This is a genomic window from Amycolatopsis dendrobii (genome assembly GCF_014145675.1).
Classification (GTDB): Bacteria; Actinomycetota; Actinomycetes; order Mycobacteriales; family Pseudonocardiaceae; genus Amycolatopsis; species Amycolatopsis dendrobii.
This window is the reverse complement of sequence record NZ_JACGZW010000007.1, coordinates 393583-508925: the sequence shown is the minus strand read 5'-3', so window position 1 is coordinate 508925 and position 115343 is coordinate 393583. Positions and strand designations below refer to the sequence as shown.

Sequence of the window (115343 nt, the reverse complement as noted above, 5' to 3'; positions counted from 1 at the left end):
CGTGCCTCGGTCCTGAATGCCTTGCGGGCGCGGACGGAACGGTTGGTGCTGGCCGAATTCGACGTGCCGGACACCGCCGATCTGGAATCGCTCGCGCAGCGGTACGAACGCGGCGTCGCCGAATACGGCGAGCAGGCTTCTCTGGTGGCACAAGGATTTCTGCTGCCGGTGCTGCTCGGCGTCGCCGCCGGGACGGCGCGGACGAACTGGGAGCATCCGGTAGCGGAGTGGGCCCGGCAGCTCGAGGCCGCCGGGTTCGCCGACGTGACCGTGGAACCGCTGGCGGACTACTGGTGGTCGCCCGCCGTGCTGATCACGGCTTCACAGCCGGGATAGCGCACCCTGTTCGAGGTGCTGCGCGATCGGCCGCGGCAGCAGGTACGCGGTGGCCCCGCCGGGTTGTGGCCCCCACGGCGTGGTGACGCCGGTCAGCACCCGGATCGTGCGCTGCACGCGGTACTCGTGCCGGTCGCGTTCGCGGTCCGGCGTCAGCGAGGTTTCGAGGAACCGCACCGAACTCGGGTGCACCAGGTTCCCGGCCTCGGGGCCGAACCGGACAACCGTCGTGCCGGCGGGCAGCGCGACGATCCGCTTGCCGCGGAAGAACGACAACGGCGGCTCGCCGCGCATCGGCAGGATCGGCCAGTCCGCGGGCTGATCGGATTCGTCCGGGGCCTGCGGCGGCAGCATCAGCAGCGTGCCGAGGAGGAACCGGGCCGCGTCGGCGAGGCTGGCGAACGCCACCGGCTCTACCGCGGGTGGACGCGACACCTCCCAGCTGTTTTCCGCGCGGCGCAACGTCCACACGCCTTCGGCGGGCACTTCGTTCGCGCCGATCCGGTACGCCGACGACGGCACGCCGTGTTCGACGAGTCGCTGCTGCAACAGCGCCAACGTCTCGGCCGCGCGCAGGCCGAGGGTCGGCTCGCCGCGGACCGCCCGGGCGAGCGAGCTGTCGTCCGGGATGTCGGCTTCGGTACGTCCCGGACGCGGTTTGCCGAGTACGTCGGCCTCGGCGGTCGCGCGCACCAGATCGCGCACGATCGGCGGCCGGAACCCGGCGGCGCGGATGTGCTCGACCAGCTCCGGCTCCGGCGGAACGCCGTATTTGCGCAGGTAATGCGGCACCGCGGCGGGCCAGATCCAGGTGCCGTCGGTGTGGAAGGCCTGCGGCACGTCCGGCGGCGCTCCGGGCGCGAAGATGTCCGGCTGCGGCACCGGCCGGTGCAGTACGACGGGCGAGCGGAACAGGTAGTCGAGCACGCCGCGGACCTGGTCCGGCGGCACCGGCGGGCGGTTCACCACGGGCCGCTCGCCCTCGTTGTGCGCGTCGACCGGTCGCGCCTGCCGGAAGCCGACCGTCAGCGGCAGCCCGGCTTTCGCGCCGAGCCAGTCCGGCAAATGCTTGTCCGGACGCGGGAACCGGGTCAGCTCCACGAGATAGGACTCGCGGGCGGGCTCGCCGCCGTCGTTGGGCGGCAGCCGCCAGTCCGGCTCCTGGTCGGCGTCGAAGTCGAAATCGAACTGCGAATCGGCGTCGAGCGTGAAGGTGCCTTGGAACCAGGTGCCGGTCTCCGGCTGGTACATCGCGGCGCGCAGCTGGGAGAACAGCGTGCTCAGCTGCGGCGTGCCGGGCAGCGCGACCGAAACCGGGCCGTTCTCGTCGCCGACCGCGCGGACCTCCAGCTCGGAGTAGTCGCCGACCTGCCGGAACTGCGCCGCGACCCGCGTCCACCCGCCGGGCACCTGGCGCAGCGTGCGGCCGATCCCCCGCAGGATCCGCGTCTGATCGCCGCCCTCGGTCTCGGCCTTCGGCTCGCCGTAGTCGTGCCGGGTCAGCCACAGCCCGGTGAGCTGCTTGCCCGGAACGGTCACCGAGAAATCGGTGAGCCCGAGCTGCGCGGCGCGCACCGGATCGTGCCGGGTCCAGCGCAGGGTCAGATTCGCCTGGTCGCCCGGTGCGACCTCGAACAGCTCGTCGTCGTATTCGACGTAGGTGCGCAGGTCGAACGTCGCGGGCACCTCGTTCGCGAGGACGACCCTCGCCGGTTTGCCCTCATGCTCGCGGTCGAACCCGTCTGGCGCTTCCTCGTCGCCGACGACGGTGAGCAGCAGCGTGCCGTCGGTGGTGGAGCGTTGTGCCGCGAAAGTGCGATCGTCGAGCGTCGCGTACAGGCCGTCTGGGCGTTCTCCCGATTCCACCCGGTACCGCACGTCTGGTTCCTCCCCGAAGTCCCCCGTGTAGCCGCAACGAACTTATCTGACCGTGTCACGACCCGACCATCGGTCACCGGAGACGGGAGAATATGCGCCCACAAATACCTGCTCGGGTGACCGATCAGTGCCGTGGGTAGCGCTGCACCCAGGCGTCGCCGAGTGCGTTGCGCGCCGAATGGCGGTCGAAATGCCACAGCGCGTCGGTCGCCACCTGTTCGATCAGGTGATGCAGTTCAAGCTGTTCGACCCACTTCCGGGGCAGGCCGGGAACGCCCACCCGCGCGCCGAGCAGCGCACCGGTCAACGCGCCGGTGAGCGCGCTGCGGCCGGAGTGGTTCACCGCGCGCAGCATGGCCTGTTCCGGGTAATTCTCGAATCCGGACAGCGCGGCGAACGAACGGCCGAGGACGGACAGCGTGCTGTGCCCGTCGCCGATCAGCTCCGGCATGCGCAGGTCCGGCAGCCCGTGCTCGCCGAAGAACGGCACCGCCTCGGCCACCAGGTCGCGCACCGGCCCCCACTCCGGGCCGTCGTGCTCGTCGAGGACCTCGCGGGACAGATTCCACACCGGGTAGCTGAACGAGTCCTTCGTGAGCGCCTTCTCGAACACCCACGCCAGGTAGGTCGCGGCGGCCACGTCGTCCGGCTGATGCGTCACGCCGGCGAGATCGCGCACGACCTGGCCGATGCCGCCGCTGAACCCGGTGCCCGGACCCGCCGCGGTCAGCACCGCGGGCAGCGCGCCGAGCAGCGCGGCCGGGCCCGACATCGGCGCGGCTTGCGGATCGCCGGTGACGAGCGCGTGGTACGCGTTGAGCTCGGCGTCGTCGATCGCGCGGCGGGCATGCAGTTCGGGCACCTTGACGAGGAAACCGTCGGCGTTCTGGATCGCCGCGCCCTGGGTGTGCAGCCAGCGGCCCAGCGCGCCGCGGACCACGCCGGGGAACAGCTTTTCGACGTCGCGCGACTCCGGCTGCTCGCGATGCGGGCTGCGGATCACCGCCTCGGTCAGGAAAAGCAGCCGCTGCGTCATCGAGCCGATCCGGCCCGGCTGATCGAACGCGAGCGGCAGGTCGCGGACACCGTCTGGACCGTAGGTCGAGACGATCTCGTCCAGCCGCATCCGGTCGACGGCCGAGCCGAGCGCCTCGCCGAGCGCGAAGCCGACCCACGCGCCGACGACCCGCTGCCAGCCGTACCGGAAGTTCTCCAGGCTCACCTCGGGGTATTTGCCGAACGTGTCGAGCTTCGGGACGATCCGGCCGTCGTTGTCCCAGGACGGCACGAGACCGTTGGCGCGCAAGTCGTTCGGCCGGGAGCGGCTCGGCTCCGGTTGTTCGAACCGGCGCAGCCACGACCGGCCGAGGACGGTCTTGCGGCATTCGTCCGCGGTCAGCTCGAAACCGTGTCGCCGCGCGCGTTCCGCGGCCGCCTTCGGCACGTCGACCGGCTTGTCCAGCCCGATCCGCGCGGCGGTTTCGACGGCGAACTTCTCCAGGTCCTCTTCGATTTCCGGGCAGCGGCCGTTCTCGTCGACCCGCGGTTCCTGCCGGGGAAACCGCTTCGCGATGGCGGTCAGCTCGGCGCCCGCGACGTCCTCGAAGGTGGCCGGACCGCCGTTGATCACCAGGTTCGGCGGGTGCTCGAACTCGGCCAGTGTCGCTAAGTCGACTCGCCACCAGGCGTGCTCGCGGGCGGGCAGATGCCGGGTCGAGCTGAAGACGCGCAGCTCGTTGCGTTCCTCGGAGAAGTAGAACCGGTCGGTCGCGCCGGTTTTGAGGTCGAACGGCACGAAGACTTCGCAGCGCAGCAGGCCGATGAGCAGCTGTTCGCGCGAGAGCCAGCCGACGCTCGCGAAGGCGAGGAGCGTTTCCAGCGGGTTTTCCGGCTTCGGGTAGCCGCGGCGGATCGGCCCGGCCTTGTACTCGGGGTTCTCGCGTTCGTCACCGGTCTGGTGGCCGTCGTTGTCGACCTTCACCCAGCCCGCGACCGCGGGCAGCGGCACGCCGAGTTCGCCCAGCCCGGCCTTCGCGTACTCCGGGTCGACGACCTCGCGCCAGCTCTCCTGGCCCGGGTACGCGACCGGGGTGCTGAGCCCGCCCGGATGCGGATGCGCTTGGCGCAACTCGCCGTCCGGCTCGCGCACGAGCACCGACGGGGCGGGGAACAGCTCTTTGTCCGGGCGTCCGTCGTCGAGGAACGCGACAGTGTTGTAGGGGATCGACCAGCCTTCGGGGACCCGCAGCACGCGGTCGTGGTCGACCCGGAGGCCGCCCGGTCCGGAGACCTCGGGGCCGTGCACGGCGCGCAACCACTTCCCGACCTTCTCCACCGCTTCCGCCGCTTCCACCTACTCGATCCTCTCCAGGCTTCCGTCGGACTCGTGTTCCGCGATCGGCTTGGGCAAGACGTACGCCACCGCGCCTCCGGGGAGGTTCGCCCAGGGCACCGTCACCCCGGTGATCACATGGAGTGATCTTCGGAGGCGGAAAGTGCTGGTCATGCGCTCCCGTTCGAGTGGCAGGGACGTCGTCGCGAACCGTACCGCCTGGTGGTGGACCAGGTTGCCGGGTTCTTCGCCGAATCGCAGAACGACGGTACCTTCCGCCAACCGAGTGAGTCTCTTGTTCCGCAGCAGCGTGAGGGGAGGGTCACCCGGCGCGGGCTGGACCGGCCAGTCGGCGACCTCTCGCGCCGTTTCCAGCGGCGTTTCGCGGCCGCCGGTCGCGCGCGCGGGATGCATCAGGAGTGCGCCGAGCAGCTGCTGGGCGGCGTCTTCGAGACGGCCGAAGATCTGTTCACGCCCGTCTGGCGCGACGACGGTCCAACCGGCTTTGACCTGGTAGAGGCTCCATTTCCCGGCTTCGCGCCCGCCGAGGCAGCGGACGTCGCGCCACACGCCGAACGAGTCGAGCCGGTGGCCGAGGTAGGTCAGGAGTTCGGCGTCGGACAGGACCGGATCCGGGTTGGTTTCCCGCTCCGCGGCGACGTCGCCCGCGGTCCGCTGGAGGTCGTCCGGAGTGGGTCGTGGCCGGGGTTTCCCGGTGAGGTCGGCTTCCGCCGTGCGGCGCACCAGAGGCTCGACGTACGGCGGATGAAAGCCCAGGTCGCGGATGTGCTGGAGCAGTTCCGGCTCGGGCGCTGTGCCGTGTTCTCTCAGCTGCTCGGCCACTTCGACCGGCCAAATCCAGGTGCCGTCAGTGCGGTGTGTTTCGCCGACCTCAGCCTCGCGTTCGAGATACCGCAGCACGAGCGGCATCTCTTCCTCCGGCAGCGGTTCGCCGGTTCCGGCGGTGGCGTGCCGGAATTCGACGCCGAGCGGGAGTCCGACGTGCAGCCGCCACCAGTCGGGAAGGTGCTCGTCGTCGCGGGGGAACGTGGCGAGTTCGGCGAGGTAGGCGGACGAATCGGGCGGCGTCGTCCACGGGGGCTCGTCGTCGGTGAAGTAGTCGAAGTCGAACGCACCGTCCGGGGTGAGCACGTAACGTGCCTGAACCCAGGTGCCGAGTCCCTCTCGATACATCTCGGCACGCAACGCGGTGAGCCGCTGGACCACCTCGGTGCTGGCGACGGTGTTGCGGGCCTGCACCTCGAAATGGTCGCCGAGCTGGGCGAATCCGATCCCGGCCGCCGCGTCCGGATCGGCCCGGTGCGCCTTGATCAGCCTGCCGATCTCGACGAGCGCCTGCTGACCGGTACCCGTTGGTTCCACGTGAATCATTTCGTCCGGAGCGGACGACATCAGGACCCGCGACGGCGGTTCTGCGGAACGGTTCCGCGCGGACGGACGCGGCGCGGGGTCGGCCGCGGGGCGGGCATCGAGGAGCTGTGCTGCGGTTCGGGTGCGTCGGCCAGGTGCTGCACGAGCGTCTGGACGGTCGACGCGAGCTGTGCGGGGGTCGTCCGCTCGAAGGCGTCCGGGGCGAATTCGAGCCTGCCAAGCGTGCCGGCCGGCCCGGCGGTCGCGCGGACGAGCCCGTCGGGCGAGGTCAGGACAGCTGGAGCGGCGTCGAGACGGGCACGGTCGTCGCCGATGGTGCTCACGGTGGCCCCCGTGTCTGTTGCGCGTGCCGAGATTAACTCGACCGGGTCACAAGTCACCCTAATGCCAGACGGTGAGTTACTACCCCCGTTTGGGTTCAACGGTTTGCGGCAGCGAATCGCCGTGACGTCGGCGGGCCAGCAGATATCCGGCACCGCCCAGCAGATAGAGCGCGGTCGCGACCACCATGAGCTCGGGCGAGTACCCGTTGTCCTTGACGAAGAGCGCGGCGAGCGAAACCGCCGCCACCTGGGTGATGTTGAACAGAGTGTCGTACAGCGCGAAGACCCGCCCGCGAGCCTCGTCCGCGATATCGAGCTGCACCGACGAGTCGACGGACAGCTTCACGACCTGTCCGGTCCCCATGATCAGGAACGATGCGATCAACGCCAACGGCAGCAGCATCGGCAACCCCAGCGCAGCCTGCGCGACCGCCGAAACGAGCAACGACCCCAGCACCGCCTGAGTCCGCCCAAGCGACCGAATCAGCCGAGCCGTCACCAGCCCCGCGACCAGAATGCCCGCCCCAGCGCACGCGACCAGCTGCCCAAGCCCAGGCAGTCCCGCGCGGAAGATCCCGTCGTCAGCGAAGTAATTGCGCATCAACAACACGCTGAGCAACAACGAAATCCCGTACGCCGCCCGATGCGCGAACAACGCCACGAACCCAGCCGTGACCCGAGGCGCCCGCCACGCGTGCCGAGCCCCGTCAGCGAGCCCCCGCGCAACGGCGACCACCGGATTAGTCGGCTCATCAACAACAGTCGGCCCCAGCACGCCTTTCGCGAACCGGTGCGCAAGGAGCGCCGACACCAACGCCCCTGCCGCAGCGAACGCCGTAGTCTCCGCCGACCCGACATCTCCAGACCCGAACACCGCCCGCAACCCGATCGCGCACCCACCGCCAACGACCGCGATCGCCGACCCCAGCGTCGCCGCGACCGCATTAGCCGAAACCACCGCTCGCGGCTCGACTACGTGCGGCAACGCAGCAGACAACCCGGACCCAATGAACCGGCTGATCCCCTCGGCGAGCAACGCGAGCGAGAACAACCCGATCCCGCCCACCCCGGCCCCCACCGCGACGACCGAGGCCACGATCGCCACCGCCCGCCCGAGATTGGCGAACACCAGCACCCGCCGCCGATCCCACCGATCAAGCAACGCCCCCGCGAACGGCCCCACCAGCGAATACGGCAGCAGCAAAGCCGCGAACCCCTCCGCGATGGCCAGCGGATCAGTCGCCCGCTCGGGATTGAACAGGACGGCTCCGGCCAGCCCGGCCCGGAAGACCCCGTCGCCCCACTGAGCCGCGAACCGGGTGAACAACAACCGCCGAAACGACGGATCCCGGACGAGCCCGCGCACCTGCCCCCGCTCCCCCACCCTCACCACACAACCCTACCGACCAACCCCGACAAACCAACGAAATCCGAGCCCCCGCCAACAAAACCCATCCCGCGACAGACGCCCGCAACCCGCGAAGGGCTAGCCCCCTAGGAACGGCAGCCCACACAGGACCAAACGCACCGGGATGGCGGGGAGGTTGCGATGGTTAGCGGCTTGGGCGATCAGCAGCGACCCCGAAGCGTTAAAGGCCCACCCGCCTCGGCTCGGGGCAGGTGGTGAGTTGGCCTGGCTAGCCCAGCAACAAGCCCGAAGACGAAGATCCACAGGTCGCCGGACAGCGAGCTCGCTGAGGTCGCGAGCAGCGACCTCCGGAACAGACTGAGCCCCACCCGCGCTGGTCCGAGGGACGTTGCTGGGCGGTGGGCAGGCGTGGGCGGCAAGCCGCAGGCCCGAAGCAACGAAGATCCACCCGCATTCGGCCCGCGGCAGATTGCTGGGCGATGGGCAGGTTTAGGTGGCGATCTGCGTGCCTCAAGCGTTCAAGACCCACCCCAGCCCCAACGAAACCGAACCGAACAACCCCACCCGCCCACGGCTCCCAAGCAAAGGGGGCTCCGCCCCCGCCCACCCCGAAAACCGCAACCGAAGGCACCGCGGGGGTCCGGGGGGCTCGGCCCCCCGGGTACACGGCGCCGGTGGGACGGGGAAGGTGCGAAGCACCGAACAGGAGAAGAGAACACCGGCGCACTCGTTTCGCCTCTCGGCGGCTTGGCGCAGTGTGGCTCCGGCCGGACCGGTATTCCACAAAGGCGGTTCTTCAGTGAGCCCGGGGGACACGAGTGCGCCGGCTCATTGTTCTCAACGGGGCGGGTGGTGCTGGTGTTCCCGTGCCGGGAGGATTTCCCGTGGCGGGTGATGGGATCATGGGTGGCGTGCCAGCGGACGCCGAGGTTGAACCGGGAACGCTCCTGGTCGCCGCACCCACGATGTTCGACCCGAACTTCAAGCGGACCGTGGTGTTCGTGATCGATCATCGGGCGGAGGGCACGCTCGGGGTGGTCTTGAACCGGCCGTCCGATGTTCCGGTGAATGACGTCCTGCCGGGGTGGGGCGCGCATGTCGCCGAGCCGCAGTCGGTGTTCGTCGGCGGGCCGGTCGACAAGAAGACCGCGCTTTGTCTCGCCGCGTTGCGGACCGGGGAGACCGCTTCCAGCGTTCCGGGGGTGGTCGCGGTGCGGGGGCCGGTCGCGCTGGTTGATCTGGACAGCGATCCCGAGGTGCTCGTGCCCAAGGTGCGGGGCGTGCGCGTGTTCGCGGGTTATGCCGGGTGGGACTCGGGGCAGCTCGCGGGCGAGATCGAGCGCGAGGACTGGGTGATCGTTCCTGCGCTGCCTAGCGACATTCTCGCGCCGCCCAGCCGTGACCTGTGGGGTCAGGTGTTGCGCCGCCAGGGGGTGCCGCTCGCGTTGCTGGCCACCCATCCTGGCGATTTGCAGCGGAACTAGGCCTCGCTGGACTTCTGCAGGACTCCGCAGCCGCCAGCGCCGCACGCGCAGCCGCTGCAGCCAGCGGGAACCGGCGACGGGGCGGGCACGGTCAAGGCGGCTCGCGCGCCCATCCGGGCTCCGGCGACGACCATCACCAGCAGGCCGAGCAAGCCGACGATCGCGGCGGCGACCAGGCCCGCCGTGGCGGGGATCGCGAGACCGGCGAGTCCGCAGACGACCGCGGCCGCGCCGCCGGCCAGGGTCGGGATTCCGGCGACCCGGTTGGCGAGTTTGAACGCCTCTTCGCTGCGCATCGAGGCTTCGGTCCGGACTCCGGCTCCGCTTGCCCTGCTCAGCCGTCCGCGCACGCCGAGGAATCCACCCCAGCCGACGACGACACCCAGGACGATCGGAACGAGCGCGATAGCGAACACCCTCTGAGGATAAGCGTGACCTCGCGGCAATGTCCCGGATACCCTCGTCGGCTGTGCTACGGGCCATGTCTTCGTCCACGCGACACCGGCTGCTCGCCGCCGCCGGGATCGTCACGCTGTCCTTGCTCATCCCAGGAACCGCCGATGCCGCGCCGCGGCCGGTTCGGCTGCTCGGTGAGCAGCTCGTACCGCACAACTTGCAGTTCCAGGGCACCACAGTCGGCGGGTTGTCGTCGGTCGACTTCGATCCGCGCACCGGCGGCTATGTCTTCATCAGCGACGACCGGTCCGCGATCAACCCGGCCCGCTTCTACACCGCGAAGTTCGACGTCGGCGCGAACGGTGTGGGTCCGGTCACCTTCACCGGCACGCATCCGCTGCTGCGCCCGAGCGGCACGCCTTACCCACCGCTCGCGAAGAACGACCCGGCCGCTCCGCAGAACGAGCAGACGATCGACCCCGAGGAACTGCGCGTCGACCCGTGGACCGGGCACTACACCTGGTCGCAGGAAGGCGATCGGCTCGCCGACCAGCACCTGATCCAGCCGTCGATCCGCGAGGCGACCCGCGACGGGCACTATGTCCGCGACCTGCCGCTGCCCGCCAACGAGCGGATGACGCCGGACGCCGGTCCGCGCCGCAATTACGTCCTCGAAGGCCTCGCCTACACCGGGTTCGGCACGCTGCTGGCCAGCGAGGTCGAGGCCCCGCTGCTGCAGGACGGGCCGCCGCCGACGCCGGTGTCGGGTGCGTTGTCGCGGATCACCCTGCAGAGCCGGTTTGGGCACGTGCTCGCGCAGTACGCGTACCCGCAGGAGAAACTTTTCGCCGAGCCGAAGCCCGCCACGGGATTCGCCGACACCGGAGTCTCCTCGATGCTCGCGGTGAACCAGGCCGATCCGACGAAATTCCTGATGATGGAGCGGTCCTTCGTCACCGGCGTCGGCAACAAGGTGCGCATCTTCGAAATCGACACTACGGGCGCGACGAACGTCCTGAACACGCCGTCGCTGACCGCCGCCAAGCACGTCAAGCCGGTGAAGAAGCGGCTGCTCGCCGACCTTTCCGCTCTTCCGCTGTCCACTGTGGACAACATCGAGGGGATGACCTGGGGCCCGGCGCTGCCGTCCGGGGAGCGCAGTCTCGTGCTCGTGAGCGACAACAACTTCTCCGCGTCGCAAGTCACCCAGGTCGTCGCTTTGGCGGTCCCGTCGGAACGGCTTTGACCAGCGCGTTACGATGAGTGCATGAACACGGCTCGGCTGCTCCTTGGCCTGCCGCGCTGACCTGGTCCGATGACCGGCTCGGCGCGGCGACCCCTCATGCCTTCTGGCTTGGGGGGTCGAGTTGTTTCTGGGAGTGGCTCGACACGGAGGAAGACGGCGATGACAGGGTCTGACGAGGCCACCGGGGCCGCGGCGAAGAGTGCCGCGGACGCTGAGCACGCCCCGCCGTTCCGCTACACCGCGGAGCTGGCCGGGCAGATCGAGCAGCGCTGGCAGGACCACTGGTCCGACCACGGCACCTACCACGCGCCGAACCCGGTCGGTCCGCTCGCGGAAGCGGGCGAGCCGGTGCCCTCGGACAAGCTGTTCGTGCAGGACATGTTCCCGTACCCGTCCGGCTCCGGCCTGCACGTCGGGCACCCGCTGGGCTACATCGGCACCGACGTCTACGCGCGCTACCACCGGATGATCGGCCGGAACGTGCTGCACACGCTGGGCTACGACGCGTTCGGCCTGCCCGCCGAGCAGTACGCGGTGCAGACCGGCACGCACCCGCGCACCACGACCGAGCAGAACATCGCCACCATGCGCCGCCAGCTGAAGCGGCTGGGCCTGGGCCACGACGAGCGCCGGTCGATCGAGACGATCGACCCGGACTACTACAAGTGGACCCAGTGGATCTTCCTGCAGATCTTCAACTCCTACTACGACGAGGACGCCCGCAAGGCGCGGCCGATCGAGGAGTTGGAGAAGGCGTACGCCGCGGGTGAGCGCGCGACGCCGGACGGTCGTCCGTGGGTCGAGCTGAGCTCCGTCGAGCAGCGCAAGATCATCGACGACCACCGGCTGGTCTACATCTCCGAGGCTCCGGTGAACTGGGCTCCCGGCCTGGGCACCGTCGTCGCGAACGAGGAGGTGACCGCGGACGGCCGCAGCGACCGCGGCAACTTCCCGGTGTTCCGCAAGAGCCTGCGCCAGTGGATGATGCGGATCACCGCGTACGCCGACCGCCTGGTCGACGACCTGGACCTGCTGGACTGGCCGGAGAAGGTCAAGTCCATGCAGCGCAACTGGGTCGGCCGCTCGCAGGGCGCGCGCGTCTCGTTCGCCGCGGGAGACGAGAAGATCGAGGTCTTCACCACCCGTCCGGACACGCTGTTCGGCGCCACCTACATGGTGATCGCGCCGGAGCACCCGCTGGTCGAGAAGCTGACCGCGGCGCAGTGGCCGGGCGAGCACCCGGAAAGCTGGACCGGCGGCGCGAAGACGCCGGCCGAGGCCGTCGCCGCCTACCGGGCCGCCGCCTCCCGCAAGTCCGATCTGGACCGGCAGGAGAACAAGGAGAAGACCGGCGTCTTCACCGGCAGCTACGCGGTGAACCCGGTCAACGGCAAGGAAATCCCGGTCTTCGTCGGCGACTACGTGCTGATGGGTTACGGCACCGGCGCGATCATGGCGGTGCCCGCGCAGGACCAGCGCGACTACGACTTCGCGAAGAAGTTCGAGCTGGAGATCGTCCGCACGGTCGATCCGGGCGAGGGCTTCGAGGGCGAGGCGTTCACCGGCGACGGCCCGGCGATCAACTCGGCCAACGACACCGTCGACCTGAACGGCATGGGCGTCGCGGACGCCAAGAAGACGATCATCGCCTGGCTGGAGGACCGCGGCGCGGGCGAGGGCACGGTGCAGTACAAGCTGCGCGACTGGCTGTTCGCCCGCCAGCGCTACTGGGGCGAGCCGTTCCCGATCGTCTACGACGAGAACAACCTGCCGATCGCGCTGCCCGAGGACCAGTTGCCGGTCGTGCTGCCGGAGGTCGACGACTACTCGCCGAAGACCTTCGACCCGGACGACGCCGACTCCGAGCCGTCGCCGCCGCTGTCGCGCGCGAAGGACTGGGTCGAGGTCACCCTGGACCTGGGCGACGGGCCGAAGAAGTACCGCCGCGACACCAACGTCATGCCGCAGTGGGCCGGTTCCTGCTGGTACCAGCTGCGCTATGTCGACCCGACGAGCGAGGACGTGTTCTGCGCGCCGGAGAACGAGGCGTACTGGCTGGGCCCGCGCCCGGCCGAGCACGGCGTGGACGACCCGGGCGGCGTCGACCTGTACGTCGGCGGCGTCGAGCACGCGGTGCTGCACCTGCTGTACTCGCGGTTCTGGCACAAGGTGCTGTACGACCTGGGCCACGTGTCCTCGAAGGAGCCGTACCGCCGCCTGTTCAACCAGGGCTACATCGAGGCGTTCGCTTACACCGACAAGCGCGGCGTGTATGTGCCTGCTGAGGAGGTCGTCGAGCGCGACGGCAAGTTCTTCTTCGGCGACGAAGAGGTCAAGCAGGAATACGGCAAGATGGGCAAGAGCCTGAAGAACGCCGTGACGCCGGACGAAATGTCGGACACCTACGGCGCGGACACCTTCCGGCTGTACGAGATGTCGATGGGTCCGCTGGACATGTCGCGTCCGTGGGCGACCAAGGACGTCGTCGGCGCGCACCGGTTCCTGCAGCGGCTGTGGCGGCTGCTGATCGACGAGCAGACCGGCGAACTGCGGGTTTCGGCGGACGAGGCGACCGAGGCGGACCGGAAGCTGTTGCACCGCACCATCGCCGGGGTCCGCGAGGACTATGCGGAGATGCGGTTCAACACCGCGGGCGCGAAGCTGATCGAGCTGAACAACCACCTGACCAAGGCGTACGGCTCGGCCGCGGCGACCCCGCGCGAACTGGCCGAACCGCTGGTGTTGCTGCTGGCCCCGCTGGCTCCGCACGTGGCCGAGGAGCTGTGGCACCGGATGGGCCACGCCGATTCGCTGGTGCACGGGCCGTTCCCGGTCGTGGACGAGAAGTACCTGGTCGAGGACTCGGTCGAGTACCCGATCCAGGTCAACGGCAAGGTCCGCTCGCGGATCACCGTGGCCGCGGACGCGAAGAACGACGCGGTGCAGGCAGCAGCACTGGCGGACGAGAAGATCGCCGCGCTGGTCGGCGACAAGACGCCGCGCAAGGTGATCGTGGTGCCGGGCCGTCTGGTCAACATCGTGCTCTGAAAAAGCTCGTTCCGGCCCGGGAGCCGATCCCGGGCCGGTACTGTGCTTTCCGTGCGTAACCGAGCGATCACCGCGATCATCGCGAGCGCTGTCGCAGCGGCGGCTTTGCTGCCCGGGTGCGCCGTCGCGCCCGCTCCGCCGCCGGGGAAACCCGCGCCGCGGCTGCCGGCGGATTCGATCGCTTACGACACGCTGCCGGTCATCACGAGCAGGCCGAAGCTGTTTCCCGGCGACTGTTCGCAGTTCGAGAAGAACCCGCAGTTGCTGGGCGCCCTCGGCGGCAGTTCGCCGATGTTCAACCCGTATGCCAAGGCCTGCGTCATGCAGCGGTCGGCGGGCACGCAGGTCGAGGTCGGCTCGATGGACCCGGACCAGCGCATTCCGGAGCCGTGGCCCGGCTGGTGGAAGGTCTACGACTACAGCGTCCACCACTTCCGCCGGATGCTGGTGCTGGACCGCTACTACGCGGTTTCCCAGCTCCAGGGATACGGCTGCGTGGTCGCGGTGAACACCGGCTCGCTGCAGGTCGTCACGGTCCGGGTCGGCACCGAGGCGGGCAAGGGTCCGGTCCCCGGCGACAGTGTCGACGTCGACCGCCAGACCGCTCAGCAGTTCTGTCCGGACGCGCAGAAGGCCGCCGAGGCCTACCTGAACGCGGTCGACCCCGGTGGCGGCTCGCTGGCAGGCTGACCCGCGGTCACGCCGCTTCGCGCGTGCCCGCCCGCCAGATCGCGACCCCGGCGAGGCCGATCCACACCACCAGCGACGTGGCCAGCGCGACCGGTCCGTGCTTGGCGATTCCCGCGAGCTGCCGCGCGGGTTCGGCCGGATCGACCCATCCCGCGTAGTCGATGCCGCTCTGCAGGAACACGAACAGCAGCGACAGCAGGACGTAGGCGGTGATCGATCCGGCGGTGTTGGGGATCAGCCAGCCGATGGTGACCGCGAGCAGGGTCATGCAGAACCCGCCGAGCAGGATCGTCGTGACCATCGCGCCCGGCCGGGCGTCGAGCAGGAACTGCGTGTCGTATCCCTCGAGCTGGCTTCGGTAGTAGGTGAAGGTCATCAGCAGGTTCAGCCCGGAAGTGATCAGCCAGACCCCGACCGCGATGGTGGCCTGCGCGAGCACGTAGCGCAGCCGCGACGGCTGGGCGAGCAGGGTCGGCTGCGAGCTGCGGTAATGCCATTCGGCGGCGATCAGCTTCACGAGCACGACGTTCATCAGCACCGCGCCGAGCCGGATCGTGAGGAACACCGGCAGCAGTTGCTTGTCGAGCGTGTAGTCGCGCAGTCCGCCCTGCAAGAACAGCAGCGACAGCGTCACCAGCAGGATCGGCGCGGAGAGCACCAGGATCTTGTCCGCCACCGTCGCGGTCATCTTCCGCAGTTCGACGCCAACCACGGTGCCGAACGACGCGCGCCGCTGCGCCGGGGCCTGCCAGGCGGGCGCCTGTGCCGGGATCATCGGGCTCCTCCGGTGAGCCGGAAGAAAAGCTCTTCCAGGTTCTGCTGTTCCTCGCGCAGCTCCAGCACCTGCACGCGGGCGGCGAACGCGAGGTCGGACACCTGTTTCATCGGGGCGGCGACGGACACCCCGTCCGCGCTGGTTTGGCGCAGTTCGAGCCTGGCGTTGTGCAGCGCCGAGGTCAGCCGGGGAAGGTCGGCGGTGCGGATAAGCGTGCGGGCCGGTCCGGCGAAGCTCTCCAGCGGACCGTCGGCGACGACGCGGCCCTGGCCGATCATCACCACGCGGTCCGCGGTCTGGTCCACTTCGGACAGCACGTGGCTGGACAGCAGCACGGTGCCGCCGCGCTGGGCGTACCCGCGCAGCAACTGCCTGGTGGAGCGGATGCCGTCCGGGTCGAGGCCGTTGATCGGTTCGTCGAGGATCAGCACCGGCGGATCGCACAGCAGCGCCTGCGCGATGCCGAGCCGCTGCCGCATGCCGAGGCTGTACTTGCCGATCCGCCGGTTCGCCGCGTCGGAGAGGCCGACCTGTCCGAGCACCTGGTCCACCCTGGCGGCGGGCAGCCGCATGAGTTTCGCGGCGTTGAGCAGATGATGTCTCCCGGTGCGGCCCGGGTGCACGGCGGACGCGTCGAGCAGCACCCCCGCGACGTGTGCCGGATTGGGCCACTCGCCGAAACGGCGGCCGGCGATGGTCGCGGTGCCGGACGTCGGCGTGGTCAGGCCGCAGATCATCCGCAGCGTGGTCGATTTCCCGGCGCCGTTCGGTCCGAGGAACGCGGTCACCGTGCCCGGTCGCAGGCTGAACGACACGGTGTCGACCACGCGGCGCTGGCTGTAGACCTTCACCAGCTCTTGGACGTGCAGCAACCCGTCCCCCTCCCCGTTTTCCCGCTGGCCGGAGTCTGTCACACGCTGTGGCCGCCCGGGTGCGGAATCGAACCGCCACGACCGAAAGACGCCAGCCTCGCCCGCTGTTCGGCGCTTCGATGGTTGAAAGCGAAACAAACGGAAAGGACGGACATGAACCTCGACGGCAAAGTGGCGCTGGTGACTGGCGGGAGCCGCGGAATCGGTGCGGCGACGGCACTGCGGCTCGCCGAGGCTGGGGCGGACGTGGTGCTCACCTACGCGGTGAACGCCGAGCAGGCCGCGGACGTGGTCGACCGGATCAAGGCGCTCGGGCGGCGGGCGCTCGCGGTCGGTGCGGACAACGCGGATTCGGCGGCGGTCGAGGCCGCGGTGGAGGCGGCGGTCGCCGAGTTCGGGCGGCTGGACGTGCTGGTCAACAACGCGGGCGTCGGTTTCGTCGGCCCGCTGGAGCAGACCGGGATGGACGACGTCGACCGCGTGCTCGCGGTGAACGTGCGCGGCGTGCTGGCCGCGACCAAGGCAGCGGCCAAGCACCTCGGCGAAGGCGGCCGCGTGATCACCATCGGCAGCTGCGTGACCGATCGCGTGCCGGGGCCGGGGATGGTGCTGTACGCGGTCAGCAAGTCCGCGATGGTGGGGCTGACCAAGGCGCTGGCCCGTGAACTGGCGGCGAACGGCGTGACGGTGAACCTGGTGCACCCGGGACCGACCGACACCGAGATGAACCCGGCCGACGGGCCGTACGCCGCGGACCAGGCATCGATGACCGCGGCGGGCCGGTACGGCAAGCCCTCGGAAGTGGCTGACACGGTGGCGTTCCTCGCCTCGCCGGCCAGCGCGTACGTGACCGGCTCGACCATCTCGGTCGACGGCGGCCACGCGGCCTAATCGCTGTACAGGCCGACGTCGCGGGCGAGGTCGGTGAGCATGGCCTCGAACAGCACGTCCGGTTTGGACACCGGGATCGGGTAGTTGCCGAACACCTCGAGGGTGACGTGGCCGTAGAGCCGCGCCCAGAAGGTGATCATCAGGTAGGTGAGCCCGAGGTCCAGCTTCTCCGGCGGGATCTCCCGCCCGGACTCCTTGAGCACCGTCAGCAGATCCTGCTGGAACGCGGTGAGGTCGTCGCGGAGTTCGGGCGGGACCACGTCGTTCGGCGGCATCACCAGGTCGTGCTGGGCGAGCACGTGGCCCGCCGCGGCGAGGAAGATCCGGCCGAACGGTTCGTCGAGCCTGCGCAGCGCGCTGCCGGTCGCGGTGCCGGTGGCCCCGGTCGGCGACGCGAACACCAGCGTGAATTCCTTGGTGTGGGTCAGTGCCCAGCGGCGGAATCCTTTGCAGATCTGGAACAGCTGCAGCAGGCCCTCGTCCTTCAGCTCCGCGATGTCCTCGGCGATTTCGGCGGCGAGGTCGGTGCAGACGTCGAGGCGGAGGCTTTCCAGCAGGTCGTCGCGGGATTCGTAGTAGCGGTACAGAGCCGGTGCGGTAATCCCCAGCTCCCGGGCGATGGCCCGCAGCGTGACGGCTTCCGGGCCCTGGCCTACCAGCAGGTTCCGCGCGGTCCGGCGGATGTCGGATTCGGTAGCCGCTCGCGCGCGACCCCTGCGTGTGGGGCTGCTCATCCGGGCAGTCTAGGTGGTCTGGACACCTTTTTCGGCACTTGGCGCGAGAACCGGGGCGCCGCCGACGCCGATCACTCGGGGGGCTACGTGATCGGCGCCGGCGACCCGATGCCCTCTCCGGTGCGCTTCCGGTCGGGGCAACGTCATCGGCTCAAGTCCGGTGACGCTCGAAGAAGAGCGAAGCCCGCCGCAGAAGTGACGCCTGGGGGATACGGATCCCCCGATCGAGTGACGGACAGCCGCTGTTCCGCCTGATTGTCGCACTGAGCGCCAAGAAAGTTACAAACGCTTTCACTTTCGGGCACAGATGGCGGAAAGGACGGGTCATGGCAGAGTGGCGGCCATGAGTGCTGCGGTGCTGGTGGTCGGGTCCGCGAATGCCGATTTGGTGGTGCCGGTCGACCGTCGTCCCGGCGGCGGCGAAACCGTACTGGGCGGCGACACCGCGTTGTCCCCCGGCGGCAAGGGTGCGAATACCGCGGTCGCGGCGGGAAAGCTCGGTGCGGACGTCGCGTTGCTCGGTGCGGTCGGCGATGATCCCTATGGTCAGTTGCTGCGGGATTCGTTGTCGAATGCGGGTGTCGATACGCAATTCGTTCGCACTGTTGATCGGCCTACCGGAATCGCCTACATCACCGTGACTCCGGACGGGGAAAACTCAATCCTCGTCTCCCCTGGCGCGAACTCCGCGCTGGAACCCGGCGACATCACCGATGAGGCGCTGGACGGCGTACGCGTGCTCGTCGCCTCGCTGGAAGTGCCGCTGCCCACGGTCGAACGCGCGGTGGTGCGGGCACGGGAAAACGGCGTGCGGGTGCTGCTGAACCTCTCCCCAGCGGCCGAGGTGTCGCCGGAAACGCTGGCCGCGCTGGACGTTCTGCTGGTCAACGAGCACGAGGCCGCCTACCTGCTCGGTTCGGCGGACGCTGACCCGCGCAAGCTGCTCGAACTCGGTCCGCGCGCGGCCGTCGTCACACTCGGGGCCAAGGGTGCGGCGGTGCTCGAGGGCGCCAAGTCGACCACCGTCGAGTCGCCCAAGGTGGAAGCGGTCGACACCACGGGCGCGGGCGACGCGTTCGCCGGTGCGCTGGCGGCAGCTCTCGCCGACGGCGCTGACCTGGTCGAAGCCGCCGGGCGGGCGGTGAAAGTCGCTGCGGTGACCGTGACTCGCCGCGGTGCTCAGCCGTCGTATCCGACCGCCGCCGAGCTGGAATGAGACACGTCCAGGCCGTGTTGCAGGTCACGTGGGCGATTCGTTCGGTTCGGCGTGGTGGCAGGGGTACGCGACCCGGTTGCGGAGGATCGCGCGGACGCGTGATCCGCTGGCGTTGATGCCGCTCGACGAGACGTTGGCCGCGCTGGGGCGCACCGCGGAAACGTACGAGGGGCTCCGCCAGGTCCCGGTCGACGGCGTAGTGGGCTCCCTCGCGCGTGCCGAGGATTTCGACCGGTTGTTCCGGCCCCGCAACCGCGCGCTGCGCGAGCGCTGGCGGGCGATCGCCGACGCCGTCGGGGAGCTTCCGCCGGTGCGGCTCGTGCGGTTGGGCGACATGTACTTCGTGGAGGACGGGCACCACCGCATCGCGCTGGCCAGGGCGCGCGGGGCCGAGCGGGTCCTCGCCGAGGTGCGGTCCGTCTGCACGGTCGCGTTCGCGATGCGCTGCCTGACGCTGGCGGACCTGCCGTCGAAGCGGGCCGAGCGGATGTTCCTGGAGCGGATTCCGCTCGCCGACACCGACCGGACCGACCTGTGGCTGGACGACCCGGCGGACTGGTTCCGGCTCGCGGACTCGGCGGAGGCATGGGGTTTCCGGCAGACTTTGCGGGGCCGGGTGCTGCGCGACCGCGCGGAACTGGCCCGCGCGTGGTGGCACGAGGAGGTTCGTCCGGTGGTCGAACGGGTGCGAAATCGGGAAACGGGTGCGGCGCCCCGGGAGATCGCCGTCTACGTGAGCTATGGTCTAGACCATGTCTGAGAGTGCTGCCGCTCCGGCCGAGTCCGCTGCCGGTTCCTCGCTGACCGGGGTCGCGGTGAGCCCCGGACGCGCGAGCGGACCCGTCGTACGGGTCGCCGAGCCGCTCGGGGAACCCGCCAGCACGCCCGCGCCGGACGATCCGGCGGCGGAGGCGGCGAGGATCGAACCCGCCGCGCAGGCGGTCGCCGCGCGGCTGGAAGCGCAGGCCGAGGCCGCGACCGGCGAAGCCGCGACGATCCTCGTCACGACCGCCGCGATGGCCGCCGACCCGGCGCTCGCCGCTCAGGCTCAACAGCTGGTGACGGCGCGGAACCTACCCGCGGCCCGCGCCGTCTACCAGGCCGCCGAAGGGTTCGCCGACGCCTTGGCGGCCGCCGGCGGGTACATGGCCGAGCGGGTCCGCGACGTCCGGGACGTGCGCGACCGGCTCGTCGCCGAACTGCTCGGCGTCGCCCCGCCCGGAGTGCCCGAGCTGACCTCGCCGAGCGTTCTCGTCGCCCGCGACCTCGCCCCGGCCGACACCGCGGGGCTCGACCCGGCGAAGGTGCTCGCGCTGGTCACCGAGGAGGGCGGCCCCACGAGCCACACCGCGATTCTCGCGCGGGCGCTGGGGATTCCGGCGGTCGTCGCGGTGCGCGGGCTGCTGGCCTCCGACGCCAAGGCGCTGTCGGTCGACGGCGACACCGGTGTGATCGAGGCGGTCGACCCGTCCGCGCCGATCGTCACCGCCGCCGCTTCCGGGCCGGCCGAATGGAACGGCGTCGGCGAACTGTCCGACGGGCACCGGGTGAAGGTGTACGGCAACGTCGGTTCCCCGGCCGACGCGCAGGCCGCCGCGGACGCGGGCGCCGAGGGCGTCGGGCTGTTCCGCACGGAGTTCTGCTATCTCGACGCACCGGCCGAGCCGTCCGTCGAAGAGCAGCGAAAAGCTTATGCCGCAGTGCTTTCGCCGTTCCGCGGCAAGCCGGTCATCGTGCGCACGCTCGACGCGGGCGCGGACAAGCCGCTCGCCTTCCTGTCCCCGGACGACGAACCCAACCCGGCGCTCGGCGTGCGTGGCGTGCGGATCGCGTTCGACCGGCCCGAGGTGCTCGACCGGCAGCTCGAAGCCATCGCGGGCGCGGCGGAGGATTCCGGCGCGGAGGTTTCGGTGATGGCCCCCATGGTCGGCACCGTCGAGGAAGCCGCCTGGTTCGCCGAACGCGTGCGCGCCGCGGGGATCGCGCGGGCGGGCGTGATGATCGAGATCCCCGCCGCCGCGGTTTTGGCGCGGGAGATTCTCGGGGTGGTCGACTTCGTGTCCGTCGGCACGAACGATCTGGCCCAGTACACCTTCGCCGCGGACCGCCAGCTCGGCGCGGTGGCGAAGCTGAACGACCCGTGGCAGCCCGGTTTGCTGCGTCTGCTGAAGCTGATCGGCGACGCGGCGGAGGCGACCGGCAAACCGGCGGGCGTCTGTGGCGAGGCGGCTGCCGACCCGCGGCTCGCGCTGGTGCTGGCCGGGCTCGGTCTGACGAGTCTGTCGATGAACGCCCCGGCGATCCGCGCCGTCGGCGCGAGCCTGGCGACCGTGTCTCGGGAAAAAGCCCGGGAGATCGCGGCGGCGGCGCTGGCCACCGCAGATCCGGCCGCCGCGCGCAAGGCCGTCGCGGACGCCGTTTCGTAGCAGGGGGACGCCGGATCCGGGTGAGAGATGGGGTACCGGATCCGGCGCCGGACGCTGGTCAGCCGAAGATGCCCCGCCGAGGGTGGCGGATGACCAGCGAGCCTCCGTGGATGCGGCCGGTCAGCACGTAGCGCGGGGTGCCCGCGCGGCCGTTGCTGCCGGTCTTGTCGTCGAGCGAGCCGAACTTGATCTCGGTGATCGAGTTGTAGTCCACCGCCGCGTGCTGCGGGATGATCAGCTCGACCGAACCCCACTTCGAGTCGAGTTCGATCTGCACCACCGGGGTGGCGACGCGGGCCTCGGTGAAGTCGAGTTTGGTGCTGCCGTACTTGTTGCGCACCACCATCGCGGCCGGGACTTGCCACGGGCCGCTGCGCTGCAGCGACGAGTACTTGGCGTTGAGTTCGAGCCGCTGGCCCAGTCCGTAGTTCGGCCCGTAGCCGGGCGGTTCGGGCAGCGGAGTGTACTGCGGGGCCGCGCCGGGGTGCACGAGCCCGGGCAGGTCGGCGAGGACCGCGTTGAGGTCGCCCCTGGTGCGGGCCGCGAGCGCCTGGTCAGTGCGTTCGGTGAACTCGTCGAGGGTGAGCATCCCCTGTCCGATGGCTTTCTGCAGCACGCCCACGACGTGCTCGCGTTCGTCGTCGGACACCCGGATGTCGCGCGCGGTCAACGGCTTGGTCTCGGTCGCGGGCTGCGCGGCGGTCGTCTCTTCCTCGGCCATGACATCGATGGTAGAACTCGATTTCCGCTGGCAGATCGGGGAAAAACCCTGAACGGACCCGTACCTCGCGCGATGGTCGCCCTGGCCGCGGCCTGTTGCCTGCTGACCTCGTGCACGAGCGAGGCTCCCGCGCCCGCTCCGGTGAGCTCAGCGCGTCCGACTCCGACCACGCCGCCGCCGACCGGACTCGACGGACTCGTCGCCACCGGCGGCATCGGCGTGGAGTTGCTGCTGGCCACGTCGCCGCCGACGGTGTTCGACGCCGATTCGGGTGTGCGCGGAACCCTGCCCGGCGTACCCGGCGGACAGCGGGTGGTGTCCGTGCTGCGCGTCGGCCACACCCCGGTCGTGCTGACCGCGCCGAGCTGCTCGCAGGCTGTCTGCGATCCGGCGGAGGTGTATGTCTACCTGGGACTTTCGGCTCCGCGGTCGCTCGGCAAAGCGGTAAGTGCGGCTCCGGGCGAGGACGGCAGCAGCGTGTGGCTGATCCGGGAGGACGGCCCGGACCTGTGCCGGTTGGAACATGTCGCGCTCACCGGCACTTCGTTCGGCCGGGGAACCGTGGCGTCGTGCCGCACGCTCGTCCGGGTGGAGACGGCGCACGGGCTGTTGATCACCGTCGGCGGCGGCACCGCCGAAACCGTTGACGTTCTGATCGACCCGGCCACCGGACGCACCGTGCAGCAGTCTCCGCGCATTCTCGCCGCGGCCGGTGATCGGCTCGTCCTCGGCGGGTTGACCGACCTGACGATCCTTGACCTGCGCAGCGGAGCGCGGAAACCAGTGGCTCTACCGGTTCCCGCACCCAACCCGTATGTCCTGCCGAGCCGCGCCGGCGACGTCGCCGCGGTCGATTTCGGCACCCCGTCGTTCCCCGGAACCGGTACGCAGACCCGGGATCTGTGGCTGTTGAACCTGCGCGACGGCACCTGGCAGCAAGCGCCGTCGATGCCGTATTCGACGGAAAACCTGAAGCGCTCCGGCCTGGAGTGGACGCAAGCGGGCGACCTGGTCATCGACGACGGGGCGGTCGCGGCGTGGCATCCGGGCGAACCGGCCTGGCGGCTGGGGAAGGCGAAACTCGCCGCGGCGCAGCAGGCCGCCGGGGTCGCGACCTTCTGAGCTCAGTCCTCGTCGAGGCCGTGCTCGATCGCGTAGCGCGCCAGCTCGACCCGGTTGTGCAGCTGAAGCTTCCGCAACGTCGACTGCACGTGGTTTTCCACCGTCCGGTGCGACAGCACCAGCCGCTCCGCGATCTGTCGTGCGGTCAGCCCCTTGGCGACCAGCCGGAGCACGTCGGTCTCCCGGTCGGTGAGCCGCGGCGGCTCTGGCGCGCCGTCCGGAACGTCGGCCATCCGCCGGTACTCGCCGAGCACCAGGCCGGCCAGCCCGGCGGTGAACACCGGATCGCCGTCGGCCGTGCGGCGAACCGCGTCCACCAGTTCCGTCGCGGACGCCGATTTCAGCAGATAGCCCGACGCTCCCGCCTTCACCGCTTCCAGCACATCGCTGTGCTCGCCGCTGGCCGAGAGCACCAGCACGCGCGTGTCCGGCGCCGCCGTGGTGATCTCGCGGGTCGCCTCGACGCCGGACGTGCCGCCGAGGTTCAGGTCCATCAGCACCACGTCCGGCCGCACCGCGCGCGCGATCCGGATCGCCGCCGGGGCGTCCGGCGCGGTCGCGGCCACCTCGAACCCGTTCTCGCTGAGGTCGCGGGCTACTCCGTCGCGCCACATCGGGTGGTCGTCGACCACCATCACGGAGATCGTCCGTTCCGTCATCGCCCGTCCCTCATCGTGGCTGGCACCCGCACTTCCCACTCCGTTCCCCTGCCGGGAGCGCTGTCCAGCACCGCGGTCCCGCCGAGGTCCTCCACCCGGCCGCGAATCGACTTCACTACCCCGAGACGGCCCTCGGCGGCCGCTCGTTCCAGCCTGCCGCCCTCGATCCCCGGCCCGTCGTCGCGGATGCTCACCACGACCTCGCCGCCGAGGTCTTCCAGCAGCACCCAGGCATGCGCGTCCGGGCCAGCGTGTTTCTCCACGTTAGCCAGTGCTTCGCGGGTGACCGCGACGAGTTCCTCGGTGACGTGCGCGGGCAGGTCCACTGTGCCGGCCGGCGTCGAGACCTGCACCGACGTGGTCGCCAGCAGTTGCAACGCCGAACGGAGGTCCGCGGTGTCGCCGGACCGCGTCGGCTCGCTGCTCACCAACGCGCGCAACGCGATCTCCTGCTCTCCCGCGAGCCTCGCCAGCTCCGCTGCTTCGCCGCCTACTTCGAGACCGCGACGTCGTACGCGCGCGAGTACCTGAAGCACGCTGTCGTGTATCGAGCGCGCGAGCCGTTCACGTTCGGCCGTCGCTGCTTCGGCGCGAAGTGCGCGCGCGAGCTTTTCGGCGGAGCTACGCGCGAGCGTCGCCGCCATACCGACAAGGAGACCGCTCGCGCACAACAGCACCCCGTCACGGATGACGTCGATGTCGACGTTCGCGCGCGCGACACCAGTACCTACTGCCACGACTAGGCCCGCCAGTACGCCGCGGCGCGAGCCGAAGCGCGTTGCCACCGCGATCGGCGCTACCGCCGCCCAGACCGTGGTGATCAACGGCGTCGTCGCGTTGTCGAACTGCGCGTCCGACAGGATCCACGGCGACGTGAGCATGAGCGCTGTGGTGAGTACGAGGTCGAAGATCACCAGCCAGCGGTGCCGTCCGTTCTCGCGCATGTACGCGAAACTCGACACGACAGACCACACGGCCATCACTCCGATGACGAGCCAGCCCAGCCACGGCCGCTGGAAGCCCGTGTGGTGCGCGATCGCCACTGCCAGCGCGAACAACCACGTGACGACGCGCAGCACCACGACACCGCGCCACAGCGGCGTCGCCGGATCTCGGGTGGGCTGAACGGTCACTTCTCGTCTTCTGTGCTTTCTGTGCCTTCTTCGGAGCCACCGTCCGCGCCCTCTGCCGGATCGTTGTTCGGGTTGGCGGCTTGGCTGTGCAGCGCGTCGACGGTCGCCGGATCCGGATCGTGTTCGTGCAGCAGCGACCGGACCCCGGCGTTGAGCACGGCCAGCAGCGGCACCGCGAGCAGCGCGCCCGCGATCCCCGCGGCGACCAGGCCGGTGGCGATCGCCAGCACCACCGCGAGCGGGTGCAGCCGCACCGCGCGGCCGAGCAGCAGCGGCTGCAGCACATGGCTTTCCAGCTGCATCACGCCGACCACGATGGCCAGCACGACCACCGCGCCGATGACGCCCTTCGACACGAGCGCGATCAGCACCGCGACGCCGCCGGTGATCAGCGCGCCGATGATCGGGATGAACGCGCCGAGGAACACCAGCGTCGCCAGCGGGATCACCAGCGGCACGCCGACGATCCACAGCCCGATGCCGATGCCGACCGCGTCGACCACGGCCACCGCGGCGGTCGCGCGGATGTAGCTGACCAGCGACGCGAAACCGCGCCGTCCCGCCACGTCCACGCGCTTGCGCACCCGGTTCGGCACGCCGCGCACCAGGAACGACCAGATGCCGTCGCCGCCGGCGAGGAAGAAGATCGTGACGAAGAGCGTCAGCACGAAGCCGGTGAGGATCTCGCCGACGGTGCCCGCGGTGGTCAGCGCGGTGGTGGTGATCGAGGCCTGGTTGTTCTGCAGGAAGCCGATGGCCTGGTTGATGAAGTCCTGGATCTGCTCCTGGCGCAGGTGCAGCGGACCGTTGATCAGCCAGTCCTTGATCTGGTTGAGGCTCGTGGTCAGCTGCTGCTGCAGTTCCGGAAGCCCGCTGGAGAACTGGGTGATCACGAAGGTCAGCAAGCCGCCGAGCACCGCGAGCCCGGCCACGAGCACGATCGCCGTGGCCAGCCCGCGTGGGAAACGGATCTGCACGAGCCGCGACACCGCCGGGGCCAGCAGTGCCGAAAGCAGCAGCGCGATCGATACCGGCACCACGACCGAGGCGAGGTAGCCCAGCAGCCACACCACCGCGTACAACGCGGCGATCACCACGATGAACCGCCACGACAGCGCGGCGGATACGCGCAGGCCGCGCGGGATGAAGCCGGTGACGTCGACGACTGGTTCGGAAAGGGACGGTTGTTCGCGTTGTCCGCGCCCTGGCTGGCTCACGGGGTCAACCGTATCGGCCCCGTCGACCGAAACCGGGCGGATCGCCCGGGGCAGGGCGCGAATCACCGCTTCGCCGCGGTCGCGCGAACCGACTCCGGAGTAACCGGCCGTCTTCTCCGGGGATGACCCATCGTGAGACCCGGCCACACTCTGTGTTGTTCACACGATGGTGGCATCAAGCCGTGTCAAGGATGCGCGGCGGCCCACAAATTTGGTTGTCTCGGTTTTGCACCACCGCGGAACTGTGCTGTTCCCGCCAAAAACCGAAATCATTTTTTACCCTTGAGGAGAAATCACCTGTGACGAACGACGCTGTGCACGAGAGGCGAGGCGTGACGCGCTTCGGCCGTCTCGCGTCGCGTGCGTTGTTCGTCGTCGGCGGCGCGCTCGCGGCCACCGCGGCCGCGTGGACCGTCTCCTCTTCCGCCGCTTCGGCGGACCCGGTCGACGCGAGCGTCACGCCGGTCACCGACGCGACGGCCGCCGGAATCGGCGACGTCACCGACGGCGCGGCCCGGTTCGCTGGCGACGTCACCGGTGCGGTGCAAGGGCTTTCGTCGTGCGGCCAGGGAGCCACCACGTGGTCTGAACCAGGCACGTCGCGGCCCGCCTGCTCGCTCGACCAGTTCGGCGCGCACCGCGACGATCTCGCCGGCAGCCAGGAGGCCGCCGGAAAGGTCAGCGACGCGGTGAGCGACCTCGGCCAGCACGCGGTCGTCAAGCCGGTGGAGCGCACGCTCGGCTCGCTCGAGCACATCGCGCGCAAGCCGGAGGACGCCCGCCAGGTGATCGCCGACGCGACCACTCCGCCGCCCGCCGCACAGGATTTCGGCCGGAAGCTGTGGGATCTGCTCGACCCGAGCGCTCCCTCCAACCTGGTCGACCTGCCGAAACTGCCCTCGGCCCCGGTTCCCGGTTCCGAGCAGCTTCCCGCGCCCGGCGTTCCGGAGCAGCCCGCCGAGGCGGAGCAAAACCTCGGTGCCGCAGCGATGACCACGTCCGACGCACTGCAGTCGGTCTTTCCGGCGATGGACGCCGCGCAGTCCGCGGATCCGGTGCAGGGAGCCGAACTGCCGCAGCGCCACCACGGCGGCGACCGCGGTCTGCCCGGCGCTCCGTTCTCCCCGGCGCAGCTTCCCGCCGCGCCGCTTTCCATCCCGAACTCCCCGGCCGGTGGCAGCACCGCGCCCGGCGGACACCTCGACGGCTTGAACTTCGGCGTTCCCTCCTGGGTCGTCGCCGCCGTCGACAACGCCGTGGCGGGTTCGACCCGCACCGGCCTCGCGCACACGCCGCGCACCCCGGGCGAGCAGCCCGGCGTCACTCCTGACTGATCCACTTCACCCGCGGGGTCTTTGACGTACCCACGGCCGCCTTCGTGTGCCGTCGCCGTCATCGACAGATACCCCGCGGGTTTTTCGCGCGCTGCGCAATTTCCGCGCACGCATTCCCCGGTGCATTCCTGACGACAAGGTCGCACCGCCACAAACCCGCAAGGGACCCCGATATGAAGGAGAAAAATCCCATGCAGACCTGGGCAAAGCGCGGACTCCAGACCGCGTTGGTCACGGGTGGGTTGCTGATGCTGGGCACCGGCATCGCCTCGGCCGACGAGAACGTCAACCCGGACACCCCGGCCTCCCCGCTGGATCTCAACGTCACCGTCCCGATCGACGAGGCCAACAACGCGATCGGCACCCCGCTCGGGCAGGTCGACCTCCCGGCGCACCACAACGAGATCAGCACCAAGCCCGTCACCTCCGCCGTCAAGGGAGCGCTCGCCTCGGCGAAGACGCCCGGCGGCTCCGCGGGCAGCCTGACCGACAGCCTCCCGAAGGCTGACGCGCCCCGGCAGATCACGCCGACCCACGACGCGTTCAAGGGCAACAAGGTCAACGGCGACGTCGTCGTCCCGATCCAGGTCGTGGACAACGCGGTCGGCGTCATCGGCGACGCCCACGTGCAGGGCGGCGACCACGACCAGACCTACAGCCACAACCAGGACGTCGCGACCGACGGCAAGTACTCCGGCATCGCGGGCAACGTCGTGGCGCTCGACTACGCGCTCCCGGTGCAGATCGCGGGCAACGGCGTCGGCCTGGCTGGCGGCAGCGGTGCGGTGCACGGCGGTTCGGCGCACCAGAGCACCAGCGAGACCGGCAACATCGACACCACCGGCGAGGGCTCCGGCCTGTCCGGCAACGTCGTCGGCGGCCAGTTCGCGACCCCGGTCCAGGTGACCGGCAACGCCGCGTCCTGGATCCTCGGCAACGCCTACAGCGGCGGGTACAACGCCGACACGACCGCCACCTCCGGCGGTTCGATGAAGTCCAACGGCAAGGGCGCCGCGGGCAGCGGCAACGTGGTCGGCGCTCCGATCGCGCTGCCGGTCAAGTTCAACGGCAACGCGGGCGGCGTGTGGGGCTCGGACGCGGACTCCACGTCCAACTCCTCGGCCGACGCCAAGGCGGGCGACACCCGTCCGGGCAGCCTGAAGGGCATCCCGACCTACATCGAGACCGACGGGGACCAGTCGTTCCTGTCCGGCAACGCCGCCGCCGCGCAGGCCAGCCCGGTCGCGAACGTCGCGTCCGTCGCCGGCTCGTGGATCGGCAACGCCACCACCGGCCAGGCGCTCGACCGCCAGGCGTCCTCCTCCACGCACGAGACCACCGCCACCTCCGGCGGCTTCGTGAAGACCACCGGCAACGACGCCGCCGGTTCGGCCAACGTGGTCGACCCGGCAGTGGCGCTCCCGGTCGAGGCGTGCGGCGTGGGCGGCACCTACATCGGCCGCGCGGTCGCCAACTGCGACAACACCACCACCGCCACCTCCGGCGACGGCAGCTACACCACCGGCAACGGCTCGACGCTGACCGGCAACATCGTCAACACCCAGGTCGCGGGTGCCCCCGAGGTGCACGGCATCGGCGGCAGCCACATCGGCAACGCCTCGGGCACCTCGACCGAGACCAAGACCGTCACCGCGGGCAACTACGACGGCACCCAGGGCAACGACTCGTCCGGCTCGGGCAACATCGTGCAGGTCCCGGTTGCCGCGCCGGCCGAGGTGTTCGGCGTGGGCGGTTCGTTCATCGGGCAGGGCTCGGCCGACGGCTCCGAGACCAAGGTCGTGAAGGCGGGCGGCGGCGGCAACACCGCTGACGACAACGGCTTCCTCAGCTCGAACCTCGGCACCGTCCCGGTGTCGACCCCGGTGCAGCTGTTCGGCATCGGCGGCTCGTTCGTCGGCCAGGGCCACGGCAAGGCCAGCAACGACACCACCTCCACCGCGGGCCAGGACGTGCACGCGACCGGCGCCGGCGGCGCGGGTGCGGGCAACCTCGTCGAGGCTCCGGTCTCGCTGCCGGTGCAGGGCCACGGCGTCGGCGGCTCGGTGGCCGGCATCGGCACCGGCATGTCGGACAACCTGACCGACTCGAAGGCGGGCGGCAACGCCACCGCCGACGGCAAGGACGGCGCGCTCGCCGGCAACATCGTCAAGGCGCCGATCGCCGGTGCGGGCGGGATCTTCGGCGACGGGGTCGCCGGGGGCGCGATCGGCCACGGCACCGCCACCAACGACGTCACCTCGACGTCGGGCGGCACCGCCACCACCGACGGTGACGGCGGCGCGGTCGCGGGCGACATCGTCGGCGCGGACGCCGCACCGGTGGCGCAGGTCTTCGGCGACGCGGTTTCCGCGGCGGGCGTGTCCTCGGGCGACGCCATGAACAACACCGTCGTGACCGACGCCGGCGAAGACGCCACCTCGGGCACCGAGGGCTCGATCTCGGGCGACATCCTCGACCTCCCGGTCCCGGCCGTCGCGCAGGTCTTCGGCGACGGGGTCGCCGCGGGCGGCGTGGCGCACGCGGTCGGCGACAACGTCACCAACGTGACCGACGGCGACGACGCCACCCACACCGACGGCACCGGCTCGGCGCTGTCCGGCTTCGACTACTACCACCCGCTGGGTGCGCTGGTGCAGGTCTTCGGCGTTCCGCTGGAGGTGCTCGGCGTGGCCACCGCCGAGGCCCCCAACGCGACCGACGTCGAAGAGCCGCCTGCCATCGACGTGCCGATCGGCGGCGAGATGGGTGCCGACGAGCTCCCCGCGCTGCCCGCCGTGCCGGGTCTGCCGGGCGGTTCCTCGGCCGCTCCGTCGCTGCCCTCGGCCCCGGCGCTGCCGGGCCTGTCGGGTCTGCCCACCGCCACCACGCTGCCCGCCCCGGCGTTGCCGGGTGCCGAGCGGGCCGACGTGCCGCAGGTCAGCGGCCTGTCCGCGCTGGGTCAGCTGAACCAGCTGAAGGGTGCTTCGGTGCTGCCGTCGGTGTCCGGGCTGCAGAACGGCATCCACCTGCCGTCGGCCCCGGCCGTTCCGGCTCTGCCGGGCGTTCCGGCCCTGCCGGGTGCGGGTGCCGAGCGCGCTGACGTTCCGGCCGTTCCCGCTCAGCTGCCGGTGAAGACCTCGCTGCCGACGCTGAACCAGCTGCCTGCCGTCACCGCGCTGCCCGCCGTCCCGGGTGCGCCGACGACCCTGCCGACCACTCCGGCGGCCGGTGACGCGACCGCCCCGCTGGGTGCGTTCCAGAAGCTGGCCGCGAAGCTGACCGGCATCTTCAAGAAGTGAACCGCTTCGCCTGAAGCGAGCCGGGGATAACCCGGACGGGCCCGGAAGCCACGTGCTTCCGGGCCCGTTTTTTGTGCTGGGTCAGGAGAATTCGAGCGAACGCTTCGCCAGGCCGTGCCAGAAACCGTCGATCACCGTGCGGCCCTCGCCTTCGGCCGAGCTGGCGCCGAGCGACACGAACAGCGGTGCGAAGTGCTCGATCCGCGGGTGCGCCATCGCGGCGGCGGGAGCCTTGTGCTGGAAGTCGAGCAACGCGTCGAGGTCGCGGGCGCGCAGCACCTCGTCGCCCCAGTGGTCGAATTCCGCGGACCATCCCGGCGGGGTTCCGTTGGTGCCGTTGACTTCCTGCATCGCGCGGAGGTTGTGGGTGAAGAATCCGCTGCCGATGATCAGCACGCCCTCGTCGCGCAGCGGCGCGAGCTTGCGGCCGAGGTCGTAGAGCGCCCGCGGGTCGAGCGAGGGCATGGAAATCTGCAGGACCGGGACGTCGGCGTCGGGGAACATCTCGACCAGCGGGACGTACGCGCCGTGGTCGAGGCCGCGATCTGGGGCGTCGTGCACCGGGGTGTGGGTCGAATGCAGCAGCTTGCGCACCTGCGCGGCGAGCTCCGGCGCACCGGGTGCGGCGTATTTGACCTCGTAGTAGCGCTCGGGGAAGCCCCAGAAGTCGTAGACGAGCGGGACCGTCGTGGTTGCCCCGAGCGTCAGCGGTGCCTCTTCCCAGTGCGCCGAAACGACCAGGATCGCACGAGGTTTCGCCAGGTCAGCGGACCATTCCGCGAGCTGGCGGGTCCACGTCGCGTCGTCGGCGAGCGGCGGCGCACCGTGGCTCAGGTACAGGACCGGGGTGCGGGTCGCCATGACTGCCTCCAAGTGTTTGAAACTTCAACTACTACGGTACGCCTCGTTCGCGGACTTGGCGAATTCGTCCTCGGCGGTGTCCTCGGTGCGGCAAACTCGGCCGGTGAAGTTCTTCTGCTATCACCGGGACCGCCCAGGCTCCGCCGCGTTGCGCGTCGAGCTGCTCGAGGCGCATTGGTCCTATATGGATGGTTTCGAGTTGATTGCCCGCGGCCCGACCCTCGACGGCGAAGTGCCGACCGGCAGCGTGCACATCGTCGACCTCCCGGACGCCGCCGCGGCCCGCGAATTCGCTTTCGCGGAACCGAATTATCAGGCCGGTGCCTACCGGGACGTCCTGATCCGCCGCTGGGACAACGCTCTCGGCCGCACCATGTGGGAATTCCCCGGTGATCCGGAGGCGGCGAACCTGTATTTGGTGCTGGGCTTGGGTTCCGGCCCCGCCGTCGACCTCGAACCGTCCGACACGGCGTCCTTGATCGCCTACGGCCCGCTGTGGTCCGACGACGGCACCGCGTGGCTCGGCACAGCAGCCTTAGCGCAAGCCGCCGATGCCGACGCCGCCCGCGGACTCCTTACTGCGGAGCACTACGCCGCGATCGAGGTGCATGACTGGGCACCCGGCGGCCGGTCCTGACCTGACCGCGAGACGCTTCCACCGGCCGCGGGTGGCCGAAGTTGCGCCGCCGCTCGGGCGTTGAGGTGCTGATCAGCGTGAGCCCGCCAAATTGACCGAGCTCCTGCGCGGCTCCCCGCGAGCACAGCGGTCACGACGATGGCGTGATCCATTGTGCGTGCGCAGCGACCAGCACTGCACCCATGCACGCGACCCCGCAGCGGACTGGTGGCCAGCAGCGCCGGTCCGAGGGCTCGGGTCAGTCGTGGGCCAGGTCGGCGAACCGGCTGTAGTGCAGCTGGTGCGCGACCACGATCGTGCTCGTCGGACCCGCACGGTGCTTCGCCAGGATCAGGTCGGCCTCCCCGGCGCGCGGGTCGTCACGTTCCCAGGCGTCCGGGCGGTTGATCAGGATGACGATGTCCGCGTCCTGCTCCAGGGAGCCGGATTCACGCAGGTCCGACAGCATCGGCTTCTTGTCGGTGCGCTGTTCCGGACCACGGTTCAGCTGGGAGATCGCGATCACCGGCACCTCGATCTCCTTCGCCAGCAGCTTGAGCTGACGGGAGAACTCCGAGACTTCTTGCTGCCGTGATTCGACGCGCTTGCCGGACGTCATCAGCTGCAGATAGTCGACGACCACGAGCTTGAGGTCGTGCCGCTGCTTGAGCCGGCGGGCCTTCGCGCGGATCTCCATCATCGTCATGTTCGGCGAGTCGTCGACGAACAGCGGGGCCTCCGACACCTCGCTCATCCGCCGGGCCAGCCGCGTCCAGTCGTCGTCGGACATCTTGCCGCCGCGCATGTCGGCGAGGCGGATTTTCGCCTCGGCCGACAGCATGCGCATCACGATCTCGGTCCGGCTCATTTCCAGCGAGAAGATGACGCTGGTCAGGCCGTGTTTGATGGACGCGGAACGGACAAAGTCCAGGCCGAGAGTCGACTTGCCGACACCGGGCCGGGCCGCGACGATGATCATCTGGCCGGGGTGCAGGCCGTTGGTCAGCTCGTCGAAGTCGGCGAATCCGGTCGGGATGCCCTGGGACTGGCCGCCGCGCGAGGCGATCGCGTCGATCTCGTCCATGGTCGGCTGGAGCAGGTCCTCCAGCGCGACGTAGTCCTCGCTCGTGCGGCGCTCGGTGACGTCGTAGATCGCGGCCTGCGCACGGTCGACGACCTCGTCGATGTTCGCGCCGTCGGCCGCGGCCGCGCCGTAGCCGTACTGCACGATGCGCGTGCCCGCCTCCACGAGACGGCGCAGCACCGCCTTCTCGGACACGATCTCGGCGTAGTAGCCCGCGTTGGCCGCGGTGGGCACGGTCGCGATGAGGGTGTGCAGGTACGGCGCGCCGCCGACGCGGCCGAGTTCGCCGCGCCGCTCCAGTTCGGCCGCCACGGTGATCGGGTCGGCCGGTTCGCCTCGGCCGTAGAGGTCGAGGATGCAGTCGTACACGGCCTGGTGCGCGGGCCGGTAGAAGTCGCCGGGGCCGAGCGCCTCGATGACGTCGGCGACCGCGTCCTTCGACAGCAGCATGCCGCCGAGCACTGACTGCTCCGCCGCGATGTCCTGCGGCGGCTGGCGGTCGAACCCGCCAGGGCCGGGGTCGCTCGGACCCGGATCGGACTCCGCGTACGCCGGACCGCGGTCATCGGTCACCGCCACTGCCCGGACACCTCCCCTCGCCCAGCCGTCGAACCGGCCGTCCCCGTCGTCTCGCGTGCGCCTGTCCTGTGCCGAACCGCGTCCGCCCGCCGCCTCGCGCGGAGGCCAGTCCAGGCGAACACCTGTTCGAGTATGCCGGAGTCGGCCCGGCTTTCCCACCCGCCCGACCGGTCCGCTTCGATGATGGACCGGACGGTTCCCCGCGCCGGTGACCGCCACGCGGAGCCACCGGGAGTACTGGGCGCGAACGCACGCTAGGTCCCCCGGAAGGACGAGCGCAAACCCGGGTGTTGACCGTGTTGTGGATAACCTGTGGATGACTGGGGGCAACGAATCACAGGTATCCGTGAGCCTGTGGACAAAGTGGGGACAGTGCAGATCGGCTTCACTGAACCCGCAGGTCAAACCCTGTGCAGAGACTGTGGAGAACTTCGCGAAAACTCGTCCGGCGTGTCGTGTCGAACTGGTTCTTCGGCGTGTCGCACCCAGGTTGGTCCACCGCCCTGTGGATGGTTGCTACGCACGGTAGATCACCGACCCGATGGGCTGAACGAAGGAGAATTCCCCACGCGGCCTATCCGATGGCTGCGCACAGTGAGCGATCGAGCAAAAGCGCAGGTTAACCGCGTGCAAACGCGAAACCGGGTGAGGTTCACCGGCCGGACACCTCACGGTGCCGTGCCGGGAACCCCACCCGGAGTAACGCTCGGGGCGCTCAGCCCAAGGCGCTTTGCGCCTGGCGGAGCCGTTCGGAGACCGCCTGCCTGGACCACGGCGTGTACACCAAGATGGATTCGCGGCCCGGCCGCTCCTCCATCAGCCAGCGCCCTTCGTCGATGTCCACGAAGTTGATCGGCTTGGGAATTCGCCTGCGTGCGCCGCTTGCCGTCCTGGCAGCGACGTACAACGTGCCATTGCCGATCCGCGGTGCCTGCATGATCCGCTGGATCTCTTTCAGCGGCGAGGCTTGGTGGTTCCGGCTACGGTCGCCGACCATGATCGAACTCCGCTGCTCGCCGGAGTCATTGGCTCGCCCGGTCTCGAATTCCTTGCGGTCGACAAGCAGGGCTTGGCCAGGCGGCGTTCGAGCGGTCGGAACGATGTCCAGGAAGGTCTCGAGGAGCAGTTCCGGCCGTTGCCGGGTGACCGCGACCGTCGGCTGGCGGCCGACCCTGACCAGTCCGAAGCCGCCGCCGTTGCCACTTCCCACCAGCGCGGAAAAGTTGGCTGGGCTGCCGTCTTCGAACTGGCCGTCAAACCAGCCGTAGTACTCCAAATGCGGCCGCGAGATGGAGTCGATCAACGCGAGCAGATCGCGGTCGATCCCCCGCGGCCCCATCAACCCTGCCTGCTGCAGACCTGCATTGACCTGTTCGTCCAGCTTGCGCTGGTCCTCTGGCACGTAGAACGCGGCCGTCTCGCCGATAACCTTGTGCGGCTCCGCGCCACGTCGCCGGATCAGGTTGCAGAGCGTGTAGGCGGTGAAGGTCACGGGCCGGTCGAGAGTGATCACGTCGCCGATCCTCATTCACCGATGACCGGCGGAACGGTCATCTGGTCGGAGCCGAAGATATCGTTGCCGTCCTCTTCCAACAGGTACTTGGTCTGGTGCTCCTCGTCCTCCTGGCCCTTTCCGCCCTTGGCTCCGCCGCCCATGCCGCCCATGCCTGCCGCACCGGCCTTGCCAGCCGCACCGGCGCCACGCATGCCGCCCGCCGCTGCGCCACCAGCGCCTGCACCGGCACCGGCACCGCCTGCCGCCGCACCGGAACCGCTGCCGCCGGGTCCGAAGCCCGCACCGCCGAATGCGCCTGGTCCGAAGGCAGCACCGGCACCGCTGCCGCCGCCGCTTCCACCGCCGTACCCGCTGCCGCCGCCGGTCGGGCCGAACGTGCTCGGGTCGAACTTCGCCGGGTTCGTGGTCGGCGGCGTCCAGCCCGAGGTCTTCGTGCCGTCGTCAGGCGGGGTGAACTGACCTGGCCCGCCGGGACCGCCCGGCGGGGTGAACTTGGGCGGCTTGTAGTTGCCGCCGCCACCACCGCCCGGCGGGGTGAACTTCGGCGGGTCCGTTTTCGGCGGGGTGAAACCGCCGCCGCCGACTCCGCCCGGCCCGCCGCTGAATCCGCCGCTGCCACCGGGACCGGTGCCAGGGCCGCCGCCGTACTTGCCGGGGTCGGTGTTGCCGTCCGAGATGTTGTTGCCCTGCCAGACGTTGTACTGCGGCATCCCGCCGGCGTTCTGGGAACTCGAGCCGTAGTACGCGGTGTAGGCCTGGACGTTCGTCTGGCTGTTCTGGTTGTACTTGTCGATCTCGTCGTCTTTGTCGCTGAACGGCTGGTGGTCGTACCACTTCATTTCAGGCGGGTCTTTGGGCAGTTCCTGGACCTTGCCGTGCACGTCGTGGAACGCGTCGACCTGGTTGGTCATGAAGGTCTGACTCGTGCCCAGATTTTTGGCAGAGTCGTCGTGCCAGATCTTGAGCGCATTCGCGCCCGACTGGGCCGCGCCTGCGCTGCTGCCCTGCCAAGCACTGTTCATTTTGTTGTTCAGCGCTTCGATTTGCTGAGAACGACCGGAGTGCAGCTTCTGAAGCGCGTCGGCTGCGCTCCTGCCGCCGTCGAGCGAACTGGTGTTGCCTTTGCTGATCTTCTCGTAAATCGTGTACGCGTCGATCGACCCGCCGCCGACGTTCGCTTGGGCATGTTCGGCGTGCGGCCCGCCGCTGAAGATGCTGGATGCCGCACCGACCAAGCCGCCGACTACACCGCCGATCACTGCCCCTTCCGGCCCGAGCACGGCACCGTAGGCGGCACCGACTACCGCACCCTTAGCAGTGTTCTTCAGCGTGCTGCCAGTGCTGTTGTCCTCATTCCCCATAATGAGAATCTTCCTTCCGGGCCTGCTACAGCCGTGTAGCGATCAAGACTCTGTCTTGAGGTGGTTGATCATCGCGGTGCCGATCTTGGTCAGCGGCTCGCACGGGTTGTCGAGGTTTTTGCCCTTCGTAAGGGAATCGACGATGACGACAGTGAGCTGATCGGTGACGCCGATGACGAGATCACATACGCCGTTCTTGCGCGAGTCGCGCTCAGCCGTGAAAACCGCTGGGTAGCCACTGATCTGGGTCGGCTCGAAGTACGCCTGGCGGGATTTCGTCGCGTAGGTGTCGGCGAGGCCGTTCTTGTTTTGAGGGACCGGCGCGAGAGTGACCCCGTTCGCCTTGAGGTCCGGGTCTGAGGACTGCCAGTCGCACCCGCGCGGCGTGATGTCGTTGAGCTTCCCGGGCGGGGCGAGGCCGACGGCATTAGCGTCGTCGCCGAGGGCCGAGCACGGATCAGCGAGCAGCTTCTCGGTCGGAAGCGGCGCCGGGACCTTTGGCACGCCGTTGCTTGACGAGTTGTCGGGACTCGACGAGCTGGGGTTGCCGGACGCGGGGGGCTCAGCAGTACCGCCGGTGCCGCCGCTGCAGGCGGTCAGCAAGCTGAGGGCTACGAAAGTGCCGGCAGCGAGCCGGGTGATGTGTTTTGGCATGTGCTGATCAGAGCCCACTCTGTGTCTGCTTCTTCATCTCTTCGGCATTGTGCAGCTCGGTTATGCTGATCTTCTTCTTCGCCGCGGTGAGCGCATCGATGAAGTTCTGTGTGTACGTGACCATGTTCTCGTGCTCGGTCAACAGGCTCTTCCCCGAAGGGTTGGCACCCCGTTCGACGAAGGTATGGCTGGCCACTTCGTCGGCGGGCGGCGTCACCGTCGCGATGATCTCGGCGTGCTGGCGGTCCTTGGTCAGGTCGGTGAGCAGGTCCTGCCACTGCTTGATGACTGAGTCGACCTCGTCCTCGGTGAACTTGTAGCCGCCGGCCTTGCCGTAGCTGCCCACCATGATCGGCGGGACTGGGGGCACCTGCGCCCCCGAGTTCGCACCGGATGCGGGAGATCCTTCAGGCATCTCGCTAGCCCCCTTATAACCCATGCCTCGCTCTTCCCCGGCGAGATCAGCATCTTGGATGTTAACGCACCCGAGTTGGTTCCCGCTCGCTGTTGGCAAGTTCGCTGGAGGGCTTCTGAGCTGGGGACCTGCGGTAGTTCCGCGGTCGGCGGGTGCGCTCGAGCCGGGTGGCCGAAGAGGGTGAAAACGAAACCGCCCCCGGGAGAATCTCCCAGGGGCGGTTCACGGAAAGGATCCGTCAGTTCGCGGCCACAGCCTTGACCTCGAGGCGGAGGTCCACCTTCACGTTCGGGTGCAGGCGGGCGTTGACCGAGTGCTTGCCGACCGTCTTGATGTGGTCGCGCAGGTCGAGGACGCGCTTGTCGAGCAGCGGGCCGCCCTGTGCCTTGATCGCGTCGACGATCTCGCCGGCGGTGATCGAGCCGAAGAGCTTCTTCGAGCCGGCCGCGGCCTTGCCGGTCAGCTGGATCGCGCCGAGGCCCTCGAGGGTCGCCTTGATTTCCTTGGCGTGGTCGAGGTCGCGGATGCGGCGGGATTCCTGTGCGCGCTGGATCGTGCGCACGTTCTTCTCCGCGCCCTTGCTGGCCACGATCGCGTAGCCGCGCGGCAGCAGGTAGTTGCGGGCGTAGCCGTCCTTGACCTCGACGATGTCGCCGGGGCCGCCGAGGTTCGCCACGTCGGTGGTGAGAATGATCTTCGCCATGACTAGTGCTCCCCTCAGCGCGCGGTGGACGTGTAGGGCAGCAGAGCCATCTCGCGCGAGTTCTTCACCGCGATGGCGATGTCGCGCTGGTGCTGGCTGCAGTTGCCGGTGACGCGACGGGCACGGATCTTGCCGCGGTCGGAAATGTACTTCCGCAGCAGGTTGGTGTCCTTGTAGTCGATCGTCTCCGGGCGGCCCTTCTTCTCGGCCTTGCAGAACACGCAGACCTTCTTCTTGGGCTTGCGAATGGGTGGCTTGGCCACTGTTGTACTCCTGGAATTCTAGAAAGAGATGAGATCAGAACGGGGGTTCGTCGGAGAAGCCTCCGCCGCCACCGCCCGCGGGCGGGGCCGAGCCCCACGGGTCGTCGGCGGGCGCGCTGTTGCCGCCGCCGCCGCGATTGCCGCCGCCTCCGTTGAAGCCGCCGCCTCCGCCGCCGAAGTCACCACCGCCGCCGCCACCGCGGCTGACCTTGTTGACCTTCGCCGTCGCGTAGCGCAGCGAGGGGCCGATCTCGTCGACCTCGAGCTCTACGACGGTGCGCTTCTCGCCTTCCTTGGTCTCGAAAGACCGCTGCTTCAGCCGCCCCTGCACCACCACGCGGGCACCCCGCGTGAGCGACTCGGCGACGTTCTCCGCCGCCTGCCGCCAGATGTTGCAGCGCAGGAACAGCGCCTCGCCGTCCTTCCACTCGCCGCTCTGGCGGTCGAGCGTGCGCGGGGTGGACGCGACGGTGAAGTTCGCGACCGCCGCACCGGACGGGGTGAAGCGCAGCTCCGGGTCGGACGTCAGGTTCCCGACCACGGTGATGACGGTGTCTCCAGCCACGGATGGCGTCCCTTCGGATCGGGCTCGGATCAGGCCTTGGCGGGCGCGGGCTTGGCCGCGGCCTTGACCTCGCGGCGCATGACCTTGGTGCGCAGCACGGTTTCCTGCAGCGACAGCTGGCGGTCCAGTTCCTTGACGGCCTCGGCCGTCGAGTTCAGGTCCAGCAGCGCGTAGATGCCCTCGGCGTTCTTCTTGATCTCGTACGCCAAGCGACGGCGGCCCCAGACGTCGACCTTCTCGACGCTTCCGCCCGAAGTGCGGATCACGTTGAGGAAGTTGTCCAGCGTGGGCGCGACCGTACGCTCGTCGAGCGTCGGGTCCAGGATGACCATTACCTCGTAATGGCGTGACATAACCACTCACCTCCTATGGGCTCGCGGTCACGGCGGTTCCGTGACAGGAGGGTTTGTCCAGGTAAGCGTACCCGGCGGGTCCGACAGTCCGGTGCGGCGGGTCAGCTGACGCGGCGCAGCACCCAGGTGCGGACGAGCCCGGCGGTGACGCCGGCCAGCACGATCACCGCGAGCAGCATCGGCAGCTGGACGTCCGAGGCCCCGCCCTGGCTCGCGAGTGCCTCGGCGTTGCCCGCGTTGCGGATGTCCGGGCCCTGCTGGCCCTGCGGGTCCTGTCCGGCCGACGGCTGCTGCGGCAGCGCGCCGGAACCGGGCAGCGTGCCGTACCGCGCGCCGGGCGCGATGGCGGTGCCCAGCACGCCGGGGTTGCCCGGGGTAGCGGTCGGGATGTTGCCGTAGTCGCGCGGCGGGGCGATCCCGGTCGAGCCCGGCTGGTAGTTGCCGAGCGGGTTGCCGCCGCCGTTCTGCGCGGGCGCGCTGCCGTTCTGCTGGGTTCCGCCGTTCGACGGGGAACTCGGGGACGACGGCGCCTGGTAGTTGTTCGCCACCGTGGTGAGCCCGCACGCGGACGCGACGCCGCTGCGAATCCCGTTCAGCACCTTGGTCTTGGTGTCCGGCAGGACGCCGAGGCCCCACTCGTTCTTCAGCGCGTCCGAGACGACCTGGCCGATCGCGCCGCCGCTGATCGTGCCGCCCGCGGCGTTCGGGATCGCGCCGACCTGCAGGTTGCCCTTGTTCGCGATGGCGTTCGCCAGCGAGTCCGGCCACACGGTGGCCAAGCTCCAGAACGTCACCTGGTCCCTGGCCGACTGGCGGACGATCTCCTTGACCGCCGAGCCGGGCACGGCGACCGAATCGCCCATGCCGCCGGTGACCGAGCCCTTGCACTGGTTCGCGAGCGTGGTCGCCGCGGACGCGGTGCCGGTGCCCAGGAACGCGCCGCCGGTGAAGAGGGCGGCGAGAGCGGTGACGGTGAGTGCTCGACGGGTTCGCTTCCAGGTGGGGATGTTCCGCACGAGCACTATCCTCCGGGGTCCGCGGGCATGGTTCGTCGCGTCAGGAACAACGAACGGACTCCGGTAAAGATACTGGCGCTGTGACAACAGTGCGGCGAAGCCGCTCGACTGAGGGTGGTGGCGGGGCGGGGCGGGCTAACCTGCAGCGGCCATTCGGCGGAGCACCCAGGTGCGGACCAGGCCCGCGCTGACTCCGGAGAGTGCCAAAACTGCCACCAGAACTGGCCAGTCCAACCCGTTCGTGTGGTTACCGCCGGTGCCCGGCAATGCTTCGGCGTTACCGGCGTTCTGGATCGTGCGGTCGCCGCCTGCCGAACCGTCCGGGTTCGAAATGCCGTATTGCGGCGCGTAGCCCGGGATCTGGCTGCCGTAGCGCAGCGAGGGCGACGGGCTGAACAACCCGGCCATCGCCATCGGGATGCCGCTGTAATCGCGCATCGGCGCGTATCCGGTGTTGTAGCCGTACGACAAATTGCTGAAGTTCGGCAGGAAGGCCGAGAACGGCGCGGCCCCGCCGCCCGCGCCGCCGTAATCGCCGAGCACCGGGCTGGTCGAGCCCGGCATCTGAGACTGCTGGCCCGGCGAGCCGCCCTGCTGCGGGCTGCCGTTGTTTCCGCCGGACGGCGGCTGCTGCGGGTTCGGACCCGGGTTCTGCTTGCCCGGCTGGCTGCCGGTGAAGCCCTGGCCGACGGCGGCGACGCCCTGCTGCACCGCGTTGGTTCCGCCCGCGACCGCGCCGTTGACCGCGCTCGCGACGGGCGCGCCGACCACCGGGACCGGAGAGACGACGGTGTTGACCACGTTCACCGTGACCTTGCAGACCGTGCCGAGCACCGTGTTGATGGTGCCGGTGAGCACGCCCGAGACCTGGCCGACGATGCCGAGATCAATGGGGAGGCCGAGCAGCGGCGTGGTCGCCTGGACGTGGTCGCCCGGTTTGGCGGTGATGGTGGAGCCGCAGGTCGCGGTCAGCGTGTCCGCCGACGCGGTGCCTGGTGCGGCGAGCGCGGCCGAGCCGGCCAGGACGAAAGCGGCGGCGCCCACCGCGGTGGCCCTCCGTGCCCGGTGCTGCTGCATGGCCGTCGACCCTTTCGCCGAGTCCCGCTGTACCTGCCTTGCTGAGGACAACGACGGTAACGAAGACGAGTAACGCCCGCCTCCCCTCCGAGGTCAGGCATTCGGGTGGAAGCGGGCGCTACTCAGGGTGAGAGTTCAGGCGGGCTTGCGGCGCAGCCACGCGCGCACCAGCGCGGCGGCCACCATCGCGAGCGCGAGCACGGCGATCAGCAGCGGCAGCCGGGCGGGCGGGTTGGCCGCGGGCAGCGCCTCGGCGGTGCCGGACTTCTTCGCGTCGACCGTCGGCACCTGGTCCTGCGGCAGCTGGCCGGGCACGACCTGGGTGACGATCGGGGCCTGCACGAAACTCGCCGGGAGCATCGCGGCGCCGGTGAAGATGCCGGACACCGAATCGAGCCCGGACAGTCCGCCGCCAGAGGTCACCGGGCCGAGCGTGTCGCCGCCGGGGACGGGCTGGCCCGGGCCGCCGGGGCCGGGAGCCGGGGACGGCGGGTTGGGCGTGGGGTTCGGTGGCTTGGGTGTCGGCGGCGGTGTGGGAAGCGGGGTTCCCGGCAGTCCGCCGACCAGTCCCTGGGTCGCGTTGCCGACGCCATTCGCCGCGGCCTGCACCATCGGGCAGGTGTCCTTCGCGGCCGTTTCGCCGACCACCGGGACCTCGCCGACGCCCAGCGTGCGGACGGTGTCGCCGACCGGGAGCGTGAGCAACGTGTTGTTGCCGTCGGCCTGCTTCGCCTTCGAATCGAGACCAACAGTCACCCGGTTCGGCGCGTTGAGCGGAGCGCCCGCGTCGAGGGCGAGGCCGGTGCCGTTCTTGCCGTTCTGCAGCGTGGATTCGCAGTCGCCGCTCACCGTCGGGTTCGGGTCCGCGGACGCGGTGGCGGGAAACGTCAGAACCGCGGACAGCAGCGGCGCCGCGAGCGCGACCCCGAGTGCGGTCATCCGTCCAGCGCGCTTCCGCATGCCTTCCTCCCCCGACTTGCTCACTCCGAATGGATCACGGAACGCGCTCACGGTACTCCACGAGCGTCACCAACTCGGGCGGAAGGGGCAGATTCGCCCGGTAGTAGCGTCAGGGCATGCAGATTGGCGCCCATGTCCGCGACGACGATCCGCTGGCCGCCGTCGCCGAGCGAGAAGCCGACGTCGTCCAGTTCTTCCTCTCCGACCCGCAGGGGTGGAAGGCACCGAAACCGCATCCGCACGGCGAGGAGATCAAGGCCTCCCCGGTCGAGGTGTTCATCCACGCGCCGTACCTGATCAACGTCGCGTCCAAGAACAACCGGATCCGCATCCCGTCCCGCAAGAACGTCACCCAGCACGCCGACGGGGCCGCCGCGATCGGCGCGAAGGGCCTGATCGTGCACGGCGGGCACGTCGGCGCGGGCGACGACGTCGAGGAGGGCTTGGTCAACTGGCGCAAGCTTTTCGAGCGCGAGGCGGAAAAGGGCGGCTTCGCGGTGCCGATCCTGATCGAGAACACCGCGGGCGGCGACAACGCGATGACCCGCGAACTCGACGTGATCGCCCGGCTGTGGGACAAGGTCGGCGAGTTCGGCGCGGGCTTCTGCCTCGACACCTGCCACGCCTACGCGGCGGGCTGGGATCTCGCGACCGCGGTGGAGAAGGTCAAGGCCATCACCGGCCGGATCGACCTGGTGCACTGCAACAACTCGCGCGACGAGCACGGTTCCAACCGCGACCGGCACGCGTCGGTGGTCGACGGCGACGGCACGATCGAACCGGAACTGCTCGCCGAGGTCGTGCGCCAGGCGGGTGCGCCGGTGGTCGTCGAGACGCCGGGCGAAGGCCAGGCCGCCGACATCGCCTACCTGCGCAAACAGCTCGCTTGAGGTCCGGGAAGGACTCCTTGGGGGAATCAGGTTCCCGGAAGGAGTCCTTCCCGGATCACGAGACGGGCTGCTGAGCGTCAGTGCGGGAACGGCGGAAGGCGGCGAAGGTGACCTTGTCGCGGGCCCGCTCCAGCACGCCGCCCGCCGGATCGTCGTCGCCGGAAAGCCGGACCAGGTCGGTGCGCGGCCGGTAGATCTCGCGGAGCACCAGCACGCACAGCCCGATCACCGCGAGGTCGCGGATGACCACCCCGCCGAGGAACCAGCCCGCCGGCAGGCCTTTGTGGTCGACGCCGAGGTAATAGAACATCCGCGGCGCCCACACCGCCGCGTCGATGACCATCCAGCCCAGCAGCAGCCGCCAGCGCGGGATCGCCAGCACCGCCAGCGGGACGAGCCACAGCGAGTATTGCGGGCTCCACACCTTGTTCGTCAGCAGGAATGCCGCCACGACAAGGAAAGCCAGCTGCCCGAACCGCGGCCGCCGCGGCGCGGTGAGTGCGACGTACGCGATTCCCGCGCAGCAGGCCAGGAACAGCACCGCCACGACGATGTTCAGCACGGTCGGCGTCTGTCCTTTTTGGAGCACGCCGTCGAAGCCCGCCCAGCCGGTGGCGTAGGAGACCACGTTGTAGAGCGAATCCGGGTCCATCGGGCGCAACGTGTTGAGCCGGAAGAACTCCCACCAGCCGCGCGGCGCGGCCACGATGAACGGGACGTTCACCACCAGCCAGGCCAGCACGGTGAACGCCGCGGTCCGGCTCCACGCGCGCAGTTTCCCGGCGCGCAGGCACAACAGGAACAGCACGCCGAGCAGCAGCAGCGGATACAGTTTGGTGGCGACGCCGAGTCCGAACAGGACTCCGGCGACCTCGGGGCGTTTTCGCGACCACGCCAGGATCCCGGCGGCGGTGGCCGCGGTGGCGAGCGCGTCGAAGTTCGTAAAGGTATGGACCAGTACCAGCGGCGAGATCGCGACGAGCACCGCGTCCCACGGCCTGCGTTTCGTGGTCCGCCCGGTCGCCCACACGGTGACGAGCCAGGCGAGCGCGAGCCAGAAGGCGGAGATGTTGAAGTAGATCGCCACCGGCAGCGCGCCGGGCAGCCAGCCCGCGTTCGCGACCGAGGTCCAGCCCGCCGCGAGTTTCGCGTTGATCCACTGGAACAGGCCGGTGACCACCGGGTACTCCATGTACCGGGTCTGGTTCTCCGCAGTCTGCGAATCCTCCTGCCACGACGTGACGTAAGGGAAGGTCTTCGCGTCGTCGAGCTTTTCCGAGCTGTAGAGCGGGACGATGTCGGAGTAGCACATCGCGACGAACGGACGGCCGGAGCGCCAGTCGAGCTGGTGTACGCCGTTGGAGTCGCTGTACTGCTGAATGCACGACGCCTTGCCGAACCAGCACACCACGAGCGCGAGCACGGCCATGGCGAGCCCGACGCGCTGCGGCGACCAGAACCACTGCCTGCCGACCGCCGCGTGCGTGCCGATCGGACCTCCGACGGGTCTCGTCGCCGCGGCCACCAGCGGGTCGTGCCGGCTGGGGGCGATCCGCTCCGCCGGGGTGAGCGTGCGGGGAGCCGAATCCGGCTCTTCGGCGGCGGCGGGCTGGGAGACGCGGGACACGTCGGGATGCTATCGGTCCGCGGGTGGGGTGCCGGTCATTTCGGATCCTTGTAAAACCCGGCAAGCACCTCGAAAGCGGCGCCGAGGGCCACCGCCTCCTCGTCGAGGTCGCTCAATTCGACGTCGATGCGCTGCCAGTACGGCACCGGCAGCAGGTCGCGCAGCTGCTGCGAAACCGTTTCGCGGTAGACCTCGGGCGCGCCGCGGACGGTCCGTCCGAACAGGACGATTCGTTCGAGATCGAGCACCTGCACCAGGTCGGCGAGCCCGATGCCGAGCAGCCGGGCGGCGTCGTGCGGGGTGCCGGCGGCGCGGTGCATGACCTCGACGCAGCCGCGGCGTCCGCAGGCGCAGCGCGGTCCGGCGTAGGCGATGGTGGTGTGGCCGAACTCACCCGCGTTGGTGCGCGGGCCTCGGTAGACGCGTCCGTCGATCAGCAGGCCGACCCCGATTCCGGTGCCGACGAGCACCACCGCGGTCGCGGCCGAGGTTTCCTCCGGCCAAGCGTGCGCGAACGCGGCGGAGTTGGTGTTTTTGTCCAGCGTGACCAGCAGACCGGTGCGTTCGGCGAGCAGATCGCGCAGCGGGACGTCGTGCCAGCCGGGCATGTTCGTGGCGTCGCGGACGCGGCCCGCGTGGTGGTCGAGCGGACCTACCGCCCCCACGCCGAGGCCGAGCACGCGCGCCGGATCGACGTCGGCGAGCAGTTTGCGCACGCCGTCGGCGATCGCGGTCACCGCGGCTTCCGGGCCGAAGCCGATCGGCAGCGGGCCCTCCACGATCTCCTCGACCTCGCCGGTCAGTCCGGTGCGCAGCACGAGAAAGCCGTCGCGGTCGAGCTGCGCGCCGAGTGCGCAACGGGCTTCCGCGCGCAGCCGCAGCATCGTGCGCGGTTTGCCGACCCCGGCCGCGGGTGCGCGTTCGACGTCCAGCAGCCCTTCCGGAAGCAGGTCGGACACGATTTTCGACACGGCCTGCTGGGTCAGCCCGGACCGCTGCGCGAGCTCGACCCGGCTCAGCCCGCCCGCGCGCAGGATGTGCCCGAGCAGCAGCGCGCGGTTGTGGCGTCGCAGCCCGCGCAGGTTGACGCCGGTTTCCGCCATCGGCCGATCATCTCGGACGGGTGGCCTATTACGCAACAGTGTTGTTTAATGGGAGTCATGGCTGATGACGCGCGGGTCGGCATCCTCGGGTACGGGATCGGCGGCCGGATCTTCCACGCGCCGCTGGTCGCGGCGACCCCCGGCCTGGTCCCGGCCGTGCTCGTGACCGCGAACCCGGACCGTGCCGCGCAGGCGCGCGCCGAGCATCCCGGCGCCGAGGTGGTCCCGGACGCGGACGCGCTTTTCGCCCGCGCGGGTGACCTCGACCTGATCGTGGTGACCACCCCGAACCGCACGCACGTGCCGCTCGCCCTCCGCGCGATCGAGGCCGGGCTGCCGGTGGTCGTGGACAAGCCGTTCGCGCCGACCTCGGCCGAAGCGCAGCAGGTTGTAGACGCGGCGAAAGCCAAGGGCGTCGGCCTCACGGTTTTCCAGAACCGCCGCTGGGATTCGGATTTCCGGACCGTCGGCAAGGTGCTCGAATCCGGTCGCCTCGGCACCGTCTTCCGCTTCGAATCCCGCTACGACCGCTGGGTGCCGAAGATCAAGGACAACTGGCGCGAATTCGGCGACCCGGCCGAGGCGGGCGGTCTGCTCTACGACCTCGGCGCGCACATCGTCGACCAGGCGCTGCGACTGTTCGGCCCGGTTCGCGAGGTGTACGCGGAGGTCGACCGCCGCCGCCCCGGCGTGCAGGTGGACGACGACGTGTTCGTGGCCCTGCACCACGTGAACGGCGTGCGATCGCACCTGTGGTCGTCCGCGCTCGCCGGCACCCGCAACCCGCGCTTCCGCGTGCTCGGCGACCAGGCGACGTTCACGAAGTACGGCCTCGACGTCCAGGAACCGCAGATCAAGGCCGGTCTCCGCCCCGGCGACGACGGCTGGGGCGTAGAGCCGGAAAGCGACGCCGGCCTGCTGGGGGTGAACGACGACACCGAAGCGGTGCCGACCGAAACCGGTTGCTACGAAGCGTTTTACGCCCAGGTCCGGGACGCGCTGCGCGGCGAGGCGGATTTCCCGGTGGACCCCGCGAGCGCGGTCGAGGCGTTGCGCGTGATCGAAGCCGCGCACCGCTCGGGTGCCGAAGGCCGCGTGATCACGCTCGGCGGCTGAGACCGCCCTCTGAACGGCCGTGGCCGCGACGGCCTCCCCCCACCGTCGCGGCCACGGCCTTTTTCCGTCACTCCTGCGGCGGATCCTCGCCGGTCGACGGACCGCCGCTAGGCGGGTTGTGCGTCGACGGCTTGCCCGACGGCCAGTGCGGGAACCCGCTCGGCCAATGCGGCTGAGTGGGCCCGCCGGTGATCGGTCCGCCGTGCTCGTTCCCGTTGCCGGGATCCTCCGGTTGGTTGCCGGTGGTCTGCTGCGGCGGTTGCTCGTCGCCCGCGTTCTGGTCCCCCTGCGGCGGCGGGGCCTGCGCGCCGATCAGCTGCACCTGGTCGAACTTCTCGGCGGGCTTGCCCTTCAGGTACCCGTCGAGGAACTTCTGCCACAGCGGACCCGCGATCGTCGAACCGTAGATCGGCGACGTGCCCGAACCGTGCAGTGCCTGGTCGCCGTCCGCGCCGACCCACGCGGCGACCGAGACCGACGGCGTGTAGCCGACCATCCAGGTCTGTGCGTTCGCGTTCGCCGCCCACGCCGGTTCGCCCGCTCGCTTCGTGTGCTGCTGGGTACCGGTCTTGCCCGCGCATTCGTGGCCGGACGGGCACTTCAGGTGCGAGAAGTCGATCACCGGACCCAGCGCCATGGTCACGTTGCCCGCGATCTGCTTGGCCTTGTCCGCGCTGCTGTCGAACGCCGGCTTGCCCGCACTCGGCTGTGCCTCGTAGGCGACTTCCTTCTGCGAGTTGGTCACCTTGAGCACGAAGTGCCGATCGCGCTGGATGCCATTGGCGGCGAAGGTCGCGTACGCGCTGGCCATGTCCGCGGGCGTGATCTGGGTGTTCCCGCCGCCGAGCGCGATGTTCGCGTCCGCGGTGGAGATCAGCGACTGGCCGCCGTTGTCCTTGGTCTTGACGCCCGCTTCCTGGGCGGCCTGCCCGACCGGTCCTGGATGCGTCTCGTTCAGCACCATGTCGTAGAACACCGTGTTCGCCGACCGCTTCATCGCCTCGGCGACCGTGCACTGCCCGGAACAGCTGGAGCTGGGACCCGCGTTGCGCACGACGCGGCCGTCGAAGACCCGGTTGTTGCTGCCGTCGAACGTCGAGTTGATGCCCTTGCCCATCTTGAGGAACGCGGTGAGGTCGAACGCCTTCATCGACGAACCGGGGTTCTGCGGCGTGTTCGCCCAGTCGCGAGCGCCCTGCTTCTTCCCGTTCACGTCGATGGTCGCCGGTCCGCCGTAGTACGCCAGCACCCCGCCGGTCTTCGGATCGACCGCCACCAGCGAATCGAGCAGCCGGTCGTCGGACTGGTCCTTCAGCGCGTCGGTCGCGGCCTGGGTCGCGACCTCCTGGGCGTGCTTGTCGATGGTGGTCTGGATCGTGTAGCCGCCCGCGTAGTACTTGTCGTCGTCGATGCCGTGCTGCTGGAGCTCGGCCTTCACCTGGGTGACGACGAACTTGTAGGGCGCGTTCGCGTCGTCCTTCGATTCCTCCAGCGGGATCACGGCCGGGAACTGCGCCGCTTGCCGCTGCTGCGCGGTGATGTACTTGTTCTCGAGCATCCGGTCGAGCGCGGTGTTCCAGCGGCCTTGGGCCACCTTCGGGTTCTCCGAACGACCCGGCTGCTGGATCAGCCCGGCCAGCAGCGCCGCCTCGGAGTAGTCCAGCTTCGAAACGTCCTTGTGGAAGAAGGCCTGCGACGCCGCGCCGATGCCGTACGCCCCGCGCCCGAAGTAAATGATGTTCAGGTACGCGGTGATGATGTCCTGTTTCTCGTACGTCTGGTTCATCTTGAAGGACTTCGCCAGCTCGGTCCATTTACGGGTGAGCGTCGGGGCGTCGTTGTCGGTGGCCTTCTTGATGTACTGCTGCGAGATCGTGGACCCGCCGCCCGCCTTGCCGGTGAGCTGGTTGAACGCGGCGCGGAGCAGGCCGGTGACGTCGAAGCCGGAGTTGGTCTCGAACGTCGAGTCCTCGGTCGCGATCACCGCGTGCTTCACCACGTCCGGGATCTGCGCCGGGGTGAGGATCTGCCGGTTGCCGCCGGGGGGCACGTCCTTGCCCATCGGGCTGCCGTCGGCGTAGAGGTAGGTGACGGCCTGGTTCTGGCCCTGCGCGATGCTCTGCGGCGAGGGCACGTCGACCATGAAATAGGTGATCACGAAAGCGATCGCCGGGATCACGACGAAGATGCCGACGAACGCGTACGCACAGCGCCGGATGATCTTCCAGCGTCTCTTTTTGCGCTGTGCGGGCGTGCGGCCCTTCTTGTCCAGGTCTTCCGGCGGGTACCCGTCGTCCGGATCGAGCGGACCTTCGTCGCGGTACTCCGCGTCCCGGTAGCCGGCGTCGCGATAGCCCGGGTCGCGGTAGTCGTCCTCGATCATCCGGTGGGTCATCAGCTCCGGCTCGCGCTGCGGCGGCGGAACCGGGCGACGGCCGGGAGGCGGCGGACGGCGGCCGGGCGGCGGAGAACCCGCGGGACCGGTCGGACCAGCGGCGGGACGCTGCGGGCCGCGGGCCCACGGCGGCGGACCGGGCTGGGACGGAGGTGGTTGACGCCGCGGGTCGGGATCCCGGTCGGGCCAGGAGCGGCTGCGGTCGTCGTTCACTGCGGATCCTCTTCTCGGACACGGGCAGCCTGCGGACGCAGAAGGCCCTCTGATGACCAGACGCGGCAACCCCGGTCGAGGTTCACTCTCCTGGCCGATCCCCTTCGCGGGGGAGGAGACCGTCGGTGAACCTACCGCACCCCCAGCCGGGCGGTACCGGCAAAAAGAGGCTCCTCTCCGTGGTGGAGAGGAGCCTCTTTTACTAATCCGACCAAAAGTAGGCCGACCCCGCAGCGGCACGTAACCGTTGCAGCGAAGTCATTCGGCCGTGGCTGTGGTCGGATTAGTAACGATCGGCACAGTCGTGGTCGGGCGCGGGTCAGCCGGTGCGCCGGGGCGGTTCGCCGTTCACCACGGGCCCGCCTCCGCTGCCGGGGTTGCCGCCTTCGGTGCCGCCGCCGAAGATGCCGCTCGGCCGGGTCGGGCTGGTCGCCGTCGAGGACGACGGATGCGACGAACTGGTCGGCGGTGCCGACGAGGACGTCGTCGACGGCGGCGGAGCCTGCTCGCTGGACGTTTCGCGCGGCGGCGGGGCCGCCTTGCTCGACGTGACGACCTCGTCCGCGTCCTTGCCGATCGGCTGCACCTTGTCGAACTTCTCGCCCGGCTTGTCCTGCAGGTAGTTCGTCATGAAGTCCTGCCAGGTCGGACCCGCGATGGTCTTGCCGTAGATCGGCTTGCCGTTCTTGTCGTGCAGCGGCTTGTTGCCGTCACCGCCGATCCAGACCGCGGTCGACACCGAGGGCGTGTAGCCGACCATCCAGGTCTGGGCGTTGCGGTCCTTGTACGAACTCGGGTCGTTGTCTCGCGGGTCGTACTGCTGGGTACCGGTCTTGCCCGCGCATTCGTGGCCGCTCGGGCACTTCAGGTGCGACTCGGCGATGACCGGACCGAGCGCCTCGGTCACGTTGCCCGCGATCTGCTTGCTCTTGTCCGCGTTGTCGTCGAACGCGGGTTTGCCCTGTCCGTTGGTGTCGTCGAAGACGACCTCGTCCTGGGAGTTGGTGAGCTTCGCGACGAAGTGCTGGTCACGGCGCAGGCCGCCGGAGGCGAACGACGAATAGCCGGCGGCCATGTCCTCCGGGGTGACCGAGGTGGCGCCACCGCCGAGGGCGATGTTGGCGTCGCTCGTGCCGAGCTTGGCCTTGCCCTTCGGGGCGGGAATCACGCCCGCCTCCTTCGCGGCTTCCGCGACCCTGGCTGGTTTCGTCCAGTTCAGCACCATGTCGTAGAACACGGTGTTCGCCGAGACCTCCATGGCCTTCTTGACCGTGCACTGCGGACCACAGCTGGCGCTTTCGCCCGCGTTGCGGACCACGCGGCCGCCGAGCTCCCGGTTGTTGGTGCCGTCGAACACCTCGCCGAGCCCCTTGCCCATCTTGAGCCAGGCGGTGAGGTCGTAGGCCTTCATCGACGAACCGGGGTTCTGCGGGGTGTTCGCCCAGTCCGTGGCGAGCACGTCCTTGCCCGCGTCGTTCTTCACCGTGGTCGGCCCGCCGTAATAGGCGAGCACGCCCCCGGTTCTCGGGTCGACGGCGACCAGCGCTCCCCGGAGGTTCTCGTCGGTCTGGCCCTCCATGTTGTCCTGGACGGACTGCGCCGCGATCTTCTGCGCGTTCGGGTCGATCGTCGTGTAGATCTTCGCGCCGGTGGAGTACAGCTTGTCCTCGTCGTAGCCCTTGTCTTTCAGCTCGTCGAGGATGCGCTGCCGGATGAAGTAGTCCAGGGTGCCCGCGTTCTCCTTTTTCTGCGAATCGCGCGGGATCATCGTGGGAAGCTGCGCGGCCTTGCGGTCGGCGGGCGAGAGCCAGTGGTTGGCCACCATCTGGTCCATCACGTAGCTCCACCGCTTCTGGACGTACGCGGTGTCGCGGTCGCGGCTCGGGCCCTGGATCATCCCGGCGAGCAGCGCCGCCTCGGAAGCGTTGAGCTGGCTGACGTCCTTGCCGAAGTACGCCTTCGACGCGGCGGCGATGCCGTTCGAGCCGCGGCCGAAGAAGACGATGTTCAGGTAGCCGGTGATGATGTCCGATTTGGACGTCTCGTTGTTGAGCTTGAACGACTTCGCCAGCTCGGTCCACTTACGCGTCAGCGTCGGGTCGTCGTTCTTGGTCGCCTGCTTGATGTACTGCTGCGAAATGGTCGAGCCGCCGCCGGTGCCGCCGGTCGCCTGGTTGAAGACCGACCGCAGGATCGCCATCACGTTGAAGCCGGAGTTGGTCTCGAAGGTCGCGTCCTCGGCCGCGTACACGGCGTGCTTGACGACCTCGGGCACCTGGTTGGGCTGCAGCAGTTCGCGGTCGCCGCCCTCCGGGACCACTCGGCCCATCACCGATTTGTCGCCGTAATAGAAGGTGATCGGCTGGCTCTGCTTCGCGAGCACTTCCTGCGGCGAGGGCACGTCGACGGTGAAGTAGGTGATCACGAACGCGATCGCGGGCACCACGACGAACAGGCCGAACATCGCGTACAGCACACGCCGGATGATCTTCCACCGGCGTTTGCGGCGCTGCTTCGGCGTGAGGTCGGCCTTGCTCTTCTTGCCGTCCTCCTCGCCTTCCTGGTCGTCTTCGAAGTCCGCGTCGTCCGAGTACTGGGCGAGGCGGGTTTCCTCGTCGTACGGGTCGTAGCCGTCGTCGTACCGGTCGTCGTAGGGGGCGTAACCGTTGTGCGCGGCGTGCGTGATCAGGTCCGGTTCGCGGTCGGTCTCCGGATAGGACGGCGGAGGCGGCGGCGGGACCCGGCGGCCCTGGGGCGGCCGTCCGCCAGGCGGCGGCTGCCGGAAGCCCTGGGTGGCGTTCCCGTTAGGACCGCCGTTCGGTCCGGGACGTCCGCCGGGAGGCTGGCGGCGCGGCGGCGCGCCCTGTCCGTCGAGGATCTGCGACGCGCGGGTGCCCGAGCCGCGGTCCTGCGGGCCGGGACCCTGAGGCGGACGGCCTTGCGGCGCGCGGTTCTGCGGCGGGCGCTGCGGACGGCGCGGCTCGTCGGCGGGCCACTGCGGACCGCCTTCGTCGCCGCTCGGCCATTCGGGACCGGCTTGCGGGGCGCGCGGCGGGCGCGGGCCGCCGGCGGGGGGACGGCGGGGCGGTGCGGGGCGCCGGGGGGCGTCATCGGACGGCCAGGCGGGACCGGGGTCCTCCTGCGGTCGCCGGGCACGGCGAGGTGCATCTGGCTCCTGGCTCGGCCAGGAGCGGTTGCGGTCGTCGTTCACGAATGGGCCTCCGAAGGCAGCACTGTCTGCACTGGCGCCGCCCCGCGTTCTGCAGCGGTTGTGGTACTCGTCACTGCCCGGCAGTCCTTCGCGGCCGGGTCGGCTGGGGCTCTCCCGTGCCGAGGACATAGGACAGGACCAGATGGTTCCAATGGCACGTCCGGCACACCTCTACGTCATAGACGGTGAATTCCCCGAAAACCCCTGACATCCGGGTCAGTTCGGCGGGGGTGCGTGCCGATCCCGAGACGTGCTTCAGCTCGTCGCCGTACACCCAGGAGACGAGGTGCAGCGGAGCCCGGCGGCACATCGGACAGGCCCGGTCCTCAGGTCTGCCGTGGAATTTGGCCGCGCGGAGCAGGTACGGGCTCGCGTCGCAGACCTCGTGGTCTCCGACGCGTCCGGAGCGGACGCCGGCCAGCAGCGCACGGCGCTGCAAGGCGTAATCCACAACCTGCCGCTGGTTTCGCACGAGGACAGAGTACGGGCTCTTTCTGTGTCCGCGGTGCCCCCTGCTTTCCCGCACCCTGGGAGACCGTTCGGACACGCCGAAACTTAGATAACGCTCTGGTCACGGATCGCCGGGAGGGTGCTGGTCGCGGGTTACTTCCGCCACTTCGATGTATCGGCGCGATATACTCGGCGAGTAGGTTGGCTGAGCCGGTCTCGGGTGATCAACGAGGCTGGCCGCGGCGTATTCCCGGAATGGGGTGTGGTGTGCTCGAACTCGCGATCCTCGGATTGCTGCACGAGGCGCCCATGCACGGGTACGTGCTGCGCAAACGTTTGCACGAGACGCTCGGGATGTTCCGGACGTTCTCGTACGGCTCGCTGTATCCGACCTTGCGCCGGCTGCTGCGGGCCGGTTACCTCGTCGAGGAGTTCGACGAGGCGGACGACCGGGCGTGGTCCCGGCGCGGCCGCCGCGTCTACAAGCTCACCGCCGAGGGCAAGGAACGCTTCGCCGAACTGCTCGGCGACGCGGGACCGCAGACGTGGGACGACGAGGGATTCGGCGTCCACCTGGCGTTCTTCTCACGGACACCGGCCGACGTCAGGATGCGCATCCTGGAAGGCCGCCGCCGCCGCGTCGAGGAACGGCGCGAAGGCTTGCGGGACGCGCTGGCCAGGGCCGAGGAGAAGATCGACCGCTACACCCGCGAGCTGCACCGGCTGGGGCTGGAGTCGAGCGAGCGGGAGGTGCGCTGGCTCAACGAGCTGATCGCGCACGAACAAGCCGAGCAGCGCGGCCCGGAGCAGCCGGGACCGAGTTGAGCGGCGGGCCGCAACGGGGCGGCAGACCTGCAGATGCAAGTGAATGAGATTGAAGGAGAAACCGGCATGGGCGAGAACCGCCGCGTTCGGGTGGCCATCGTGGGCGTCGGCAACTGCGCCTCGTCGCTGGTCCAGGGCGTCCAGTACTACCGCGACGCGGATCCCGGTACGCGCGTCCCCGGTTTGATGCACGTCCAGTTCGGCGACTACCACGTGCGCGACATCGAGTTCGTCGCCGCGTTCGACGTCGACGCGAAGAAGGTCGGCCGGGACCTCTCGGAGGCGATTTCCGCCAGCGAGAACAACACGATCAAGATCGCCGACGTGCCGCCGCTCGGCGTCACCGTCCAGCGCGGGCACACCTACGACGGCCTCGGCCGCTTTTACCGCGAGACCATCGAGGAGTCCGACGAGTCTCCGGTCGACATGGTCGCCGCGCTGCGCGACGCCCGGGTCGACGTGCTCGTCTCCTACCTTCCCGTCGGGTCCGAAGAGGCCGACAAGTTCTACGCGCAGGCCGCGATCGACGCGAACGTCGCGTTCGTCAACGCGCTGCCGGTGTTCATCGCCTCCGACCCGGAGTGGGCGAAGAAGTTCACCGACGCGGGCGTCCCGATCGTCGGTGACGACATCAAGTCCCAGGTCGGCGCCACCATCACGCACCGCGTGCTGGCGAAGCTGTTCGAGGACCGCGGCGTGCAGCTCGACCGCACGATGCAGCTCAACGTGGGCGGGAACATGGACTTCCTGAACATGAAGGAGCTGGAGCGGCTCGAGTCGAAGAAGATCTCGAAGACCCAGTCGGTCACGTCGCAGGTGGACCGCGAGCTCGGCAAGGGCAATGTCCACATCGGACCGTCGGACTACGTGCAGTGGCTCGACGACCGCAAGTGGGCCTACGTCCGGCTCGAGGGCCGCGCGTTCGGCGACGTGCCGCTGAACCTGGAGTACAAGCTCGAGGTGTGGGACTCCCCCAACTCGGCGGGCATCATCATCGACGCGGTGCGCGCGGCGAAGATCGCCAAGGACCGCGGCATCGGCGGCCCGATCCTGTCCGCGTCGTCCTACTTCATGAAGTCGCCGCCGGAGCAGTACGACGACTCGACCGCGCGCGATTCGGTCGACGCCTTCATTCGCGGCGAAGTGGAGCGCTGAGCCCAGCCTGACCGTCCGTGAAGGGCCCCTTGCCGGGATCTCCGCGAGGGGCCCTTCGCGGTGTCAGGGCAGGTCGGCGGTGACCAGTTCGGTTTTGGTCATGGCGTCGCCGAGCGGGTCGGACAGGTGCTTGCCGTAGCTGGCGGCGAGGTCGCCCGCGCGGTCGATCCTCGTCTGCCAGCCCTGCCGGCCCAGCCATTCGACCGGATCCCGGCGCGGTTCGGTCGAGAGCACGTCGTTCACGTCGAGGCCGAGCCGTGCTCCGGCGTCCGACGACCGGATGGTGTCGAGGATGTCGGTGCTGCCGAGGTCCGGGATGTGCTCGATTGCGATCCGGCTGCCGGGCACGCTCCGGGCGTGCACGAGGTCGAACAGCAGTTCCTCTGCCGACGCGGGCAGATACGGCAGCAGCCCCTCGGCGATCCACACCGACGGGCGGGTGCGGTCGAATCCGGCGTTTTCCAGTGCGGCGGGCCAGTCCTCGCGCAGGTCGGCTCCGATCGCGTGGCGGCGGCAGCGCGGGGCCGCGCCGAGACCGTCCAGGACGTCCTGTTTGAACGCGAGCACCCGTGGCTGATCTACTTCGTAGACGTCGCGGCCGGACAGGTCGAGCCGGTAGGCGCGGGCGTCGAGCCCGGCGGCGAGGATCACCACCTGCGGCGCGTCCGTGCCGGTGATCACCTCGTCGAAGAACCGGGACCGCACCGCGAGGTAGTCGGACATCGCCATCCACAGCGGGTCTTCGAGCGGTTCCGTCGGCATCGGCCGCGGCGGATTCGCGGCGCGGACGAATTCCGCCGCGTACGGGTCTTCGATCAGCGGATCCGGGGACACGGTCGCTATCGCCCGGCCCGCGGCCACCCCGAGCGCGGTCAGTCCGACGCTGCTGACGATGTCCCAATCCTGTTCCGGTGCAGCCATTTCCACCCCTTGTGCCGATCTTGTTGGCAGGCGTTCAGGATGGCACTGTGCTACCGGCCGGATACCGGCAGCGACCGTTTTGGGGCTATTTGCCGCTGTGGGCTGCGTCACTCAAGGATCGCGGCAAGGCGGCGAGGTTCGGCAGCACCGTGGCATCCCGCAGTACGGCCGGGTCCGGCGGGAAGTGCGGGTTCGGTACGGCGAACACCGTCATGTCCGCCGCGAAGGCCGCGCGCAGGCCGTTGGTCGAGTCTTCCACGGCGGCGCAGCGGGAGGCTTCGACATTGAGCAGCGTCGCCGCGCGCAAGTAGACGTCCGGTGCCGGCTTGCCCGCAGCCACTTCCTCGCTTGACACCGCGACCGGGACCAGTGACGTCAGGTCGCACGCGGTCAGGAACGAGTGGATCAGCACCGGCGGCGACGAGCTGGCGATCGCGACCGGCCAGTGCCGGGAGATCTCGCGGACGACCTGGTCGGCTCCGTCGATCACCGGCGGACGGTCGGCGTAGCGGGCGGCCATCTCGTCGATCACCGTGCGCGCGATCTCGTCCGGGGTGAGCCGCGCGCCCAGGGTTTCCACCAGGTAGTTCGCCCATTCCGGCGTGCTCATCCCCTGCTGGGCGCGGGTCGCCTCGGGCCGCCAGGTCCCGCCGTGCTCGGCGACTACGGCGCGGCGCACCTCGTCCCACGTCGTCTCGGAGTCCACCAGTACGCCGTCGAGGTCGAAGATCACCGCATCCACCGGTCCAGCCTAGGGGTCCTGGACTGGACCACCTTGTGAGCCGAATTACTTCGCCACCCTAACTAATTTTTGTTAGCCTAGCTAAGTGACTTCCTCGAAGGGCGACCTGGCGCACCGGCTGCGGCCGGTGGTGTTCCGGCTGTACTACCTGGTGCGCCGCGAATCCGCGCAGCTGCTGACCCTGACCCAGGGTTCGGTGCTGTCGGAGCTGGTCGGCCGGGGTCCGAGCCGGATGAGCAGGCTCTCGCGCCTCGAACGCGTGCGGATGCCGTCGATGACCGACGTCGTGCGCAGGCTCGAACGGCTCGGCATGGTGACCCGCCGTCCCGATCCCGACGACGGGCGCGCCGTGCTCGTGGAGGCCACGCCGGAAGGCGAGCGGTTCTACGCCGAGATGATCGCGGGCCGGGAGGCGGAGCTGCGGGCGCGGCTCGACCGTCTCGACCCGGATGAGCGCGCCGCCATCGACGCCGCGCTCCCCGCGCTCACCAAGCTGATCGCCGACTTCCACCGTGACGACCCCGCCGCGGAACTCGCCGTACTGTCTGAAGGAGGAACTGATCCGCGATGAGCGCTGAGCACCACTCGAGCCTGCTGGACGCGGTCAAGGGCCAGCCCAAACAGGTGTGGATCACCGCGTTCGCCGCGGTCATCGCGTTCATGGGCATCGGCCTCGTCGACCCGATCCTGCTGTCCATCGCCAAGGGCCTGAACGCCTCGCCGTCCCAGGTCACGCTGCTGTTCACGTCGTATCTCGGCGTGCAGGTGATCGCGATGCTCTTCACCGGCGCGATGTCCGCCCGGTTCGGGGCGAAGCGGACCGTGCTGGTCGGGCTGACCCTGATCGTCGCCGCGACCGCGCTGTGCGCCGCGGCGGGTTCGATCGAACAGCTCGTCGGCCTGCGCGCGGTGTGGGGGCTGGGCAACGCCTTCTTCATCGCGACTGCGCTGTCGGTGATCGTCGGTGCCGCGACCGGCGGCCAATCCGGCGCGATCCTGCTTTACGAGGCCGCGCTGGGTGTCGGGCTCGCCGTCGGTCCGCTGCTGGGCGCGCTGCTGGGCACGATCTCGTGGCGCGGTCCGTTCCTCGGCACCGCGGTGCTGATGATCGCCGCGCTCGTGCTGTGCTCGATCTTCCTGAAGAGCGACTCGGCCGAAAAGCGGGAACCGATCAAGCTGCTCGACCCGCTCCGCGCGCTCAAGCACCCTGGCCTGCTGCGCACGTCGATCGCCTCCGCGCTCTACACCGCCGCGTTCTTCGCGGTGCTCGCCTGGTCCCCGTTCGTGCTCGGCTGGAACGCCATCGCGGTCGGCCTGATCTTCTGCGGCTGGGGCCTGTGCGTGGCGATCGCCGGCGTGGTGCTCGCGCCGAAGATGGCCGCCCGTTTCGGCGAACGGCACGCGGCCGCGCTGGCGGTGACCGGCTACACCGTGCTGATGCTGGTGCTGGCCATCCCGAGCAAGCCGGTGGTGGTCGTCGGGATCATCGTGTCCGGTCTGGTTTCCGGGCTGCTGAACACGCTGTTCACCGGGACCGCGATGTCGATCAGCGACGCGCCGCGGCCGGTCGCGAGCGCCGGGTACAACTTCTGCCGCTGGTTCGGCGGCGCGGTCGCGGCCACGCTCGTCGGCCACATCGCCGAGTGGATGGGCTGGGAGCAGGGCCCGTTCCTGATCGCCGCCGTGCTCTGCGTGATCGCCGCCGTCCTGCTGTCGCAGCGGGAGAAGAAGGCCGACCCGCACACCGTGCCGAAGGAGGCCGCGCTCGTCGGCGACGAGGAGTTCTGAGCCTTTCCAGCACGCTCGGCGATCGCCCCCGGACTGTCTGTTCGGGGGCGATCGTCGTCTTTCGCCGAATACATCCGCCGTTAACCTTTTGGTCCGTTTCAGGGGGTTTTCGCCGCATACGGTCGCCGGGTTCCCACCGAGAAGCGACCCTGGAGGCCCCGTGTCCCTGGAGCCCGGACGACTGCTGCCCTTGTTCACCGCGCATTCCGGCGGCCGGTCACCGATCACCTGCGAATACCGCTGCGGCAACGCGTGCGCGCACGAGGCCCCGAATCCGACTGGCAACGAGTACTTCGGCGACATCGCCAAGGGAGTCTCGCGGCGCGGCGTGTTCAAGGCCGGTGCGGTGATGGCTGCGGCCGCGGGCGGGTTCGCCGCGCTGTCCGGCACCGCCGCGGCAGCCACCCCGGCCCAGGCTCCGGCGCCGTTGGCGAAAGGCCGCGCGGTGCCCGGCACCGACTTCACGCCGGTGCCGCCGAACAAACTCGACGCCGTCAGCATCCCCGACGGTTACGCCCAGCATGTGGTGATCCGCTGGGGCGACCCGGTGGTCCCCGGCGCGCCGAAGTTCGACTTCCGCAAGCAGACCGCGGCCGCGCAAGCGAAGCAGTTCGGCTACAACAACGACTTCGTCGGCCTGATCCCGCAGGACCCGCTGGGTCTGCGCAATCTGCTGGTGGTCAACCACGAGTACACCACCGAGGTGCACCTGTTCCCGGCCGACCAGTACGACCCGGCCAATCCCACCGAGGAGCAGGTGAAGATCGCCTGGGCGGCACACGGATTGTCGGTGCTGCAGACGCTGCGCGACCCGATCGGCGGTGCGCTGCGCACCGTTCCGAGCCCGCTGAACCGGCGGATCACGCTCGACACGATCTTCGAGGTGCGCGGTCCGGCGGCCGGGTCGAAGTACCTCAAGACGTCGGCCGACCCGTCCGGAAAGCGCGTGCGCGGCACGCAGAACAACTGCTCCGGCGGCGTGACGCCGTGGGGCACCGTGCTCTCCGGCGAGGAGAACTTCCACCAGTACTTCGCCCACGCGGACAAGGTTTCCGACCCGACCGAGGCCGCGCGGCTCAAACGGTACGCGGTCGGCACCGGCGAGAGCACGCGCAAGTGGGAGCGCTTCGACCAGCGCTGGGACGTGTCGCGGGAGCCCAACGAGCCCAACCGGTTCGGCTGGGTCGTCGAAATCGACCCGAACGACCCGCATTCCACCCCGGTCAAGCACACCGCGCTCGGCCGGTTCAAGCACGAGGCGGCGAACGTCAAGATCACCGCGGACGGCCGGGTCGCGGTGTACTCCGGCGACGACGAGCGGTTCGAGTACATCTACAAGTTCGTCTCGAAGGGCAAGTACAAGAAGGGGCACTCCGCGCTCGCCCGGCGGCACAACTCGGCGCTGCTGGACGACGGAACCCTGTACGTCGCGAAGTTCTCCGGCAACAGCCCGGGCGAGATCGACGGCACCGGCAAGCTGCCCGCCGATGGCGAATTCGATGGCACCGGCGAGTGGATTCCCCTTGCCAGCGGCGACAAGTCCTTTGTGGACGGATTCACCGCGGAGGAGGTCTACGTGTTCACCCGGCAAGCCGCCGATCGCGCCGGGGCGACCAAAATGGACCGTCCGGAGGACATCGAGCCGAACCCGGTCAACGGCCGGATCTACGCCGCGCTCACCAACAACTCCGACCGCGGCGCGGCGGGCAAGGCCGCCCCGGACGAGGCGAACCCGCGCACCCGCAACAAAAACGGGCACATTCTCGAATGGGACGAGGACCGCGGCGACAGTGCCGCGACCCGGTTCTCCTGGCGGCTGCTGCTCGTCTGCGGCGACCCGGCCACGGCCGACACCTACTTCGGCGGTTTCCCGAAGGACCAGGTCAGCCCGATCTCGTGCCCGGACAACGTGGCCTTCGATCCGCACGGCAACCTGTGGATCTCGACCGACGGCAACACCCTCGGCGCGAACGACGGCCTCTTCTCGGTCCCGGTGACCGGACCGGAGCGCGGGCACGTGAAGCAGTTCCTGTCCGTGCCGGTCGGCGCCGAGACGTGCGGTCCGGTCGTCACCGAGAACCTCGTGCTCGTCGCGGTGCAGCACCCCGGCGAGGACGCGCCGAGTTCGGCGAACCCGACCTCGCACTGGCCGGACGGCGGCAGCTCCCAGCCGCGGCCCGCGATCGTGTCGGTCTGGAAGAAGGGTGCCTTCGGATTGCCCGGCCGGATCGGGCGCCGGTAACACTTTGGAGTGTTTCTTACCGCCGATCGGGCTTCCTGGGTCTAGCTTCACCGCGTGAGGCGGGCAAGGAAAGTCGCGATCGGACGCACGGCGGGCGCGGCGGCGGGCACTGCGATGCTGGTCGGCGCGCTCGCCGTCGTCACTCCCGGATCGGCTCCCGCCGAGGGGGCCCCGGAGTGCGGCGGCATCGCGGCCAACCCGAGCGTGGAGGACGCCGGTTCGCCCGGCGGACCGCCGCGCGGGTACCTGTTCAGCCCCGCCGCGCCGGTTCCGCGCAGCACCCCGCCGGACCGGGTGCCGAAGCTCGTCACCAGCACCGCGCACGCGGTCGACGGGCACGTCAACGCCCAGATCCAGACGCCGGACGGCCGGGTCAGCTCGGCCGCCCAGCAGGTGAAAGCGGTGCCCGGAGGGCAATACTCGCTGTCGGTGTGGACGGGTACGGCGCCGTCCGGCCTCGGTTCGCACGCGAGCGCGACCACCGGGCTGCGCTTCGCCGACCGCGCCGGTCGAGTGCTGGTGGAGAAACCGCTCGCGGTGACGCACGACGTCGCGTCCGACGGCAGGCTCGCGCGGCAGGACCTGCCGCCGTTCACCGCGCCGGACGACACCGCGGCGGTCTCGTTTTTCGCCAGCACCAACCACAACTGGGTGCTGTGGGACTGCGTGCACGTGGCTCTCGCCTCGTTCGCGGTGAAGATGGAGGTGCGGAATCCGGCGGACGGAACGTGGGGCCCGTCGGCTGCCATCCCGGCCGGCGATGCCGCGCACTTCCGCATTTCCGTCTCCAACACCGGCTCCCAGCCGCTCACCGGACTGCTCGTGAAGGACCCGTGGTGCTCCGGTCTTCCCGGCGCGTTCGACCTCGCCGCCGCCGCGTCGCGGGAATTGCCCTGCGACCATCCGAACCTCACCGAGGACGACAACGGGCACGTCAACACCGCGAAGGTCACCGGCACCGGGCCGGGCGGGCCGCTCGCCGAGCAGAAGGCGACCGCGACGGTCACCGTCACGCCGCAGCCCGCCGTCGGCAAGATCGGCGACCGTGCGTGGAAAGACCTGAACCGCAACGGCACGCAGGACGACGACGAACCCGGCTTCCCGGAGTTGCCGGTCACGCTCAAGGACGGTGCGGGCGGCACCGTCGCCACCACGCGCACGAACGCCGACGGCGGCTACCTGTTCGACCAGCGCAAGGACGGCACCTACCAGGTGTGCTTCGACATCTCGAAGCTGCCGGACGGCCTCACCGTCACCCAGCGCGGCGCCGGCGCACCGGGTCTGGACTCGGCCGTCGACCCGGCGACCGGCTGCACCTCGCCGTTCACTCTCGGCGGCAAGGAGCGCGAGCGGATGGACCTGGACATCGGCCTCGCCCCGCCGGTGCCGACCGTCCCGCCCGCGTCGAGCGGACCGCCGATGCCGACCGCCTCCGCCTCGTCCGACCGCTGAAGGCGGAACCACCGAGCGTCGCCTTTGGGCGGATGCGAGACTGTGACCGCATTGCACGTCTCGGGGGAGGTCTGGACCAATCATGACCGCGGCCGCCGGCCTGCCCGCTGACCCGCTCCCGTGGTACCGCCGCCCGATGACCTGGACGTGGGCCGCCACCGGGGCGGTCCTCGCGTTGTACACGGTGCTCGCTTGGCAACGCCGGTGGATGAGCGACGACGGACTGCTCGTCCTGCGCACCGTCCGGCAGATCCTCGCCGGGAACGGTCCGGTGTTCAATGTCGGCGAACGCGTCGAGGCGAGCACGAGTCCGTTGTGGACCTGGCTGCTCGCCGGAGCCGGCACGATTCCCGGGCCGCCGCTCGAATGGATCGCGGTGATCACCGGCCTCCTGTGCGCTGTCGGCGGCCTGTTCTTCGGTCTGGACGGCGCCCGTCGGCTCTACGCCGGACCGGTGGCTCCCGCCGGTGCGCTGATCGTGTGCGCACTCCCGCCGTTCCGCGATTTCGCGACTTCCGGGCTGGAAACCGGTCTGGTGCTGCTGTGGCTCGGCCTGAGCTGGTGGCTGCTGGTGCGCGGCACAACGCCGATCGCCACCGCGATCGTGCTCGGACTCGGCCCGCTCGTCCGGCCGGATCTGGCGTTGTTCAGTGTGGTCGGCTTTATCGCCCTGGTGCTGCTGCTGCGCCCGCGATGGTTTGCCGCGCTTGGCTGGCTCGGCGCCGGGGTCGCGATTCCGGTGGCATACCAAGTGTTTCGGATGGGCTACTACGGACTGCTCGCGCCGAACACCGCGCTCGCGAAGGAAGCGGCGAACAGCGACTGGCCACGCGGTTTCGCGTACCTGACTGACCTGATCAGCCCGTACCTGCTGTGGATTCCGTTGCTGCTACTGCTTATTGCTGCGGTACTGGTGCGTCGGTCGCGGATCCTGTTGCTGACTTCAGCGGTCGCCGCGCTTCTGCTCGCGCTGTACGTCGTGCGCGTCGGCGGAGATTTCATGCACGGCCGGATGCTGCTGCCCGCGTTGTTCGTGCTGCTCCTTCCCGTCATGGCGATCCCGCTGACGCAGAAGACGATCGCGTTCGTCGCCGGGGTCGCCGCGTGGTCCGTCGTGGCGGGCGGCTGGCTGCGGGTGCCGTACGAAGGCACCCATCAAGCGGTGAGCGTCACCGACGAACGCGGCTATTGGGCCTGGGCGACCGGACACGAACACCCGATCCTGGCGACGGATTACCTGGGCCAGGACGTCATCCGCCACGCTGTCGACGCGGTGCGAGAGACGAAGCAGCCAGCCGTGCTCGTCTACAGCTACGGCGACGTGAAGCAGTGGTTCCGCTTCCCGACCAACCGGCCGTACGTGACCATGGCGGCCGACAGCATGGGCGCGATCAGCAACATCGTGTCCCTGGACGTGCGCATCCACGACGGCTACGGCCTGGCAAGCGATCTGGCCGCACACTCGTCGTCCATCCCGAATGGTCGCCCCGGGCACTCGAAATGGCTGGTCGCGGCGTGGGAAATCGCCGAAGCCGGCTACGGCGACTACGCCACCGACGGCGAGATCCGGATGTTCCAGCCCGCCGAAATCGACGCCGCCCGCACCGCACTGCGCTGCCCCGACGTGCAGGACGTCCTGGCCTCCACGCGCCAACCGCTCACGTGGAGTCGGTTTATCGACAATTTCACCGGCTCGCTGCATCGCACGGAAATCCGCTACCCGCGCGACCCGTGGGCCGCGGTCGGGTGCGCCCCGGCGAAGTGATCGACGACTCCCCGGACTGGCGAACCAGCGGCGGACGCCTACCGTGGCCGGTATGACCGACCTCCCGCTCGCCCTGATCACCGGTGCCTCGCGGGGCATCGGCGCGGCCATCGCGCACCAGCTCTCCCCGACGCACCGCCTCCTGCTCGGCGGCCGCGACACCGACGCACTGGCGAAGGTGGCCGAGGAACTGCCCGGCGCGCAGCCGTGGCCGGTCGACCTCACCGACGCCGCTGCCCTGGAAGCCGCGGCCGGCAAGATCGACCGCCTCGACGTGCTGGTCCACTCCGCGGGCATCGGCAAAATCGGCACCGTCGCCGACTCGCCGTCCTCGGTCTGGCGGACGAACCTGGAGGTCAACGTGATCGCGGTCGCCGAGCTGACCCGCCTGTTGCTCCCCGCCCTCCGCGCCGCGAACGGCCACGTCGTAGTGATCAACTCCGGTGCGGGTTACACCGCTCGTCCCGGCTGGGGTCCTTATGCGGCAAGCAAATTCGCCGTCCGGGCCTTCACCGACTCACTGCGCGCGGAAGAACCGGACCTGCGCGTGACTTCGGTGTTCCCGGGCCGCACGGACACCGACATGCAACGCGAAGCCCGCGCCCAGGAAGGCGGCGAGTACGAAGCCGAGAAGTACCTGCGCCCAGACTCCGTGGCGACGGCCGTGCTGACCGCGGTGACCGCCACCCCGGAAGCCCACTTCACCGAAATCCAGGTCCGCCCGCGCTGACGTTCGTAAGGGGTTCCCTCACGAACGGCTTCGTGACTCTCAGGCCCGCAGCCGGGCGGCGGTGTCGGCCACCGCCGCCTGGATCTCGCGCCGGTCGACCCGCGTCGGCTCGGCCTCGGCGACAACCTGCTCGCCCGCGACCCACACGTCCCGCACCCGGCGCGACCCGGCGGCCCACACGAGGTTCGCCAGCAGCTGCTCGTCCGGCACGTCGAGACCGGCGGCGAAGGCCGGGTCGTCGAGGTCGACGTGCACCAGGTCGGCCCAGCGCCCCGGCTCCAGCACGCCGAGGTCGTGGCGGCCGAGCGCTTCGGCGCCGCCGCGGGTGGCCATCAGGAAGACGTCCTTCGCGGTCACCACGGTGGAATCGTCGTTGGCCAGCCGAGCCAGCATCGCCGTCAGCTGAAGCTCTTCCCACAGGTCGATGTCGTCGTTCGAGGCCGGACCGTCCGTGCCGAGCCCGATCGCGACCCCGGCCGCCCGAAGGTCCCTGATCCGCGCGATTCCGGACGCGAGCTTCGCGTTCGACCCAGGGCAATGCGCCATCCCGACCCCGCGGGCGGCGAAGATCGCGATGTCCTCGTCCGACAAATGCACCGCGTGCGCGGCCAGCGTCCGCCCGTTGAACATCCCCAGCGAATCCAGCAGCTTCGGAACCGACCCGAACTCCTTGCGCTGCTCCACATCCTCCGCGGCAGCCTCAGCAATGTGAATCTGCACCAAAGCACCCCGCGCAGCCGCGGACTCCGCGGTCGCCCGCAGCCCGTCCGGGTTCAGCATGTACGCCGAATGCGGTCCGTAACCCAGCTCGATCCGCTCCCCGGGACCGAACCGCAGCCCGTCGGCGTCGATCCACCGGTCGATCGCGGCCAGCGTCTCCCGCCAATCCAGCCCGGGCAGTTCGATCACCGGCGGCGCGACGAGCACCCGCCCGCCGGTCGCGAGCACCGCGTCGACGAGCTGCTCGCCTTCGAAATACATTTCCGCGCTGGTCGTCACGCCGTGCCGGAGCATTTCGACCGATCCGAGCAGCATGCCGGTGCGCACGTCCGCCGGCTTCAGCTTCGCCTCGGTCGGCCAGATGATCTCGCGCAGCCAGCGCAGCAGCGGCAGGTCGCCGCCCATGCCGCGCAGCAGCGTCATCGGGCTGTGCGCGTGCGAGTTCACCAAGCCGGGCAACAGGATTCCGGTCAGCCGGGTCACCTCGCCGGTGAACTCCGGCGCGCTCGAAGCCGGTCCGACGTAGGAAATCCGGCCCTCGTCGTCGACATCGACGACGGCGTCGCGGAGCAGCGAACAGGACGGGTCGGCGGGCAGAACAACCGGAGCATGGAATCGACGCGACATAACGAGATAGTACGGGCGTCCCAGTAGCGGTTAATCCACTACGCCGCTACGCCAGGCCCAAGCTGCGATTTCCACTCGGTTACGCGCGCCGACTTTGCCCTGCACCGAGGCCAAATGCGTCTTGACGGTCGACAGGGACAGGAACAGCTCCGCGCCGATCTCGGTGTTGGTGAGCCCGCGCGCGGCGGCCTTCACCACGTCCAGTTCGCGCGCGGTCAGCGGCTCCGACGGTGCGGGAGTCTCGCGTTTGGCGGTGGTCCCGCCGTCGAAATGCTTCAGCAGCCGCACGGTGATCTGCGGAGACACCAGCGCGTCGCCGCGATCGGCCGCGCGCACCGCTTCGATCAGCAGCGCCGGTCCGGCGTCCTTGAGCAGGAAGCCGCTCGCGCCGTTGCGCAGTGCGGTGTGCACGTATTCGTCGAGGTCGAAGGTGGTGACCACGACGACCTTCAGCGGGTCGGCGACGTCCGGCCCGGCCAGCTGACGGGTGACCTCCAGCCCGTCGAGGCCCGGCATGCGGATGTCCAGCAGGCAGACGTCCGGGCGCAGTTCGCGCGCCTTGGCGACCGCGGAGACCCCGTCCGGCACGTCCGCGACCACCTCGATGTCGTCTTGGGCGTCCAGGATCATGCGGAAGCCCATCCGCACCATTTCCTGGTCGTCCGCGATCAGTACCCGGATCACCTGTCAGTCTCCCCGTTCGCCTCGAGCGGCAGCCACGCCTCGACCCGCCAGCCGCCGTTCGGCTCGCGGCCTGCCGAAAGCCTGCCGTGCAGCAGCGCGACGCGTTCGCGCATGCCGACCAGACCGTATCCGCCCGACCCGCCCGGCGGACGATGCGTCTGCCCGCTGCCGTTGTCGGTCACCCGCAAGTGCAGTTCGCCGTCGACGACCTCGGCCAGCACGAGCGCCTCGGTGGCGTCCGAGGCGTGCTTGCCGACGTTGGTGAGCGACTCCTGGATCAGCCGCAGCGCGGACCGGCCGACCTCGTGCGGCAGGTTTGCCGGCAGGTCGAGCCGCAGCTGGGTCGGGATGCCGTGGTTGCCCGCGTCTACGAGTTTGCGCAGGTCAGCGGCCAGGTCAGTGGTCGCCTGCTCAGTGAACTCGCCCGACCCCGCCGGTGCGTCGCCCCGCATGCTGCGGACCAGGCGGCGCATCGCGGCGAGCGCCTCGACGCCCGCGTTCTCGATCCGGCCCATCGCCTCCAGCGCGAGCTCCGGGTTCTTCTCCCCCATCATCCGCGCGGCCTGCGCCTGCACGACGATGCCGGTCACGTGGTGCGCGACGACGTCGTGCAGCTCCCTGGCCAGCGCCATCCGCTCGGACGTCTGCGCGTCGGTGACCGCCGATTTCACCACCTGCGCGCGTTCGGAATCGCGGGAACGCAAGTAGAGGCCGATCGCGATGGCGATGCCGAGCAGCAGGACCGCGACGGTGGCGAGCATCCCGAGCGTGATCGGGTCGGTGAGCAGGCGGCCGGTGCGGTACTGGCTGAAGTTCAGGATCGTGCCGACCGCGACCACGCCGGACAGCAACGCGATCCGTGGCCACGCCCGGGCGAGCGGCACCGCGCGCACGACGTTCACGACCACGCCGAATGCGGCGACGATCTGGGTCGGCGGGATGCCGCCGAGCAGCTGATAACTGTGGCTGGGATGCAGGAACGGCGTGGCGAGCGCGGAAAGCAGGAGAAGCCCGGCCACCACCAGGATCGAATCCCGCGGACGGCGCGGCGACAGCGCGGTCACCGCGGCGGCGCCGATCGAGCAGGCCAGCAGCGGGAAACCGCGGCTGCCGCTTTCGTAGGTGTAGCCGAATTCGATCAGCACGCCGATGCTGAGCATGCCGATCAACGGCCACTGTCCGCGCACCAGTTCGGTGAACCGGTGCATGGTGCGGAGGCGTTCCACCGTCACCGGGTCCCGTTCGCGGCGCGGACGGCCGACCACGCCGGTGATCACCGTCCCGACGAGGAACAGGAACCCGAAGAGCATGGTCTGCGCGATGCTGCTGGCGCTCAGGTCGCGGTAGGAACCGCGGCCGAACACCGCGGTGAGCGCGCCCATCACCAGCGCGCTGATCACCGCGAAGGCGACCCCGGGGCGGGCTCGGCGGGCGAGGAAATAGACCATCTCGATCCCGGCGACGAACTCGGTGACGGTCAGGTTCGCCAGCACGCTGGAGTACGTCGGGATGCCGAGATAGCGGATGACGAAGGTGCAGAACATCAGCGTCAGCGCGCCGAATACGCCCGCCACCGCCGCGCGTTTGCGCGCCCAGAACGCGCACGCCGCCATCGCGAAAACGCCGGGGAACAGGCCGAGGTCGACGAATCGCGGGCCGACGTTGTCGAGTGCCGCGTCGGTCACGAACACGAGGTCGAACGCCAGCGCGGCGAACAACACGAGCACGGACATGTCGAGGCGGCGGGCGAGTTCGGTCGCCCGCGCGGCAAGCGTTTTCGACGGCGGGGAGTGCGGCACACCGTGACGGTAGATGATTCGCGCCCGTGCGCACCTTGGCCACGTGGTTCGTCGCCATCGGCCGATCGGCCGATGGCGGCTCCGCGGTTACCGGCCGTCTGCCCGAAGTGGACACCCGCTCGAATCCGCGAAGCTGCCTTCCGTCGCAGTCGAAGACGAATGACGGAGACAGGGAGAGAGCTGGCGGATGACGAATCCACAGTGGAGCGCCGGACCGGTGTTGTCGGGGCGCGGGCTGGTGAAGCGCTACGGGCAGCAGCACGCGCTGGCCGGAATCGACATCGACGTCCAGCCGGGGGAAGCGATCGCCATCGTCGGCCCGTCCGGATCCGGCAAAACCTCGCTGCTGCACGTGCTGGCAGGCATCCTGCGCGCCGACAGCGGCGAGATCTGGTTGCAGGGACAGCGGATCGACCAGTTCGGTGAAAAGCGGCGCAGCGAACTGCGGCGCACCGAATTCGGTTTCGTCTTCCAGTCCGGAATGCTCGTGTCCGAGCTGACCGCGGAAGAGAATGTCGCACTTCCCTCGCTGCTGGCAGGCGGAACTCGTGGCGAGGCCATTGCCGCGGCACGGGAATGGCTCGGCAAACTCGGGTTGGCCGGCAAGGAAGCGCGCCGTCCTGGCGAGCTTTCCGGCGGCGAGGCGCAGCGCGTGGCGATCGCCCGCGCGCTCACCCACCGGCCGAAGGTGATCTTCGCCGACGAGCCGACCGGCGCGCTCGACACCCGCACCGGCCGCGAGACGATGGACGCGCTGCTGGCCGCCGCGCAGGCGTCCGGCGCCGCGGTGCTCGTGGTGACCCACGACCGGGAACTCGCCGAATCGATGCCGCGCACCGTGGCGATCCGCGACGGCCTGATCGCGACGAGGCTCGCGGCATGAACCCGTTCCAGCTCGCCCTGCGGGTGCTGCGCGGCGACCGGCGGACCCGCACCTCGGCGATCCTCACCGCGGTCGGCGTCGCCGTCGCGACTGGGCTCGTCCTGCTGCTGGCGACCCTGCCGTACGCCACGCAGGCGCGCGAGCAGCGGGCGCTGTGGCAAAACAGCGGCCGCTACGACGCCGGCCAGCAGAACGCCCTGCTGGTCAACTCCTCCAAGGACTACTTCGACGGCAAGCAGGTCGCCCGCGTCGACATCGCGGTCACCGGCTCGGCCGACTCGCTGCGCCTGCCGCCGGGCATCCCGCAACTGCCCGGTCCCGGCGAGACGATCGTGTCGCCCGCGCTCGGGAAACTGCTCAACGCGACTCCGGCCGACCAGCTCGGGAACCGCTTCGGCAAACCGGTCGCCGCGTTCGGCGACGAGGCGCTGCGGTACCCGGAGCAGCTTGTCGCGCTCGTCGGGCACAGCCCGCAGGAGATGCGGCCGTACGGGCACAAGGATCAGCCTGGCCAGGACGCTTTCCCGGCCGCGGCCTTCCCGAACGGGCAGGGACATCCGGACAGCCTGCTGACGGTGCTGTCCTGGGTCGGCATCATCGTGCTGCTCGTGCCGAGCCTGGTGCTCGTCGCGTCGTCGGCCCGGCTCACCGCCGCCCGCCGCGAACAACGGCTCGCCGCGATCCGGCTGGCCGGTGCGACCCCTGGCCAGGTGACCGCGATGGTCGCCGCCGAAACCGGATTGTCCGCGGGCGTCGGCGCCTTGCTCGGGCTCTTGCTCAGCCCCGCGTTGCGCGGTTTGGCCACGTTCGTGCCGTGGGACGGCGGGACCTGGCTTGCCTCGGACTTCTCCCTTCCGGTGGGACTGACCGTGCTCGCGGTGCTGGTGGTTCCGCTGCTCGTGGTGCTCGCCGGGGTGCTCGGCCTGCGCCGGGTGGTGCGCACGCCGCTGTTCGCGACCGGCGGGCACGCCGTGAAACCGTTGCGCTGGTGGCGGCTGCTCGCGCTGCCCGCGGCCGGATTGTTCTTCTTCTACACCGTTTTCGGCGCACGCAGCGGAGGCAGTGGCAACCTGGTGCTGTTCGGCCTGCTGCTCGTGGTCGCCTCGGCGATGGTGGTCGGACCGTGGGTGACCTCGGCCGTCGGCGGCACGTTCGTACGGATCTGGCGGCGGCCGTCGTCGCTGCTGGCCGGACGTCGGCTGCGCAACGACCCGAAGGGTTCTTACCGGGCCTCAGCCGGGATCGTGCTCGCCGTGTTCACCGGATCGATGGCGCTCACCCTGCTGCCGTCGATCGAATCCCTCGCTGGCGGCGGACGCCAGTACGTGGACTCGGCGCTGTACGTCGACGTCACCGCGGACCGGGCCCCCGAAGCGACCGAGCGGACCAACGCCACGCTCGCGAAGGCCGGACTGTCCGAACGCGTCATCCCGGTGGCCAGCGTCTACGTGATGCAGGGCGAGGGGAACTACCGGTCGATGCAGCGCGCGTACGTCATGACCTGCACCGATGCCGCCAAACTGACCCGGCTCGGGATCACCCAGCAGGACTGCAAGCCCGGCGTCGGGCTGTACGCCCCGTACCAGCTGGACACGAACAACCTGCGAGTCGCGCGGTACGGCGGCGAGGACAGCACGGGCACCCCGCTCGGTGCGGTCAACCTGGGGACCTATCACCCGGAACGGCACAACAGCTTCGGCGAATACGTGATCGACCCGTCCGCGGTGCCGGCCGGGGTCAAAGCGAACCAGGTCACCCTGGTCGTGCCGACCGCCGAGACCAACCGCGAGATCGTGCGGACCGCACTGGTGCCCAACGCGGTCGGGGCGGAGATCGGCAGCCGCGAGCAGCACCTCTACGGACAGCAGGTGCAGCTCAGCGACCTGCGCCGGGTCACCGTGATCGGCCTCGTCGCAGCAGGCATCCTCGCTGGCTGCAGTGCGGCGGTCGCGACCGCAGGCTCGGTCATGGACCGCCGCCGGACGTTCGGAGCGTTGATGGCGGCAGGCACCCCGGTGCGGGTGCTTTCCCGGGCGTTGCGGATGGAAGCCGCACTGCCCGCGCTAGTGGCGACCATCGGTGCGGGCGTGGTGGGCGTCGCGGTCGGACTCGGGTTGTTCATGGCGACGATGGAACGGGGGTCGGTCGTGTTCAGCCCGTGGATCGCCGCGCCGGTGGTGCTGGGGATCGGGGTAGCCCTGCTCGGCGCGTCGGTCTGCACGCCCGCGCTGAAGCGAGTGCAGGCAGAACCACTGGCCGACGAATAACGGGCCGCCGCCCCTCGTCGGGGGAGGGGCGGCACCGGGGGTGAAGGAAGCGAAGGGCCGTTGCCGGGGATGGGAACCCGGTGACGGCCCTTCGTCAGTTTCGTCGCTTCGCTCGCTTCACCGACCGCCCAGCCTCGCGCGCCGCCAACCCGCCCCAATGCCACATTGGGTGCGCTCAACGCACCGAACGCCACATTGGGTGCATCTGACGCACCCAATGTGGCATTGGGGCACTTCAGAGCAGAGCCAGCGCATGGTCCCGCCGAGGTCAGGCCCAGCGCGTCAGCGCAAGATTCATCCGAGCCCAGGCCGCGATAGGCCCAAGAGCAAGCCCGAGATCAGCGCTTCTCGAAGATCAAATCGTGCGAAACCCGCCCCTCCCGGTCCGCCCGCTGTTCGAACTTCGTCACCGGCCGCCACTCCGGCCGCGGCGCCCAGCCGCCAGGCTCGTCCGCGTACCGGTTCCGCAACGCAGGCTCCGCCGAACAAACCTCCAGCATCTGCTCCGCGTAATGCTCCCAGTCAGTGGCCATATGGAACGTCCCGCCGGGAGCCAGCCGCGACGCGATCAACGCCACGAATTCCGGCTGCACGATCCGCCGCTTGTGGTGGCGTTTCTTCGGCCACGGGTCCGGGAAGAACAGCCGCACGCCGGACAGCGTTCCCGGCGAGACATGCGACGTCAGCAGGACCACCGCGTCGCCGTGCATGAGGCGCAGGTTTGTCACTCCGAGCTTCTCCGCGCGCAGCATGAGCTGCCCGAGCCCGGGGTCGTACACCTCGACGGCCACGTAGTTCAGCTCCGGCGCGGCGGCGGCCAGCTGCGAGGTCGTCTCGCCCATGCCGGAGCCGATCTCCAGCATCACTGGCGCCTCGCGGCCGAACCATGCCGTGAAGTCGACCGGTCCGGAAGGCAGTTCCGACACCGTCCGGCCGAGTCGCGGCCAGTGTTCTTCCCAGGCTCGCTGCTGGCCGACGGTCATCCGTCCGCCGCGTTTGACGTAGCTGACCACGCTGCGCAGCCGTGGCTGGTCCTCGTTTTCCACCCGGACAACATACGGGCGCGTCAGCGGACCGCTTCGAACTCCCCGAGCCGGGAGCGCAGTCCGGCGAGTCCGGCGACCGCCACCGGCTCCGGGGCGCGGGCGGAATGCGCGGGCAATACGTCGATCCAGCCGTCGTGCCGGTCGGTGTTCAGCACGGTCGTCGGGATGGAATGGCCGGACTTGCCGCGTTCGGACGGCATGAACTCCCAATACCCGGATTCGCCGTCGGCCGCCCACGGGACGAACTCCCAGCCCATCCGCTTGCCGAGCAGTTGCGCCACCCGGTCTTCGATGCGGAAGCCGAGTTCGCGCGATTCGAGCCGTCCGCTCGCGACCGCGCGCAGCCACCACGGCGCGGGCAGTGCGTCATCGGCTCCGCTCGCCCGCCGGTACAGCCCGAGCACCGCGTCCTCGGGCGCGCGATGCACCCACGCCTGGCGCAGTTCGGCGGGCCGGGTCGCGGGCAGCGCGAATCGCGGCAGTTCGATCGCCTGGGACCATTCGAGGTCCAGCATCGGCTCGAGCCGAGGGGTTGGTACCGCAGCGTCGCGGGAAACGAGTTGATCAACGTCCACCGTCACGGTTCACCTCCGGAGAGCTGAGACGGGGCTCTGCTGTGAATATCCGTGGCTTTCCGACAGTATGTCCGCTCCCTGTGAGAGAAGCCACACCGGTTTACGTGAATTTAATCCGAATGCCCGCCGCGCAATCGGGAATGTGCACGTGCAGGTCAGGCGTCCCGCCGATTCGCGGTGGCCACGCCCGCGGCGAACAACACCGCGCTGATCGCCGCGAAATACGCGAGATAACCCCACGGTCCGAAAGGCGGCGACAGTTTCAGCGTCGTCCTGGTGAAATCGCCACCGGCGAACTGCGAAGCGGCGTAGAACGGCATCCACTGGTAGAGATCGCTGCCGATCTTGGGAATCAGCAGCACCAGGCCCTCGACCAGCTGGGTCCACACGAGCACGATCGCCAGCGCCAGCGCGGAACTGCGCAGCAGCAGGCCGACGCCGACGCCGAGCAGCCCGGTCAGCGCGAAGGTCAGGATCTGGCCGAACACGATGCGCCAGTCCGCCCCGGAGTGCAGGCTGAGGTCGGCGTCCGGGCGCACGAGGTGTGCCATCCCCCACGAGCCGACGCCGGCGAGCAGGCCGAGCACCGCGCAGACCGCGCACACCACGGCGCCCTTGGCGAGCAGCGCGGGCGTCCGCGTCGGCACCGCCTGGAAGGTGAGCCGCAGCGTGCCCCAGCTGAAGTCGGCCGTCGCGGCGAGCACCGCGAGCACCAGCGCGACCGTGCGGCCGGTGCTCGTGGCGAGCTGAGTATTGCTCACGTCCGCGGTGATTTCGGCCCCGGAAAGCCCGAGGAACAACGCGGTGAACGCGATCGGCGCGGCCACCGCGATCAGCGCGCACCACCACGGCGCGCGAGTGCTGAAAAGTTTGATGCGTTCCGCCCGCAGCAGATTCACCGCGCACCTCCACTGGTGAATTCGGCCGCCTGGCCGGTCAATTCGAGGTAGGCGTGTTCGAGGGAACCGGCCAGTGGGCTCAGCTCGTGCAGCGTCGCGTGTGCGGCGTAGGCGAGTTCGCCGATCGCGTCACTGTCCAATTCGGACACCAGGAACGCACCGGAATCCTCGGTGAAAACCGCGCCCGCTTCGGTGAGCGCCTTTCGCAGCGCGTCGGCGTGCGGCGTGCGCACCCGGACCCCGCGCGATCCGGCGCGGGCCACGAAATCGGCCATCGTGCCCTGGTAGATCAGCTGGCCGCGGCCGATCACGACGAGATCCTGCGCGGTCTGCTCCATTTCCGGCAGCAGATGGCTCGACACGAACACCGTGCGGCCTTCCGCGGCGAGCCCGTGCAGCAGCTGGCGCACCCAGTGCACGCCCTCCGGGTCGAGCCCGTTGACCGGTTCGTCGAACAGCAGCACGCGCGGGTCGCCGAGCAGTGCGCTCGCGATGCCGAGGCGCTGCAGCATGCCGAGCGAGAACGTGCCCGCCCGCTTGCGAGCCACCGCGGACAGCCCGACGAGTTCCAGCACCTCGTCGGCGCGCCGGTCCGGCAGCCCGTTCGTCGCGGCCAGGAACCGCAGATGCTGACGGGCGGAACGGCCCGGATGCCGCCACGTCGCGTCGAGCAGCGCGCCGACCGTGCGCAGCGGATCGGACAGCTGCCGGTACGGCTTGCCCTCGATGTGCGCGGTGCCCGCGGTGGGCGCGTCGAGCCCGAGCAGCAGTCGCATCGTGGTGGATTTGCCCGCACCGTTCGGACCGAGGAACCCGGTGACGCGACCGGCTTCCGCGGTGAACGTCAGGTCCCGCACCGCGACGGTGTCGCCATAGGACTTGGTGAGTCCAGTCGCTTGGAGCACGCCGTCCCCCTTCTCGTGGACCCGAACTCTACCGAAACGGAAAGATCCGGGCCGCCCCCCGAATGGCGACCCGGATCTTGTTCCCTTTTCCCCTTTTTTCCCCTTGTTCGGCTCCGCCCGGCCCCCGCCTGACTCGTCCGAACGCCCCTGTGGGTCTTTACGCGTCGCGCTTCTTCGCGACGCCGATCGCGATGGCCAGCAGCACCACGGCCACCCCGGCGAAGTAGGCCAGCGAGCCCCACTGCGACAGGACCGCGTCCGGCAGGCCGGGGCCCCGCGAGGAAGCCGAACCGCCGAGGAAGCGCTCCGCGACGTTGAACGGCATCCACTGGTGGATCTTCGGGCCGACGGTCGGGATCAGCTGCACGAGGCTTTCCACTGCCAGCACGTAGATCAGCAGCAGCGAGAGCGCACCGGCGCTGTGCCGGATCAGCGTTCCGACGGCGACCGCGATCACCGCGGCGAAGGCGAACACCACGCCGACTCCCGCGACGTTGATCCAGTCCGCGGAGGTCTGCAGCGCCACCGAGTCCGACGGACGGATCGCGTAGCCCAGCGCCCACGCGCCGAAGGCGGCGATCTCGCCGATCACGAGCGACAGCAGCGCGACGACGGTGGCCTTGGCGACGAGCACGCTGCCCCGGTGCGGCACCGCCTGGAACGTGGTGCGGATCGTGCCGAAGCGGTATTCGGTGGTCACCGACAGCGCCGCCAGCACCATGATCACCGCGATGCCGAACTGGTGCCCGGCCTGGGTGTTGGCGACAGAGATCGTTTCCCCGCTCGGCAACGCGGTGGCCATGAGGCCGGCGAAGCCGACGGTGAGCGCGACGGCGATGAGGGCGCACCACCACGGCGACCGGGTGGTGAAGAGCTTGATGCGTTCGACCGCGAGCAAAGTCATGATTTTTCTCTTCCCAACGAGAGTGTGGTCAGCGGATGGCCGCGGCCTGCTGCGCCTCTGCCTCGAGCCCGGTGTGGTACTCGACGGAGTCGCCGGTGATCTGCATGAAGGCTTGTTCGAGCGAGCCGGTCTGCGGGCTCAGCTCGTGCAGCACGAGGTTCGCCGAAGCGGCGATCTCGCCGATCTTCGCACTGTCCATTCCGGACACAATGAGCGCCTCGCCGGCGTCGGTGACCTGTGCGCTGGCGGAGATCAGCTGCTGGCGCAGCGCCGGAAGCTGCGGCGAGCGCACCTTCACGGTGTTTTCCGCGGCCCGCGCCACGAATTCCTCAGTGGTGGACTGCGCGATCAGCTGGCCCTTGCCGATGACCACGAGGTCGGTCGCGGTGAGCGCCATCTCCGAAAGCAGGTGGCTCGACACGAACACGGTCCGGCCCTCGGCCGCGAGGCGCTGCATGAACTTGCGGATCCAGAGGATGCCCTCCGGGTCGAGGCCGTTCACCGGCTCGTCGAACAGCAGCACCTCCGGGTCGCCGAGCAGCGCCGCGGCGATTCCGAGCCGCTGCGACATGCCGAGCGAGAACCCGCCCGCCCGCTTGCCCGCGACGCTGGTGAGCCCGACGGTGTCGAGCACCTCCTCCACCCGCGCGGCCGGGATCCGGTTGGACCGGGCCATCCACTGCAGGTGCGCTCGCGCCGAGCGGTTGGGGTGCACCCATTTCGCGTCGAGCAGCGCGCCGACCGCGCGCAGCGGTTCCTTCAGTTCGTGGTAGAGCTTTCCCCCGATCCGGACCTGGCCCGCGGTCGGGTTGTCCAGGCCGAGGATCATGCGCATGGTCGTGGACTTGCCGGCGCCGTTCGGGCCGAGGAATCCGGTGACTTTCCCCGCTGCCACGCTGAACGACAGGTTGTTCACCGCGAGCGTGCTCCCGTAACGCTTGGTGAGACCTGTTGCCTCGATCATCCCCTGCTCCCTCTACGGCGGTGCTAACGGAATTCATCCTGTCTCAGCGCGGCCGTTTTCGCGTCATCCTGTGGATCGAACCGGCTACCCGACCTGAGTAGTACTCAATCGTGTCCCAGGGTGGAGCGGGATGGGGGATGCCCCTGAGCCGACCCTGAACTTTGCCCGATCCGCGCGGACCCCGCTACGAAATCCGCAGCGGGGTCCGGTGTGGACAGTGTCCGAATTGGACGCTTCAGCCGATCCCCGGCCGGGCGAGCCCGGTCTCGTAGGCGAGGACGACCGCCTGCACGCGGTCGCGCAGGTCGAGCTTCGACAGGATCCGCCCGACGTGTGTTTTCACCGTAGCCTCGGAAAGGAACAACGTCTCGGCGATTTCGACGTTCGACATGCCTTTCGCGATCAGCACGAGCACTTCGCGTTCGCGGTCGGTCAGCACGTCGAGTTCGGCCGGATCGCGCATTTCCGAACCGCCGGCGCCGACGAACCGGTCGAGCAGCCTGCGCGTGACCGAGGGCGACATCACCGCGTCGCCGTCGGCGACCGAACGCAGCGCGGACACCAGGTAGTCCGGCTGGGTGTCCTTGAGCAGGAAGCCGGACGCGCCGCCCTGCAACGCGGCGTAGACGTACTCGTCGAGGTCGAAGGTGGTCATCACGAGCACCCGCGCGGTGCCCGCCGCGACGATCTGCTTCGTCGCCTCGACGCCGTCGAGCACCGGCATCCGCACGTCCATCAGCACCACGTCGGGCCGCAGTTCGGCGGCCATCCGCACGGCTTGCGCGCCGTCGCCGGCCTCGCCGACCACGTCGATGTCGGCCTGCGCGCCCAGCACCATCCGGAACCCGACGCGCATCAGTTCCTGGTCGTCGACGACCACCACTCGGATCACGAGTTCAACCTAACCGGCAGCACCGCTCGCACCTGCCAGCCACCGCCGGCGGCGGGGCCTACCTCCAGTGTCCCGCCGTACACGTGCGCCCGCTCCCGCATCCCGATCAGCCCGTTCCCGCCCGCGACCGACAGCCGCGGCGCCGGCTGCCGGGCCGTGATCGCCGGCCCGGCCGTCGCCGCAGCCCCGTTCGCGCCGACCTGTTCGAGCCGCCGCGCCCGTCCCGCGCCGTCGTCGCGCACGACCACCTCGACCTGGTCGCCGGTCCGCCGCACCCGGACCGCGGCGCTCGCCCCGGCCCCGGCGTGCTTGAGCGTGTTGGTGAGCGATTCCTGGACGATCCGGTAGATCCCGAGCGACACCCCGGCGGGCAGTTCGTCCAGCCCGTCGCCGAGAGCGAGGTCGACTGGGACGCCCGCGGCGCGCATCCGGTCGGCGAGGTCGCCCAGCGCGGTCGCGTCCGGCTGCGGCACCCGCGGTTCGTCGTCGCCGCGGTCGTTGCGCAGCACGTCGAGCAGCCTGCGCAGTTCGCCGAGCGCGCCGCGGCCGGTTTCGGAGATCGTCCCGAGCGCGCGTCCGGCCAGCTCCGGATTCGATTTCAGGGCGAGCGCCGCGCCGTCGGCCTGCACGACCATCACGCTCACCGAATGCGCCACCACGTCGTGCAGTTCCCTGGCGATCCGGCCGCGCTCCTCGGCCACCGCGATGCGCGCGGCCTGGTCGCGTTCGGTTTCCAGCAGATGCAGCCGGGCCTCCAGTTCGCGCTGGTAGGCGCGGCGGGCGTACATGAATTCGCCGAGCAGCCAGCAGAAGGCGATGGTGAAGGCGCTGAACACCAGCTGGGCCAACATCGACGGCTCGGGTTTGACGATCGCGGTGACGACCATGGCCACGACGAACGCGCCGCCGTAGATGAGCCCCTGTTTCCGGCCGACGTAGACCTGGACCGAGTAGAGGCTGATCGCGAGCGCGGCCAGCCCGGAAACCCCGAGGTCGAGCGCGCCGTGCGCGTAGGAGATGACGTAGGCGGCGTACGCGGCGATCAGCGGCCGTTTGCGGCGGAACACCAGCGGCGCGACCACCGCGAGGTCGATCGGGACCGCGACGAACCACTCCGGTCCGGGCAGTTCGGGGTCGACGCCGCCGCTGGCGAACATCAGGATGTCGAACGCGGCGAGCAGGAACGCCAGCAGCGAGTCGCCCACCATCGGGTGGCCACGCATCCACAGGCTGAGCCGTCGCACGACTCAACAGTAGGTCGCGGCGCGGGCGGCCGCGTCGGCCCCGGGTAGCACCTTCGGTGCGACCGAAGGATGACCGGCATGCGACGATTCCTGCTCAGGTGAGCGAACGAGCCGGAAGGGGGGCCGGGGCGGTGACGGCAGCGGCGGAACGGGGACGGCTCGCCGGCCCACTGTCCGCGTCGGTGGCGGAGCTGTGCCACCGGCTGCGGTCCCAGGTGTCCCCGCGCACCGCCGCCGGGTTCGCCGAGGTGCTGCGCAGGCTCGGTGCGCCGCTGCAGGTCGCGGTCGCCGGGCGGATCAAATCGGGCAAGTCGACGCTGGTCAACGCGTTGATCGGGCGGCTGGTCGCGCCCACCGACGTCGGCGAGTGCACGCGGCTGGTCACGCGGTTCCAGTACGGCACCGTCGACCGCGTCGAGGTGGTGTTCCTCGACGGTCGCAAGCAGGTGCTGCCGTTCGCCGCGGACGGGTCGATCCCGGCCGAGCTCGGCGTCGACATCTCCGAGGTGTCGCACCTCGAGGCTTACCTCACCAACGCGGTCCTGCAGGACATGACGGTGATCGACACCCCCGGTCTCGGCTCGCTGGACGCCGCTTCGGTGTCGCGGACCGAGCAGCTGCTGGGCGCGGCCGAGCAGGACGAGGGTTCCGACGACCTCGACGACACTTCGCGCAACGCCGTCGCGGGCGCGGAGGCCGTGCTGTACGTGGTGACCCAGGGCGTGCGCGCGGACGATCAGCAGGCGCTGGCCGCGTTCACCGCCGCGACCGCGAGCCGGGACGCGGGTCCGGTCAACGCGATCGCCGTGTTGAACAAGGCGGACACGATCGTCGCGGAAACTGTCGAAGGCTCCGGCGGAGACGTCTGGAAGGCCGCGCAACTGCTCGCCGAGAAGCAGGCCGCGACGCTGAAGCCGCGCGTCGCGGACGTGCTGCCGGTGATCGGCCTGATCGCCGAATCGGCCGAGTCCGGCGGGTTCACCTCCGCCGATGCCGAAGCGCTCGGCCAGCTCGCCGCGCTCGACGACGACGTCCTCGAAACGATGCTCATCGCGGCCGACATCTTCACCAGCTGGGAGTGCGACATCCCGACCGGAATCCGGTTGCGGCTGCTGGAGAAACTCGATCTCTTCGGAATCCGCTGCGCGGTCGAGAAGATCCGCGCGGAACCGGAGATCACCGCGGGAGCGTTGCGGCGCAAGCTCCTCGACATCTCCGGACTCGACGCGGTCCGCCGCCGGCTGTCGATCGTCTTCGCCGCGCGCGCGGACGGGATCAAGGCCGCGGCCGCGCTGGCGTCGGTGACCGCGCTGGCACACGCGTCCGGCGACCCGGGCGAACGGCAGCGCGTGCACGACGCGATCGAGGTGCTGCTGGCCCGTCCGGAAGCGCATCAGCTGCGGTTGCTGGAAGCGTTGACGCTCGTCGCGTCGGGGGCGGTCGAGATGCCGGAAGACCTGGCCGAAGAGGTGCTTCGGGTCGGCAGCAACGCCGACATCGGCGCGCAGCTCGGCCTTCCCGGGGCCCCGCGTCCGGAGCTGGCGGCGCACGCGCTGGAACGCGCGGGCTGGTGGCGGTCTTTCGCGTCTTTCGGCGCGACCCCGGCGCAAAGCCGCGTGGCCCACGTCGTGCACCGCGCCTATTTCCTGATCTGGCAACAGATTCGCGAACAGTAAACAACTCGTCCGCGACGCGTAGGCTGAATGTCGTGCGGCTGGAGGACACCACCTCGTGGCGGGTGAACTGGGGGAGCGACCACGACGTCGACGTGGCGTTGTTCCTCCGGGACGTGCTCGCGCTCTCGATCGCCGACGGCCAGCTGCTGCCGCCGGTGGAACCCGCGGTCCCGGTGCACGTCCCGCCCGCTCTCGACCGCGCGGCGGTGCAGGCGCAGTGGGAACCGTGGTGGAACGGCCTGCTGACCTTCCTCCGCGAGCGCGGTTCCGCGCGCACCCGCCGGAAAAGCCCCGCTCCCGGCGACGGTTCGGCGATCGACCTCGCGGCACAGCACTTCGCGCCCGCCGCCGCTGAACACTTCGCCGCCGCCCGCCGTCCGGTCTCGTCCGGCTTCCACCGCCGCCAGATCCTCGCCGGGGAACGGCTGGGCCGCCTGGTCCGCGAGACCGAGGTGGAGCTGGGCCGTCGCGCCCGCCCGTTCCGGCTGTCGGTGCTGGAGATCCCGGTCGCGGGCCGGGTGTGGCTGCGAACGGCGGAGCACCAGCTGCTGGTGTCGTCCCGGCTGGCTGCGGACGTCCCGGCGCTCGACCAGGCCATGCGCTCGCTGATCCACGAACTCGCCTGACCTCCCCCGGCGAGTACTTCACTGCGGACCAGGCCGGATATTCATAAACCGAGTACTCGGTCTAATATTGCTCGGCATGGAGACAGTGGTCGACGAACCGGCGTGGGTGCGCCGCGGGTCCTGGCTGGCCTGCCCTGCCGCCGGGGCGCTGCTGGGCTGGGGCGTGCAGGCGCTCGCCGACTGGATCACGTCGTTGCCGTGGTTCCCGGTGCAGGGCCCGTTCCGGCTGCTGCACCAGATCCCGCAGCCGTGGCGGCTGATCGGCGCGGTCGTCGTCGGTGTGCTGCTCGGGGTGGGGTTCGCCTGGATGTGGGCGTGGGACCGGCTGATCGTCACGGTGTCCGCAACCCGCGTCACCCTCGAACGGCGCGAACGCCGCCGGCGCATCGACACTCCCCTCGCCGCGGTGTTCGTCGACGACGGCAAACTCGTGCTGCTCGGCGAGAACGACCGGGAGATCGCCAGGGAGAAGACAGACCTCTCCAGGCGGCAACTGGCCGAAGCGTTCACCGCGCATGGCCGCCCCTGGCTCGACGAACCACCGCCTGAGCGATGATGTCCCCGTGGTGAGGACGGTCGATCCGGAGAAGCACGCGGCGAAACGACGCGCGATTCTCGACGCGGCAGCCGGGTGCTTCGCGCGCGACGGTTTCGAAAAGACCTCCACCGCGGACATTTGCCGCGCCGCCGGGATCAGCTCCGGCAGCCTGTTCCACTACTTTCCCAGCAAGCGCGCGGTCTTCGTCGGCATTTTCGAGGCGGACACCGCCGACAACGAGGAACTGCTCGCCGCCGCGGTGGAAATGGCCGACCCGTGGGAAGGCGTGCTCGCGGTGGTCGCGCGGATGACGTCGGCGATCGTCCTGCCCGGCGTCGTGCGGCTGATCCTCGAAGCGGCCGCGCAGGCCGCCCGCGATCCGGAGTTCAACGAGCTGATCCGCAGCAACGACGACGTCATGCGCGTCGGCCTCGTGGGATTGATCGAACGCGGCGTCCGGACCGGCCGGTTCTCCCCCATGCTGGCCCCGGCCGACGCGGGAAACTGGGTCGTCGCACTGGTCGACGCGCTGCTTTCCCGCGCGAGTCTCGATCCCGGCCTGGACGTCGAGCACGAGCAGGCGGTGCTGCGGCAGTTGCTGACCCGGATTCTCGGCCCGTCTGAGTGATCCGCCCCCGCCGCGCGCCGCGGTACCGCAAACTGGTGGAATCACGAGACGACCAGGGGAGGGTCTCCATGGCGTGGTTCGGCCACGAGGAAGCTGCCGACGCGGCCGAAGCGCCGACCGGCGAGATCAGCGCGGAGGCTCTCGCGCGGATCATCGCCGAGGCGGACGGAACCGCCGCGGCGGCGGATGCGTCGGATCCCGATGTGGACCTCGTAGCTGCCCCGGGTGACCTCGAACGCGCGCTTTCCGACCGGCAGGCGCTCATCCAGCTGTGCCTTTACGCGCTGGACCGCGCCCGCAGCAGCGGCGTCGTGGAACGGCTCGAACACGGGCTCGCGGCCATCGGCGTCACCGCGTTGCGCGCCGAGGGCGAACGCTTCGACCCGGCTCGCCACGAGGCGGGCGGCGCGGTGCCCACCGACGATCCGGAGCTGGAAGGCGTCGTCGCGGAGACCGAGGTCGTCGGCTTCGCCGACCAGGACCGGCTGCTGCGCGCGCCGATCGTCACCGTCTACGCGAAGCGGGCGCAGTGACCGCACCGACGCTTCCCGCGCAGGTCCAGGCCGCTCGCGAACAGCTGCTCGGCGTCGTCCGCGAGGCGGATCCGCAGGCCGCGAAGTGGGTCGAGGACCAGCGCAAGGCCCGTTCGGAGAAACCGTCCGTGGTCGTCGTCGGCGAGACGAACCGCGGGAAGAGTTCGCTGGTCAACGCCCTGCTCGCGACCCCGGGACTGTCCCCTGTGGACGCTGACGTGGCCACCGCGACCTACCTCGTTTTCGAGCACGCGCAGCAGTGGGGCGCGCAGGCCTGCTACCCCGGTCAGCTGGCGTCGGTCCCGTTCGAGCTGACGCAGCTGGTCGACTGGGTGTCCGCCTCGCACGAACTGCCGCCGGGACAGCTGCCGCCGCGCTACGTCGAGGTGTCCGGCCCGGTCCCGCTGCTGGAACGGCTGACCCTGGTCGACACCCCCGGCGTCGGCGGGCTCGATTCGCTGCACGGCGAACTCGCGAAGGAAGCCGCCGCTGGCGCGACCGCGCTGGTGTTCGTGGTCGACGCGTCGGCCCCGTTCACCTCCACCGAGCTGCAGTTCCTGCGCGAGGTCGCGGACCGGGTCGAGACAGTGGTGTTCGTACTGGCCAAAACCGACGCCTTCCGCGGCTGGCGCGAGATTCTGGAAGCCGACCGGCAACTGCTCGCCGAACACGCGCCGCGCTTCGCCGACGCGGTCTTCCACCCGGTGTCGGCCCGCGTGTTCGAGACCGCCGCGAAAGCGCCGAACGCGCAGGTCGCCGCGATGCTGCGGGAGAAGTCCGGCATCGCGGCGGTGCAGGTCGCGCTGCAGGAACTGCTGGTCGGCCGGTCGATGATGCTCAAGGAAGCCAACACACTCCGCTCGCTGTCGAGCGCGCTGGCCGGGATCAAGGCGAAGCTGCAAGCGGAAAGCCGTGCGTTGTCAGCGGGCGAAGCGGAAGCCGAACAACTCCGCGCCCGCCGCGACGATCTCCAGTCCCAGCGCCGCACCTCCACCCGCGGCTGGCAACTGCGGTTGCGCGGCGAAATCCAGCGCACTCGGGTCGAGGTCGGCCACGAGAGCAGCCGCGAAATGCGCGAGGCACAGGCGCATTTCCGCCAGCGGATCGACGCGGCCAAACGCGACGAACTGGCCGCGCTGCCGCAGGAAGTCGACATCGCACTGCAGACCGCGTCGCAGCGGGTGTCGATGCAGCTGTCGCAACGGCTGAACCAGGTGACGAACACAGCGTTGTCGGAGCTGTTCTCCGCCGAAGAACTCGACGTGATCCGCGCTCAGTTCGCCCGCGCCGGCGGCCCGCCGGTCGTGTTGCGCCCGCCGGACAAGAAACCGCCGACCGCCGAAGACAAACTGCTGGTGTTCATGGGTATTTCCGGCGGCGTCGGTGCCGGAAAGATCGCCGCGTTGCCGTTGGCAGGCGTCGCGATCCTCAACCCGGTCGTGCTTCCGGCGACGATCGTGATCGGCCTCGGCGCGGGCTGGTGGATGGCGCGCACGCGCAAGCACGCGTCGGACAAACAGCATCTGAAGCAATGGCTGGTCGAAGCGATCGCCGACGCCCGCTCGACGCTCGACCAGCTGATCGCCGAACAGCTCATCGAGGCTGAGCAGCAGCTGTCGCTCGCCCTCGACGAGGCACTGGGCCGCCGCATCGAGGCGATCGAGGCGGAGCTGAAGGAGGTGGACCAGACGATCAAGATGAGCGCGCAGGAGCGGGCGAAGAAGATCGCGATCGTCTCGAAACGCCTCAAGGACGTGACCGAAGGCCATACCCGGGCCGAAACGCTGCTTTCCCGCATCCGCACGGTCCGCGATCGGGCATGATCAGCGGGTGACGTACGGACCTGGATCTCCGCAACCTCCGCAGTGGGGAGCACCGCCGCCCGCTCCGCAGTGGGGCGGGCCGCCGCCGCAGCAGTGGCAGCCGCCGCAACCGCCGAAGAAGCGCCGCCGGACCGGACTGATCATCGGGACCTGCCTCGGTGCCGTAGTGCTGCTCGCTGGCGGCGGTTTCGCCGTCTTCATCGTCGCGACCGACGACAGCGTCGAGGTGCATCGCCCGGCAGGCGGGCCCGAAGTCGTCGTCCAGGCTTACGTCGACGCGGTCAACAAGCGCGACCCGATCGGCCTGCAGAACGTCAACTGCCACGCCTCCAGCGAGTACCCAGCGACGCGGTCGGTCGAGGGATTCATCCGGGACAACGTCCGGATCAGCCTCGGCAAGCCGACCACCGGCCCCGGTGCCGGCGCGTTCTTCGAGGCCGAGGTCAGCCGAGCCGCGCATCCGCCGACGACCACGCGGCTGGAGCTGAACCGGGAGGAAGCCGGGACCTGGTGCGTCTTCGTCACCGGCCACGGCCTTCCGCCCGACTTGCCGCCGTGAGCAGGCGGTGATCGGCTTGTGGACGGGAACCGAACCGGCCTAACGTGAGTCATACCGAGCGAGAAACGGCAGACCCGGCGTACCAAAGGGGGACCAACCCATGTGGGTCGACGAGAGCGGCGGCACCGACGCGACTGGCCCGGAGGCCTTGACCGTCCACGTCGACGGCCAGGAGTACCAGGCCGAGGTCAACTACGACACCGACCACGACGGGGTCTCCGACACCGCGGTCGTCGAGCACGACGACGGCACCGCGCAGGCGTTCGCCGACACCGACCACGACGGCGTCGCCGATCACTACGCGGTGCTCGATTCGACCGGGCACGTCGTGGACCAGGCGGTTTACGACGAGCAGAGCGGCAGCTGGGTCGAATCCGGCCACGGCCAGTCCGGCTCCGACGGCACCGACCCGCATTCGCAGGACACCTCGACCACCGGGCACATCCACGCCGACCTTCCGGACGGCAACGTCGACGCCGGGGTCGCCACCATCGACACCGATCACGACGGGCACAACGACACCGCCGTGGTCGAGACGAAGTCCGGCGGCACGATCGCGTTCACCGACACCAACGGCGACGGCCAGGCCGACGTCGCGGTGCAGGTCGGCGCGGACGGCTCCACCCACACCTTCGAGCACACCGGCCAGGGCCAGTGGACCGAGACCGACGGCGGCTCGAACCACGCGGCGGCCGACCCGGGCAGTGATTCGGCCTGGGGCGGCGAGGGCGCGCAGCTGCTCAGCGGCGTCGCGAAGATCGACAGCGGAACCGGGCAGTGGATCAGCCCCAACTGAGTCCGCGGTAACTGACGTCACACGAGAACGGGCCCGGCCGCGCGCCGGGCCCGTTTCGTCGTTTCCGGCACCGCCACGTCCTGGCGTCATCCGCCCGCGTCCGGCGAACCGGCGCCCGGCAGCGTGCCCGCAAGATCAGGACTGATCAGACCGGCTCCCGGCATCGGGCACGAATGCGACGCGGGCCACGCGGAAAGATTTTCGGCGCTGGCCCGTTCCGGTGAAACTGAATCGATTCCCTTATCGTTCTTGTGAGAGAACCGACAGGTCAGCTCTCGGTTACCTGCCGTCCATCCGGCTACAGTCGGGGAATCCCAAAACCCGCACACCGGTCTTCCGCCGGTGTGCGAAGCCATTCGGTCGCCGGCAACGAAGCCCGCACCAAGAACACTGTCGTTCGCGGTGTGGGCTCTTTTGTCGTCGGAAGTCAGGAGTAGAGATGACCGCAGTCGCCATCCCCGGACTGGACAACGCGCCGACGACGCACAGTGGCGTGCTGTCCTGGGTCCGGGAGGTCGCCGAGCTGACCACCCCGGACCGCGTGGTGTGGGTCGACGGGTCTGACGAGGAAGCCGCCCGGATCAACCAGGAGCTGGTCGACGCCGGCACCTTCGTGAAGCTGGACGCGAAGCCGAACTCCTACTGGGCCACCTCGGACCCCGGCGACGTCGCGCGGGTCGAGGACCGCACCTTCATCTGCTCGAAGGAGGAGAAGGACGCGGGCCCGACGAACAACTGGGTCGACCCGGCCGAGATGAAGGCCACCATGACCGAGCTGTACCGCGGCTGCATGGCGGGCCGCACGATGTACGTGATCCCGTTCTGCATGGGTCCGCTCGGCGACGAAAACCCCAAGCTGGGCATCGAAATCACCGACTTCGCCTACGTCGTCGCGTCGATGCGCGTGATGACCCGGGCAGGCAAGGCCGCGCTGGACAAGTTCGTCAAGGCCGACGGCACCGAGGCCGAGTTCGTGCCCGCGCTGCACTCGGTCGGCAAGCCGCTGGCCCCGGGCGAGAAGGACGTCGCCTGGCCGTGCAACGAGACCAAGTACATCTCGCACTTCCCGGAGGAGCGGCTGATCTGGAGCTACGGCTCTGGCTACGGCGGCAACTCGTTGCTGGGCAAGAAGTGCTACTCGCTGCGCATCGGCTCGGTCATCGCCCGGGACGAGGGCTGGCTCGCCGAGCACATGCTGATCCTCAAGCTGATCTCGCCCGAGGACAAGGTCCACTACGTCGCGGCGGCGTTCCCGAGCGCCTGCGGCAAGACCAACCTCGCCATGCTGCAGCCGACCATCCCGGGTTGGCGCGCGGAGACCCTCGGCGACGACATCGCGTGGATGCGCTTCGGCGAGGACGGCCGCCTGTACGCGGTGAACCCGGAGTTCGGCTTCTTCGGCGTCGCGCCGGGCACCGACAACCACACGAACCCGAACGCCATGCGCACCATCGAAAAGGGCAACACGGTCTTCACGAACGTGGCGCTCACCGATGACGGCGACGTGTGGTGGGAGGGCATGGAGAACAAGCCCGCGCACGCCACCTCGTGGAAGCACCAGGACTGGACGCCCGACTCGGAGGAGAAGGCCGCCCACCCGAACTCGCGTTACTGCGTGCCGATGTCGCAGTGCCCGATCCTCGCGCCGGAGTGGGACGACCCGAAGGGCGTGCCGATCTCGGCGATCCTGTTCGGCGGCCGGCGCAAGACGACGGTGCCGCTGGTGAACCAGGCTCGCGACTGGCAGCACGGCGTGTTCATGGGCGCGACCATGTCGTCGGAGACCACCGCCGCGGCGGTCGGTGCGGTCGGCAACGTGCGCCGCGACCCGATGGCGATGCTGCCGTTCCTCGGCTACCACGCCGGTGACTACTTCAACCACTGGCTCGACCTCGGCAAGAACGCCGACGCGAACAAGCTGCCGAAGATCTTCTACGTCAACTGGTTCCGGCGCGGCGACGACGGCCGCTTCCTGTGGCCGGGCTTCAGCGAGAACTCGCGCGTGCTCAAGTGGGTGCTCGAGCGCGTCGAGGGCAAGGGCAACGCGGTCGAGACGCCGATCGGGTTCGTGCCGAACGCCGAGGACCTCGACCTCGACGGCCTTTCCGAGCCGGTCGAGGACATCCAGGCCGCGCTGGAGGTCCGCAACGAGGAGTGGCGCGAGGAACTGCCGCTGATCGAGGAGTGGTTCGCGAAGATCGGCGAGGTGCCGTCCTCGCTGCGGGACGAGCTGGACGCGCTGGCCCAGCGTCTGGGCTGACGCCACAGCTGCGGTAGGAAGGGGACGTTCGCACCGGGCGCGGACGTCCCCTTCTTCGTGTTCGGGTAACGGTAGCGTGGGCCGCATGGTCTCTGATGGGGAGAAGGCTTTCCGGTTCGGCGTGAACCTGGTGCTTCCCGGCTCGCGCGACGAGTGGGTCGCGAAGTGCCGCCGGGTCGAAGAACTCGGCTACGACGTGCTGAGCGTGGCCGACCACCTCGGCATCGCGCCGCCGTTTCCCGCGCTCGTGCTGGCCGGCGCGGTCACCGAACGGGTGCGGCTCAACACTTTCGTGCTCAACGCGCCGTTCTACAATCCGGTGCTGCTCGCGCGCGACGTCGCGGGCACGGACCAATTCGTGTCCGGACGGCTCGAACTCGGGCTCGGCGCCGGCTATGTCAAAGCGGAGTTCGAAGCCGCCGGAATGCCCTTTCCCAGCGCGGGCGCGCGGGTCGATCACCTCGAATTCGCGATCAAGGAACTCGCGCGGCTGTACGCGGATCCGGAATACGCGCCGAAACCCGTGCAGCCCGGCGGTCCCCCGCTGATGATCGGGGGCCGCGGCGACCGGCTGCTGTCGCTCGCCGCCGAGCACGCGGCGACGATTGCCTTCAGCGGCACGGCAAAGGTGCGTGACGGTTCACCGCTGATGCTGGCGACGGCGGATGCAGTCGAAGAGCGCACGAGGTTTGTCACCGAGCGGCTCGCGGGCCGCGACGCCGAATTCAACCTGCTCGTGCAATTCGTCCAGATCACTGATGATCGCGAAGGCGCGTTGCGGGAAATCCATGCGCGCGTGGGCGAAATGCTTACGCTGGACGAACTGGCCGAAGCGCCCACGGTCCTGGTCGGCACCGTCGAGGAAATCGCTGAGCAGCTGGTCGCGCACCGCGCTCGGTTCGGTTTCAGCTATTTCACGGTCCTGGAGCCGAACCTCGAAGTGCTGGCCCCGGTGGTGGAGCTGCTGTGTCGCCGATAGTGGACGCCCGCGGGCTCGGCGTGAAGGCCGGTGACCTGTGGTTGCTGGAGGATCTCGATTTCTCGGTCGACCCGGGCGAATGCGCGGTGCTCGTCGGGCCGAACGGCGTCGGGAAGTCCACTTTGATGCGGTGCCTGTACGGGATGCAGCAACCGCAGCGAGGCCGGGTGCTGATCGATGGCGCCAAACCGGACGAACGCAGCGTTTCCTTCCGCCGCAGAGTGTCCGTGCTCTTCGACGATTCCGACTTCTTCGCCGAACTCACTCCGATGCAGCATCTGGAGCTGCTTTCCGGCTCGTTCGGCGAGGATCTGGGAGATTTCGAAGCATTGCTCGCCGACGCGGGTCTCGCCGAACGAGCCCGCGTCACCGCGGGGCATTTCTCGGCCGGACAGCGTCGCCGGTTGCTGCTGCTGGGCGTCACCGCGCGGCCGCATCGCGTGCTGTTGCTGGACGAGCCCGAACGCGCGCTCGACACCGCGGGCAAGGAGTGGCTGGTCGAACTGATCGGCCGCTCCACCGCGGCAGGTGCGGCAGTTGTCGTTGCCACGCACCATCAACCGTTGCTGGACACGGCAGACAGCGTGCTCGAACTGTGGTGACCCGGTTGCGTGTGCCCGGCCGCAAGCGGTTCGGCGGCATTTTCAGCGGTGACAGTCCTACGTTCGTGCTGATCTTCGGTGTCGGCTTCCTCTTCACCGCCTTTTTCCGCACCGACGCCTGGCATCGAGTCCTCTTTGGACTGTCCGCAGTGGACTATTCGGCGGTGCTCGGCCTGGTCGCGTTGTGTGCCGCGGTGGGCTGGCGAAGCCTGCTGCGCCGAGGTTTCGTCTGGGCCGAACCGGCCGAGCTGACCTGGATGGACTTCGCCCAGGTGGACCGCCGCCGCGTGGTCGCGACCCGGCTGGCCGGCGTGCTCACCGGATTTGTTGTGGTGCTTGGATATCTCGCCGCGCTGATGCTGGCGGTCGGCGGCAGTTCGGTCGACTGGTGGCGCGCCGCGGCTGCCGTCGTCGCGGGCGGCACGATCCTCGCGTTCACCACCGCGCGTCGTACCGCGTTCCTTTTCGAAGCCGCCGGACCGCTGCTCCTCGCGGTGGCTGGCGTGGTCATCGCCGCAGCGAGGCTCGACGCGATGGCGGTGCAGTACGTCGGCGCGGCGCTCGCGTTATGCGGTCTGTTGCTGGCTTTTGGCGGCGAGGCGGTCAGCGGTGCTGGCCGCGCCGTGCTGCTCGACGGCTGGAACGCGCGGGTACTGCGCGCGATGGCGGTGACGTTCCTCGACCCGATGATGATGCTGCCGGAGTCCGCGCCCGCCGGTTCGTGGTCGCTGCGCACGCCTGCCGCGTTCCGGCTCGCGTGGGTCGGGATCGTCGGCCGTTCCCGGTACGCGGGCGCGGTTCTGTTAGTGGCTTTCGCGGTAGCCGTCGGACATGTTGCTGTTCCCACTCTGCCCGGCCCGGTGCTCGTCGGGATCGGCGCGTACGTGGCGCTTACTCCTTTCGGGGCCGGTCTCGGCGTGCTGTGGCGGAATCCGGGGCGGCGAAGGTGGCTGGGCTCGTCGTCACAGGAGCTGGTGATCGCCCACGGCGTTGCGCTGACTGTGGTCGCGCTGGTGTGGTGCGGGCTGCTCTCAGTGGCGCTTTTGGCTTTGGGTACCGCGTTTTCGCCGCTCTCGTGGGTGACCGTCGCCCTAGCGGTGCTGTCGGTGTTGCGCACCGTCACGCGGCAGCCGGTTGACTACAGCAGCGCGGGTTTCGTCGACACCCCCGCCGGTCCGATGCCGGCAAACCTTATGCGGCAACTGTTCCGCGGTCCGGACCTGCTGGCGCTCGGGATCCTGGTGCTGGCACAACTCGGCTGAACGGCCGCGCCCGGGTTAGGCTCCGTGCCGACGAGAGGAGCCGAAGGTGGGCGGTGGACACGCTTCCGGCATCGGACGCAGGGCGACGTGCGAGTTCCCGCCCGGATGGAGCGACGAGCAGATCATCGCGGTGGTCAAGGACGTCGCCAACGATCCGGGCGAACCCCGGCGGCAGCAGTACAACGGCCGCTGGCGCTGCGTCGGCGAACGGTACGGCGTGCGCGTGGTCGTCCTGGTCAACGGCGACGGTCTCGTGCACACCAGCTACCCGCTGCCGGGCCCCGGCGTCGTCCGGAACGCGGACGCCGCGCGGGACCCGGCGAACCCGACTGTCGACGACCGCGCGGGCAACCGGATCAGCTACTTCGTCGACAGCGTCCTGCGCCTGCTCGCCGACCGGATGCCGCCGGAGGACCTGGAGCACTACCGGGATCTGCAGTGGTCCGGCGAATGGGAGGAGCTGGCCGACACCCTCGCCGCGCACTTCGAGGTGACCGGCATCCAGCTCAACCCGGACGAGTACGCGGATTTCGCAAAGCTGCTGAACTCGTTCGAACTGCCGGTCCGCGACTGCCGCTACCTCAACGACCGCGAACGGGTCCTCGCCGACCTGCGCGGCTGAGGCGTCACCAAGGGATTTCCCCGGCGTCGTCGAAGAACCCGCCGCGCGGCCCGTCGTCCGGCAGGGTCGCGAGCTTGACCGCGATCGCCGCGCCCTGCTCGGGTGTCCGGATGCCGGCGTACCCGTTGAAATCCGTTGCCACGTAACCGGGACAGGCGGCGTTGACGATGAGGTTCGTGTCGGCGAGCGCACGGGCGTACTGCACGGTGATGCTGTTGAGCATCGTCTTCGACGGTGCGTAAGCGGCGAGGATCGGGCCGGATCGCAGCTTCAGCGAACCCATGTTGCTGGACATGTTGACGATGCGCGGCGACTCGGCTTCGCGCAGCAGCGGCAGCATCGCGTTCGTGACCCGGACGACGCCGAAGACGTTCGTGTCCAGGACCGCGCGGACCACATCGAGATCGAGCGTCGTCGGGTCCTGGGCGCCGCCGTCGAGCTGACCGCCGATGCCAGCGTTGTTGACCAGGACGTCGAGCCGTTCGACGGATTTGGCCGCGGCGGCGACGCTGTCCTGGGAGGTGACGTCGAGCGCGACCCCGAACGCGTCGATGCCCGCGGCGCGCAGTTCCTTGACCGCCTGCTCGCGGTTGTTTTCGTTCCGCGCACCCACGGCGACGGTGAAGCCGATCGAGCCGAGGCCGTGCGCGATGGCGAGGCCGATTCCCTTGTTCGCGCCGGTGACCAGCGCGATTTTCGTGTCGTTCACTCCGTCCATGGTTGGCGCGCGGCGGGCTCCCGTCCAAGATCGATGAGGTCCGCTGTGATACCCGCCAGGTATTACGCTGGCTCTGGTGGACGATCTCGAGACCCGCGAACTCCGCTACTTCGCCGCGGTCGCCGAAGAACTGCACTTCGGCCGCGCCGCCGAACGGCTCGGGATCGCACAGCCGCCCCTCTCGCGCGCGATCGCCCAGCTGGAAAGGCGGCTCGGCGTCCAGCTCCTCGAACGAAACCGCCGTGGCGTCGCGCTGACCGAGCCCGGTCGAGTACTGCTCCGCGAATCCCGGCTGGCCCTCGACGCCGTCGCGGCCGCTGCCCGGCACACGCGCCGAGCCGGGACTCATCCGCTGGTGCTGGCGACCAAAGCCGGGGCGTCGCACGACCTCCTGCAACGACTTCTGGACTCCCCGGCAGCGCCGCCCGTCGAGATCCTGCTGTGCGAGGTCGGCGAACAAGCCGGTCTGCTGCGCGACGGTTCGGCTGACGTCGCGATCATGCACCATCCGTACGACGACCTCGCTGGCTTCGACACCGAGGCTCTCCAGGTCGAGGGCCAGGTCGCGATCCTCCCGGCCGGACATCCGCTCGCCGCGCGGGAAACGCTGACCATGGCCGAGGTCAGCGACGTGCCGGACCTGCCGATCGCCCGCTGGCCCCGTCTCGACGGCAGCTACCCGGACGGTCCTGGTCCGGAGGCGCGCACCCAGTCGAAGCTCGCCCAGCTCGTCGCGCTCGGCCGGACTCTGCTGGTGATCCCCGCGTCGAGCCGGGCTTGGCAGTGGCCGGAACACGTCGCGGTCCCAGTGCTCGACGCCCCGGACGTCACCACGGTGATCGGCTGGCCGCCGAACAGCCGCTCCCCCGAGGTGGCCGCGCTGGTCCGCGCCGCGGTCGCGCTGCGCACGGAGTCGCCAGTCGGCTGAGCGCTGGCCAGGACTTGTCCACAGGCGGATCACGCGGCTGGGGATTGCCCGATCTGCTCGCTGGCGCTGCCCTCGGCGGCCGGATCGACCCGCTTTGCCTCAACCGCCTCGCGGCACTGCCCGATCAGCCCACGAAACGTCAGCTGGCCTGCGAAAACGCCGCCGCGTCGCCCTCGCATGCGACGCGCAGCCGGTCGAGCGGCATGCCCACCGCGTCGGCGATCGCCGCGACGGTGAAGAACGCGGGCGTCGGAATCCGGCCGGTTTCGATCTTGCGCAGGGTTTCGACCGAAATGCCCGCTTCGGCGGCCACGTCGACCATGCTGCGGCTGGCCCGGGCGGCGCGCAGCACCAGGCCGAGCCGCTCGCCGCGGGAGCGTTCTTCGTCGGTGAGGGGCACGCGGACCATGCCGTTCAGTTTAGCCACAGAGTTGTCCACTGCCTGTGGATAACTCTGTGCACAAGCTGCCGAACCCCGTGGACAACCACCGTCCGGCACAAGCTCTTGGGGCATTCGAGGCGGCCCGGTCCCGCCGATAGGGGTAGCGCACGGCTTGCCGGGGCCGCGCCGGAGCGGGTTGTCCCCGAGGTTGTCCACACCCTGGAACGTGTTCGTAGTGCTGATCGAATCGATATCGAAGTCGTATGACGGCGGGATGACCGAGGTCTAGGGTCAGGCGGTCGCGTGTCACGTGAGTGTTAGGTGAGGTTCGATGTCCACTGCCAAACCGGGCGGTCGGGTGCGCGGGTTCCAGTTCAGTGCCTGGAACCTGCTGTTGCTGATCCCGTTGCTGATCCTGGTCACGCCGCTGTTCAACTTCGACGGGCCGCGGCTGTTCGGCCTTCCGTTCTTCTATTGGTTCCAGTTGGCGTTCGTGGTGGCAGGCGTGCTGTGCACCGGCATCGTCTACCTGGCCACCAAAAACAAGCCGCGGGGTGGCGGCCGGGACGAGCTGAGCGTCGACGACCTGGACGAGGGGGACGCCCGATGAGCAACATCCAGTGGGTCGAACTCATCGTCTTCGCGTTCCTGTTCGTCGTCGTCACCGTGCTCGGCTTCGTCGCTTCGCGGTGGAAAGCCGGCGGCAGCCTCGACCACCTCGACGAATGGGGCCTCGGCGGCCGCAAGTTCGGTTCGTGGATCACCTGGTTCCTGCTCGGCGGCGACCTCTACACCGCGTACACCTTCGTCGCCGTGCCCGCGCTCGTGTTCAGCGCCGGCGCGCTCGGCCTGTACGCGCTGCCTTACACGATCGTCGTCTATCCGATCGTCCTGCTGCCCGCGCTGCGCATGTGGTCGGTCAGCCGTTCGCGCGGCTACGTGACCCCCGCCGACTTCGTCCGCGGCCGCTTCGGTTCGCCGACGCTGGCGCTGCTGGTCGCGATCACCGGCATCGTCGCGACCATGCCGTACATCGCGTTGCAGCTGGTCGGCCTCGAAGCCGTGCTGCGCACGATGGGCATCAACGGTTCCGGCATCGTCGGGCACCTGCCGCTGCTGGTCGCGTTCATCATCCTGGCGCTCTACACGTATCAGTCGGGCCTGCGCGCGCCCGCGCTGATCGCGTTCGTCAAGGACATCCTGATCTACATCGTGATCATCGTGGCCGTCATTTATCTGCCCTCGAAGCTCGGCGGCTGGGACCACATCTTCAGCACCGCCAAGGAAACGCTCGCCAAGCCGAACCCGAACACGGGCAAGCCCGCCGGTTCGATCCTGCTGACCTCGAGCAACCAGTTGCAGTACGCGACGCTGGCACTGGGTTCGGCGCTCGCCCTGTTCCTGTACCCGCACTCGCTCACGAGCGTGCTCGCCTCGCGCGGACGCAACGTGATCAAGCGGAACATGGTGGCGCTGCCTGCTTACTCGTTCGTGCTGGGCCTGCTCGCGCTGCTGGGCTACGTCGCGATCTCGGCGGGCGTCAAGCCGCTGAAGAACGCCGCCACGGGAAAGCCGGACGGCAACACGATCGTCCCGCTGCTGTTCGACTCGCAGTTCACGAACTGGTTCGCGGGCATCGCCTTCGCCGCGATCGGCATCGGCGCCCTGGTGCCCGCCGCGATCATGTCGATCGCCGCGGCGAACCTGTGGACGCGCAACATCTACAAGGAGTACATCCGCAAGGACGCGACGCCGAAACAGGAGGCGAAGCAGGCCAAACTGGCGTCGCTGGTGGTCAAGCTGGGTGCGGTGCTGGTGATCATCCTGATCGACCCGCAGTTCTCGATCGACCTGCAGCTCATCGGCGGCGTGCTGATCCTGCAAACCCTGCCCGCGGTGGCGATCGCCCTGTACACGCGCTGGTTCCACAAGGCGGGTCTCATCGCAGGCTGGATCGTCGGGATGGGCTGGGGCTTGATCATGCTGTACGGAATCCCCAACCCCGCCAACGGAAAACACCACTTCGGCGGCTCTGCGCTGGCGATGGGCAACCTGTCGATCTTCGGCTGGCACCCCTTCGGCGGCACCGGTCTCGCCGCGGTGCAGATCTACCCCGGTTTCGTGGCTTTGATCGCGAACATCGTGGTAGCCGCGGTGGTCTCGGTCATCGCACGGGCCCTGAAGTGGAGTCCCGGCAACGACGAAACCGCACCCGAGGACTACCACGCCGACGAAAACGACAAGGACCTGCGCCCCATCGGCGCGCACTGAGTCCTTTTTAGACAGAGGCCCCCGCGTCGTCTTCCGGCGCGGGGGCCTCTGGTGTCTTGCCGATCATCGCCTTCGCGACGATGTACAGGACTACCGCGTTGAGCAAATGCCAGAGGAAATGCGTTCCTGCCGGGAAGTCTCCGCAGATCACTCCGTCGATGGTGCGGAAGGACAACGACAACGCGAACACCGCGGCGGCCATCACGAAATGCAGCCAGTACGGATCGCGCTTTATCCCCAACGCGATGGCGAACCCGGCGAGGCCCACGAGCGCTGGCAGATACAGCCCGCCCCCAAGCGCCGCCGATGCGCCGGTGATCGCCAGGAATACTGGTGCCCCCAGCCAGGACCACTTGGCTTTCGCTTGAAAGAAGACCCTCGGAAAGGCCGCGGCGTAGAACAAGGTGAAGAGCAGGATGGCGGCGGAGTCGGCGACCGCTCCCCATCGCGTGGCGACCAGGTGGAAGACGCTGCTGGCAACGAAGATCAACCCGATCAGGGCAGCGAGCACCCGCCCGGTGCGCTGCCCGTCGGCCCGCCACCAGACCATCCCGGCGGCGCCGAGAAAGGCCAGGTTGGCCAGGTCGTTGAGCGGCTCTCCCCAGAGTCCGGGCGCGGTGCGCTCGCAGTAACCGTCCACGTACGCGGTCCAGTTCACCGGGTAAGCAAACCCCTTCCGGGTGAACGGTGAGCATCCGGGGTCATTCGGTGCGGGCAACCGCGCCCCCTCCCGTGCGCGAACCGCGCGGGTTAGCGTGGGCGGCATGACCAACCCCGTGAGCCGGTTCCCCGTGACGGAACTCGAAGACCTTCCCGACGATCTCCGCGAGCGCATCGGTGCCATCGCGGAGAAATCCGGCTTCACGCCGAACATCTTCCGCGCCCTAGGCCACCGCCCCGCCGAACTGCGGGCGTTTCTCGACTATCACGACGCGCTCATGGAACGCGACGGCGGACTCACCAAAGCCGAACGCGAGCTCGTCGTCGTAGCCACCTCCGGTGCGAACCATTGCACCTACTGCATCGTCGCGCACGGGGCGATCCTGCGGATCCGCGCCAAGGACCCGGAGCTGTCCGACCAGGTCGCGACGAATCCGTGGCAGGTCGAACTCGACGAGCGCGGCCGGGCGATCGTGGATCTCGCGCTGGCGTTGTCCCGCGATTCCGCGTTGTTCGGCGAGGGCGACCTGGCGCTGGCGCGCGAGGCGGGGCTGACCGAGGACGAGATCTGGGACGTCGGCGCGATCACCGCGTTGTTCGCGATGTCCAACCGGCTCGCGCATCTGACCGCGCTCAAGCCGAATCCCGAGTTTTACTTGATGGGGCGTCAGAAACGATAGAACGGGCCGGGCAGGTCTCGGCTCATCTCGAACCGGGTGCGCAGCCAGCCGCGCAGGCGGTGCACTGGTTTCGTCCACACTCGCGGCGCGGGCCCGAAATACCTCGGGTCCGCGTGCGGGGTGAACGCGTCTCCGGTCAAGATCACTGCGTCGTGGCCCAGCGGGCAGTGGCCGGACACCGAGATCACGCCGCGCGTCAGGTTTTCGACCCAGTCGACCTCGTCGACGCCCAGCAGCGTGCGGCGATCGCACACGGCGCAGTACAAGACGAACATCTATAACTCCCGCCGCCAGGTTTCGCCGGTCACGAGGGGGCCGAACGCGTCCGTTTCTTCCTCGCCGACGAGCTCGAAACCCGCGCTGCGATAGATCCCGCGCGCGGCGGCGAGCAGCGACAGCGTCCACAGCTCCATCGACCGATACCCCTGTGCGCTGGCGAATTCGACGCATTCGCGCACCAGGCGCTTGCCGACGCCGTGTCCGCGCGCGGCCGGTTCCAGCAGAAGCAGCCGCAGCTTCGCGGTGCCGTCTTCGTCGCCGGGGGTGCAGAAAATACTGCCCACTCGCTCGCCGTCGAGTTCGGCGATCCAGCCGGCTTGGCGCGGGTCGTCGCGGTGTTCGGCGAAATCGGCGATCACGCGCGCGACGAGGGCTTCGAAGCGTTCGTCGAGCCCGTACTCGTCGGCGTACAACGCGCCGTGCCGGTGCACCACCCAGCCGAGGTCGCCCGGACGTGGGGCGCGCAGGGTGACTGTCGGTTCCGGTGCCGATTCGCCGACTAGCGCGGTGATGGTCCCCATCGCGCCGAGCAGGCGGCGCTGGTCGGCGTCCGCGAACTGGTCGAGGAGGCTGCCGATCTGGCTGGCCGAACGGTGGTCGAGATCGGCGAAGGCGGCGCGCCCGTCCTCGGTGAGCGTGACGAGCTGGCGGCGCGCGTCGTCCGCGCAGCGTTCGCGGGTGACGAGACCGCGGGCTTCCAGCCTGCCGAGCAGCCTGCTCGCGTAGCCGCCGTCGAGGGACAGCCGTTTGCGCAGATCACTGACTTGCAGCTGGTCCTGTTGGGCGAGTTCGAACAGCACCCGCGCTTCGCTCAGCGAGTATTCGGCGTCGGCCGGTCCCTCGTCGAGGACGCCGATCACGCCGGTGTAGAGCCGGTTGAAAGCGCGAACCGTGGCAACGCGTTCGGTGAGGACGGAATCCGGCACGGGGACCACCTTGACTCGATCGTTGACTGAGTCAAGCATCGCCCTGTCGCCCGCTCGGGGCAAGGGAATTCCCCCGGTGGTGGACCGGTGGCGGAATTGGTCCAGACATATGGAAACCCCGTGATGCTGCCAGGTCGGGGGTCCGCCAGCATCACGGGGTCGTAGTGGGTATCGACGCGGCTCTCCGCGGCGTTACACCCAGCGTTCGCTGTGGTCTAGATCACTCGCGTGAGTGACCCACCAACAGGTTGTTTGTGCAGGTCAGCGCATGAACGGCTGACGCGCCTGGGCGAGGGCGATGAGCTCCTGGCGGACCGTGGAGGTGGCCGCGGTGTCGATCGCCCGGTTCAGTGCCCGGCGAGTGCGAGCCTCGGCGCGACGGGCACGGAGCTTGGCGGCGATGTTGCTCATTGTCTTCTGCATCCCCTTCGGAGGTCTTCGGTGGCTGTGTCTCTAGTATGCACCTTTTTTCACAAGGAAGCCAACGAATCTACGGTGACATGGGGCACTTGCCGAAGAATCATCGGCAGTCTCCTGAAGATCACCGGACAGATCGCGTGTTGGCGGTCACAAGCCGCTAACGCGCTAACGCCCTCTACGGATATCTAGCAGAATCACTAGAAAGACCTAGGCAGCCGCATAGAGCGGTAGCGAAGGGAAGATCCGCTCAGTCGCGGCCGAGCAGGTAGTGCCCGAAATGCGGCACGGTGAAGGCGATCTGCCCGCGTTCAGCGGAGTAGACCAGGCCTTTCTTCATGAGACTGTCGCGTGCCGGCGACAGCGACGACGGCTTGCGTCCCAGGTAGACGGCCACATCGGCGGTGCCCGCGGCCTCGTCCCGGCCTTGGGTCAGCTCGGCCATCGCGAGCAGGTACTCGCGTTCGGCGGGCGTCGCGCGTTCGTAGCGCGATCCGAAGAACCCGACCGCCAGCTCGGACTCCGCCTCGGGCGCGGCGACCTGCACGTCCTTGACCGTGATCGGGTCGGCGGGCGCGGCGTCCCAAGCGGCCTTGCCGTAGGCCTGGATGAAATACGGATAACCGCCGGACGCGTCGAACAGCGCGTCGAGCGCCTCCGGTTCGATCCCGGCGTCCTCGCGCTCGATCGGAGCCAGCACCGCGTAGTCGGCGTCCTCGCGGCTGAGCCGGTCGATGCGCGAATAACGGAAGAGCCGTTCGGAGTACGACTTCGAGGCCGACAGCACCGCGGGCACATGCGGCAGCCCCGCCCCGACGACGACCAGCGGCGCGCCGGACTGCGACAGCTCGTGGCAAGCCGCGCACAGGGCCGAGACGTCGTCCGGCTGCAAATCCTGGATCTCGTCGATCAGCAGCGCGACGCCGGTGCCGACGTCCGCGGCCAGCTCGGCGACGTCGGTGAACAGCTCGACCAGATCGATTTCGATGTCGCCGGAATCCGCCCGGCCCTGCGCGGCGGGCACGTCGATACCGGGCTGCCAGCGGTCGCGCAGCTTCGCGTCCGGCTTGTTCGCTTTGAGCGCGAACGCTTTGAGCACCCCGAGCACTTCCTCGACCCGGTCCGGTGCGCGATGCCGCACGGCGAGATCGCGGATCGCCCGGTGCAAGGCTGCCGACAACGGACGCCGCAGTTCCGCGTCCGGCCGCGCTTCGATCTTGCCCGCGCCCCACCGGTGCCGGACGGCCATCGACCGAAGCTCCCCCAGCAGCACCGTCTTGCCGACCCCGCGCAGGCCGGTCAGCACGAGACTGCGCTCCGGCCGTCCGCGAGCGACGCGTTCAAGGACGACCTCGAACGCCTTCAGCTCCCTTTCCCGGCCTGCCAGCTCGGGCGGCCGCTGCCCGGCGCCGGGCGCGAAGGGGTTGCGGATGGGGTCCACTCTGTCACCGTATCGAGGTATCTAGGGACAGCCCGATATTTGGCCATAGATACCTAGCGCGTGTTGTTAGAAGGATGGCGGGTCTGCAGCCCCGTCCATCCTTACCCCCAGCGCACCTTCTGACGGAGCGTTAGTCCGTCAGGTTCCGCTCCGCGTAGATCTTCATCGCGTCGCGGATGTACTCGGCCGTGCCGGGGCCGTGCTTCTCGTCGTACGAGCCGTACCGCGGGTCGTCGACATACATCTGCCCGAGACCGGCGAAGTAGCACTTCGAGATCTCCATCCCGGTGGCCTTCAACCACTCGTGCAGCCGCGCGGTGACCGCCTGTGTTTCGGTCGAACCGGCGTCGTGACCAGCGTCGCGAGCGGCTCCGAACGCGAAGCCGATGTCGACCTGCTCCTGCTGGTGGGCCTTCTTCTCGTCCTCGGACAGCGACCGCCACCACTGGTCGCCCTTGCGATAGGCGTCAGCGCCCCAGCGCTGGGTGACCTCTTCCTCGAACTGGGTGTGGTCGAACCCGTCGAACATTTCCTCTGCCATGAGTTGTTCACCTCCCTTCAGTTTCTGGAGCGTGGTCCGCACGGACTCGATCTGCCGCCCGATCCGCTGCCGCTCTCGCTCCAGCAGCGCCAGGTGCGTTTCGAGGGCAGCGACGCCGTCGCGTTGGCCGTCGAGCACCTCGGCGATCGCGGGCAGCCCAAGTCCCAGTTCGCGCAGCAGCAGGATCCGCTGCAACCGGACGAGCGAGTCCTCGTCGTAGTAGCGGTAGCCGTTGCTGCCGATCCGCGTCGGCGGCAGGAGCCCGACGGCGTCGTAATGCCGCAGGGTCCGGCTCGTCGTGCCCGCGGATCGGGCGATGTCCTGGATCGACCATTCCGTCCTGACCACGGCTTCGACGGTAGAGGTTGACGTAGCGTCAAGGTCAAGCCCGAGGACCGCTAGAACTGTCTAGGGAAATCTAGAATGAGAGCAATATTTGGCTAGGTATCGCTAGCTCGGTTCGGCGAGGAGCGTGGCGGGCAATCCCGGTTGTAGGTTCTTCTACAGGGATTCCAGACCAGAGAGGCGAGACCGTGATACTGCGCCGGGTGGCACGTCCACTGCTCGCGTCGATCTTCGTGTTGGGCGGCATCGGTGCCCTGCGTGACACCCAGGGCCACGCGAAGGCGGCGGAACCGTTCCTCACCGAGACCTTCGACAAGGTCGAGGGCCTGGTTCCGGACCAGGTCCCGCGCGATCCGGCCACGCTGGTGCGGATCGACGCGGCGGTCAAGATCGGGGCCGGACTCGCGCTGGCGAGCGGCAAGGCTCCGCGGCTGGCGGCGGTGGCGCTGCTCGGCTCGCTGGTGCCGACGACGCTGTCGGCGCACCGGTTCTGGCAACTGAGCGATCCGGGCGAGAAGCAGGCCCAGCAGATCCAGTTCTTCAAGAACGCGTCGCTGGCAGGCGGGCTGTTGCTGGCCGCGGGTGACACGGCGGGCAAGCCGTCGCTGGGCTGGCGGGCCCGGCGCGCGGCGAAGAAGGCGGGCAAACGCGCCGACAAACTGGCCAAGCGCGCCGAAAAGTCGATCACCGACTGACGCATAAGAAAAGGCCGCCCGGCTGCCCGGGCGGCCTTTTCTCGTGCGCTTACTTCTCCAGAATCGCGGTGACGCCCTGGCCGCCCGCCGCGCAAATGGAGATCAGGCCGCGCCCGGAACCCTTCTCGTTCAGCAGTTTCGCGAGCGTCGCGACGATCCGGCCGCCGGTCGCGGCGAACGGGTGTCCAGCCGCCAGCGAGGACCCGTTCACGTTCAGCTTGGTGCGGTCGATCGAGCCGAGCGGCGCGTCGAGGCCGAGCTTCTCCTTGGCGAACGCCGGGTCCTCCCACGCCTTGAGCGTGGCGAGCACCTGCGACGCGAACGCCTCGTGGATCTCGTAGAAGTCGAAGTCCTGCAACGTCAATCCGGCACGTTCGAGCATCCGCGGCACCGCGTACGCGGGTGCCATCAGCAGGCCTTCGTCACCGTGGACATAGTCGACGGCGGCGGTCTGGCTGAACGTCAGGTACGCCAGCACCGGCAGCTTGTGCGCCTTCGCCCACTGCTCGGTCGCGAGCAGGACGGTCGACGCGCCGTCGGTCAGCGGGGTCGAGTTGCCCGCGGTCATGGTCCCGTCCGGGCCGCCGTAGACCGGTTTGAGCTTGGCGAGCTTTTCGACCGAGGAGTCCGGGCGGAGGTTCTGGTCGCGGGCGAGCTTGAGGTACGGCGTGACCAGGTCGTCGAAGAAGCCGCGGTCGTAGGCGGCGGCGAGATTGCGGTGGCTGGTCGCGGCCAGTTCGTCCTGCGCCTCGCGGGTGATGTCCCAGACCTGCGCGGTGAGCGCGGCGTGCTCCCCCATCGAGAGCCCGGTGCGCGGTTCGGCGTTGCGCGGGATCTCCGGCACGATGTGGCCCGGGCGGATCTTCGCGACCAGCTTGAGCCGGTCGGCGAGCGTCTTCGCCGCGTTGAGCTGCACGAGGATCTGGCGCAGGTTGGCGTTCACGGCCAGCGGAGCATCACTCGTCGTGTCGACGCCGCCTGCGATCGCCGAATCGATTTCCCCGAGCGCGATCTTGTGGGCGACGTTGATGACTGCCTGCAATCCGGTGCCGCACGCCATCTGGACGTCCGAGGCCGGCGTCGCGGGCGAGAGCTTGCTGCCCAGCACGCTCTCGCGGGCGAGGTTGAAGTCCTTGGAGTGCTTGAGCACCGCACCGGCGGCGACCTCGCCGATCACCTCGCCCTGCAGCGAAAACCGGCTGACCAGACCGTCCAGCGCGGCGGTGAACATGTCCTGGTTCGAGGCCCGGGAGTACGGGCCGTTCGACCGCGCGAAGGGGATCCGGTTCCCGCCGACGATCGCGACCTTGCGCACCGCCGGGGTTTTCCTGGTCGCCATGCCGTCCACCTCTCTGGAGTCGTGCCTTTCACACTGTAACCTACTAGCGAGTAGGTTAGACTGCGACGTGACGCAGACTGCACGGGAGGCACGTGATGGCGGACAGGTACCAGCAGTTCACGAAGACCCCGCTGGGGAAATTCGTGGTGCCGAAGCTCGGCCTGCCCAACCCCGCGACGTTGCGCCGGTACCGTCCCGGCCAGCCCGCACTCGAGGGTCCCGCACTTCTCGGGGCCGCGCCGGGCGGACGGCTGGAGAAGACCGTCCGGGCGCAGCTCACCGAGGCGGGCATCGAGGTGATCAGCGCGCCCGCCGACCGGCACGCCGCGCTGGTCTTCGACGCCACCGGCGTGAAGGACCCTGGACAGCTGCGTGAGGTCTACCGGTTCTTCCACCCGGTGATCCGCAAGGTCGGTTCATCCGGCCGGGTGGTCGTGCTCGGCACGCCGCCGGAGCTGGCCGAGGGCCGCGAGCGGATCGCGCAGCGCGCGCTGGAAGGGTTCGTCCGCTCGGTCGGCAAGGAACTCAAGCGCGGCGCGACGGCGCAGCTGGTGTACGTCGCCGAAGGGGCGGAGGACGCGGCCGAGTCGACGCTGCGGTTCCTGCTGTCGGCGAAGTCGGCGTTCGTGGACGGCCAGGTCGTCCGCGTCGGCACGCACGCCAAGACCGCGCCCACGCCGGAGAACTGGGAAAAGCCGCTGGACGGCAAGGTCGCGCTGGTGACCGGTGCGTCACGCGGCATCGGCGAGGCGATCGCCGAAACCCTCGCCCGCGACGGCGCGCACGTGGTCGCGCTGGACATCCCCGCACAGGGCGGCGATCTGTCCACCGTGGCCAACCGGATCGGCGGTTCGGCGCTGCAACTGGACATCACGGCCGCGGACGCGCCCGCCAAGCTCGCCGAGTACCTGACTTCGCGCCACGGCGGCGTGGATGTCGTGGTGCACAACGCCGGCATCACTCGCGACAAGACGCTCGGCAACATGACCGAGGGCGGCTGGGATTCGGTGATCGCGGTGAACCTCGCCGCGCAGCTCGCGGTGAACGACAAGCTTCTCGGCGACAAGATCCTGCGCGAAAACGGCCGGGTCATCGGGGTTTCGTCGATCGCGGGCATCGCGGGCAACGTCGGCCAGACGAACTACGCGACGTCGAAGGCGGGCGTGATCGGGATGGTGAACGTCGGCGCGCCGCAGCTCGCGGAGTACGGCGGCACGATCAACGCGGTCGCGCCCGGGTTCATCGAGACCAAGATGACCGCCGCGGTACCGCTGTTCATCCGCGAGGCCGGGCGTCGGCTGTCGAGTCTCGGACAGGGCGGACTGCCGGTGGATGTCGCGGAAACCATTGCCTGGTATGCCAACCCGGCGTCGGCGGCGGTCAACGGGAACCTGGTCCGCGTGTGCGGCCAGGCGCTGCTGGGGGCGTGAGGGATGGCCGTTCGTGAAGTGACGAGCGCGCCGAGCCTGGCGACGCTGTACCCGAAAGCCCTGCTGCGCCGCGGCGGCGGCTCGACCCTCCCGACGACGGAGCTGGTGCGCCCCGAGGTCGTCATCGACCCGGCACATGTCGCGGCCTACAACGAAGTCTGCGGATTCCGCTTCTCGGACGAGCTTCCGGCGACGTATCCGCACATGCTGGTCTTCGGGCTGCAGATGGCGTTGATGACCGAACCGGGTTTCCCGTTCCCGCTGCTGGGTCTGGTGCACGTCGAGAACCAGATCACCCAGCACCGCCCGTTGCTGCTGGGCGAGACGTTCCGGGTGAGCGTGCGCGCGGAAAACCTGCGCCCGCACGAAAAAGGCAGCCAGTTCGACATGGTGAGCGAGGTCCACTCCGGCGCGGACACCGTGTGGAGCGAGGTGTCGACTTACCTCCGCCGCACCGGCTCGGGCTCGGGTTCCGGGGGGCCGCGCACCCAGCTGACGCCCCCGAAACCGTCCGCGCTGTGGCACGTCCCCGGCGACATCGGCCGCCGCTACGCCGAGGTCTCCGGCGACCGCAACCCGATCCACCTGCACCCGTTGACCGCGCGCTTGTTCGGCTTCCCGAAGGCGATCGCGCACGGCATGTGGACGAAGGCGCACGCACTGGCGTCCTTCGAAGGCCGGCTGCCGGACGCGTACCGCGTGGCGGTGCGGTTCAAGCAGCCGGTGCTGCTGCCCGGCCGCGCGGCTTTCACGACCTGGCAGACCGACGACGGGTGGGCCTTCGAGCTGTGGCACGCCCGGAAGCCGAAACCGCACCTGGACGGGGTGATCTCAGCCCTCTGAGGGCTTCCAGACCTGGCCCTCGACCAGGTCGTTGAACCCGAGCCAGACCAGGTTCATCAGCCAGGACGCGAGCACGCCGTCGGAGATCTCCGGGTGGTCCAGCGCCCAGTCGGCCAGCGATTCCGCCGCGCCGACCAGCGCCGCGGCCAATCCAGGCCCGGAGAACTCCGTCTGCTCGCCGAGGCCCTTGCGGGTGCCCGCGGCGACCACGAGCGCCGCGACCAGTTCGATCGCGCGCGTGCGCATCGCGGTGATCTCCGCCGCGAACCCGCCGCCGACCGTCAACGCCTGGCGGTGCAGCACGGTCCAGGACTCGCGGTATTCGGCGACGAAGCGGTAAAAGGACCGCAGGCCGTGCCACAGCTGCATGTCCGGCGGCAGATCGGGCTGCACGCCGGCCTGGATGGCTTCCAGCAGGCGGGTCGCCTCGCGCTGGATGCTCTTGCCGAAGAGGTCTTCCTTCGAGCCGAGGTAGGTGTAGATCATCGGCTTGGAGACGCCCGCGACCTCGGAGATCTCGTCCATCGACGCCGAGTGGTAGCCGTGCTGGGAGAACACCTGCACCGCGGCGTCCAGGATCTGGCGTTCACGGACCGCCCTCGGGAGCCGTCTCGCTCGCTCGGGTGGGCGCTGATCTTCGTCGGACACGGTGGTTGTTTCCTCCCTCTCGCTGGCACGGACGGTACCCGTCCCCAGGTCGGCGGCGTTGCTTGCCGCACTACCTACTCACCGGTAGCCTTACGGCGGAAAGTTCCGGAAGGGGTGGAAGATGGCCGACAACCCGGAGGCGACCAGCTCTGACCTGGCCGGCCTGCGCGGGGTCGCGCTGCTGGACGCGCTGGACCGCACCGAAGCCGTCGACGCGAGCGCGCTCGACGTCAACGCGGTCGCGGACGCCATCGACCCTCGCGAACTGGGCCGCTCCGACATGAACCGGCTGCTGAAGGCGCTGATGCGGCTTTCGGAGCAGGTGCCGGCGTTCTCGCTGGACAAGGTCGACCCGACGAAGTTCGCCACGCTCGTCGCACGCGCGTCGCGGGCCCAGCTGGAAGCCGTGGTCGCCGAACGTCCGCTGCGCGAGCGGGTGCTGGACGAGATCTTCGCGCGCATGGGAGCGCACATCCGGGCGAAGTCATTGCGCGCGGTGGTGCGCTGGCGGCTGTCCGGCGGCACCGGCGAGGGCGGCTACGACCGCTACGAGACGGTGCTTTCCGACGGAACCTGCACGGTGTCCCGCGAAATGCGCGAGAAACCTCGCGTGACGATTACGCTTTCGCCCGTGGACTTCTTCCGCATCATCACCCACCAGGCAACGCCCGCGGTCCTGTTCGTCACCGGAAAACTGAAGGTCAAGGGCGACCTGGCCTTCGCAGCCGGGTTGGTCGGCCACTTCGACCTCCCCCGACCGGCCTGAGCCGCTCCGGTGTCCCGCTGGCGCTCGCGCATGCGTGCCGCGCACTCACCAGGTGAGCACGCGGTGAACGGTTTCGCCCGCACTCTCGAGGTGGGCAAACTGACCCCGGAACAGTTCGTGCAGGTCCTGGAGACGCTGCACATGCTCGGCACGGCCGGAGCCGGCATCGATATCGCCTCGCTGACCACGCAGTCCCTGGTCGATGTCGTGGCCGCGGCGACCCGGGAACAGCTTAAAGGCATCGCCGACCACGACGAACTGCGCGCGGTCTTCCTGGACGAGATCTTCCGCCGGATGTCGGAACACTTCCGCCCAGAACGGGCCCGGCACGTGGACATCGTGGTCTCCTGGCGCTTCCCCGCAGGAGACGATTTCGACCGCTACCAAACGGTGATCGAGGACGGGTTGTGCGTGTCGAGCACGGACTTGGCCCGCACTCCGGACACGACGATCACGGTGGCGGTGGAGGACTTCATCCGGATGGCTACCGGGAACGCGGCGGTGGCGGCGATGTTTGTGACGGGGAAGGTGAAGGTCAAGGGCGAGTACGCGCCGGCGGTGCGGTTGTCGGGGTACTTCGACATTCCTAAGCCGACTGGGGCGGACTAGCCAGCGGCTTCAAGACTCATTTCCCCACGAGCCAACGGCATCAGGTAATTCTCCGACAGCCACCGCACCACCGGCACGCACACCGCGTCCCCGAAGCCGAACAGCGCCTGGTTGTTCCGTAGTCCATCCAGTGCGTACTTCCCCGCGCCCATCAGCCGGGCGTACTCGCGGGGCGTCATCCAGCGGACCCGCACTGAGCCGCGGCCTGCTTGCACCACGGCCTGTTTGGACGACCCGCCGCGCGCGGTTCGCAGGCAGCCGGAGATGTCGTCCGGTCGGACTTCCCACACTGGTTTCCCGTTCCGCGTGCGCCGGTACGCCGTCCGGTACACCAGCTTCTTCCCCGCCTGGAGCTGCGTAAGCCGTTCCAACTGGAGCGGCGACAGCGACCCGATGAACCCCGAAGTGCGGGGCGGGTTCCACCAGCGTTCGTCATCGGCGGAGAGGCGTTCGACGGCGGCGGACAGCCCGGTGACCAGCAGCGGTGGTGGCGCGGGTAGGGCGGCGCGATGTGTCCGCAAGGAAGGGTCGAGCGCGAGCCAAGGGGGGCGGAGCGGCGACGGAGCAGGCGAGTCCGAGGGAGGATTTTGCGCTCCGACGATGAACAACCGCGGCCGGGACTGCGGGACGAACCGCCGGGCGTCCAGGGTGAGGACGTCGGCTGAGTAGCCGAGGCGGTTGAGTTCGCGGATCGCCGCGCGGAGGTCGTCGCCGCCGTGGCTGGTCGCTAGGCCTACGACGTTTTCCAGCGCTACGACGGGCGGGCGGTCTGGGCCGAGTTCGTCGAGGATGCGGGTGAATTCCCAGAACGTCGACGAGTGCGAGCCCGCCAGGCCGCGGCGCCAGCCGGCCAGCGAAAGGTCTGTGCAGGGGAAGGAAGCCCAGGCCAGGCTGAGGCCGGCGGGCAGATCGGTGCCGCGGAGGGCGGCGACATCGCCTAGCACGTACTCGCGCGCGCCACGGTCGTTGAAGTGTGCCTCGTACATCGCCTGCTTCGCCGGTTCGATGTCGTTGGACCACGCGACGTCGAAGCCGGCCGGTTCGAGGCCTAGGCGCACGAGACCGATGCCGGCGAAGAACTCCGCGGCGGTGGGCTGACCCGGTTCAGGCATGGGGCCAACATTAATGGGGCCGGCGTTCCTTCACGGTCTCGATCACCCGCGACGCGGCGACATCGGTCGCTTCGTGTTCCCAGATTCGCACCGACAGCCAGCCCGCTTCGAGCAGCAGCGCGTCGGTATTCGCGTCCCGGCGGCGGTTGGTTTCGATCTTGGTCCGCCAATAATCGGCATTGTTCTTCGGCCAGGTGCCGTGTTCCGGGCAGCCGTGCCAGAAGCAGCCGTCCACGAAAACCGCTACCCGGGCGGGGCCGAAGACCAGGTCAGCCTCGCGGCGGACGCCCTTCACCGGACGTCGGTGCACTCGGTAGCGGTACCCGGCGGCGTGCAGGATCTTGCGCAGCGCCATTTCGATCCCGGTGTTGCGGGACTTCTGTTTGCTCATGCGGGCGCTTACCGCGGAAGTCGTTTCCAGCCGCTCCACGGGAGTCATTGTGGCAAAGGCTCAGCCTTCGACGATCCGGCCTTCGATCACCGGGTGGTTCTTCGCCTGCCGCGGTTCCTCCGCGACGACCTCGCTGTCCACCACCATCACCGGACCGCGGCGCTGGTTGGCGTACCGGATGGCGCGCTTCTCCGCGCGGCGCAGCCAGAACCGCCGGGCGATCGAGCGGGTCGGCGGCAGCAGGAAGAGCAGGCCCAGCACGTCGCTGACGAAACCGGGGACCATGATCAGCACGCCGCCGAGCGCGACGAGCATGCCGTCGGTCAGCTCTTTCTCCGGATTGCGGCCGGACTGCGCGGTCGCCATGAACGCGCGCATCGCCTTGCCGCCCTCGCGACGCGCCAGCCACGAGCCCACGAACGCGCCCGCGATCAGCAGGCCGATCGTGCCGAGCACACCGACGACCGAGCCGACCGCCCAGATGGCGGCGACTTCAGCGATGACGTAGAGCAGGAACACGACAGCCATACTCAGTGAACGAACGAGTGCAGGGTTTTGCTCCCGGGATCACATCGTCCCAGGTCAGAGGGGTAGGAAAGCCTTGAGCAGTGTGAAGAGCCGGGTTGCAGCAGCTGCCCAGCTGGCAGGCTGGCTCGTGCCTTGCGCGCAGGACTGTCGCCAGCCGCGCGGGGACCCTCCGCGAGCATGCCTACGCGCGAACTTCCTCCAACAAACGGTCGAAGAGGCCGGGCACAGACCCCCCTCCCAGAACCAGCTGACGATCTAGGAGTCGGTTGCCAGTTTCGCATGAGGTCTCGCTGATGAGTGCGCAGCCATGGCAAGCCGAGAGATTCAGTGCAGAAGAGCCTTGACGGTCGCTCTCGATGCAAACTGGATCGTTTGAGCAGACGTCAGCATCCCCGAGCGCAGCCATCAGCAGGGGGAGAAGCTTGTCAGGATGGCCGAGACGGACGAGTCCGCCTAGCGTCCCCTGGGCATCTCCCGCTGCTGTATAGATCAAGATTCCCGCAGTGCGGTCGGGGCGATCAGAATGTGCGTAGACACGCTCCTGCAGGGATGCCGAAGAGTAGCCGCTCGCGAAGGCGAGGCGTCGAATGAGGAAGTGTGCGACAGTGTGCAGCGCGACGAACCGTGGCTCAGGTTTGGGCAACCGACTGGCCCATTGGATGGAGGCGCGTCGATCTTCTAGTATTGCGGCGCGCCCGACAACTTCAGGAGTTCTTTCCCACTCGGAAAGGGTCTCCTCGTTGAAACGAATGAATATTCCCTCGCCAAACATTTCGATTGCTGGATATATTGGCCTGCGATTACCGTCTGGGCCGAGGTCTGCTTTGATGAGGTCGGCGTCGCCATCGTGCCTCCGAAAACCTTTGAGTGCCCGCACTTCCCGCACGCGGCGTACCTGTCCAAAACTGGTCAATGCGCGAGTTAATGCGCGCGGCCAGGTGGACTCGTCGGAGATCGACCAGCCGTCGACGACAAAGTTGCCACCACTGTCATCGCGCCCGTGTTCAAGTTTTTTGAGAAATGCGGCCCACTCGCCATCCTTCAAGTCCAGAACTGTGTCGTCTTCGACCTGATTGCCGCCACTTGCCATAGCAAGTACTTCGGTAGCAGTGGTCCCGACCTCTTCAGCAATCCACCCGGCCACTATCTCAGCCTGGGGGCCGCCATTATCGGCGACTACCTTTTCGAAGTAGACGTGACTACGAATCTTGTCGGCTAGTTCGGCAGATCTTGGAACTTCCTCGGGTATGTCAAGTGCAGAGTACTGCTCGGAAATATAGTTACCGGTCGCGCCTCGTTGAACGGCCGTCAATTTATGTTCGCAAGCGGTTTCACGTGTTGGATCCTGCCAAGGCTGAGTTCCGTTGCAGCGGATTCCGTCGCGGTGGAGTGATTCCGAGCCAGCCAATTCGGAAAGCGGGCGAGTCCGTTTGCATCCGGTGCAATGAATGTTCAGAGAGGCCAAACCTTCACCATGTCGTGAAGATCGCGTGAACCTCAGCTCTGTATAGGCGCGACAGAATCGCACGCTGTCTGTGACATCTGTACTATGGCCGCGGTGGGCCCATTTAAACCAGGGTATATCCTGGATATGGCTGCCCTTCGCACATGTGGCGACATAGCGCATTGGAACGAGCTTCCCACCGCACTCGCACCTGTTGACCCAGCGACCTTTGTTTCGGTTTGTGATCTGAGAAAGTTTTGTGCACTGCTCACAGAATCGCCAGGCAGGAAAACGCCAGTAGAGAAGGTATGCGGTTTCCCGGGCTGCGCGCCCGGCATGGGCGGGCGGTTGACGAAGAACGCCTGGGCCAAGCCGACTCAAGAGCCGGTCGCAGCTGATCTCCGGAGTGTACTTTCGGTTCCACCATGAAGTGTCGGGCGCAATCAGTGATTCACCTAGGACATCGACGATCGCCCCCACGCCGAATGGTGTGATCGTTTCGGAAAGCCGGAGGTCATGGACGATTCGTTCCACTGGTGCCACCTTCTTGCGGTTCGCGTACGTGGACAGCAACGTTCGGCTCGACAGACCTCATTGAATCAGCCACGAGCCATCCCTCGCCTTTCTCGCCGAATCTTTTGAGAAGGGAATTATCGTCCGTGTTCAGACGGTCGTAAACCAGGATAGTTCCGCTATCTCGAGCGGACTTCGCGCGGTGATCCCAATCCCTCAAGAGGCGCCACGTCTCTGCTGTAGTTTCATTTAGTTCGATATCGTCGGCACACCCTACTAAGTCAAGGAATTGTGCTATAAGCTTATCGACATTGGTCCGCAACCTATCGTCGTCGAGATCCAATCTCGCCGCAGCATCATTTGGCGCGAGTTGGGGTAGTGAGTGTCGCAGCAACGCGACCAGGCCACCAGCCAGTGAGCGAGCACGGGACGACAGAGACCACGGCGTCACGCTCGTTGGCTCGACGTTGCGGTAGAGCGCCTCGTGGTAGGACCGAAAACTCTCGAAATGCGAGCGATCACGTGCGCGGTTGGACCGGAACAAGGTGGTCACGATCCCGTTGTTCCGGCCGCGACCGACCCGGCTGGTAGCTTGAATGTATTCAGCAGTCGTCTTGGGCTGACCCACCATCAACATCAGGGCCAGACGAGGTATGTCAATACCGACTGACAGCATGTTCGAGGATAGGACGACGTCGATCGCCTCACTCGATTCGTCAATGCTCAGGCTCAGCTCACGGAGGTCGTTGGGCAGTTCATCCGGCCCTCGGCGACTTGTGAGTTCCAGAATTCGTTCAGCACGGACCGGTCGAAGAGGCAAACCAAGTCGATCTGATCGCGGTTCCAGCCGACCGTTAACGTCGTCGACTACCAGTGTTCCAGTTCGACCTAGCTCGCGGAGGCTGTTGTGATACATCACCAACGTCCAATACGAGTCCCCGGTTGTGCTGACATTTCCGCCTTCGGCGAGCGCCGCCGGCACCTCGATCAAGGGCGCAGTCGCAGCTACGACTGCTGACACTTGGGAGATTGACTGCGGCATCAGTCCGACGTACAGACGGCCTTCACCGCTGCTCACGGGTCGGGAGAAGAACGTTCGATCACCGTTCAGGCCTGCTGGCGGGTACAGTGCGACCGTTCGTCCATATAGGCCTTGGACCTGCTCACCCGAGGCTCGGATAGTCGCAGTAGAAGCCACAATCTTGGGCGGGGGGCCGCTTAGCTTCAGAAGTACCTGTATGACGGCGTCGAAGACGGCGACCGTCGTCCCGAGCGGACCGGACAGCAGATGGAGCTCGTCCTGGATGATCAACGACGGTTGGCGAAACGGAGTACCAATCCCGAGCAGCTTGCCGGCATCTGGCAAGAACTGCAATCGGGCGAACTTGTCCACCGTAGCCAGAAGAATCGTGGGTGGGTTCTCGTACAGAATCTCATCGACGACCGTGATCGGGAGTTCGGTGTAAAAAGGGCAATCCTGACAGGTGCAATGAATGATTACATCATTGCCAGCCCTGAGGAAACCATAACAGCTCTGGTTGGCTGACCAGTCAGAAGGAAGAAGTGCAGTGCCGCACCATGGACAGCTCTCTATTTGGAATTCGTTAGCTTCTGCTGGGTGGCCAGCCTGGTGGAGACGCTTCAGCGCCGCTCTGGCGTCTCTCCTCGTGCGCGGAGTTACTTCATTTCCTACCCATAAACCGATGGAGAATGGAGCCATTCCCCGCGCGCGACGATCTTGGTTCCGGAGCAACTCCATAGCGCAGACGAGGGATGCCGCCCGCTGAAATTGCTGCGAGGTCAGCAGGCGGAGGGTGTACCGCGTGAACACGGCAGTTCCCGCGCCTGATATGCCGTGAGTGATGCGGCGCCGAAAGATCTCCACGGCCGCGAGACCGAGATAAGCCTCGGTCTTCCCTCCTCCAGTCGGAAACCAGATCAGGTCAACAAGCTCTCGGTCATCATGCTGCTCATCGACCGTCGATGCCAACGACACCAGGAGAAAACCAAGCTGGAAGGGTCGCCATTGGGGTGGCTTGATGGCATCCGGATCGATACCCTTTTTGACCTCGGACTGGTGAAATTGCAGCCGCATCGCGGCCATGCCCAGTGCGAACGCGGTCCTCAGCGAGGCCTGGTCGGGCGCACGGAGGAGGTCGACACCGTCTTTCATCCGATGCAGCGCGTGCCGGGCACGATCGGTGATGCGCTCTGCTACTGGCGCATCGACGCCAAACTGGTCGATGCTGTCGACCTGGTCCGAGACCCAGCGGGAGAATGCGTCGACGAACGCGTCGAGAACCGAGGTGACGCGATCCGGTTCGCTGTCGATCAGAGACAGAATGTCGAGGCGGAGAGCCTCGGACTCGACAGTGCCGGCGTCGAAGGCGGTCGTCTCGATCGACGGAACGACGTGAGAGGGCACCGGGTCAATGAAGACTCGTTTGCAGGTTCCGTTGACGAGATCCCAGCTGGCTGCCATTCCATGGCCGACCGCGTAGACCTTTTGCTCTCGATACCGGAGTCGCAGCTCTGCTGCCTCAGGATCCGAGTCGAAAGCATTGGACCGGGCGTACTCCAGGA

Annotated in this window: 107 protein-coding genes (2 of these 107 only partly in view); 48 read left to right on the top strand and 59 right to left on the bottom strand. The window is 68.9% G+C overall.

Going from position 1 to position 115343, the window contains the following annotated elements; genetic code table 11:
* Window positions 1-336, top strand: the final stretch of a protein-coding gene (locus tag H4281_RS23130) for a small ribosomal subunit Rsm22 family protein (RefSeq protein WP_182892999.1). 498 nt of this gene lie to the left of the window's left edge; the window shows 336 of its 834 coding nt (coding positions 499-834); the start codon falls outside the window, past its left edge; the stop codon is at window positions 334-336.
* Here H4281_RS23130 and H4281_RS23125 read toward each other — a convergent pair.
* From H4281_RS23125 to H4281_RS23105, 5 genes are all read right to left on the bottom strand, one after another.
* Window positions 322-2214: a TNT domain-containing protein gene (locus tag H4281_RS23125; protein WP_182892998.1), complete on the bottom strand. Its 1893-nt coding sequence runs from the start codon at window positions 2212-2214 to the stop codon at window positions 322-324. The genes H4281_RS23130 and H4281_RS23125 overlap by 15 nt on opposite strands.
* A gap of 124 nt (window positions 2215-2338) precedes the next feature.
* On the bottom strand, window positions 2339-4567 hold the full coding sequence (locus H4281_RS46595; RefSeq protein WP_182892997.1) for an ADP-ribosylglycohydrolase family protein: 2229 nt from the start codon (window positions 4565-4567) through the stop codon (window positions 2339-2341).
* Window positions 4568-5938, bottom strand: a complete 1371-nt coding sequence (locus H4281_RS23115) for a TNT domain-containing protein (protein ID WP_370648143.1) — start codon at window positions 5936-5938, stop codon at window positions 4568-4570.
* 20 nt (window positions 5939-5958) lie between these two features.
* Window positions 5959-6261: a hypothetical protein gene (locus H4281_RS23110; RefSeq protein WP_182892995.1), complete on the bottom strand. Its 303-nt coding sequence runs from the start codon at window positions 6259-6261 to the stop codon at window positions 5959-5961.
* A 79-nt stretch (window positions 6262-6340) separates the two neighbouring features.
* The gene (locus tag H4281_RS23105) at window positions 6341-7654 is read right to left on the bottom strand and encodes an MFS transporter (protein ID WP_182892994.1); all 1314 of its coding nucleotides are present in this window, start codon (window positions 7652-7654) and stop codon (window positions 6341-6343) included.
* Between the two features lie 878 nt (window positions 7655-8532).
* On the opposite strand from H4281_RS23105, the gene H4281_RS23100 reads away from it, so the two are divergent.
* Window positions 8533-9114, top strand: a complete 582-nt coding sequence (locus tag H4281_RS23100) for a YqgE/AlgH family protein (protein WP_037809108.1) — start codon at window positions 8533-8535, stop codon at window positions 9112-9114.
* Here H4281_RS23100 and H4281_RS23095 read toward each other — a convergent pair.
* Window positions 9111-9530, bottom strand: coding sequence for an SdpI family protein (locus tag H4281_RS23095; protein WP_009085294.1), 420 nt, complete (start codon window positions 9528-9530; stop codon window positions 9111-9113). The two genes, H4281_RS23100 and H4281_RS23095, sit on opposite strands and share 4 nt — an antisense overlap.
* A 65-nt stretch (window positions 9531-9595) precedes the next feature.
* On the opposite strand from H4281_RS23095, the gene H4281_RS23090 reads away from it, so the two are divergent.
* The 3 genes from H4281_RS23090 to H4281_RS23080 all read left to right on the top strand — a co-directional run bounded on the left by H4281_RS23090 (window position 9596) and on the right by H4281_RS23080 (window position 14494).
* Window positions 9596-10756, top strand: a complete 1161-nt coding sequence (locus H4281_RS23090; protein WP_182892993.1) for an esterase-like activity of phytase family protein — start codon at window positions 9596-9598, stop codon at window positions 10754-10756.
* Window positions 10757-10915: 159 nt separating this feature from the next.
* Window positions 10916-13804 carry a leucine--tRNA ligase gene (leuS, locus tag H4281_RS23085; protein ID WP_182892992.1) on the top strand — a complete coding sequence of 963 codons (2889 nt, stop codon included), beginning with the start codon at window positions 10916-10918 and terminating at the stop codon, window positions 13802-13804.
* A 51-nt stretch (window positions 13805-13855) separates the two neighbouring features.
* Window positions 13856-14494 (top strand): hypothetical protein, encoded by a 639-nt coding sequence (locus tag H4281_RS23080; RefSeq protein WP_220507613.1) that lies wholly within the window; start codon window positions 13856-13858, stop codon window positions 14492-14494.
* A gap of 7 nt (window positions 14495-14501) precedes the next feature.
* Here H4281_RS23080 and H4281_RS23075 read toward each other — a convergent pair whose 3' ends face one another.
* Together H4281_RS23075 and H4281_RS23070 are read right to left on the bottom strand one after the other, a co-directional pair.
* On the bottom strand, window positions 14502-15269 hold the full coding sequence (locus tag H4281_RS23075) for a hypothetical protein (protein ID WP_182892990.1): 768 nt from the start codon (window positions 15267-15269) through the stop codon (window positions 14502-14504).
* Window positions 15266-16141, bottom strand: coding sequence for an ABC transporter ATP-binding protein (locus tag H4281_RS23070; RefSeq protein ID WP_182892989.1), 876 nt, complete (start codon window positions 16139-16141; stop codon window positions 15266-15268). The genes H4281_RS23075 and H4281_RS23070 overlap by 4 nt, the downstream gene beginning before the upstream one ends.
* A gap of 153 nt (window positions 16142-16294) precedes the next feature.
* On the opposite strand from H4281_RS23070, the gene H4281_RS23065 reads away from it, so the two are divergent.
* On the top strand, window positions 16295-17032 hold the full coding sequence (locus H4281_RS23065; protein ID WP_182892988.1) for a 3-oxoacyl-ACP reductase family protein: 738 nt from the start codon (window positions 16295-16297) through the stop codon (window positions 17030-17032).
* Here the strand turns inward: H4281_RS23065 and H4281_RS23060 are convergent.
* Window positions 17029-17766, bottom strand: a complete 738-nt coding sequence (locus H4281_RS23060; RefSeq protein WP_182892987.1) for a TetR/AcrR family transcriptional regulator — start codon at window positions 17764-17766, stop codon at window positions 17029-17031. The genes H4281_RS23065 and H4281_RS23060 overlap by 4 nt on opposite strands.
* A gap of 343 nt (window positions 17767-18109) precedes the next feature.
* Between H4281_RS23060 and H4281_RS23055 the strand changes: the two genes are divergently transcribed.
* Genes H4281_RS23055 through ptsP form a run of 3 tightly spaced genes read left to right on the top strand, consistent with a single transcriptional unit; the run spans window position 18110 to window position 21408 of the window.
* Complete coding sequence (locus H4281_RS23055) at window positions 18110-18982, top strand: ribokinase (RefSeq protein ID WP_182892986.1); 873 nt, start codon at window positions 18110-18112, stop codon at window positions 18980-18982.
* Window positions 18983-19010: 28 nt separating this feature from the next.
* Window positions 19011-19742, top strand: a complete 732-nt coding sequence (locus tag H4281_RS23050; RefSeq protein ID WP_182892985.1) for a hypothetical protein — start codon at window positions 19011-19013, stop codon at window positions 19740-19742.
* Complete coding sequence (gene ptsP, locus H4281_RS23045; RefSeq protein ID WP_182892984.1) at window positions 19735-21408, top strand: phosphoenolpyruvate--protein phosphotransferase; 1674 nt, start codon at window positions 19735-19737, stop codon at window positions 21406-21408. The genes H4281_RS23050 and ptsP overlap by 8 nt, the downstream gene beginning before the upstream one ends.
* A gap of 58 nt (window positions 21409-21466) precedes the next feature.
* On the opposite strand, the gene H4281_RS23040 is transcribed toward ptsP, so the two are convergent.
* On the bottom strand, window positions 21467-22129 hold the full coding sequence (locus tag H4281_RS23040) for a DUF1707 SHOCT-like domain-containing protein (protein WP_182892983.1): 663 nt from the start codon (window positions 22127-22129) through the stop codon (window positions 21467-21469).
* A 72-nt stretch (window positions 22130-22201) separates the two neighbouring features.
* Between H4281_RS23040 and H4281_RS23035 the strand changes: the two genes are divergently transcribed.
* A complete protein-coding gene (locus H4281_RS23035; RefSeq protein ID WP_220507612.1) occupies window positions 22202-23251 on the top strand; it encodes a hypothetical protein in 1050 nt (349 codons plus the stop codon).
* A 2-nt stretch (window positions 23252-23253) separates the two neighbouring features.
* Here H4281_RS23035 and H4281_RS23030 read toward each other — a convergent pair whose 3' ends face one another.
* From H4281_RS23030 to H4281_RS23020, 3 genes are read right to left on the bottom strand one after another with little or no spacing between them, the layout of a single operon-like run.
* A complete protein-coding gene (locus H4281_RS23030) occupies window positions 23254-23910 on the bottom strand; it encodes a response regulator (protein WP_182892982.1) in 657 nt (218 codons plus the stop codon).
* Complete coding sequence (gene macS / locus H4281_RS23025; RefSeq protein WP_182892981.1) at window positions 23907-25043, bottom strand: MacS family sensor histidine kinase; 1137 nt, start codon at window positions 25041-25043, stop codon at window positions 23907-23909. The genes H4281_RS23030 and macS overlap by 4 nt, the downstream gene beginning before the upstream one ends.
* Entirely contained in the window at window positions 25040-26260 is a 1221-nt protein-coding gene (locus H4281_RS23020; protein WP_182892980.1) for an AI-2E family transporter, read from the bottom strand. Before H4281_RS23020 ends, macS begins: the two co-directional genes overlap by 4 nt.
* A gap of 299 nt (window positions 26261-26559) precedes the next feature.
* Here H4281_RS23020 and H4281_RS23015 point away from each other — a divergent pair, with 299 nt between their 5' ends.
* Both H4281_RS23015 and H4281_RS23010 read left to right on the top strand, forming a co-directional pair.
* Window positions 26560-27594 (top strand): hypothetical protein, encoded by a 1035-nt coding sequence (locus tag H4281_RS23015; protein ID WP_182892979.1) that lies wholly within the window; start codon window positions 26560-26562, stop codon window positions 27592-27594.
* Window positions 27595-27785: 191 nt separating this feature from the next.
* Complete coding sequence (locus tag H4281_RS23010; protein ID WP_237597665.1) at window positions 27786-30893, top strand: beta strand repeat-containing protein; 3108 nt, start codon at window positions 27786-27788, stop codon at window positions 30891-30893.
* Window positions 30894-30974: 81 nt separating this feature from the next.
* Here H4281_RS23010 and H4281_RS23005 read toward each other — a convergent pair whose 3' ends face one another.
* Window positions 30975-31754, bottom strand: a complete 780-nt coding sequence (locus H4281_RS23005) for a dioxygenase family protein (protein ID WP_182892977.1) — start codon at window positions 31752-31754, stop codon at window positions 30975-30977.
* A gap of 103 nt (window positions 31755-31857) precedes the next feature.
* Between H4281_RS23005 and H4281_RS23000 the strand changes: the two genes are divergently transcribed.
* Window positions 31858-32391 (top strand): YciI family protein, encoded by a 534-nt coding sequence (locus H4281_RS23000; protein WP_182892976.1) that lies wholly within the window; start codon window positions 31858-31860, stop codon window positions 32389-32391.
* Window positions 32392-32629: 238 nt separating this feature from the next.
* On the opposite strand, the gene dnaB is transcribed toward H4281_RS23000, so the two are convergent.
* From dnaB to H4281_RS22985, 3 genes are all read right to left on the bottom strand, one after another.
* Window positions 32630-34033: a replicative DNA helicase gene (dnaB, locus tag H4281_RS22995; protein ID WP_037809085.1), complete on the bottom strand. Its 1404-nt coding sequence runs from the start codon at window positions 34031-34033 to the stop codon at window positions 32630-32632.
* A gap of 715 nt (window positions 34034-34748) precedes the next feature.
* On the bottom strand, window positions 34749-35546 hold the full coding sequence (locus H4281_RS22990; protein ID WP_237597664.1) for an ESX secretion-associated protein EspG: 798 nt from the start codon (window positions 35544-35546) through the stop codon (window positions 34749-34751).
* An 11-nt stretch (window positions 35547-35557) separates the two neighbouring features.
* Window positions 35558-36460, bottom strand: a complete 903-nt coding sequence (locus H4281_RS22985) for a hypothetical protein (protein WP_237597663.1) — start codon at window positions 36458-36460, stop codon at window positions 35558-35560.
* On the opposite strand from H4281_RS22985, the gene H4281_RS45665 reads away from it, so the two are divergent.
* The gene (locus H4281_RS45665; RefSeq protein WP_237597662.1) at window positions 36434-36949 is read left to right on the top strand and encodes a hypothetical protein; all 516 of its coding nucleotides are present in this window, start codon (window positions 36434-36436) and stop codon (window positions 36947-36949) included. The two genes, H4281_RS22985 and H4281_RS45665, sit on opposite strands and share 27 nt — an antisense overlap.
* 3 nt (window positions 36950-36952) lie before the next feature.
* Here the strand turns inward: H4281_RS45665 and H4281_RS22980 are convergent, their stop codons facing one another.
* The 9 genes from H4281_RS22980 to H4281_RS22940 form a co-directional block, all read right to left on the bottom strand.
* Window positions 36953-37564, bottom strand: coding sequence for a DUF3558 domain-containing protein (locus tag H4281_RS22980; protein ID WP_182892973.1), 612 nt, complete (start codon window positions 37562-37564; stop codon window positions 36953-36955).
* Between the two features lie 7 nt (window positions 37565-37571).
* Window positions 37572-37979: a hypothetical protein gene (locus tag H4281_RS22975; protein ID WP_237597660.1), complete on the bottom strand. Its 408-nt coding sequence runs from the start codon at window positions 37977-37979 to the stop codon at window positions 37572-37574.
* A 238-nt stretch (window positions 37980-38217) separates the two neighbouring features.
* On the bottom strand, window positions 38218-38682 hold the full coding sequence (gene rplI, locus H4281_RS22970) for a 50S ribosomal protein L9 (RefSeq protein ID WP_009085244.1): 465 nt from the start codon (window positions 38680-38682) through the stop codon (window positions 38218-38220).
* Between the two features lie 14 nt (window positions 38683-38696).
* On the bottom strand, window positions 38697-38945 hold the full coding sequence (gene rpsR / locus H4281_RS22965; RefSeq protein ID WP_009085242.1) for a 30S ribosomal protein S18: 249 nt from the start codon (window positions 38943-38945) through the stop codon (window positions 38697-38699).
* 34 nt (window positions 38946-38979) lie between these two features.
* Entirely contained in the window at window positions 38980-39510 is a 531-nt protein-coding gene (locus H4281_RS22960) for a single-stranded DNA-binding protein (protein ID WP_037809077.1), read from the bottom strand.
* A gap of 29 nt (window positions 39511-39539) precedes the next feature.
* Window positions 39540-39863, bottom strand: coding sequence for a 30S ribosomal protein S6 (rpsF, locus tag H4281_RS22955; RefSeq protein ID WP_093572314.1), 324 nt, complete (start codon window positions 39861-39863; stop codon window positions 39540-39542).
* A gap of 101 nt (window positions 39864-39964) precedes the next feature.
* On the bottom strand, window positions 39965-40885 hold the full coding sequence (locus H4281_RS22950) for a hypothetical protein (protein ID WP_182892972.1): 921 nt from the start codon (window positions 40883-40885) through the stop codon (window positions 39965-39967).
* A gap of 129 nt (window positions 40886-41014) precedes the next feature.
* Entirely contained in the window at window positions 41015-41956 is a 942-nt protein-coding gene (locus H4281_RS22945) for a hypothetical protein (protein WP_182892971.1), read from the bottom strand.
* A gap of 135 nt (window positions 41957-42091) precedes the next feature.
* Window positions 42092-42916, bottom strand: coding sequence for a hypothetical protein (locus tag H4281_RS22940; protein ID WP_182892970.1), 825 nt, complete (start codon window positions 42914-42916; stop codon window positions 42092-42094).
* 116 nt (window positions 42917-43032) lie between these two features.
* On the opposite strand from H4281_RS22940, the gene H4281_RS22935 reads away from it, so the two are divergent.
* Window positions 43033-43806: a deoxyribonuclease IV gene (locus tag H4281_RS22935; RefSeq protein WP_037809070.1), complete on the top strand. Its 774-nt coding sequence runs from the start codon at window positions 43033-43035 to the stop codon at window positions 43804-43806.
* A 55-nt stretch (window positions 43807-43861) separates the two neighbouring features.
* On the opposite strand, the gene H4281_RS22930 is transcribed toward H4281_RS22935, so the two are convergent.
* Complete coding sequence (locus H4281_RS22930; protein ID WP_182892969.1) at window positions 43862-45433, bottom strand: glycosyltransferase family 87 protein; 1572 nt, start codon at window positions 45431-45433, stop codon at window positions 43862-43864.
* A 35-nt stretch (window positions 45434-45468) separates the two neighbouring features.
* Window positions 45469-46536 carry an ROK family transcriptional regulator gene (locus H4281_RS22925; RefSeq protein WP_182892968.1) on the bottom strand — a complete coding sequence of 356 codons (1068 nt, stop codon included), beginning with the start codon at window positions 46534-46536 and terminating at the stop codon, window positions 45469-45471.
* Between the two features lie 57 nt (window positions 46537-46593).
* Here H4281_RS22925 and H4281_RS22920 point away from each other — a divergent pair, with 57 nt between their 5' ends.
* A complete protein-coding gene (locus H4281_RS22920; RefSeq protein WP_182892967.1) occupies window positions 46594-47652 on the top strand; it encodes a Gfo/Idh/MocA family oxidoreductase in 1059 nt (352 codons plus the stop codon).
* Window positions 47653-47719: 67 nt separating this feature from the next.
* On the opposite strand, the gene H4281_RS22915 is transcribed toward H4281_RS22920, so the two are convergent.
* The 3 genes from H4281_RS22915 to H4281_RS22905 all read right to left on the bottom strand — a co-directional run bounded on the left by H4281_RS22915 (window position 47720) and on the right by H4281_RS22905 (window position 53943).
* Window positions 47720-50047 carry a transglycosylase domain-containing protein gene (locus H4281_RS22915; RefSeq protein WP_220507712.1) on the bottom strand — a complete coding sequence of 776 codons (2328 nt, stop codon included), beginning with the start codon at window positions 50045-50047 and terminating at the stop codon, window positions 47720-47722.
* Window positions 50048-50579: 532 nt separating this feature from the next.
* Window positions 50580-53471, bottom strand: coding sequence for a transglycosylase domain-containing protein (locus tag H4281_RS22910; protein WP_182892966.1), 2892 nt, complete (start codon window positions 53469-53471; stop codon window positions 50580-50582).
* Between the two features lie 70 nt (window positions 53472-53541).
* Complete coding sequence (locus tag H4281_RS22905; protein WP_182892965.1) at window positions 53542-53943, bottom strand: DUF5318 domain-containing protein; 402 nt, start codon at window positions 53941-53943, stop codon at window positions 53542-53544.
* Between the two features lie 245 nt (window positions 53944-54188).
* Between H4281_RS22905 and H4281_RS22900 the strand changes: the two genes are divergently transcribed.
* Together H4281_RS22900 and H4281_RS22895 are read left to right on the top strand one after the other, a co-directional pair.
* The gene (locus tag H4281_RS22900) at window positions 54189-54746 is read left to right on the top strand and encodes a PadR family transcriptional regulator (protein ID WP_037716279.1); all 558 of its coding nucleotides are present in this window, start codon (window positions 54189-54191) and stop codon (window positions 54744-54746) included.
* A gap of 66 nt (window positions 54747-54812) precedes the next feature.
* Window positions 54813-55901 carry an inositol-3-phosphate synthase gene (locus H4281_RS22895; protein WP_182892964.1) on the top strand — a complete coding sequence of 363 codons (1089 nt, stop codon included), beginning with the start codon at window positions 54813-54815 and terminating at the stop codon, window positions 55899-55901.
* Between the two features lie 63 nt (window positions 55902-55964).
* Here the strand turns inward: H4281_RS22895 and H4281_RS22890 are convergent, their stop codons facing one another.
* Together H4281_RS22890 and H4281_RS22885 are read right to left on the bottom strand one after the other, a co-directional pair.
* Window positions 55965-56822: an SAM-dependent methyltransferase gene (locus H4281_RS22890; protein WP_182892963.1), complete on the bottom strand. Its 858-nt coding sequence runs from the start codon at window positions 56820-56822 to the stop codon at window positions 55965-55967.
* Window positions 56823-56907: 85 nt separating this feature from the next.
* Window positions 56908-57564, bottom strand: a complete 657-nt coding sequence (locus H4281_RS22885; RefSeq protein WP_182892962.1) for an HAD family hydrolase — start codon at window positions 57562-57564, stop codon at window positions 56908-56910.
* A gap of 85 nt (window positions 57565-57649) precedes the next feature.
* Here H4281_RS22885 and H4281_RS22880 point away from each other — a divergent pair, with 85 nt between their 5' ends.
* The 6 genes from H4281_RS22880 (at window position 57650) to H4281_RS22855 (ending at window position 65541) form a co-directional block, all read left to right on the top strand.
* Window positions 57650-58135: a MarR family winged helix-turn-helix transcriptional regulator gene (locus H4281_RS22880; protein WP_182892961.1), complete on the top strand. Its 486-nt coding sequence runs from the start codon at window positions 57650-57652 to the stop codon at window positions 58133-58135.
* Complete coding sequence (locus H4281_RS22875) at window positions 58132-59352, top strand: MFS transporter (protein WP_182892960.1); 1221 nt, start codon at window positions 58132-58134, stop codon at window positions 59350-59352. Before H4281_RS22880 ends, H4281_RS22875 begins: the two co-directional genes overlap by 4 nt.
* Window positions 59353-59512: 160 nt before the next feature.
* A complete protein-coding gene (locus tag H4281_RS22870; RefSeq protein ID WP_182892959.1) occupies window positions 59513-61594 on the top strand; it encodes a PhoX family protein in 2082 nt (693 codons plus the stop codon).
* Window positions 61595-61648: 54 nt separating this feature from the next.
* Window positions 61649-63046, top strand: coding sequence for a DUF7850 domain-containing protein (locus H4281_RS22865; protein ID WP_182892958.1), 1398 nt, complete (start codon window positions 61649-61651; stop codon window positions 63044-63046).
* A gap of 82 nt (window positions 63047-63128) precedes the next feature.
* A complete protein-coding gene (locus H4281_RS22860; protein ID WP_182892957.1) occupies window positions 63129-64811 on the top strand; it encodes an arabinofuranosyltransferase AftB family protein in 1683 nt (560 codons plus the stop codon).
* Window positions 64812-64863: 52 nt separating this feature from the next.
* Window positions 64864-65541, top strand: coding sequence for an SDR family oxidoreductase (locus H4281_RS22855; RefSeq protein ID WP_182892956.1), 678 nt, complete (start codon window positions 64864-64866; stop codon window positions 65539-65541).
* Window positions 65542-65580: 39 nt separating this feature from the next.
* Here H4281_RS22855 and H4281_RS22850 read toward each other — a convergent pair whose 3' ends face one another.
* Genes H4281_RS22850 through H4281_RS22840 form a run of 3 tightly spaced genes read right to left on the bottom strand, consistent with a single transcriptional unit; the run spans window position 65581 to window position 69371 of the window.
* Entirely contained in the window at window positions 65581-66888 is a 1308-nt protein-coding gene (locus H4281_RS22850; protein WP_182892955.1) for an amidohydrolase family protein, read from the bottom strand.
* Between the two features lie 30 nt (window positions 66889-66918).
* A complete protein-coding gene (locus H4281_RS22845) occupies window positions 66919-67572 on the bottom strand; it encodes a response regulator (protein WP_182892954.1) in 654 nt (217 codons plus the stop codon).
* Window positions 67569-69371 carry a sensor histidine kinase gene (locus H4281_RS22840; protein ID WP_182892953.1) on the bottom strand — a complete coding sequence of 601 codons (1803 nt, stop codon included), beginning with the start codon at window positions 69369-69371 and terminating at the stop codon, window positions 67569-67571. The genes H4281_RS22845 and H4281_RS22840 overlap by 4 nt, the downstream gene beginning before the upstream one ends.
* A 187-nt stretch (window positions 69372-69558) precedes the next feature.
* On the opposite strand from H4281_RS22840, the gene H4281_RS22835 reads away from it, so the two are divergent.
* Complete coding sequence (locus tag H4281_RS22835; protein WP_037809043.1) at window positions 69559-70254, top strand: ABC transporter ATP-binding protein; 696 nt, start codon at window positions 69559-69561, stop codon at window positions 70252-70254.
* Entirely contained in the window at window positions 70251-72521 is a 2271-nt protein-coding gene (locus H4281_RS22830) for an FtsX-like permease family protein (protein WP_182892952.1), read from the top strand. The genes H4281_RS22835 and H4281_RS22830 overlap by 4 nt, the downstream gene beginning before the upstream one ends.
* Window positions 72522-72859: 338 nt before the next feature.
* On the opposite strand, the gene trmB is transcribed toward H4281_RS22830, so the two are convergent.
* From trmB to H4281_RS22790, 8 genes are all read right to left on the bottom strand, one after another.
* Window positions 72860-73567, bottom strand: a complete 708-nt coding sequence (trmB, locus tag H4281_RS22825; RefSeq protein WP_182892951.1) for a tRNA (guanosine(46)-N7)-methyltransferase TrmB — start codon at window positions 73565-73567, stop codon at window positions 72860-72862.
* A gap of 20 nt (window positions 73568-73587) precedes the next feature.
* Window positions 73588-74082 (bottom strand): hypothetical protein, encoded by a 495-nt coding sequence (locus H4281_RS22820; RefSeq protein ID WP_220507610.1) that lies wholly within the window; start codon window positions 74080-74082, stop codon window positions 73588-73590.
* Window positions 74083-74297: 215 nt separating this feature from the next.
* A complete protein-coding gene (locus H4281_RS22815; protein WP_182892950.1) occupies window positions 74298-75041 on the bottom strand; it encodes a hypothetical protein in 744 nt (247 codons plus the stop codon).
* Window positions 75038-75946, bottom strand: coding sequence for an ABC transporter ATP-binding protein (locus H4281_RS22810; RefSeq protein ID WP_182892949.1), 909 nt, complete (start codon window positions 75944-75946; stop codon window positions 75038-75040). Before H4281_RS22810 ends, H4281_RS22815 begins: the two co-directional genes overlap by 4 nt.
* Before the next feature lie 157 nt (window positions 75947-76103).
* The gene (locus tag H4281_RS22805; RefSeq protein ID WP_182892948.1) at window positions 76104-76850 is read right to left on the bottom strand and encodes an ABC transporter permease; all 747 of its coding nucleotides are present in this window, start codon (window positions 76848-76850) and stop codon (window positions 76104-76106) included.
* Window positions 76851-76878: 28 nt separating this feature from the next.
* Window positions 76879-77814 (bottom strand): ABC transporter ATP-binding protein, encoded by a 936-nt coding sequence (locus H4281_RS22800; RefSeq protein ID WP_182892947.1) that lies wholly within the window; start codon window positions 77812-77814, stop codon window positions 76879-76881.
* A gap of 235 nt (window positions 77815-78049) precedes the next feature.
* Entirely contained in the window at window positions 78050-78706 is a 657-nt protein-coding gene (locus tag H4281_RS22795; protein WP_037364307.1) for a response regulator, read from the bottom strand.
* Complete coding sequence (locus H4281_RS22790) at window positions 78703-79914, bottom strand: sensor histidine kinase (RefSeq protein ID WP_182893035.1); 1212 nt, start codon at window positions 79912-79914, stop codon at window positions 78703-78705. The genes H4281_RS22795 and H4281_RS22790 overlap by 4 nt, the downstream gene beginning before the upstream one ends.
* Window positions 79915-80081: 167 nt before the next feature.
* Between H4281_RS22790 and H4281_RS22785 the strand changes: the two genes are divergently transcribed.
* The 13 genes from H4281_RS22785 to H4281_RS22725 all read left to right on the top strand — a co-directional run bounded on the left by H4281_RS22785 (window position 80082) and on the right by H4281_RS22725 (window position 92854).
* The gene (locus H4281_RS22785) at window positions 80082-81626 is read left to right on the top strand and encodes a dynamin family protein (protein ID WP_182892946.1); all 1545 of its coding nucleotides are present in this window, start codon (window positions 80082-80084) and stop codon (window positions 81624-81626) included.
* A gap of 32 nt (window positions 81627-81658) precedes the next feature.
* The gene (locus H4281_RS22780; RefSeq protein WP_067577726.1) at window positions 81659-82252 is read left to right on the top strand and encodes a hypothetical protein; all 594 of its coding nucleotides are present in this window, start codon (window positions 81659-81661) and stop codon (window positions 82250-82252) included.
* 76 nt (window positions 82253-82328) lie between these two features.
* Window positions 82329-82808 (top strand): YqeB family protein, encoded by a 480-nt coding sequence (locus H4281_RS22775; protein WP_182892945.1) that lies wholly within the window; start codon window positions 82329-82331, stop codon window positions 82806-82808.
* A 7-nt stretch (window positions 82809-82815) separates the two neighbouring features.
* Window positions 82816-83418: a TetR/AcrR family transcriptional regulator gene (locus tag H4281_RS22770; protein ID WP_182892944.1), complete on the top strand. Its 603-nt coding sequence runs from the start codon at window positions 82816-82818 to the stop codon at window positions 83416-83418.
* Window positions 83419-83486: 68 nt separating this feature from the next.
* Window positions 83487-83951 (top strand): nucleotide exchange factor GrpE, encoded by a 465-nt coding sequence (grpE, locus tag H4281_RS22765; RefSeq protein ID WP_182892943.1) that lies wholly within the window; start codon window positions 83487-83489, stop codon window positions 83949-83951.
* A complete protein-coding gene (locus H4281_RS22760; protein WP_182892942.1) occupies window positions 83948-85774 on the top strand; it encodes a dynamin family protein in 1827 nt (608 codons plus the stop codon). Before grpE ends, H4281_RS22760 begins: the two co-directional genes overlap by 4 nt.
* Window positions 85775-85781: 7 nt before the next feature.
* Window positions 85782-86333, top strand: a complete 552-nt coding sequence (locus H4281_RS22755) for a hypothetical protein (RefSeq protein WP_182892941.1) — start codon at window positions 85782-85784, stop codon at window positions 86331-86333.
* Between the two features lie 100 nt (window positions 86334-86433).
* Window positions 86434-87129, top strand: coding sequence for a DUF6802 family protein (locus tag H4281_RS22750; RefSeq protein WP_182892940.1), 696 nt, complete (start codon window positions 86434-86436; stop codon window positions 87127-87129).
* 439 nt (window positions 87130-87568) lie between these two features.
* Window positions 87569-89389, top strand: a complete 1821-nt coding sequence (locus H4281_RS22745; RefSeq protein ID WP_182892939.1) for a phosphoenolpyruvate carboxykinase (GTP) — start codon at window positions 87569-87571, stop codon at window positions 89387-89389.
* A gap of 85 nt (window positions 89390-89474) precedes the next feature.
* On the top strand, window positions 89475-90368 hold the full coding sequence (locus tag H4281_RS22740; RefSeq protein WP_182892938.1) for a TIGR03621 family F420-dependent LLM class oxidoreductase: 894 nt from the start codon (window positions 89475-89477) through the stop codon (window positions 90366-90368).
* Window positions 90365-90970, top strand: a complete 606-nt coding sequence (locus tag H4281_RS22735; RefSeq protein WP_182893034.1) for an ABC transporter ATP-binding protein — start codon at window positions 90365-90367, stop codon at window positions 90968-90970. The genes H4281_RS22740 and H4281_RS22735 overlap by 4 nt, the downstream gene beginning before the upstream one ends.
* Window positions 90964-92232 carry a DUF6297 family protein gene (locus H4281_RS22730; RefSeq protein ID WP_182892937.1) on the top strand — a complete coding sequence of 423 codons (1269 nt, stop codon included), beginning with the start codon at window positions 90964-90966 and terminating at the stop codon, window positions 92230-92232. The genes H4281_RS22735 and H4281_RS22730 overlap by 7 nt, the downstream gene beginning before the upstream one ends.
* A gap of 46 nt (window positions 92233-92278) precedes the next feature.
* Window positions 92279-92854 (top strand): EndoU domain-containing protein, encoded by a 576-nt coding sequence (locus tag H4281_RS22725; protein WP_182892936.1) that lies wholly within the window; start codon window positions 92279-92281, stop codon window positions 92852-92854.
* A gap of 4 nt (window positions 92855-92858) precedes the next feature.
* Here H4281_RS22725 and H4281_RS22720 read toward each other — a convergent pair whose 3' ends face one another.
* A complete protein-coding gene (locus H4281_RS22720; RefSeq protein WP_182892935.1) occupies window positions 92859-93572 on the bottom strand; it encodes an SDR family oxidoreductase in 714 nt (237 codons plus the stop codon).
* A 76-nt stretch (window positions 93573-93648) separates the two neighbouring features.
* Between H4281_RS22720 and H4281_RS22715 the strand changes: the two genes are divergently transcribed.
* Window positions 93649-94500 carry a LysR family transcriptional regulator gene (locus H4281_RS22715; protein WP_182892934.1) on the top strand — a complete coding sequence of 284 codons (852 nt, stop codon included), beginning with the start codon at window positions 93649-93651 and terminating at the stop codon, window positions 94498-94500.
* 139 nt (window positions 94501-94639) lie between these two features.
* Here the strand turns inward: H4281_RS22715 and H4281_RS22710 are convergent, their stop codons facing one another.
* Window positions 94640-94909 (bottom strand): helix-turn-helix domain-containing protein, encoded by a 270-nt coding sequence (locus tag H4281_RS22710; protein WP_182892933.1) that lies wholly within the window; start codon window positions 94907-94909, stop codon window positions 94640-94642.
* A 304-nt stretch (window positions 94910-95213) separates the two neighbouring features.
* On the opposite strand from H4281_RS22710, the gene H4281_RS22705 reads away from it, so the two are divergent.
* Both H4281_RS22705 and mctP read left to right on the top strand, forming a co-directional pair.
* A complete protein-coding gene (locus H4281_RS22705) occupies window positions 95214-95492 on the top strand; it encodes a DUF3311 domain-containing protein (RefSeq protein ID WP_182892932.1) in 279 nt (92 codons plus the stop codon).
* Window positions 95489-97153 (top strand): monocarboxylate uptake permease MctP, encoded by a 1665-nt coding sequence (gene mctP, locus H4281_RS22700; protein WP_182892931.1) that lies wholly within the window; start codon window positions 95489-95491, stop codon window positions 97151-97153. The genes H4281_RS22705 and mctP overlap by 4 nt, the downstream gene beginning before the upstream one ends.
* A 7-nt stretch (window positions 97154-97160) precedes the next feature.
* Here mctP and H4281_RS22695 read toward each other — a convergent pair whose 3' ends face one another.
* Window positions 97161-97811 (bottom strand): hypothetical protein, encoded by a 651-nt coding sequence (locus tag H4281_RS22695; protein WP_182892930.1) that lies wholly within the window; start codon window positions 97809-97811, stop codon window positions 97161-97163.
* Between the two features lie 106 nt (window positions 97812-97917).
* Between H4281_RS22695 and H4281_RS22690 the strand changes: the two genes are divergently transcribed.
* Window positions 97918-98493 (top strand): peroxidase-related enzyme, encoded by a 576-nt coding sequence (locus H4281_RS22690; protein ID WP_182892929.1) that lies wholly within the window; start codon window positions 97918-97920, stop codon window positions 98491-98493.
* On the opposite strand, the gene H4281_RS22685 is transcribed toward H4281_RS22690, so the two are convergent.
* From H4281_RS22685 to H4281_RS22665, 5 genes are all read right to left on the bottom strand, one after another.
* Window positions 98481-98768, bottom strand: coding sequence for a hypothetical protein (locus H4281_RS22685; RefSeq protein ID WP_182892928.1), 288 nt, complete (start codon window positions 98766-98768; stop codon window positions 98481-98483). The genes H4281_RS22690 and H4281_RS22685 overlap by 13 nt on opposite strands.
* Complete coding sequence (locus tag H4281_RS22680) at window positions 98769-99737, bottom strand: bifunctional helix-turn-helix transcriptional regulator/GNAT family N-acetyltransferase (protein WP_182892927.1); 969 nt, start codon at window positions 99735-99737, stop codon at window positions 98769-98771.
* A gap of 222 nt (window positions 99738-99959) precedes the next feature.
* Entirely contained in the window at window positions 99960-100109 is a 150-nt protein-coding gene (locus tag H4281_RS22675) for a hypothetical protein (RefSeq protein WP_162836041.1), read from the bottom strand.
* A 256-nt stretch (window positions 100110-100365) separates the two neighbouring features.
* Window positions 100366-101556: an ATP-binding protein gene (locus tag H4281_RS22670; protein ID WP_182892926.1), complete on the bottom strand. Its 1191-nt coding sequence runs from the start codon at window positions 101554-101556 to the stop codon at window positions 100366-100368.
* Between the two features lie 130 nt (window positions 101557-101686).
* On the bottom strand, window positions 101687-102445 hold the full coding sequence (locus H4281_RS22665) for a MerR family transcriptional regulator (RefSeq protein ID WP_182892925.1): 759 nt from the start codon (window positions 102443-102445) through the stop codon (window positions 101687-101689).
* Between the two features lie 185 nt (window positions 102446-102630).
* Here H4281_RS22665 and H4281_RS22660 point away from each other — a divergent pair, with 185 nt between their 5' ends.
* Entirely contained in the window at window positions 102631-103137 is a 507-nt protein-coding gene (locus tag H4281_RS22660; protein ID WP_182892924.1) for a DoxX family protein, read from the top strand.
* Window positions 103138-103186: 49 nt separating this feature from the next.
* Here the strand turns inward: H4281_RS22660 and H4281_RS22655 are convergent, their stop codons facing one another.
* Window positions 103187-104476 carry an acetyl-CoA C-acetyltransferase gene (locus tag H4281_RS22655; protein WP_043831675.1) on the bottom strand — a complete coding sequence of 430 codons (1290 nt, stop codon included), beginning with the start codon at window positions 104474-104476 and terminating at the stop codon, window positions 103187-103189.
* A 95-nt stretch (window positions 104477-104571) separates the two neighbouring features.
* Here H4281_RS22655 and H4281_RS22650 point away from each other — a divergent pair, with 95 nt between their 5' ends.
* Window positions 104572-105906 carry a 3-oxoacyl-ACP reductase gene (locus H4281_RS22650; RefSeq protein ID WP_182892923.1) on the top strand — a complete coding sequence of 445 codons (1335 nt, stop codon included), beginning with the start codon at window positions 104572-104574 and terminating at the stop codon, window positions 105904-105906.
* Window positions 105907-105909: 3 nt separating this feature from the next.
* Window positions 105910-106749, top strand: coding sequence for a MaoC/PaaZ C-terminal domain-containing protein (locus tag H4281_RS22645; protein WP_182892922.1), 840 nt, complete (start codon window positions 105910-105912; stop codon window positions 106747-106749).
* Here H4281_RS22645 and H4281_RS22640 read toward each other — a convergent pair.
* Complete coding sequence (locus tag H4281_RS22640) at window positions 106738-107397, bottom strand: TetR/AcrR family transcriptional regulator (protein ID WP_037808998.1); 660 nt, start codon at window positions 107395-107397, stop codon at window positions 106738-106740. The genes H4281_RS22645 and H4281_RS22640 overlap by 12 nt on opposite strands.
* A 121-nt stretch (window positions 107398-107518) precedes the next feature.
* Between H4281_RS22640 and H4281_RS22635 the strand changes: the two genes are divergently transcribed.
* Both H4281_RS22635 and H4281_RS22630 read left to right on the top strand, forming a co-directional pair.
* Window positions 107519-108163, top strand: a complete 645-nt coding sequence (locus H4281_RS22635) for an SCP2 sterol-binding domain-containing protein (protein ID WP_182892921.1) — start codon at window positions 107519-107521, stop codon at window positions 108161-108163.
* Window positions 108164-108193: 30 nt separating this feature from the next.
* Window positions 108194-108772 carry an SCP2 sterol-binding domain-containing protein gene (locus H4281_RS22630; protein ID WP_182892920.1) on the top strand — a complete coding sequence of 193 codons (579 nt, stop codon included), beginning with the start codon at window positions 108194-108196 and terminating at the stop codon, window positions 108770-108772.
* Here the strand turns inward: H4281_RS22630 and H4281_RS22625 are convergent.
* The 5 genes from H4281_RS22625 to H4281_RS22605 form a co-directional block, all read right to left on the bottom strand.
* Window positions 108769-109884, bottom strand: coding sequence for a DNA cytosine methyltransferase (locus H4281_RS22625; protein WP_182892919.1), 1116 nt, complete (start codon window positions 109882-109884; stop codon window positions 108769-108771). The two genes, H4281_RS22630 and H4281_RS22625, sit on opposite strands and share 4 nt — an antisense overlap.
* A 10-nt stretch (window positions 109885-109894) precedes the next feature.
* Window positions 109895-110323 (bottom strand): very short patch repair endonuclease, encoded by a 429-nt coding sequence (locus H4281_RS22620; protein WP_101436811.1) that lies wholly within the window; start codon window positions 110321-110323, stop codon window positions 109895-109897.
* Window positions 110324-110335: 12 nt separating this feature from the next.
* Window positions 110336-110803: an FxsA family protein gene (locus tag H4281_RS22615; protein ID WP_037808993.1), complete on the bottom strand. Its 468-nt coding sequence runs from the start codon at window positions 110801-110803 to the stop codon at window positions 110336-110338.
* A gap of 181 nt (window positions 110804-110984) precedes the next feature.
* Entirely contained in the window at window positions 110985-112781 is a 1797-nt protein-coding gene (gene drmB, locus H4281_RS22610) for an MrfA Zn-binding domain-containing protein (RefSeq protein ID WP_182892918.1), read from the bottom strand.
* Window positions 112762-115343 carry the 3' portion of a helicase-related protein gene (locus tag H4281_RS22605; RefSeq protein WP_182892917.1) on the bottom strand. 592 nt of this gene lie beyond the right edge of the window, so the window shows 2582 of its 3174 coding nt (coding positions 593-3174); its start codon lies off the right edge, out of view — the gene reads right to left on this strand; the stop codon is at window positions 112762-112764. The genes drmB and H4281_RS22605 overlap by 20 nt, the downstream gene beginning before the upstream one ends.

Excerpts from the sequence above, each read along its gene's own strand:
- H4281_RS22985 (WP_237597663.1), bottom strand. The coding sequence starts at position 36,460 with ATGACCAACCAGGTCGACGCGTTCCACGACGTGCACGGCAAGGTCCAG.
- H4281_RS23075 (WP_182892990.1), bottom strand. The coding sequence starts at position 15,269 with ATGATCCCGGCACAGGCGCCCGCCTGGCAGGCCCCGGCGCAGCGGCGC.
- H4281_RS22655 (WP_043831675.1), bottom strand. The coding sequence starts at position 104,476 with ATGGCGACCAGGAAAACCCCGGCGGTGCGCAAGGTCGCGATCGTCGGC.
- H4281_RS22620 (WP_101436811.1), bottom strand. The coding sequence starts at position 110,323 with ATGACTCCCGTGGAGCGGCTGGAAACGACTTCCGCGGTAAGCGCCCGC.
- H4281_RS23065 (WP_182892988.1), top strand. The coding sequence starts at position 16,295 with ATGAACCTCGACGGCAAAGTGGCGCTGGTGACTGGCGGGAGCCGCGGA.
- H4281_RS22860 (WP_182892957.1), top strand. The coding sequence starts at position 63,129 with ATGACCGCGGCCGCCGGCCTGCCCGCTGACCCGCTCCCGTGGTACCGC.
- leuS (WP_182892992.1), top strand. The coding sequence starts at position 10,916 with ATGACAGGGTCTGACGAGGCCACCGGGGCCGCGGCGAAGAGTGCCGCG.
- H4281_RS22895 (WP_182892964.1), top strand. The coding sequence starts at position 54,813 with ATGGGCGAGAACCGCCGCGTTCGGGTGGCCATCGTGGGCGTCGGCAAC.
- H4281_RS22630 (WP_182892920.1), top strand. The coding sequence starts at position 108,194 with ATGCGTGCCGCGCACTCACCAGGTGAGCACGCGGTGAACGGTTTCGCC.
- H4281_RS22855 (WP_182892956.1), top strand. The coding sequence starts at position 64,864 with ATGACCGACCTCCCGCTCGCCCTGATCACCGGTGCCTCGCGGGGCATC.
- H4281_RS22850 (WP_182892955.1), bottom strand. The coding sequence starts at position 66,888 with ATGTCGCGTCGATTCCATGCTCCGGTTGTTCTGCCCGCCGACCCGTCC.
- H4281_RS23005 (WP_182892977.1), bottom strand. The coding sequence starts at position 31,754 with ATGGCGACCCGCACCCCGGTCCTGTACCTGAGCCACGGTGCGCCGCCG.
- H4281_RS23030 (WP_182892982.1), bottom strand. The coding sequence starts at position 23,910 with ATGACGGAACGGACGATCTCCGTGATGGTGGTCGACGACCACCCGATG.
- H4281_RS22720 (WP_182892935.1), bottom strand. The coding sequence starts at position 93,572 with ATGGACGGAGTGAACGACACGAAAATCGCGCTGGTCACCGGCGCGAAC.
- H4281_RS23055 (WP_182892986.1), top strand. The coding sequence starts at position 18,110 with ATGAGTGCTGCGGTGCTGGTGGTCGGGTCCGCGAATGCCGATTTGGTG.
- H4281_RS22750 (WP_182892940.1), top strand. The coding sequence starts at position 86,434 with ATGTGGGTCGACGAGAGCGGCGGCACCGACGCGACTGGCCCGGAGGCC.
- H4281_RS22645 (WP_182892922.1), top strand. The coding sequence starts at position 105,910 with ATGGCCGTTCGTGAAGTGACGAGCGCGCCGAGCCTGGCGACGCTGTAC.
- H4281_RS22690 (WP_182892929.1), top strand. The coding sequence starts at position 97,918 with ATGACCAACCCCGTGAGCCGGTTCCCCGTGACGGAACTCGAAGACCTT.
- H4281_RS23115 (WP_370648143.1), bottom strand. The coding sequence starts at position 5,938 with ATGATTCACGTGGAACCAACGGGTACCGGTCAGCAGGCGCTCGTCGAG.
- grpE (WP_182892943.1), top strand. The coding sequence starts at position 83,487 with ATGGCGTGGTTCGGCCACGAGGAAGCTGCCGACGCGGCCGAAGCGCCG.
- H4281_RS23060 (WP_182892987.1), bottom strand. The coding sequence starts at position 17,766 with ATGAGCAGCCCCACACGCAGGGGTCGCGCGCGAGCGGCTACCGAATCC.
- H4281_RS22915 (WP_220507712.1), bottom strand. The coding sequence starts at position 50,047 with ATGACCCACCGGATGATCGAGGACGACTACCGCGACCCGGGCTATCGC.
- H4281_RS22935 (WP_037809070.1), top strand. The coding sequence starts at position 43,033 with ATGCAGATTGGCGCCCATGTCCGCGACGACGATCCGCTGGCCGCCGTC.
- rplI (WP_009085244.1), bottom strand. The coding sequence starts at position 38,682 with ATGGCGAAGATCATTCTCACCACCGACGTGGCGAACCTCGGCGGCCCC.
- H4281_RS22835 (WP_037809043.1), top strand. The coding sequence starts at position 69,559 with ATGACGAATCCACAGTGGAGCGCCGGACCGGTGTTGTCGGGGCGCGGG.
- H4281_RS22820 (WP_220507610.1), bottom strand. The coding sequence starts at position 74,082 with ATGCTGGACCTCGAATGGTCCCAGGCGATCGAACTGCCGCGATTCGCG.
- H4281_RS22890 (WP_182892963.1), bottom strand. The coding sequence starts at position 56,822 with ATGGCTGCACCGGAACAGGATTGGGACATCGTCAGCAGCGTCGGACTG.
- H4281_RS23040 (WP_182892983.1), bottom strand. The coding sequence starts at position 22,129 with ATGGCCGAGGAAGAGACGACCGCCGCGCAGCCCGCGACCGAGACCAAG.
- H4281_RS22945 (WP_182892971.1), bottom strand. The coding sequence starts at position 41,956 with ATGCAGCAGCACCGGGCACGGAGGGCCACCGCGGTGGGCGCCGCCGCT.
- H4281_RS22805 (WP_182892948.1), bottom strand. The coding sequence starts at position 76,850 with ATGACTTTGCTCGCGGTCGAACGCATCAAGCTCTTCACCACCCGGTCG.
- H4281_RS22635 (WP_182892921.1), top strand. The coding sequence starts at position 107,519 with ATGGCCGACAACCCGGAGGCGACCAGCTCTGACCTGGCCGGCCTGCGC.
- H4281_RS22920 (WP_182892967.1), top strand. The coding sequence starts at position 46,594 with ATGGCTGATGACGCGCGGGTCGGCATCCTCGGGTACGGGATCGGCGGC.
- H4281_RS22675 (WP_162836041.1), bottom strand. The coding sequence starts at position 100,109 with ATGAGCAACATCGCCGCCAAGCTCCGTGCCCGTCGCGCCGAGGCTCGC.
- H4281_RS22705 (WP_182892932.1), top strand. The coding sequence starts at position 95,214 with ATGTCCACTGCCAAACCGGGCGGTCGGGTGCGCGGGTTCCAGTTCAGT.
- H4281_RS23100 (WP_037809108.1), top strand. The coding sequence starts at position 8,533 with ATGGGTGGCGTGCCAGCGGACGCCGAGGTTGAACCGGGAACGCTCCTG.
- H4281_RS22925 (WP_182892968.1), bottom strand. The coding sequence starts at position 46,536 with ATGGCGGAAACCGGCGTCAACCTGCGCGGGCTGCGACGCCACAACCGC.
- mctP (WP_182892931.1), top strand. The coding sequence starts at position 95,489 with ATGAGCAACATCCAGTGGGTCGAACTCATCGTCTTCGCGTTCCTGTTC.
- H4281_RS23090 (WP_182892993.1), top strand. The coding sequence starts at position 9,596 with ATGTCTTCGTCCACGCGACACCGGCTGCTCGCCGCCGCCGGGATCGTC.
- H4281_RS22775 (WP_182892945.1), top strand. The coding sequence starts at position 82,329 with ATGGAGACAGTGGTCGACGAACCGGCGTGGGTGCGCCGCGGGTCCTGG.
- H4281_RS22745 (WP_182892939.1), top strand. The coding sequence starts at position 87,569 with ATGACCGCAGTCGCCATCCCCGGACTGGACAACGCGCCGACGACGCAC.
- rpsF (WP_093572314.1), bottom strand. The coding sequence starts at position 39,863 with ATGTCACGCCATTACGAGGTAATGGTCATCCTGGACCCGACGCTCGAC.
- H4281_RS22650 (WP_182892923.1), top strand. The coding sequence starts at position 104,572 with ATGGCGGACAGGTACCAGCAGTTCACGAAGACCCCGCTGGGGAAATTC.
- ptsP (WP_182892984.1), top strand. The coding sequence starts at position 19,735 with ATGTCTGAGAGTGCTGCCGCTCCGGCCGAGTCCGCTGCCGGTTCCTCG.
- H4281_RS22710 (WP_182892933.1), bottom strand. The coding sequence starts at position 94,909 with ATGGTCCGCGTGCCCCTCACCGACGAAGAACGCTCCCGCGGCGAGCGG.
- H4281_RS22800 (WP_182892947.1), bottom strand. The coding sequence starts at position 77,814 with ATGATCGAGGCAACAGGTCTCACCAAGCGTTACGGGAGCACGCTCGCG.
- H4281_RS22980 (WP_182892973.1), bottom strand. The coding sequence starts at position 37,564 with ATGCCAAAACACATCACCCGGCTCGCTGCCGGCACTTTCGTAGCCCTC.
- H4281_RS22625 (WP_182892919.1), bottom strand. The coding sequence starts at position 109,884 with ATGCCTGAACCGGGTCAGCCCACCGCCGCGGAGTTCTTCGCCGGCATC.
- H4281_RS22940 (WP_182892970.1), bottom strand. The coding sequence starts at position 42,916 with ATGCGGAAGCGCGCTGGACGGATGACCGCACTCGGGGTCGCGCTCGCG.
- H4281_RS22830 (WP_182892952.1), top strand. The coding sequence starts at position 70,251 with ATGAACCCGTTCCAGCTCGCCCTGCGGGTGCTGCGCGGCGACCGGCGG.
- H4281_RS22790 (WP_182893035.1), bottom strand. The coding sequence starts at position 79,914 with ATGGTGGGCGACTCGCTGCTGGCGTTCCTGCTCGCCGCGTTCGACATC.
- H4281_RS22975 (WP_237597660.1), bottom strand. The coding sequence starts at position 37,979 with ATGCCTGAAGGATCTCCCGCATCCGGTGCGAACTCGGGGGCGCAGGTG.
- H4281_RS22680 (WP_182892927.1), bottom strand. The coding sequence starts at position 99,737 with ATGCTTGACTCAGTCAACGATCGAGTCAAGGTGGTCCCCGTGCCGGAT.
- H4281_RS22740 (WP_182892938.1), top strand. The coding sequence starts at position 89,475 with ATGGTCTCTGATGGGGAGAAGGCTTTCCGGTTCGGCGTGAACCTGGTG.
- H4281_RS22615 (WP_037808993.1), bottom strand. The coding sequence starts at position 110,803 with ATGGCTGTCGTGTTCCTGCTCTACGTCATCGCTGAAGTCGCCGCCATC.
- H4281_RS22685 (WP_182892928.1), bottom strand. The coding sequence starts at position 98,768 with ATGTTCGTCTTGTACTGCGCCGTGTGCGATCGCCGCACGCTGCTGGGC.
- H4281_RS23010 (WP_237597665.1), top strand. The coding sequence starts at position 27,786 with ATGCAGACCTGGGCAAAGCGCGGACTCCAGACCGCGTTGGTCACGGGT.
- H4281_RS23035 (WP_220507612.1), top strand. The coding sequence starts at position 22,202 with ATGGTCGCCCTGGCCGCGGCCTGTTGCCTGCTGACCTCGTGCACGAGC.
- H4281_RS22875 (WP_182892960.1), top strand. The coding sequence starts at position 58,132 with ATGAGCGCTGAGCACCACTCGAGCCTGCTGGACGCGGTCAAGGGCCAG.